This window comes from Caecibacteroides pullorum, assembly GCF_019239235.1.
Classification (GTDB): Bacteria; Bacteroidota; Bacteroidia; order Bacteroidales; family Bacteroidaceae; genus Bacteroides; species Bacteroides pullorum.
Map to the genome: position 1 here is coordinate 346029 of NZ_JAAZTS010000001.1, position 114149 is coordinate 460177.

The 114149-nt window shown below is 49.8% G+C and carries 112 protein-coding genes, 1 tRNA gene, 1 pseudogene and 1 riboswitch (2 of these 115 cut by a window edge); of the genes and pseudogenes, 52 read left to right on the plus strand and 62 right to left on the minus strand.

The annotated features are described in order from the left end of the window. Together HF894_RS01325 and HF894_RS01330 are read right to left on the minus strand one after the other, a co-directional pair. On the minus strand, positions 1-515 hold the 5' end (the start) of the coding sequence (locus HF894_RS01325) for an Rne/Rng family ribonuclease (protein ID WP_204970824.1). Its footprint begins 1060 nt before the window's first position; the window shows 515 of its 1575 coding nt (coding positions 1-515); it begins with the start codon at positions 513-515; its stop codon lies off the left edge, out of view. Positions 516-821: 306 nt separating this feature from the next. Continuing rightward, a complete protein-coding gene (locus HF894_RS01330; protein WP_262484403.1) occupies positions 822-1115 on the minus strand; it encodes an HU family DNA-binding protein in 294 nt (97 codons plus the stop codon). A 219-nt stretch (positions 1116-1334) separates the two neighbouring features. On the opposite strand from HF894_RS01330, the gene mutY reads away from it, so the two are divergent. The 4 genes from mutY to HF894_RS01350 all read left to right on the plus strand — a co-directional run bounded on the left by mutY (position 1335) and on the right by HF894_RS01350 (position 4893). Further along, positions 1335-2372 (plus strand): A/G-specific adenine glycosylase, encoded by a 1038-nt coding sequence (gene mutY, locus HF894_RS01335; protein ID WP_204970825.1) that lies wholly within the window; start codon positions 1335-1337, stop codon positions 2370-2372. A 72-nt stretch (positions 2373-2444) separates the two neighbouring features. Next, entirely contained in the window at positions 2445-2888 is a 444-nt protein-coding gene (locus HF894_RS01340) for a single-stranded DNA-binding protein (protein WP_075317467.1), read from the plus strand. Positions 2889-2911: 23 nt separating this feature from the next. Next, positions 2912-4264 carry a gliding motility-associated protein GldE gene (locus tag HF894_RS01345; RefSeq protein ID WP_204970826.1) on the plus strand — a complete coding sequence of 451 codons (1353 nt, stop codon included), beginning with the start codon at positions 2912-2914 and terminating at the stop codon, positions 4262-4264. Next, positions 4264-4893, plus strand: coding sequence for a 4'-phosphopantetheinyl transferase superfamily protein (locus HF894_RS01350; RefSeq protein WP_204970827.1), 630 nt, complete (start codon positions 4264-4266; stop codon positions 4891-4893). The genes HF894_RS01345 and HF894_RS01350 overlap by 1 nt, the downstream gene beginning before the upstream one ends. Positions 4894-5078: 185 nt before the next feature. Beyond that, positions 5079-5288, minus strand: a riboswitch (cobalamin riboswitch). Between the two features lie 53 nt (positions 5289-5341). On the opposite strand, the gene HF894_RS01355 is transcribed toward HF894_RS01350, so the two are convergent. Together HF894_RS01355 and HF894_RS01360 are read right to left on the minus strand one after the other, a co-directional pair. Then, positions 5342-7132, minus strand: coding sequence for a sensor histidine kinase (locus HF894_RS01355; protein ID WP_021847891.1), 1791 nt, complete (start codon positions 7130-7132; stop codon positions 5342-5344). Further along, positions 7107-7796, minus strand: coding sequence for a response regulator transcription factor (locus tag HF894_RS01360; protein ID WP_021847890.1), 690 nt, complete (start codon positions 7794-7796; stop codon positions 7107-7109). Before HF894_RS01360 ends, HF894_RS01355 begins: the two co-directional genes overlap by 26 nt. Positions 7797-8048: 252 nt before the next feature. On the opposite strand from HF894_RS01360, the gene HF894_RS01365 reads away from it, so the two are divergent. From HF894_RS01365 to HF894_RS01380, 4 genes are all read left to right on the plus strand, one after another. Beyond that, positions 8049-9260, plus strand: a complete 1212-nt coding sequence (locus HF894_RS01365) for a hypothetical protein (protein ID WP_204970828.1) — start codon at positions 8049-8051, stop codon at positions 9258-9260. A gap of 77 nt (positions 9261-9337) precedes the next feature. Next, on the plus strand, positions 9338-10144 hold the full coding sequence (locus HF894_RS01370; RefSeq protein WP_204970829.1) for a DUF3805 domain-containing protein: 807 nt from the start codon (positions 9338-9340) through the stop codon (positions 10142-10144). Between the two features lie 40 nt (positions 10145-10184). Continuing rightward, positions 10185-12059: an ABC-F family ATP-binding cassette domain-containing protein gene (locus HF894_RS01375; RefSeq protein ID WP_204970830.1), complete on the plus strand. Its 1875-nt coding sequence runs from the start codon at positions 10185-10187 to the stop codon at positions 12057-12059. 2 nt (positions 12060-12061) lie between these two features. Further along, a complete protein-coding gene (locus tag HF894_RS01380) occupies positions 12062-12898 on the plus strand; it encodes a histidinol-phosphatase (RefSeq protein ID WP_075317460.1) in 837 nt (278 codons plus the stop codon). A 257-nt stretch (positions 12899-13155) separates the two neighbouring features. Here HF894_RS01380 and HF894_RS01385 read toward each other — a convergent pair whose 3' ends face one another. From HF894_RS01385 to HF894_RS01405, 5 genes are all read right to left on the minus strand, one after another. Further along, positions 13156-13572, minus strand: coding sequence for a thioredoxin family protein (locus HF894_RS01385; protein WP_075317459.1), 417 nt, complete (start codon positions 13570-13572; stop codon positions 13156-13158). Positions 13573-13613: 41 nt separating this feature from the next. Next, a complete protein-coding gene (gene trxA / locus HF894_RS01390; RefSeq protein ID WP_204970831.1) occupies positions 13614-13913 on the minus strand; it encodes a thioredoxin in 300 nt (99 codons plus the stop codon). A 61-nt stretch (positions 13914-13974) separates the two neighbouring features. Beyond that, positions 13975-16137 (minus strand): S46 family peptidase, encoded by a 2163-nt coding sequence (locus HF894_RS01395; protein WP_204970832.1) that lies wholly within the window; start codon positions 16135-16137, stop codon positions 13975-13977. Positions 16138-16246: 109 nt separating this feature from the next. Continuing rightward, on the minus strand, positions 16247-18406 hold the full coding sequence (locus HF894_RS01400) for a S46 family peptidase (protein ID WP_204970833.1): 2160 nt from the start codon (positions 18404-18406) through the stop codon (positions 16247-16249). A gap of 54 nt (positions 18407-18460) precedes the next feature. Then, complete coding sequence (locus HF894_RS01405) at positions 18461-19699, minus strand: anaerobic sulfatase-maturation protein (protein ID WP_204970834.1); 1239 nt, start codon at positions 19697-19699, stop codon at positions 18461-18463. 139 nt (positions 19700-19838) lie between these two features. Here HF894_RS01405 and HF894_RS01410 point away from each other — a divergent pair, with 139 nt between their 5' ends. Beyond that, complete coding sequence (locus HF894_RS01410; protein ID WP_075318995.1) at positions 19839-20585, plus strand: DUF4369 domain-containing protein; 747 nt, start codon at positions 19839-19841, stop codon at positions 20583-20585. Between the two features lie 263 nt (positions 20586-20848). Here HF894_RS01410 and HF894_RS01415 read toward each other — a convergent pair whose 3' ends face one another. The 17 genes from HF894_RS01415 to HF894_RS01495 all read right to left on the minus strand — a co-directional run bounded on the left by HF894_RS01415 (position 20849) and on the right by HF894_RS01495 (position 36548). Next, positions 20849-21607, minus strand: coding sequence for a lysophospholipid acyltransferase family protein (locus tag HF894_RS01415; protein ID WP_204970835.1), 759 nt, complete (start codon positions 21605-21607; stop codon positions 20849-20851). 57 nt (positions 21608-21664) lie between these two features. Then, entirely contained in the window at positions 21665-22894 is a 1230-nt protein-coding gene (locus HF894_RS01420) for a metallophosphoesterase (RefSeq protein WP_204970836.1), read from the minus strand. Further along, a complete protein-coding gene (locus tag HF894_RS01425) occupies positions 22876-23508 on the minus strand; it encodes a hypothetical protein (RefSeq protein ID WP_204970837.1) in 633 nt (210 codons plus the stop codon). The genes HF894_RS01420 and HF894_RS01425 overlap by 19 nt, the downstream gene beginning before the upstream one ends. A 1-nt stretch (position 23509) precedes the next feature. Further along, positions 23510-23998 (minus strand): RNA polymerase sigma factor, encoded by a 489-nt coding sequence (locus tag HF894_RS01430; protein ID WP_021847876.1) that lies wholly within the window; start codon positions 23996-23998, stop codon positions 23510-23512. Between the two features lie 57 nt (positions 23999-24055). Next, the gene (locus HF894_RS01435) at positions 24056-24946 is read right to left on the minus strand and encodes a vitamin B12 dependent-methionine synthase activation domain-containing protein (protein WP_204970891.1); all 891 of its coding nucleotides are present in this window, start codon (positions 24944-24946) and stop codon (positions 24056-24058) included. Positions 24947-25023: 77 nt separating this feature from the next. Further along, complete coding sequence (locus tag HF894_RS01440; RefSeq protein ID WP_021847874.1) at positions 25024-25566, minus strand: 2-oxoacid:acceptor oxidoreductase family protein; 543 nt, start codon at positions 25564-25566, stop codon at positions 25024-25026. A gap of 21 nt (positions 25567-25587) precedes the next feature. Further along, entirely contained in the window at positions 25588-26349 is a 762-nt protein-coding gene (locus HF894_RS01445) for a thiamine pyrophosphate-dependent enzyme (RefSeq protein WP_075317451.1), read from the minus strand. Between the two features lie 12 nt (positions 26350-26361). Beyond that, positions 26362-26532, minus strand: a complete 171-nt coding sequence (locus HF894_RS01450; protein ID WP_021847872.1) for a hypothetical protein — start codon at positions 26530-26532, stop codon at positions 26362-26364. Positions 26533-26544: 12 nt separating this feature from the next. Then, positions 26545-27633, minus strand: coding sequence for a 3-methyl-2-oxobutanoate dehydrogenase subunit VorB (locus HF894_RS01455; protein ID WP_075317450.1), 1089 nt, complete (start codon positions 27631-27633; stop codon positions 26545-26547). A 17-nt stretch (positions 27634-27650) separates the two neighbouring features. Further along, a complete protein-coding gene (locus tag HF894_RS01460) occupies positions 27651-27878 on the minus strand; it encodes a 4Fe-4S dicluster domain-containing protein (protein ID WP_021847870.1) in 228 nt (75 codons plus the stop codon). 25 nt (positions 27879-27903) lie between these two features. Next, complete coding sequence (locus HF894_RS01465) at positions 27904-28179, minus strand: tetratricopeptide repeat protein (RefSeq protein WP_204970838.1); 276 nt, start codon at positions 28177-28179, stop codon at positions 27904-27906. 162 nt (positions 28180-28341) lie between these two features. After that, entirely contained in the window at positions 28342-29745 is a 1404-nt protein-coding gene (locus HF894_RS01470) for a glycoside hydrolase family 28 protein (protein WP_204970839.1), read from the minus strand. Between the two features lie 504 nt (positions 29746-30249). Next, a complete protein-coding gene (gene rpiB / locus HF894_RS01475) occupies positions 30250-30687 on the minus strand; it encodes a ribose 5-phosphate isomerase B (RefSeq protein WP_021847627.1) in 438 nt (145 codons plus the stop codon). 6 nt (positions 30688-30693) lie between these two features. Beyond that, entirely contained in the window at positions 30694-32703 is a 2010-nt protein-coding gene (locus tag HF894_RS01480; RefSeq protein WP_204970840.1) for a transketolase family protein, read from the minus strand. A gap of 176 nt (positions 32704-32879) precedes the next feature. After that, positions 32880-34034 (minus strand): galactokinase, encoded by a 1155-nt coding sequence (gene galK / locus HF894_RS01485; protein ID WP_204970841.1) that lies wholly within the window; start codon positions 34032-34034, stop codon positions 32880-32882. A gap of 65 nt (positions 34035-34099) precedes the next feature. Then, positions 34100-35407, minus strand: a complete 1308-nt coding sequence (locus HF894_RS01490; RefSeq protein WP_204968855.1) for an MFS transporter — start codon at positions 35405-35407, stop codon at positions 34100-34102. A gap of 40 nt (positions 35408-35447) precedes the next feature. Further along, the gene (locus HF894_RS01495; RefSeq protein ID WP_204970842.1) at positions 35448-36548 is read right to left on the minus strand and encodes an aldose epimerase family protein; all 1101 of its coding nucleotides are present in this window, start codon (positions 36546-36548) and stop codon (positions 35448-35450) included. Between the two features lie 231 nt (positions 36549-36779). Here HF894_RS01495 and HF894_RS01500 point away from each other — a divergent pair, with 231 nt between their 5' ends. After that, positions 36780-37751: a type I phosphomannose isomerase catalytic subunit gene (locus HF894_RS01500; RefSeq protein ID WP_204970892.1), complete on the plus strand. Its 972-nt coding sequence runs from the start codon at positions 36780-36782 to the stop codon at positions 37749-37751. 59 nt (positions 37752-37810) lie between these two features. Here the strand turns inward: HF894_RS01500 and HF894_RS01505 are convergent, their stop codons facing one another. Genes HF894_RS01505 through HF894_RS01515 form a run of 3 tightly spaced genes read right to left on the minus strand, consistent with a single transcriptional unit; the run spans position 37811 to position 38681 of the window. Further along, positions 37811-38062 carry a hypothetical protein gene (locus HF894_RS01505; protein ID WP_204970843.1) on the minus strand — a complete coding sequence of 84 codons (252 nt, stop codon included), beginning with the start codon at positions 38060-38062 and terminating at the stop codon, positions 37811-37813. Then, on the minus strand, positions 38052-38435 hold the full coding sequence (locus tag HF894_RS01510) for a phage holin family protein (RefSeq protein WP_204970844.1): 384 nt from the start codon (positions 38433-38435) through the stop codon (positions 38052-38054). Before HF894_RS01510 ends, HF894_RS01505 begins: the two co-directional genes overlap by 11 nt. Positions 38436-38471: 36 nt before the next feature. Next, positions 38472-38681 (minus strand): YtxH domain-containing protein, encoded by a 210-nt coding sequence (locus tag HF894_RS01515; protein ID WP_021847619.1) that lies wholly within the window; start codon positions 38679-38681, stop codon positions 38472-38474. 183 nt (positions 38682-38864) lie between these two features. On the opposite strand from HF894_RS01515, the gene HF894_RS01520 reads away from it, so the two are divergent. From HF894_RS01520 to rplT, 16 genes are all read left to right on the plus strand, one after another. Beyond that, positions 38865-39281, plus strand: coding sequence for a lipocalin-like domain-containing protein (locus tag HF894_RS01520; RefSeq protein ID WP_021847618.1), 417 nt, complete (start codon positions 38865-38867; stop codon positions 39279-39281). Between the two features lie 34 nt (positions 39282-39315). Next, positions 39316-39822: an SPOR domain-containing protein gene (locus tag HF894_RS01525; RefSeq protein WP_021847617.1), complete on the plus strand. Its 507-nt coding sequence runs from the start codon at positions 39316-39318 to the stop codon at positions 39820-39822. Between the two features lie 193 nt (positions 39823-40015). Beyond that, the gene (gene cysQ, locus HF894_RS01530) at positions 40016-40840 is read left to right on the plus strand and encodes a 3'(2'),5'-bisphosphate nucleotidase CysQ (RefSeq protein ID WP_204970845.1); all 825 of its coding nucleotides are present in this window, start codon (positions 40016-40018) and stop codon (positions 40838-40840) included. A 10-nt stretch (positions 40841-40850) separates the two neighbouring features. Beyond that, complete coding sequence (locus tag HF894_RS01535) at positions 40851-42422, plus strand: SLC13 family permease (RefSeq protein WP_075318988.1); 1572 nt, start codon at positions 40851-40853, stop codon at positions 42420-42422. 3 nt (positions 42423-42425) lie between these two features. Beyond that, positions 42426-43022 (plus strand): adenylyl-sulfate kinase, encoded by a 597-nt coding sequence (gene cysC / locus HF894_RS01540; RefSeq protein WP_204970846.1) that lies wholly within the window; start codon positions 42426-42428, stop codon positions 43020-43022. 5 nt (positions 43023-43027) lie between these two features. Further along, a complete protein-coding gene (gene cysD / locus HF894_RS01545; RefSeq protein WP_204970847.1) occupies positions 43028-43936 on the plus strand; it encodes a sulfate adenylyltransferase subunit CysD in 909 nt (302 codons plus the stop codon). Positions 43937-43962: 26 nt separating this feature from the next. Next, entirely contained in the window at positions 43963-45423 is a 1461-nt protein-coding gene (gene cysN, locus HF894_RS01550) for a sulfate adenylyltransferase subunit CysN (protein WP_021847612.1), read from the plus strand. A gap of 140 nt (positions 45424-45563) precedes the next feature. After that, on the plus strand, positions 45564-46670 hold the full coding sequence (locus HF894_RS01555) for a sulfotransferase family protein (RefSeq protein ID WP_204970848.1): 1107 nt from the start codon (positions 45564-45566) through the stop codon (positions 46668-46670). Positions 46671-46692: 22 nt separating this feature from the next. After that, positions 46693-47658, plus strand: a complete 966-nt coding sequence (locus HF894_RS01560) for a PCMD domain-containing protein (protein WP_394369809.1) — start codon at positions 46693-46695, stop codon at positions 47656-47658. Positions 47659-47700: 42 nt separating this feature from the next. Then, a complete protein-coding gene (gene ruvX, locus HF894_RS01565) occupies positions 47701-48144 on the plus strand; it encodes a Holliday junction resolvase RuvX (RefSeq protein ID WP_075317439.1) in 444 nt (147 codons plus the stop codon). Between the two features lie 3 nt (positions 48145-48147). Beyond that, on the plus strand, positions 48148-48702 hold the full coding sequence (def, locus tag HF894_RS01570) for a peptide deformylase (RefSeq protein WP_204970850.1): 555 nt from the start codon (positions 48148-48150) through the stop codon (positions 48700-48702). A 19-nt stretch (positions 48703-48721) separates the two neighbouring features. Beyond that, complete coding sequence (locus HF894_RS01575) at positions 48722-50764, plus strand: tetratricopeptide repeat protein (protein ID WP_204970851.1); 2043 nt, start codon at positions 48722-48724, stop codon at positions 50762-50764. 75 nt (positions 50765-50839) lie between these two features. Then, entirely contained in the window at positions 50840-52780 is a 1941-nt protein-coding gene (gene thrS, locus HF894_RS01580; protein WP_075317437.1) for a threonine--tRNA ligase, read from the plus strand. Positions 52781-52838: 58 nt separating this feature from the next. Further along, on the plus strand, positions 52839-53423 hold the full coding sequence (infC, locus tag HF894_RS01585; RefSeq protein WP_075317436.1) for a translation initiation factor IF-3: 585 nt from the start codon (positions 52839-52841) through the stop codon (positions 53421-53423). Between the two features lie 66 nt (positions 53424-53489). Further along, complete coding sequence (rpmI, locus tag HF894_RS01590; RefSeq protein ID WP_021847604.1) at positions 53490-53687, plus strand: 50S ribosomal protein L35; 198 nt, start codon at positions 53490-53492, stop codon at positions 53685-53687. Between the two features lie 101 nt (positions 53688-53788). Further along, a complete protein-coding gene (gene rplT / locus HF894_RS01595) occupies positions 53789-54139 on the plus strand; it encodes a 50S ribosomal protein L20 (protein WP_021847603.1) in 351 nt (116 codons plus the stop codon). Positions 54140-54825: 686 nt separating this feature from the next. On the opposite strand, the gene HF894_RS01600 is transcribed toward rplT, so the two are convergent. The 5 genes from HF894_RS01600 to HF894_RS01620 all read right to left on the minus strand — a co-directional run bounded on the left by HF894_RS01600 (position 54826) and on the right by HF894_RS01620 (position 59604). Continuing rightward, positions 54826-56133, minus strand: a complete 1308-nt coding sequence (locus HF894_RS01600) for a phenylacetate--CoA ligase (RefSeq protein ID WP_204970852.1) — start codon at positions 56131-56133, stop codon at positions 54826-54828. 22 nt (positions 56134-56155) lie between these two features. Beyond that, positions 56156-56737, minus strand: a complete 582-nt coding sequence (locus tag HF894_RS01605) for an indolepyruvate oxidoreductase subunit beta (RefSeq protein ID WP_204970853.1) — start codon at positions 56735-56737, stop codon at positions 56156-56158. 7 nt (positions 56738-56744) lie between these two features. After that, a complete protein-coding gene (locus tag HF894_RS01610) occupies positions 56745-58337 on the minus strand; it encodes a thiamine pyrophosphate-dependent enzyme (protein ID WP_204970854.1) in 1593 nt (530 codons plus the stop codon). A 77-nt stretch (positions 58338-58414) separates the two neighbouring features. Further along, positions 58415-59446 carry an endolytic transglycosylase MltG gene (gene mltG / locus HF894_RS01615; protein WP_204970855.1) on the minus strand — a complete coding sequence of 344 codons (1032 nt, stop codon included), beginning with the start codon at positions 59444-59446 and terminating at the stop codon, positions 58415-58417. A gap of 82 nt (positions 59447-59528) precedes the next feature. Then, positions 59529-59604: transfer RNA gene (locus HF894_RS01620), tRNA-Thr, on the minus strand. 414 nt (positions 59605-60018) lie between these two features. Between HF894_RS01620 and HF894_RS01625 the strand changes: the two genes are divergently transcribed. The 3 genes from HF894_RS01625 to HF894_RS01635 all read left to right on the plus strand — a co-directional run bounded on the left by HF894_RS01625 (position 60019) and on the right by HF894_RS01635 (position 65428). After that, positions 60019-61287 (plus strand): putative DNA modification/repair radical SAM protein, encoded by a 1269-nt coding sequence (locus HF894_RS01625; protein ID WP_204970856.1) that lies wholly within the window; start codon positions 60019-60021, stop codon positions 61285-61287. A 94-nt stretch (positions 61288-61381) separates the two neighbouring features. Further along, positions 61382-64642, plus strand: coding sequence for a S41 family peptidase (locus tag HF894_RS01630; RefSeq protein ID WP_204970857.1), 3261 nt, complete (start codon positions 61382-61384; stop codon positions 64640-64642). Positions 64643-64651: 9 nt separating this feature from the next. After that, positions 64652-65428 (plus strand): TIGR03915 family putative DNA repair protein, encoded by a 777-nt coding sequence (locus HF894_RS01635; protein WP_075317429.1) that lies wholly within the window; start codon positions 64652-64654, stop codon positions 65426-65428. Positions 65429-65434: 6 nt separating this feature from the next. Here the strand turns inward: HF894_RS01635 and HF894_RS01640 are convergent, their stop codons facing one another. From HF894_RS01640 to HF894_RS01650, 3 genes are read right to left on the minus strand one after another with little or no spacing between them, the layout of a single operon-like run. After that, positions 65435-66415, minus strand: coding sequence for a lytic transglycosylase domain-containing protein (locus HF894_RS01640; protein ID WP_075318986.1), 981 nt, complete (start codon positions 66413-66415; stop codon positions 65435-65437). Positions 66416-66451: 36 nt separating this feature from the next. Continuing rightward, positions 66452-67183 (minus strand): SDR family NAD(P)-dependent oxidoreductase, encoded by a 732-nt coding sequence (locus HF894_RS01645; RefSeq protein WP_021847594.1) that lies wholly within the window; start codon positions 67181-67183, stop codon positions 66452-66454. Positions 67184-67189: 6 nt separating this feature from the next. Further along, complete coding sequence (locus tag HF894_RS01650; RefSeq protein ID WP_204968844.1) at positions 67190-67606, minus strand: secondary thiamine-phosphate synthase enzyme YjbQ; 417 nt, start codon at positions 67604-67606, stop codon at positions 67190-67192. Positions 67607-67765: 159 nt separating this feature from the next. Between HF894_RS01650 and HF894_RS01655 the strand changes: the two genes are divergently transcribed. Next, complete coding sequence (locus tag HF894_RS01655) at positions 67766-68230, plus strand: MaoC family dehydratase (RefSeq protein ID WP_021847592.1); 465 nt, start codon at positions 67766-67768, stop codon at positions 68228-68230. 8 nt (positions 68231-68238) lie between these two features. Next, complete coding sequence (locus HF894_RS01660; protein ID WP_021847591.1) at positions 68239-68445, plus strand: hypothetical protein; 207 nt, start codon at positions 68239-68241, stop codon at positions 68443-68445. Between the two features lie 103 nt (positions 68446-68548). Here the strand turns inward: HF894_RS01660 and HF894_RS01665 are convergent, their stop codons facing one another. The 5 genes from HF894_RS01665 to HF894_RS01685 are packed head-to-tail and all read right to left on the minus strand — an operon-like array spanning position 68549 to position 71471. Then, positions 68549-68887 (minus strand): nitrous oxide-stimulated promoter family protein, encoded by a 339-nt coding sequence (locus HF894_RS01665; RefSeq protein WP_021847590.1) that lies wholly within the window; start codon positions 68885-68887, stop codon positions 68549-68551. A gap of 15 nt (positions 68888-68902) precedes the next feature. Beyond that, the gene (locus HF894_RS01670) at positions 68903-69796 is read right to left on the minus strand and encodes a helix-turn-helix domain-containing protein (RefSeq protein WP_075317427.1); all 894 of its coding nucleotides are present in this window, start codon (positions 69794-69796) and stop codon (positions 68903-68905) included. A 38-nt stretch (positions 69797-69834) separates the two neighbouring features. Beyond that, positions 69835-70611, minus strand: coding sequence for an amidohydrolase (locus tag HF894_RS01675; RefSeq protein WP_204970858.1), 777 nt, complete (start codon positions 70609-70611; stop codon positions 69835-69837). 20 nt (positions 70612-70631) lie between these two features. Further along, positions 70632-71186 (minus strand): 1-acyl-sn-glycerol-3-phosphate acyltransferase, encoded by a 555-nt coding sequence (locus tag HF894_RS01680; protein ID WP_075317425.1) that lies wholly within the window; start codon positions 71184-71186, stop codon positions 70632-70634. A 15-nt stretch (positions 71187-71201) separates the two neighbouring features. Further along, positions 71202-71471, minus strand: coding sequence for a hypothetical protein (locus HF894_RS01685; protein ID WP_075317424.1), 270 nt, complete (start codon positions 71469-71471; stop codon positions 71202-71204). Positions 71472-71755: 284 nt separating this feature from the next. Between HF894_RS01685 and HF894_RS01690 the strand changes: the two genes are divergently transcribed. After that, positions 71756-72640, plus strand: coding sequence for a glycoside hydrolase family 25 protein (locus HF894_RS01690; RefSeq protein WP_394369807.1), 885 nt, complete (start codon positions 71756-71758; stop codon positions 72638-72640). Here HF894_RS01690 and prmA read toward each other — a convergent pair. Beyond that, complete coding sequence (gene prmA / locus HF894_RS01695; protein ID WP_204970859.1) at positions 72629-73477, minus strand: 50S ribosomal protein L11 methyltransferase; 849 nt, start codon at positions 73475-73477, stop codon at positions 72629-72631. The two genes, HF894_RS01690 and prmA, sit on opposite strands and share 12 nt — an antisense overlap. A gap of 223 nt (positions 73478-73700) precedes the next feature. On the opposite strand from prmA, the gene HF894_RS01700 reads away from it, so the two are divergent. After that, positions 73701-75041, plus strand: coding sequence for a hypothetical protein (locus HF894_RS01700; RefSeq protein WP_204970860.1), 1341 nt, complete (start codon positions 73701-73703; stop codon positions 75039-75041). Positions 75042-75093: 52 nt separating this feature from the next. Beyond that, positions 75094-76830 carry an OmpP1/FadL family transporter gene (locus tag HF894_RS01705; RefSeq protein WP_204970861.1) on the plus strand — a complete coding sequence of 579 codons (1737 nt, stop codon included), beginning with the start codon at positions 75094-75096 and terminating at the stop codon, positions 76828-76830. A 146-nt stretch (positions 76831-76976) separates the two neighbouring features. On the opposite strand, the gene HF894_RS01710 is transcribed toward HF894_RS01705, so the two are convergent. From HF894_RS01710 to HF894_RS01735, 6 genes are all read right to left on the minus strand, one after another. After that, positions 76977-77912: a hypothetical protein gene (locus tag HF894_RS01710; protein WP_204970862.1), complete on the minus strand. Its 936-nt coding sequence runs from the start codon at positions 77910-77912 to the stop codon at positions 76977-76979. 47 nt (positions 77913-77959) lie between these two features. Then, entirely contained in the window at positions 77960-78433 is a 474-nt protein-coding gene (locus HF894_RS01715) for a DUF6108 family protein (RefSeq protein WP_204970863.1), read from the minus strand. A gap of 6 nt (positions 78434-78439) precedes the next feature. Continuing rightward, a complete protein-coding gene (locus HF894_RS01720; RefSeq protein WP_204970864.1) occupies positions 78440-78901 on the minus strand; it encodes a hypothetical protein in 462 nt (153 codons plus the stop codon). Continuing rightward, a complete protein-coding gene (locus HF894_RS01725; protein ID WP_204970865.1) occupies positions 78898-79416 on the minus strand; it encodes an RNA polymerase sigma factor in 519 nt (172 codons plus the stop codon). The genes HF894_RS01720 and HF894_RS01725 overlap by 4 nt, the downstream gene beginning before the upstream one ends. A gap of 333 nt (positions 79417-79749) precedes the next feature. Continuing rightward, the gene (locus HF894_RS01730; RefSeq protein ID WP_021847577.1) at positions 79750-80307 is read right to left on the minus strand and encodes an NADH peroxidase; all 558 of its coding nucleotides are present in this window, start codon (positions 80305-80307) and stop codon (positions 79750-79752) included. 54 nt (positions 80308-80361) lie between these two features. Next, on the minus strand, positions 80362-80778 hold the full coding sequence (locus HF894_RS01735) for a Fur family transcriptional regulator (RefSeq protein WP_021847576.1): 417 nt from the start codon (positions 80776-80778) through the stop codon (positions 80362-80364). Between the two features lie 147 nt (positions 80779-80925). Between HF894_RS01735 and HF894_RS01740 the strand changes: the two genes are divergently transcribed. After that, positions 80926-82848 carry an NAD(+) synthase gene (locus HF894_RS01740; protein ID WP_204970866.1) on the plus strand — a complete coding sequence of 641 codons (1923 nt, stop codon included), beginning with the start codon at positions 80926-80928 and terminating at the stop codon, positions 82846-82848. Positions 82849-82858: 10 nt separating this feature from the next. On the opposite strand, the gene HF894_RS01745 is transcribed toward HF894_RS01740, so the two are convergent. Together HF894_RS01745 and HF894_RS01750 are read right to left on the minus strand one after the other, a co-directional pair. After that, entirely contained in the window at positions 82859-83695 is an 837-nt protein-coding gene (locus tag HF894_RS01745; RefSeq protein ID WP_204970867.1) for a transporter substrate-binding domain-containing protein, read from the minus strand. A 20-nt stretch (positions 83696-83715) separates the two neighbouring features. Then, a complete protein-coding gene (locus HF894_RS01750) occupies positions 83716-85854 on the minus strand; it encodes a putative porin (RefSeq protein WP_204970893.1) in 2139 nt (712 codons plus the stop codon). Positions 85855-86502: 648 nt separating this feature from the next. On the opposite strand from HF894_RS01750, the gene HF894_RS01755 reads away from it, so the two are divergent. Both HF894_RS01755 and HF894_RS01760 read left to right on the plus strand, forming a co-directional pair. After that, on the plus strand, positions 86503-88767 hold the full coding sequence (locus HF894_RS01755; protein WP_204970868.1) for a cation:proton antiporter: 2265 nt from the start codon (positions 86503-86505) through the stop codon (positions 88765-88767). A 42-nt stretch (positions 88768-88809) separates the two neighbouring features. After that, on the plus strand, positions 88810-89235 hold the full coding sequence (locus HF894_RS01760) for an HIT family protein (protein ID WP_021846218.1): 426 nt from the start codon (positions 88810-88812) through the stop codon (positions 89233-89235). Positions 89236-89303: 68 nt separating this feature from the next. Here HF894_RS01760 and HF894_RS01765 read toward each other — a convergent pair whose 3' ends face one another. From HF894_RS01765 to HF894_RS01780, 5 genes and pseudogenes are all read right to left on the minus strand, one after another. Next, positions 89304-90290, minus strand: coding sequence for a Gfo/Idh/MocA family protein (locus HF894_RS01765; RefSeq protein WP_021846216.1), 987 nt, complete (start codon positions 90288-90290; stop codon positions 89304-89306). A 333-nt stretch (positions 90291-90623) separates the two neighbouring features. Beyond that, positions 90624-90761 (minus strand): annotated as a pseudogene (locus tag HF894_RS15265) (S4 domain-containing protein); the annotation flags it as partial. Further along, positions 90758-91321 (minus strand): aminoacyl-tRNA hydrolase, encoded by a 564-nt coding sequence (gene pth / locus HF894_RS01770; RefSeq protein ID WP_075318978.1) that lies wholly within the window; start codon positions 91319-91321, stop codon positions 90758-90760. The pseudogene HF894_RS15265 and the gene pth, both read right to left, overlap by 4 nt. 237 nt (positions 91322-91558) lie before the next feature. After that, a complete protein-coding gene (locus tag HF894_RS01775; RefSeq protein WP_021846213.1) occupies positions 91559-92149 on the minus strand; it encodes a 50S ribosomal protein L25/general stress protein Ctc in 591 nt (196 codons plus the stop codon). A gap of 140 nt (positions 92150-92289) precedes the next feature. After that, positions 92290-92709 (minus strand): PUR family DNA/RNA-binding protein, encoded by a 420-nt coding sequence (locus HF894_RS01780; RefSeq protein WP_204970206.1) that lies wholly within the window; start codon positions 92707-92709, stop codon positions 92290-92292. Positions 92710-92966: 257 nt separating this feature from the next. Here HF894_RS01780 and nusB point away from each other — a divergent pair, with 257 nt between their 5' ends. The 5 genes from nusB (at position 92967) to HF894_RS01805 (ending at position 96404) form a co-directional block, all read left to right on the plus strand. Continuing rightward, complete coding sequence (gene nusB / locus HF894_RS01785) at positions 92967-93893, plus strand: transcription antitermination factor NusB (protein WP_204970870.1); 927 nt, start codon at positions 92967-92969, stop codon at positions 93891-93893. Between the two features lie 45 nt (positions 93894-93938). Then, on the plus strand, positions 93939-94271 hold the full coding sequence (yajC, locus tag HF894_RS01790) for a preprotein translocase subunit YajC (RefSeq protein WP_075317412.1): 333 nt from the start codon (positions 93939-93941) through the stop codon (positions 94269-94271). A 12-nt stretch (positions 94272-94283) separates the two neighbouring features. Beyond that, positions 94284-95300 carry a CdaR family protein gene (locus tag HF894_RS01795; RefSeq protein WP_204970871.1) on the plus strand — a complete coding sequence of 339 codons (1017 nt, stop codon included), beginning with the start codon at positions 94284-94286 and terminating at the stop codon, positions 95298-95300. Then, complete coding sequence (coaE, locus tag HF894_RS01800) at positions 95290-95898, plus strand: dephospho-CoA kinase (protein ID WP_204970872.1); 609 nt, start codon at positions 95290-95292, stop codon at positions 95896-95898. Before HF894_RS01795 ends, coaE begins: the two co-directional genes overlap by 11 nt. Before the next feature lie 74 nt (positions 95899-95972). Beyond that, positions 95973-96404, plus strand: a complete 432-nt coding sequence (locus HF894_RS01805; protein ID WP_021846207.1) for a DUF5606 family protein — start codon at positions 95973-95975, stop codon at positions 96402-96404. A gap of 194 nt (positions 96405-96598) precedes the next feature. Here the strand turns inward: HF894_RS01805 and clpB are convergent, their stop codons facing one another. Next, the gene (clpB, locus tag HF894_RS01810) at positions 96599-99193 is read right to left on the minus strand and encodes an ATP-dependent chaperone ClpB (RefSeq protein ID WP_204970204.1); all 2595 of its coding nucleotides are present in this window, start codon (positions 99191-99193) and stop codon (positions 96599-96601) included. Positions 99194-99399: 206 nt separating this feature from the next. Here clpB and HF894_RS01815 point away from each other — a divergent pair, with 206 nt between their 5' ends. Next, positions 99400-100017 (plus strand): L-selectin, encoded by a 618-nt coding sequence (locus HF894_RS01815; protein ID WP_204970873.1) that lies wholly within the window; start codon positions 99400-99402, stop codon positions 100015-100017. An 81-nt stretch (positions 100018-100098) separates the two neighbouring features. Here HF894_RS01815 and HF894_RS01820 read toward each other — a convergent pair whose 3' ends face one another. The 5 genes from HF894_RS01820 to HF894_RS01840 all read right to left on the minus strand — a co-directional run bounded on the left by HF894_RS01820 (position 100099) and on the right by HF894_RS01840 (position 104992). Beyond that, positions 100099-101175 carry a YeiH family protein gene (locus tag HF894_RS01820; protein WP_075317408.1) on the minus strand — a complete coding sequence of 359 codons (1077 nt, stop codon included), beginning with the start codon at positions 101173-101175 and terminating at the stop codon, positions 100099-100101. Positions 101176-101304: 129 nt separating this feature from the next. Beyond that, positions 101305-102186, minus strand: a complete 882-nt coding sequence (locus tag HF894_RS01825; RefSeq protein ID WP_204970874.1) for a LysR substrate-binding domain-containing protein — start codon at positions 102184-102186, stop codon at positions 101305-101307. Positions 102187-102267: 81 nt separating this feature from the next. Further along, a complete protein-coding gene (gene recA / locus HF894_RS01830) occupies positions 102268-103308 on the minus strand; it encodes a recombinase RecA (RefSeq protein WP_021846201.1) in 1041 nt (346 codons plus the stop codon). 24 nt (positions 103309-103332) lie between these two features. Further along, positions 103333-103779, minus strand: coding sequence for a thioredoxin-dependent thiol peroxidase (gene bcp, locus HF894_RS01835; RefSeq protein WP_021846200.1), 447 nt, complete (start codon positions 103777-103779; stop codon positions 103333-103335). A gap of 19 nt (positions 103780-103798) precedes the next feature. Beyond that, on the minus strand, positions 103799-104992 hold the full coding sequence (locus tag HF894_RS01840) for a saccharopine dehydrogenase family protein (protein ID WP_021846199.1): 1194 nt from the start codon (positions 104990-104992) through the stop codon (positions 103799-103801). A gap of 209 nt (positions 104993-105201) precedes the next feature. On the opposite strand from HF894_RS01840, the gene HF894_RS01845 reads away from it, so the two are divergent. The 9 genes from HF894_RS01845 to HF894_RS01885 all read left to right on the plus strand — a co-directional run. Continuing rightward, positions 105202-105996, plus strand: a complete 795-nt coding sequence (locus HF894_RS01845) for an META domain-containing protein (protein WP_075317406.1) — start codon at positions 105202-105204, stop codon at positions 105994-105996. 386 nt (positions 105997-106382) lie between these two features. Continuing rightward, a complete protein-coding gene (dnaK, locus tag HF894_RS01850) occupies positions 106383-108311 on the plus strand; it encodes a molecular chaperone DnaK (protein ID WP_204970875.1) in 1929 nt (642 codons plus the stop codon). A 164-nt stretch (positions 108312-108475) separates the two neighbouring features. Then, a complete protein-coding gene (locus HF894_RS01855; protein ID WP_204970876.1) occupies positions 108476-109279 on the plus strand; it encodes a TrmH family RNA methyltransferase in 804 nt (267 codons plus the stop codon). A 24-nt stretch (positions 109280-109303) separates the two neighbouring features. Beyond that, a complete protein-coding gene (locus HF894_RS01860; RefSeq protein ID WP_204970877.1) occupies positions 109304-109639 on the plus strand; it encodes a TIGR04076 family protein in 336 nt (111 codons plus the stop codon). Positions 109640-109645: 6 nt separating this feature from the next. After that, positions 109646-110689 (plus strand): alcohol dehydrogenase, encoded by a 1044-nt coding sequence (locus tag HF894_RS01865; RefSeq protein WP_204970878.1) that lies wholly within the window; start codon positions 109646-109648, stop codon positions 110687-110689. Positions 110690-110801: 112 nt separating this feature from the next. Next, entirely contained in the window at positions 110802-111455 is a 654-nt protein-coding gene (locus HF894_RS01870; RefSeq protein ID WP_021846193.1) for a LysE family translocator, read from the plus strand. Positions 111456-111467: 12 nt separating this feature from the next. Further along, positions 111468-112010, plus strand: a complete 543-nt coding sequence (locus HF894_RS01875) for a DUF4924 family protein (protein WP_075319322.1) — start codon at positions 111468-111470, stop codon at positions 112008-112010. A 1-nt stretch (position 112011) separates the two neighbouring features. Further along, complete coding sequence (rfbD, locus tag HF894_RS01880; RefSeq protein WP_204970879.1) at positions 112012-112872, plus strand: dTDP-4-dehydrorhamnose reductase; 861 nt, start codon at positions 112012-112014, stop codon at positions 112870-112872. A 39-nt stretch (positions 112873-112911) separates the two neighbouring features. Continuing rightward, positions 112912-114149, plus strand: the 5' portion of a protein-coding gene (locus HF894_RS01885) for a peptide chain release factor 3 (protein WP_021846190.1). It continues 337 nt past the right edge of the window; the window shows 1238 of its 1575 coding nt (coding positions 1-1238); the start codon lies at positions 112912-112914; its stop codon lies beyond the right edge, outside the window.

Below are 114149 nucleotides of genomic sequence, written 5' to 3' on the forward strand. Positions count from 1 at the left end.
CGTGCGCGTTCTTCGCTCGACTTTATTTTTTGGGATACGGAGACCTTGTCGTTAAAGGGTATCAGTACGAGGTAACGTCCGGCAAAGGATAGCTCGGAGGTCAGTCGCGGACCTTTGGTTGATATGGGCTCCTTGACGATTTGCACCACGACTTCTTGTCCTACCTTGAGTGTATTGGCAATGGTGCCTTCTTTTTCAAGGTCGGGAAGTAGGGTTGCTTTGGTGATAGGGTTGAGTTTTTTTCGGTCGCTTAAAGTTTGCTTTACGTATTTCTCTAAAGAATTGAATTGAGGACCCAGGTCCTGATAATGAAGGAAAGCGTCTTTCTCGTAACCTACGTCCACGAAGCAGGCATTCAGGCCAGGCATCAATTTCCTGACACGGCCCAAATACATGTTGCCCACGGAGAAGGAAATGTTGCGTCCTTCGCTTTGAAGTTCTACCAGTTGCTTGTCTTCAAGCAGGGCGATAGACACTTCTTTGGGCTGTACATCTACAACGAGTTCGCTTGTCACAATAATAATGCTTTTAAAGTTTACAATATACAAAACTTCAGGTAGGATACAGGAAAGGTTTGCTGTTTCTCATTCTGACCTGTGCTTTGTAAGATCTCATGTTTATTTAAACAAAGAACAAACTCGCGAGACATTTGTTTCGCAAGTTTGTTCTTTATTTTGTCGTTCAGACTAAAAATTACTTTTTGCTTTTATGTCTGTTCTTTCTTAGTCTTTTTTTACGCTTGTGCGTAGACATTTTATGTCTTTTTTTCTTCTTTCCGCTTGGCATAGCTTCAAATTTTTATGGGTTAATACTATTGTTTATTATTTCTTCACTGCTAGTGTGAATGTCTTGGCAGGCTTAAATGCCGGAATATTGTGTTCGGGGATGATGATCGTGGTGTTTTTAGAGATGTTACGAGCAGTCTTCTGTGCTCTTTTCTTCACTATAAAACTTCCGAATCCGCGAAGGTAGACATTCTCATCCTTGGCCAAAGATACTTTGACAGCATCCATGAAGGCCTCAACGGTTGTAAGTACAGTCGTCTTATCAATCCCGGTGTTCTTGGTGATTTCGTTTACAATATCAGCTTTAGTCATTTTTTTCTTAAAAAAAATATTATTACTAATGTTTCCTTAATTTTTTGGACTGCAAATATATAGCTTTTCCGCGTCTCTGAAAAATATATTTCGGACATTTTTCTAAAAAAGTCTTGGGATTAAGTTTTGTTAGGCGGAAAAGCGCTACATTTGTCGGCCGCCTTTTCTGCTTCCTGTGGCTTCATTGTCATAAAAGGATGCTTTTCGGTGGAGAAAACACTGTTTTAAGAGGAAAGAATGAATGCTTTTTCAAGAATATTGTTAGATTGGTATGCTGAGCACAAGCGTGAACTCCCTTGGCGTGAAACCAAAGATCCCTATCGCATCTGGATTTCAGAGATTATCCTGCAACAGACACGGGTAGCTCAAGGTTATGAATACTTTCAGCGATTCGTAGAGCGTTTCCCTGATCTGGTCGCTTTGGCTGAGGCTGATGAAGATGAAGTTATGAAATACTGGCAAGGATTGGGATATTATTCGCGTGCGCGAAATTTGCATGCTGCTGCCCGTAGTATGAATGGAGTTTTTCCTCGTACTTACGAAGGTGTCCGTGCACTTAAAGGGGTAGGAGACTATACGGCTGCGGCCATTTGCTCCATTGCTTACGATATGCCTTATGCGGTGGTGGATGGTAACGTATACAGGGTACTTTCTCGCTATTTTGGAGTGGAAACTCCGATTGATTCTACTCAGGGGAAGAAGCTGTTTGCTTCATTGGCGCAGGAAATGCTGGATGAAAAACATGCGGCGCTTTATAACCAAGCCATTATGGATTTTGGAGCCATACAGTGTACTCCTCAATCGCCTTCCTGCATGTTTTGTCCGTTGGCAGATAGTTGCTCAGCATTGGCTACTGGTAAAGTCAATCTTTTGCCGGTAAAGCAACATAAGACAAGAACGACCGACCGTTATTTTACTTATATATATATATGTATAGGTGGACAGATGCTTCTTCGTAAGAGAACGGGTAACGATATCTGGCGCAATTTATATGAGCTGCCATTGATAGAAGCTGATCATCAACTATCTGTAGATGAGTTGTTGCTTGCTCCAGAGCTGGAAGGGCTTGGCACTAATGTGAAACCTGTTGTACGTCCGTTGCAGATGGGGGTTAAGCATGTTCTTTCCCATCAGATTATTCATGCAGATTTTTATGAGATGATTTTTCCTGCTGATATTCAAGGTTTCTCGGATTATATACGCATTGAACAAGGAGAATGGGAACGCTATGCTGTGCCGCGGCTCATCCATCAGTTCTTGGAAAAATATGCGTAAAAGTTTTGTAGATATTTGCACGGTTACATTATTCTGTTTATTTTTGGCAAGCAATTTTAAAAGAAAAAAGTTATGTCAGTCAATAAAGTTATTCTGATTGGAAATGTAGGGAAAGATCCAGAAGTGAGATACTTGGATAGTGGGGTAGCTGTGGCTACTTTTCCTTTAGCTACGTCTGACAGGGCGTATACCTTGGCCAATGGAACTCAAGTTCCTGAACGGACAGAATGGCATAACATCGTTTTATGGCGAGGATTGGCTGAAACGGCTGAAAAATACGTGCACAAAGGTGATAAACTTTACTTGGAAGGAAAAATCCGTACACGTTCGTATGATGATCAGGCTGGCGTGAAACGTTATGTGACCGAGATTTTTGTGGACAGTATGGAGATGCTTTCTCCTAAGGCTGCTGGGGTAGCTCCTCAAGCAACAGTTCAGCCGAATGTACAACAGCAAAGTATACAATCGCAGGTGGCGCCTGCACAAGATAATGGAGCGGATGATTTGCCGTTCTAAGTGTTTAACTAAAAATTACTTCTTTGGACCCGGACGCTTATTTATGCCAGTTGGCAGATGTTTTTAATGGAATAACAGTACATGCACCTACCGTGCCATCCATTGTAGCCATTGTTTTGGCTGGCCTTCTTTTACTTGTATCAGGATTTGCTTCGGCTTCTGAGATTGCTTTCTTTTCGCTCTCTCCAGCCGATTTGAATACGATTGCTGAACACAAACATCCATCTGATTCTAAAATCAGTGATTTATTGTCGGATAGCGAACGTCTGCTCGCTACGATATTAATTACGAACAATTTTGTGAACGTGACTATAATCATGCTTTGCAATTTCTTTTTCATGAATGTCTTTGAGTTTCATTCGCCCATTGCAGAGTTTCTGATTTTGACCGTTATATTAACTTTCTTGCTTTTACTTTTTGGTGAGATCATGCCCAAAATTTATTCGGCTCAGAAGACATTGTCTTTTTGTCGGTTTGCGGCATCGGGTATATCTATGTTTCGTTCAGTGTTCTATCCGATGGAATCGTTGTTGATGCGTTCTTCTTCTTTTTTGAACAAGCATGTTTCGCATAAAAATCATAATATATCAGTCGATGAATTGTCTCATGCGTTGGAATTAACGGATAAAACTGAAATATCAGAAGAAAGTAACATTTTGGAAGGGATCATCCGTTTTGGTGGAGAAACAGCTAAAGAAGTGATGACCTCAAGATTGGATGTCGTAGATTTGGATATCCGGACCCCTTTTAAGGATGTGCTGAAATGCATTATAGAAAATGCTTATTCGCGCATACCTGTTTATGCAGAGTCGCGTGACAACATTAAGGGAATTTTATACATAAAAGATTTGTTACCCCATCTGAACAAAGGTGATAATTTCCGTTGGCAATCCCTTATTCGTCCTGCTTATTTTGTTCCTGAGACAAAGATGATTGATGATTTGCTTCGTGATTTCCAAGCCAATAAGATACATATTGCTATTGTCGTAGATGAATTTGGTGGAACATCAGGTATTGTGACGATGGAAGATATCATAGAAGAGATTGTGGGTGAGATACATGATGAATATGATGATGAGGAACGGACATATACCGTGCTCAATGATCATACTTGGATATTTGAGGCCAAGACCTTATTGGCTGATTTTTATAGAATAACGAAGATTGACGAAGCTGAGTTTGAAGAAGTAGCGGGCGATGCTGATACCGTTGCAGGATTATTGCTTGAGTTGAAAGGAGAGTTCCCTGTTTTACATGAGCATGTTTCTTATAAGAACTATGAATTTGAAGTACTTGAGATAGATAGCCGTCGTATTCTAAAAGTAAAATTTACTGTGAAGGAACCGGTGACTATAGAAATTAAGGAGGATATGTAGTGGCATTGTTTCTGCAACATCAGGGGGAGGATTGCCATTGGGCGGTATGGAAGTTGGAAGAAACATTGGAAGAATTGTTTTCTTTGTTTCCTGATAGTAGAAAATACAGACAAGAAGTCGAAAAGTTTTCTTCTGCCCATCGGCGTTTGGAATGGTGCGCTGTACGTGTTTTGCTCTACACAATACTTGGAGTGGAAAAAGAAATTCGATATCAAGATAGTGGGAAACCTTATTTGGCTGATAAATCGTTTTCTTTAAGTATTTCTCATACTAAAGGGTATGTGGCTGTTATTTTAGGTGATATAAATAAAGAAGTAGGTATTGATATAGAACAATATGGGGAACGTGTGCGTAAAGTGGCTCATAAGTTTGTTCGTGATGATGAGTTGCCAGGAGCTTATGAAGGTACTGATACTTGGGGGATGCTTTTACATTGGTCGGCCAAAGAAGCGGTTTATAAATGTCTGAATATTGATAGTGTGGATTTTCGTGAGCATTTATATATATGTCCGTTTACTGTTTGTTCTGAAGGGACATTTGGACTCGTTGAATATCGAACAGCTGAATGTTGTCATTTCTCGGTACATTATCGTTTGTTCGCAGATTTTGTTCTAACTTATATTTGTTAGTTTTTGGATAGAAGTTGGCAAATATAAAATAAATGTCCGTTCGAAATCGCTTCGCCCGGACATTATTTCATAAACTTTGGCAGAAGTTTACTTGTTTACTTTCTTTGAAGCAGTTTGGATGAATAAAATGAAAGGACAGAAAAGTCCGTGTTCATTAGACTCACCGCTTTTTCCTCGAAAGCAATGATAAAAAGATATGCATGGCAGGTCTTCTGACTTGTTTCTATTATCAGCGGCCTTCCCGGAAAAGATTCCAGTGGCAAATGGTACGTGCTGATAACAATTGTGTGAAACTCACAGCAGCGGGACTGTTCGGGATTTGCACCCGATTCCCTTTTAATCACCTTTTCTGCTTGTAGTGGGAAATAGGCGAACCAATGCAATACAAAGATAGGAGTTTTTTTTGAATCAAATAGTCGTTTAAAGAAATAATTTGAATAGTTTACAATTATCTTTCTTTGGCTAGAGTAAATACAAATTCCAGGCCTCCACCTTGACTGTTTTTTGCAGAGATAGTTCCTCCATGAATCAGTACGGCATTTTTTACGATGGCAAGTCCAAGGCCAGTACCTCCCAATTTGCGTGAACGTCCTTTGTCTACACGGTAGAACCGTTCGAAAAGCCGATTAAGATGTTCGGGGGATACTCCAACTCCTGTGTCGGCAAAGCTGAAGTAGTAGAAGTTTTCGTCTTCGCGGAAACAGCTGATGTGAACATGGATATGCGAACCTGCGTATGCGATGGCATTGTCCATCAGATTACGGAAGATGGAGTAGAGCAGCGAATAGTTGCCGCGGAGCAGGATGTGTGGCTTCAGAGAGTTGACAACAGTAATATCCTTTTCTTCCAATTCGAGCGCTACTTCGTTGACGATGTTTCCCACTAGTAGACTGACATCCACTTTCTCCATGTCGATGAGGTTAGCTGCCTCGTCCATGCGTGTCAGTACAGAAATGTCTCGTAGAAGGCGAGTTAGTCGGTTGCTTTGGGTGTAGCATCGTTCTAAAAAAGTCTGCATTTTTTCTTGCGGAAGATCTTGGGTGCTAAGGATGGTTTCTAAATAGCCTTGTATACTGCTGACAGGGGTTTTTAGTTCGTGAGCAATGTTTTGAGTAAGTTGTCGTTTTAAGCGTATTTGTTCCTCTTCTTGTGTGATATCATTAATGGAAATCTCGAAACTTAGGTCTTGGAATATGATACACTCTACAATAAAAATGCGTCCGTTTTTATTAATGGTGAGAGATATTCTTTTTTCTTCTTTCCCAAGTGGACTGCGGTGAGCTTTACCTATGAAGTCGGTAATTTTCTGAAATTCACATACAGAGAAGATCTCTTCAGTTGTTTCCAAGTTGGAGTCTGATATCAAGTTGCTGTATTGGATAAACAAGTTGTTGACCAATATTTCTTTTTTGTCTTTGGTAAATACACCTAAACCTTCGCGGGATGTCTGAAGGTGTGTGATAAGTTTTTCGCGTTCAATGTAGAGTGCTTCCTTTGTTTCACGCAATCGGCGGTAGATCTGAATGATATGTTGTGATATTTCACCTAATTCGTTATGTGGAAAAGCTGATTGGAGGTCTGTTTCAATTGGCTCGTTCTTATCGGCACGTTTGGCAAACTGGCGTAGTTTGGTGATGGCTGTTCCCAAGCGTGAGGTAAAATGGTAGTAGATGAATATTAGCACAAGAGTGACAGCCAATGTGAACCACAGGTAGTGGCGATCAGCCGCCAGGTGATTGACTAGGTCAATATCGTAAGGCAGTGCCGAACGGATGATGTAGGATCCGAAATCTGTGGCTGAATAAAAATAAGGTACACCTGTAGTTTCCGAAGTGCGTCGCACGTCATGGCCTTTTCTATGTTTCAGTGCTTGTTGTACTTCTGGCCTATCTTGATGATTTTTGGGACTGATGTTGTGTTCGTAACTGTCATACAAAACAACACCTAGTGGATTAATGATGGTGACACGCAATTCTTTGGTTGTGCTTTGACTTATGTAGCTATTAAGCACAGAATTCCATAGGCTGTCAGGGGTTTCTGTCAGTCGAAAGTAGAGGTCTTCATTGAAATCCTGCAATTGCAGGTCGAGCAGTTCTATTTTGTATTCTTTTTCTCGCTGGTATTGGTAAAGGGTAACACTTCCTGCAAATAGCAGGAACAGCAGGAAGACGGATAAGAACAGTTTCCGACTGAATGACAGAAAATGCCGATTTTTATTCGGCTTCGAAGCAGTATCCATATCCCAGGCGTGTTACAATACATTTACCATAATCACCTATTTTCTTGCGCAGGCGTGTGATATTTACGTCGATGGTACGGTCCAGCACGTATACTTCGTCGCTCCATACCTTGTTCAGTATGTCCTCACGCGAGAATACGCGTCCTTTGTTCTGTAATAATAAGAGCAAGATTTCAAATTCCTTTTTAGTTAACGGAGCTTCTTCTCCGTTAATACATACTTTCTTTTTGACGATGTCAAGTACCAATGATTTGTACACTAGCTGTTCAGGTATACGTTCTGTTTCTTGTGAACTAGTACGGCGTAACACGGCTTTGACACGTGCTGTTACTTCACGTAGTGAGAAGGGTTTTGATATGTAGTCATCGGCTCCTAAATTGAATCCTGTGACTGTATCGTTTTCCGTATCTTTAGCTGTGATGAAGATGATGGGGATTTGGGCAGTCTTTTTGTCTTGTTTTAGCATACGTGCCATTTTGAAGCCGGATATTTCACCCATCATTACATCTAACAAGAGTAAGTTGTAGTGACTGATGTCCATTTGCAGGGCTTCTTCTGCAGAGTTTGCCGTATCCACTTCGTAACCTTCGTTTTCGAGGTTGAACTTCAAAATCTCGCACAAGTCTTCTTCGTCATCGACGACCAATATCCGATAGTTGTTCATCTCTTCTTCAATTTTAGTAAGGTATGGTTTTGCAAAAATATGTTTTTATTCTTTTGATGCGGCAAAGTTGAGGCATTTTTATTACGGAAACATGAAACAGATGTTACAATGTTGTTACAAGCCTTCTTGGAGATTGATAGTGAATTTTTAATTCTTAAACGATGATCCGTAAGGAACAATTTGTCGCTATCTGTGTTCTTTTATTTGCATGGAAAGCTTTATCTTTGTTTGTTCTTAAATAGAGATATATGTATGAAGAAATTTATTTATATAGATTGGCATCGCTTGTTTACGAGCCGTTGGCGTTTTGGAATATGTTTCGGGGGCGTGATTGTGGTGGCAGTAGTAACTTTTTGGTTGAATGGTATCCCTTTCCGTGCGGGGTTTGAAATAGTTGATGATTTGGGAGGAAATGTTTTCCCTTCGAGTATTTTGTCGGTGGCCACTACCGATGCGCAGGTCATTGTGCCTTCCGATTCCGTGTATGTGGGCAACCCGAAGTCGTGCATTGCGGTCCGCCTGCGTTCGGGGCGCAGCTACACGCGTGTCCGTATCGAAGTGGCCGAGACACCGTTCTTCTCCCATTCGGTGTCCGAGTTTGTGTTGCCCCGTCCGCGTACCGAGTACATTATCTATCCTGATATCATCTGGAACTACGAGGCCTTGAAGGCCAACGAACAGGCCGAACCAATCAGTGTGGCCGTTACGGTGGAGGTGAACGGCAAGGCGTTGGGGCAGAAGGTGCGTACCTTCTCCGTGCGAAGTATCAATGAGTGTCTGTTGGGTTACGTCACCAATGGTACCAAATTCCATGATACGGGCATCTTCTTTGCCGCCTACGTCAACGAGGAAAATCCGATGATAGACCGTCTGCTCCGCGAGGCGCTCAACACGCGCATTGTCAACCGCTTCCTGGGCTATCAGGGCGGGACGGCGGAGGCTGTTGACAAGCAGGTGTATGCCTTGTGGAACGTGTTGCAGAAGCGTAACTTCCGTTACAGCTCGGTATCGAACACCAGCCTTTCGAGTAACATTGTCTTTTCCCAGCGGGTACGTACTTTTGACGATGCGTTGGAGTCGTCTCAGATCAATTGCGTGGACGGCAGCGTCTTGTTCGCTTCCCTGTTGCGTGCCATCAACATCGAGCCGATACTGGTGCGCATACCCGGCCACATGTTTGTGGGCTACTATACCGACAGCCAGCACAAGGACATGAACTTTCTCGAGACGACGATGATAGGAGATGTTGACCTGGACGATTTTTTCCCCGATGAGCAGCTGGACTCCACGATGGTGGGCAAGTCGCAGAACCAGATGTCGCGCATCACGTTCGACAAGTCGAAGGAGTATGCCAACAAGAAGTACCGCCAGCACGAGGAGGGCATCCACTCGGGCAAGCTGAACTACATGTTCCTGGAAATATCGAAGGAAGTGCGCAGGAAGATACAGCCCATCGGCAAATAAGGCTTGTTTTTGTACCTGCCGCTTGCAAATCATCGCCGGGAGTGTTACCTTTGCGAAGTTAAGTCAGAGTCAACGATATGGAATCATTCAAGAAGTATATTTCTCCGGGTGCGTGGTTTTCCATGGAATACCCGGCCGTGTGGAGCGAATTCGAAGACAGCGAAGACTCGTTCCTGTTCTATAATCCCGACGAATGGACGGGTAATTTCCGCATTTCGGCCTATCGGGGCAATACGGCTGATTGCGGGCGCGAGTCCGTACGGCAGGAGCTGAAGGAGAACGCTTCGGCTGTACGGGTACGTGTGGGTGCGCTGGATTGTGCCTATAGCAAGGAGATGTTTGAGGAAGGCGGCGAATACTATACGTCGCACATCTGGATTACGGGTGTGGACGATGTGGTCTTTGAGTGCTCGTTCACCGTGCGCAAGGGTGAATCCGTGGCCGAGGCCGAGCGGGTGATTGCTTCCCTGCAGGTGCGTAAGCCGGGCGTGAAGTATCCTGCCGAGCTCATCCCCGTCCGTCTCTCCGAAATCTATCAGATAGACGAAGCCTACGAATGGGTGGAGAAGACGGTGAAAGACCTGCTGAAGAAGGACTTCCAGGGTGTGGAAGAAGACGTGGAAAGCATGCAGCAGGTGGTGGACCGCGGCGTGATAGGCCCCAAGAAGAAAGACCAGTGGCTGGCACTGGGCATCACCCTCTGCGTCATCATGGCCAACGAAGTGGACGGGCTGGAGTGGCGTACGCTGATAGACGGCAACCGCGAGGTCCCCGTATTGCTCAACACCGCGACCGGCCAATGGACAGATCCCATGAAACTGGCGTGGAGCAAGGTGAAGGCCGGCGAGAAGGTCAACCTGGCGGAAGCCTATTGCAATGCTTGATAATTCTTCATTTTTCATTCTTCATTCTTCATTTAAACCAATGTCTCCCATACTGCAAGTAGAAAATCTCACCAAGTCGTTCGGCGACCTGGTCTTGTTTGAAAATATATCCTTCGGCCTGGCCGAAGGCCAACGTGTCGGACTGATTGCCAAGAACGGAAGCGGCAAGTCCACCCTGCTCAACATCCTCTCGGGAAAGGAGGGTTACGACGAGGGAAAGATATCCTTTCGCCGAGATCTTCGTGTGGGCTATCTTGAACAAAGTCCCTCGTATCCCGAAGAACTGACCGTACTCGAAGCCTGTTTCCATCATGGCAACACGACCGTGGACCTCATCAAGGACTACGAGCACTGCATGGAGACCGAAGGCCATCCCGGCCTGGACGAGCTGCTCGTGCGCATGGACCACGAGAAGGCGTGGGACTACGAGCAGAAGGCCAAGCAGATACTTTCCCAACTGAAGATACGCGACTTCGACCAGCAGGTGAAGCACCTCTCCGGCGGGCAGCTGAAGCGTGTGGCGCTGGCCAACACCCTTATCACCGAGCCCGACCTCCTCATCCTCGACGAGCCCACCAACCACCTCGACCTCGACATGACCGAGTGGCTGGAAGAATACCTGCGACGGACGAACCTTACCCTGCTCATGGTGACGCACGACCGTTACTTCCTCGACCGTGTCTGCTCCGAAATCATTGAGATAGACAACCGCACGATTTATTCCTACAAGGGTAACTACAGCTACTACCTGGAGAAGCGTCAGGAACGTATCGACGCCAAGACGGTGGAGGTGGAGCGCGCCAACAACCTGTACCGCACTGAGCTGGAGTGGATGCGCCGCATGCCCCAGGCCCGCGGCCATAAGGCCCGCTACCGCGAGGAGGCCTTCTACGAACTGGAGAAGGTGGCCAAGCAGCGCTTCCACGACGCCAACGTGAAGCTCGACGTCAAGGCTTCCTACATCGGCAACAAGATATTCGAGGCCGACCACCTGTGCAAGGCTTTCGGCGACCTAAAGATATTGGACGATTTCTCCTACATCTTCGCTCGCTACGAGAAGATGGGCATCGTGGGCAACAACGGAACGGGCAAGTCAACCTTCATCAAGATACTGATGGGGCTGGTGAAGCCCGACAGCGGCACGCTGGACATCGGCGAGACCGTCCGTTTCGGCTACTACTCGCAGGACGGGCTTCAGTTCAACGAGCAGATGAAGGTCATTGACGTGGTGCAGGACATTGCCGAGGTTATCGAACTGGGTAACGGCCGTCGGCTCACCGCCTCGCAGTTCCTCCAGCACTTCCTCTTCACGCCCGAGACGCAGCACAGCTATGTCTACAAGCTGAGCGGAGGCGAACGCCGCCGCCTCTACCTCTGTACGGTGCTGATGCGCAACCCCAACTTCCTCGTGCTGGACGAGCCCACCAACGACCTCGACATCGTTACTCTGCAGGTGCTCGAAGAATATCTGCAAGGCTTCAAGGGATGCGTCATCGTTGTCAGCCACGACCGCTACTTCATGGACAAGGTGGTGGACCACCTGCTGGTGTTCAACGGCGGGGGCGACATCCGCGACTTCCCAGGCAACTACACGCAGTACCGCGAATGGAAGGAGGTCAAGGCACGCCACGACAAGGAACAGCAGGCGGTCGCCAAACCGCAAGCTGCCGCCAAGCCCGCGCGCACCCGTCAGGACGAGAAGCGCCGCATGAGTTTCAAGGAACGCCGCGAGTTCGAACAGCTCGAGAAGGAAATTGCCGAGCTCGAAGCCGAGAAGAAGGCCGTCGAGGAAGCCTTGTGCAGCGGCACGCTTTCGGTGGACGAACTGACAGAGAAGTCGAAGCGCCTGCCGCAGCTGACGGACCTGATTGATGAAAAGACAATGCGATGGTTGGAATTGAGCGAGCTGGAATAAGTATGGAAGGAAGAAGCAACTACCACAGCCACTCCCTCTATTGCGACGGCCGTGCCGGCATGGAGGACTTTGTCCGCTTTGCCCTGAGTAGCGGCTTCACTTCTTATGGCTTCTCCTCGCATGCTCCGCTGCCTTTCCCCACGGCTTGGACCATGGAGTGGGACCGCATGGACGACTATGTGGCCGAGTTCCGCCGTCTCAAGGAGAAGTATGCCGGACGCATCGAACTATACCTCGGGCTGGAGATTGATTACCTGAACGAGAAGAGCCATCCCGCCATCGAACGTTTCCGCCGCCTGCCGCTGGACTACCGCATCGGCTCCGTCCACCTGCTCTACGACGACGAAGGCCGCGTGGTAGACGCCGACCTCTCCGCCGAGAAGTTCCGACAGATGGTCGATAAGCATTTTCAGGGCGATGTGGAGCGGGTGGTGCGCCTCTACTACGAGCGCTCGCGGCGCATGGTGGAGCTGGGCGGCTTCGACATCGTGGGCCATGCCGACAAGATTCATTACAACGCCGCCTATTGCCGTCCCGGCATTCTGGAAGAGCCGTGGTACGATCGCCTGGTGCGCGACTATTTCGCCGAGATTGCCCGCCGTGGCTATCAGGTGGAAATCAATACGAAGGCCTGGTCGGAGCTGGGCACCTTCTATCCCGACGAACGCTACTTTCCGTTACTCCGTGAGCTGGGTATCCGTGTACAGGTGAACAGCGACGCCCACTATCCCGAGCGCATCGCCAGCGGTATGGCCGAGGCTTACCGGGCCCTGCGCCGTGCAGGCTTCACGTCCGTCATGCGGCTTCGGGGCGGGCAGTGGACTGAGATTCCCTTTTAGACAGGCAGTGCCGTTTGTTTCTCCGCACAGTAACTGGAGTTTCCCTGCGCGGAAACACCAGTTCCCCTACTAGGAAACTGGAGTTCCCCTACTAGGAAACTGGAGTTCCCATAGGCGGAAACGCTCGTTCCCATAGGCAGGAAACAACCGTTCCCCTGCGAGGAAACGGATGCTTCCTCGGCAGGGGAACGGATGGATGATTGCAGCTTGTCGGCCCGATGCTGCTATGTCGTGGCATTTTCAGTGCCAGGCATCAATCATTTCTTCAAGAGGAACTCGTCGATAGCCTTCTTGTACGTGGCCTTGTCGGCGGCGCCGCGCATCAGCTGCGGCTGCTCCTTCAGGGGGATGAGTACAAAGAGGGGAATGCTGGTGGCGTTGAACAGGGCGGCGAGCTCCTGCTCCTTGTCCACGTTCACCTTGTAGATGGTGATTTTTCCGGCATATTCCTTGGCCAGTTCCTTCATGATGGGAGCCACCTTGCGGCAGGGGCCGCACCAGTCGGCGTAGAGGTCGATGATGGCGGGTTTGTCTCCCTTGTATTTCCATTCCTTGCTGTTCTCATAGTCGAACACCTTGTCGATGAACATGGCCTTGTCCATCACAATCACCTCCTGAGCGTGGCCGAGGAGGGCGGTGGCCGCGAGGGCCAGGGTAAGCAATAACTTCCTCATGTTAATGGAGAATTGAAAATTGATAATGGATAATTAATACCTCATGCCTGGCTTTCGATGAGTTCGACCAGCTGATTGCTCTGCACCACGCCCGACTGCCGCCACACCTGCTGTCCGCCCTTGAAGAGCATCAGCGTGGGGACGGCCTGAATCTGGTATTTCATGGCCAGTGCCTGCTGTTCGTCCACGTCTATCTTGACGATGCGCGCCTTGTTGCCCACGCGGGCCTTGACGTTCTCCAGTATGGGGCGCATCATCTTGCAGGGGCCGCACCACGTGGCGTAGAAGTCCACCAGCACGGGCTCTGCGGTATTGTTGATCAGTTCTTCAAATTTTTCCATAATCGTATTTTGTTAGTGGGTTGATAATGTTATGTACAAACAAACCTTGCGTCGTTTTGGTTCACTCTACGATGCTCAGCTCGTCGATGAGGTGCGAGGCACCGGCATACTTCTCGATGATGAAGAGCGTGTAGCGGATGTCCACGCAGGCGGCGCGCTGCGACGAGGGGCGGAAGGCGATGTCGCCCGTCAGGCCTTCGTAGTTGCGGTCGAAGGCGGTGCCGATGAGCTCGCCGCGGGCGTTGAACACGGGGCTGCCGGAGTTGCCGCCGGTGTTGTCCGTGTCCACGATGAAGCACACGGGCATCCGTCCGTCCTCGAGGGCATAGCGGCCGAAGTCTTTCGTCTTCCAGAGCTGCTTCAGCTTGTCGGGCACCACGAACTCCCAGTTCGTCGGGTCTTCCTTCTGCATCACGCCTTCCAGTGTCGTCTGGTAGTCGTAGACGGCTCCGTCGGCAGGTTCGTAGGAAGCCACCTTGCCGTAGGTCAGTCGCAGGGTGGAGTTGGCGTCGGGATAGATGGGCTGTCCGTTGGCCTGGCGCAGGTCCATCATGCCCTTGACCCACGTCTTGTGGGCGGCGTTGTAGTCGCGGTTGGCGTCCATCATGGCGATGGCCGTCTGCAGCAGGCCGTCGGTGATGGAGTACTTGAAGAGCACCATCCAGTCGCTGGTCACTTTGTAGAGCTTGGGCTTGCGGATGAACTTGTCGAAGTTCTCGCGGCTACCGAAGATGGAGTACTTGAAGCAGGCGTCGATGAAGGCGTCCGTATCACCCTTGAAGCGCTTGTCGATGACCTGGAAGATGCCGATGCGCTGGTCGGCGGGGATGTACTGGGCATACGTGCGCAGCATCTCCTTGCCCACGAGTTTCTCCACTTCGGGATAGGGGACAGAGGCGAAATACTTGTCGGCTGCCTGGCGCAGACTGTCCGTGGCCGCCTGGATGGTTGCCTTGTCCTTGCTCTTGAGGGCGGTGGCGAGGGCGGTGGTGCTGGGGATGCGCATGAAGTCGAGTGCCGTGACCAGTGCCTCCTGGATGGCCTGCTGGTGGTAGAGGGCGGGGCGGCGCTTCTGCACGATGGCACGGATACGGTCGAAGGCGGCCTGATAGGTCGTGTCGCCCAGCTCGCGTCCGCGTTGCAGCAGGGCTTCCTGCTGGGCACTCTTGGTGTCGAGCACGTGGAGGCGCACGAGGCCTTCGTTCATGCCGATGGCGTTCTTCCAGTAGTTGGCGCTGGAGGCGTACTTGCTGGCGTAGTGGATGCGCACGGCGTCATCCTTGAGCATCTGCTCCATGAGGACGCGCTGGCGGGCGTCGCGCACGTGGTGGCGCATGAAGTTGGTCGTCTGCATCCGCTCCTCCACCTCGTCGGCTATCATGTAGCGCCAGTTGCGGCCGGGGAAGCCCATGACGAAGGCAAAGTCGCCCTCCTTGTAGCCGCGGAGGCTGATGTTGAGGTGCTTCTTCACGCGCAGGGGCACGTTGTCCGGGCTATAGGCGGCGGGGCGTCCGTCCTTGTCGGCGTAGATGCGGAACAGGGAGAAGTCGCCCGTGTGGCGGGGCCACATCCAGTTGTCCGTGTCGGCACCGAACTTGCCGATGCTCGACGGCGGCGCGCCCACCATGCGGATGTCGCTGTACTCGGTCTTCACGAAGAGGTAGTAGCGGTTGCCACCGTAGAAGGCTTTCAGTTCGGCTTTTCCGCCTGTGCCGAGGGCGATGTTTTGTTCTTTCAGGAAGCGTTCGCACACCTGAGTCAGGTACTTGGGCGAGAGGTAGTTGGTGCCCTGCGGGTCGGCGTCCTTGGCCAGCTGCTGCCGTACGTAGTCCGTCACGTCGAGGATGCGGTCGATGAAGGTCACGGTGAGTCCCTTGCAGGGTAGCTCCTCCTGCCGGCTCATGGCCCAGAAGCCGGCCGTCAGGTAGTCGTGCTCTATGCTGGAGTGCTGCTGGATAGCGCTGTAGCCACAGTGGTGGTTGGTCAGCACCAGGCCTTCGGCCGAGATGACCTCGCCCGTGCAGCCTCCGCCGAAGTGAACGACGGCATCCTTCAGGGCAATACCTTCGGGGTTGTAAATGGAGTCGGCAGGTAGCAGTAGGCCCAGTTCCTGCATGGCCGCCTCGTTTTGCCGTTTCAAGTCGGTCAGCATCCACATGCCTTCGTCAGCCGGGGCGGGGAGTGTCAGGGCAGTCAGAGCTGCCGCAAATAACAGTCTTTTCATATATAGATGAGGGTTAAAGTGAAAAAATAGGCACGGATTTCGCGGAAGTTTCACGGCCGTTTTGATTTCTCTCCGTGATAATCCGTGTAATCCGTGCTTTGTTATTTTATTATTCCACGATGGTCATCTCGTCGATGAGGTGCCCGCAGCCGCCCAGCTTATCGAGGATGAAGAGCATGTAGCGGATGTCGAGTGCGATACAACGCTGCAGGTTGTTGTCGAAGTTGATGTCACCGCTTAGCGATTCCCAGTTACCGTCGAAAGCACAGCCGATGAGGCGTCCTTCACCGTCGATGACGGGCGAGCCGGAGTTACCGCCGGTTATGTCGTTTGTCGTCAGGAAGCATACGGGCATGGTGCCGTCGGCCATGGCATAGCGTCCGAAGTCCTTCTTCTGGATGAGTTCCTTCAGCTTGGCCGGAACCACGAACTCGGGGTTCTCGGGATCTTCTTTCTCGAGGATACCGTCGGTAGTGGTAAAATACTTGTAGTGTACGCCGTCTTTCGGATTGTAGGACTTCACGTTGCCATAAGTCAGGCGGATGGTGAAGTTAGCGTCGGGATAGGAAGGCACGGGTTGTTTCATCTCGCCCAGTCCTCGGATGTAAGCCTTATGCAGTAGTTCGATTTCTTGTGCGTACTGGTTGTATTCGGCAGCGGCTTCTTTCAGCTTGTCTAGCTTGGTGCGGCTGAAGTTGGTGGCCAGGTCACGGTTAATGGCCTTCACGCTAGGCTTCTTCAGGAACTTGTCCAAGTTGGCGCGGCTGCCCATGATGGAGGTATCGAAGAGGTCGTCTACGTAGGCGTTATAGTCGCCCTTATATTCCTTCTCAATGGTCTGGTAGAAGGCGGGTAGTTCTTCGGGTGTCAGAGCCTTGGCAAGTGCGGGCAAAATGGCTTTGGCAACGGCGCGATCCACCTGCTGGTCGTAATCCTTGTTGTGGATGCTTTCGTACACTTCTTCCAGCTGCTTCTTGGTGGCTTGGAGCAGGGAGTCGTTCTTTGTCTCGATGGCTTCCTTCATCTTGTCCATCAGCGCAGGCGGGCAGCCGAACTCGATGGCTCCGCTCAGAGCCTCACTAGTGTACTCCAGGCGGCGCAGTGAGGGAGACATCTTCTCCACGAGGGTGTCTATCTTTTCTACCACGCCTTCGTATTCGGGCTTGCCTTGGGCGAAGGAGGCGAAGCGTTTCTCTTGTTCAGCCTTGGTGGCGAGCACGGCGTTGTCCACGATAGCCTTGTTCATGCCAATGGAGTTCTTCCAGTAGTTGCTGCTACCAGCGAACTTGTTGGCATACTGGATACGGGTCTTGTCACTCTGGCGCATGTACTTCTTCAGTACGTCGAGGTAAACGGTACGCATGTCGATCATGGCTTGGTTGACGGCGGTCATACGTTGGCGTACTTCGCTTTGTGTGAGGTAACGTTCGGTAGAACCGGGGAAGCCCATGATCATGGCATAGTCACCTTCGTTGAGTCCCTTCAGCGAGATAGAAAGGTACTTCGGGGTCTTCAAGGGTACATTGTCAGCGCTGTATTCGGCAGGCTCTCCGTTCTTGTCAGCATAGATGCGGAACATAGAGAAATCGCCTGTATGACGGGGCCACATCCAGTTGTCCGTCTCGCCGCCGAATTTGCCTACGCTCGAGGGCGGAGCAGCCACCATGCGCACGTCGCTATAGACCTTATAATAGAAAAGGTAATACTTGTTTCCGGCGTAGAAAGGCAGAGCGCGTACTTCGATGCCGGGTTTGCCCTTGAGGTCGCTCTTCTCCAGTTCTTCCTTGGCCAGCTTGCCGAGGAACTTGTTGGTCATGGCTTCGTATTCGTCCACTTCACCGGCCTTTACTTTGGCGTTCACCAGGTCGGTGATGTCTACGATACGATGCACAAAGCGGAACTTCAGTCCCGGCGTAGGCAGTTCCTCGGCACGGCTCTTGGCCCAGAAGCCGTCCGTCAGGTAGTCGTGCTCCACGCTGGAGTGCTGCTGGATGGAGGCATATCCGCAGTGGTGGTTGGTCAGGATGAGGCCTTCGGGAGAGATGATTTCACCGGTACATCCTCCGCCGAAGATGCCGACGGCATCCTTCAGCGACACGCCATTGGGGTTATAGAGGTCGTCGGCTTCCAGCTTCAGACCCTGTTTCTTCATCATATCGATGGAATTCTGCTGCTTCATCAGCTGAAGCAGCCACATGCCTTCGTCGGCCTGCGCCGAGAAGGTGAATGCTGCGGCGAGAGCCGCAACAAGGTACTTCTTGATTTTCATGTATGTCACTTAAATTAGTAATGATTTATTTGTTGTTGTTTCTTTATAAAGTCTTTACTGAGGCATGGGCAACTTGCCTTCGCGGATGGCATCCATCACGTTGGCAGGTGCGCGCTGGGCCAGGTACTCCTTTTTCATGAAGTCCATGTAGGGAGCCACATGATTGAAGAACTGTCGGTAGCCGGCACAGAGGTAGTTGAGGCCTGGTTCGCCGTTAGTCGTGCGGGCAAAACGGTTCTTGGGACAGTCGCCGTTGCAGGCGAAGAGCCATTCACACTCTTTGCACTGGCGGGGCAGGGAGTCGTATTTGGCCTGGCCGAAGCGTTGCTGGCGTTCACTGTACATCATCTCCACCAGTGTCTGTTGGTAGATGTTGCCCAGCTTGTATTCGGGGAAGACGAAGTGGTCGCATGCATAGACGTCACCGTTGAATTCCATTACGCCGGCATGGCCACATGTCCGTGCCATGGAGCATACGCCGGGCTGTTCGCCTACCCAATTGGCCAGTGTGGAGTCGAAGATCTGGATGTAGTACGTGCCCACATCTTCTTTGACCCACAGATCGAACAGGCGGCAGAGGAAGTTACCCCATTGTTCGGGGCTGACAGAGAAGTCGGCCAGTGGCGCGTTATCGCCATCGGCCAGCGAAGCCAGGTGGCGTCCGTCACCGTGGGGCAGGATACGTTCTACAATGGGAGCGAACTGGATGTAATGGCATCCCAGATCCTTGAAGAAGCGGTAAAACTCCTCGGGATAGTCGGCGTTGTATTCGTTCACCACTGCCATGCCGTTCCATTCCACGCCGTGCTTCTTCAGCAGATTGATGCCTTGCATCACTTTGTGGAATGAGGGGCGTCCCTGTTTGTTCTTGCGGTACTCGTCGTGGAATTCCTGCGGGCCGTCGATAGAAACCCCCACCAGCCAGTTGTTCTCCTTGAAAAACTGGCACCACTCGTCGGTGAGCAGTGTGCCGTTGGTCTGTATGCAATTGTCGATGGTACGTCCGTTGGCATATTTCTTCTGAAGTTCCATGGCCCGTTTGTAGAAAGACAGAGGGCGCATCAACGTTTCTCCACCGTGCCAGGTGAAGAGCACCTGCGGCATGGTCTGTGAGTTGATGTATTCTTCGATGAACTTCTCCAGCAATTCCTCGCTCATCACGTGCTTGGGATTTTCTTTGTACAGCTTGGCCTTCTCCAGGTAGTAGCAATAGTCGCATGCAAGGTTGCATACGGCTCCTACAGGCTTTAACATCACGTAGAGCGGTTTGGCAAAGGGTGCGTAGGTAGACATGTCTGTATCTTGTAGCTTTTGATTAATTTATGTGCAAAAATACGTAAAGCAAATGAAAATACGTTTTTTGCCTCTTCCTTTATAAGGATTATTAATACCTTTGCGGCGTGAAAATCCTAAATACATTTCTTACATGGACATGAACAAGATGTGTGTTAATTGCACTATCCCTTTGATGCTGTTGCTTGTGCTTTTTACTTCTTGTAGCAAGCGCTATAAGATAGAAGGAAAATCTTCTGTAACGAGTTTGGATGGCAAAATGCTATATTTGAAGTCTTTGCAGGAGGGTGATTGGGTGACAGTTGATTCGGCGGAAGTAATCCATGGTCTGTTTAAGATGAAGGGGCCTGCCGACAGTGTCAGGATGGTAACTCTCTATATGGGTGATGAAGGTTTGATGCCGCTGGTTCTTGAAAATGGACATATTCGCGTTAGCATTGCAAATACGCAGATGGAGGCGAGTGGTACTCCTTTGAATGACAGGCTTTATGAATTTATTGATAAGCGTAATTCAATGGAGTTGGCTGTCGAGGAAGTAGAGCGTAAAGAAGCACGTATGGTTCTTGACGGTGTGGCTCTGGACGACATACATGGACAGTTGGAGCAAGAAGCCGATTCGCTGATACGCGTGATGGATACTTACGTGAAAGGTTTTATTGTGGATAATTTCGAGAATGTTCTGGGTCCCAGTGTCTTTATGATGATGTGCAGTACTTTACCCTATCCGGTGATGACTCCAGCTGTTGAAGAGATTATGAAGGAGGCTCCTCTTTCGTTCAAGGAGCATGTGTTGGTGAAGGATTTCATATCCAAGGCCAAAGAGAACATGAAACTGCTTGAAGAGCAAAAACGTTTGCGTCAGAACGTTGCCTCCACGCAGCCTTGAGCGCAGCAAGTCCGTATACTTAAGAAAGAGAGTGAATTCTAAGGCTCAGACGAGTTAGAATTCACTCTCTTTCTGTATATCTATGTCTTCTTAATCTGTTGTGGCCTCTCACTTTAATACAGTGCTTTATGACCCTCTGACGAAGCACTGTATGAGGGGCTGACGAAGCACTGCATGAGACCCTGATGAAGCACTGTGTTATAAGGTTATAAAGCACTGTGTTGAAATGGTAGGAAATTTTCGTGTTGGCTTCGATTAATAGACTATCGGTCCTGATCGTCGTTTTGCACCATGCCTTTGTACTTTTCGGGTAGGGCGCTTTCTACGGCAGCATAGGCTTCGGTCATGGTTGCTTTCACGTTTTCCGGTCCCTTACACTTGGGTGGAATGGGTTCGTGGATGGTCAGTGTGAGGCTGTGGCGGTGTATCCACTTTCCTGTGCGGGGTAGGATTTCAAAGGAACCGTCAATCGTGACAGGCACTACGGCTAGTTGTAGGTCGTCGGCCAGCTGGAAAGCACCGCGCTTGAAGTAACCCATATGGCCTGTGAACGTGCGTGCACCTTCAGGAAAAACGACGAGTGACACCCCATCTTTCAGCGACGCTTCGGCTTTACGCATCATAGCAACCATCTTTTTCGGATTGCCGCGTTCCACGAAGATGTGGCCCGCGCTTTCGCAAGCTTTGCCCACGAACGGAATTTTCCGTAAGCTCTTCTTCATCATCCACTTGAAGTTACGTCCAAGGAAACCATAGATGAGAAAAATGTCGAAAGCGCCTTGATGGTTGGGGACGAAGACATAGGAAGTATGTTTATGTAGTTTCTCGCGTCCCACTACATGAACAGGAATCAGTAAGAGGTAACATGTTAGCAGTGACCATATCTTACCGGGATAGTAACCCCAGATGTGTGCTCCACCCAGTAGTGAACCGATGATGGTAACCAAAGCTGTCAGGATGGTCAATACTAGGAATAGGGGGACTGCAATGCAAATCTGATAGATGTAGTAGAGAAACTTCATAATACTGGCTATTTTTCGGGACAAAGATAATAATTTTTACAGCTTCCCTGTTTCTCTTTACCCTTTTTTCTTCTTCAGCGTGATGACGGTAATCTCAGGCCAGGCACCGAAGCGGAATGGGAGTCCGACGTAGCCGATACCCACGTTAACGTAGAGTGCTCGTGCCCCTTCGTAGTACATGCCCGACCATTCCGGGTATTTCAGTGACGAAAGCGAGCGACCGAAGAAGGTCATCTGCATGGCGTGTGTATGCCCGGCCAGCATCAGGTCGATGTCCGATTCTGGCAGTACTTCGCGTCGCCAATGTGTAGGGTTATGACTCAGTAGGATACTGAACATTCCTTTCGTACCATGGGTGGCTTGTGCCAGGTCGGCGTGTTGAGGGAAAGGTGGCTCACCATCGTTTTCTACACCAATGAGGGCAATACTGTCTCCTTTGTGGTGTAGAATAACGTGGTTATTATCCAATAATTGCCAGCCCATAGCCTGCTGCTCATTCCGCAGGTATTGCAGGTTATCAGCTTCTTCATGACTGTTTTTCCAGTGATAGTAAGTGCCGTAGTCGTGATTGCCTAGAACAGAGTAAACACCGTCAGAGGCTTTCAGGCGCGATAGGATTGGACGGAAAGCGTCTAGCTCGTGGCTCTGTTGATTCACCAAGTCTCCTGTAAAGACAATGAGGTCAGCTTGCTGGCTGTTGGTTAATTTCACCAGTTTCTCTATGGCTGTGGGGCGACCCTGCCAACTGCCGATATGGATGTCCGACAACTGGGCGATGCGATAGCCGTCGAAGCCTTCGGGCAGGCGGTCCGATTCATAGGTTACTTCCTTTACTTCGAAACGCGTGATGCCTGCTGTGGCACCATAAATCACATTGACGAAACTTACAATGCCAAGTACCAAGCCTAGAATGGTGAACGGTGCACGGTGAACAATAAAGGGAGCCCGAGGACTGCGAAACGTTGTGTGTAGTACGACAGCTGAAAAACAGCGTCCCACACCGCGACATAGTATGCCGAGCAGTGAGCAAAGCATGAACAGTATTTTAGGTACGGCCAGGGCCATGACGGCAATAGCCAGGCGGCCGATGGCTTGTGGATGATGAGCCAGAGCATTGTCGCCTGTCAGGTAGATAAGATACAGGTATAGCAGAACCAGGGTAGCGGAGGGTAGCCAATAGGCAGCACGCCGTACGAAGTTTTTCGTTCGCCGTACAATGTACACTAAATAGATGTATAGATCCGGTAGAAGTAAAGCAAGAAGTAGGATTAATGTGATTCGGTGCATATGTCTTTCAAGTCTTCAATGTCTTTTTTGATTTGGTTCAAGTTCTTGTAGATGAGGTGCTGGTAGAGCAGCCAAATGACAGTGGCTTCAAACAGTATGAAGACGCCGATGATGACTGCTTGTATGAGGGTCGGCAGGTGATAGAACTCCATGGCCCAATAATAGATACCTCCGAAGAGCAGTACCCAAAGGCTGATGGCAGCTACTTCCTGGCGTGTCCACAGACGCAACTTGACGATACGTCGGCTCACTTCAGCAATAGGCAGCAGATCGACACGCGTCTGTTGCATATAGCGGTAGGTGCGCCAGTCCCAGCCACCACCTGCTATTAGTGTCACAGCTAGAAAAATAAGCACGACTTGTAGTTTGGTACGTGTGTCTGTATTGTCAATTAACGAAGGAAGCAGCAGGCAGATGGTTCCAATAGCTATCAGGATGAACAGACCGATACAGAGCGAAATTCGTTGCAGACTCATGAGATTGCCCAGCTTTCGTTCTGCTTTATGTTTGTAGCAGGCAATGAGTTCTGTCACTCGTTCTTCAGTGGTAATATCCCGGTTTTGCAGATGCTTGTCCAACGTTTGCCATGATTTCTTCAATTCCTCCAGTTCCATATCATTCCTCCTTCTTCATTTTTCTCAGTTTCTCCTTGATGCGATTCAGTTTTGTAGCTACGTTCGTTACGGTCAGTCCGGTAATCTCACTGATTTCTTCGTAACTCTTTTCTTCAAGATAAAGTAGGATAATGGATTTCTCCAATTGTCCCAGCCGATTGATCATGCGATACAGTTGTCGCAACATAGCCTGCGTCTCGTCCCATTCTTCACTGCGGTCTGCTTCGGCAGGTGTCAGCGACACGATTTCGGGAATGTTTTTCTCTTTTCGCATAAAGCTGATGCAGGTGTTTAGCGAGATACGGTAGATCCATGTGGATAGTTTGCATTCACGACGGAATTTAGGAAAGGCTTTCCATAAGTTCAGTACCACCTCTTGATACAGATCGTTGAGTGGCGCGTTGGGAGTGGCATATAAATAGCACACTTTATAGATGACGCGTTCATATTCTTTGATCAGAGCAACAAACTCTTGTTCTGTTTTATCCATAACTCTTGTGGGGTGGCTTTTTATGATATTGGTCGTCTGCTGGGATAGAAAATCACATCATTCTAGATTGGATGATAAAAATTTTCTCATCTGTTCTATTGGCATTCCTCGTCGACGTGCATAATCTTCTAGCTGTTCTTGGTCGATACGGCCTACGGAGAAGTAGCGGGCTGCTGGATGAGCCAGCATCAGTCCGCTGACAGAAGCATGGGGATGCATGGCACCGTTTGTGGTGAGCGTGATGCCGATTTGTTCTAGGTCGAGCAACTGGTCGATGAGAAAGTTGACAGACTGGTCAGGCAGCGAGGGATAACCAACGGCGGGGCGTATACCTTGAAACTTTTCTTGTAGGAGTTCGGCTATGGACAGAGTCTCGTTAGGAGCATAGCCCCAGGTGTTTTTGCGTATATATTCGTGCATTTTTTCTGTTGCGGCTTCGGCCAGGCGGTCGGCAAGTGTCTGTACTAGCAAGTGTTGATAAGGATCGTCGGTGTAGAGAGAGTCTGTGTCTCCTGCTACTGTGGCTGCAAATACGCCTACTGTATCGGTCTTTCCTGATGAAAGAGGGTGTACGAAGTCACTTAGACAGAGATAGAATTCTTTATTGGCTGTTGTGGATTGTTGCCGTAGTAAAGGGAAGAGCATTCCATCTAGAAGCAGATTGTCTCCATCGGCGTTGGCACAGCATAAGCGATAGATACATTTGCAAGTAAGTTCGTTTTCCAGCCGGACGAGCATGCGTTGCGCCTCTTTAAAAAGTTGCATGGCTTCAGCAGCTTTGGCTCGATCTGTTTCAGGAAAACGGGCTAGCCACAGAGCACGGCAGGAATCGCAACCATGTAGATCTGCAATCGTGGCGAACTTTGGTTGGAATCCCCAGGCATGAAAAAAATAGATCCAGTTGATATAGGGAGTTGTTTCGGAAATAGAGTAGGAGAGAATAGGCATAGCTGGTGGATAAACAGGTACGGACGGTGACAGAATTGGGATGTCTTTCAATTCTGTACCGTCCGTGCTTGGTAATCTTAGACTTCTTTAATCAGTTCCATTCCCCGCTTGATAGCTTCCTCATTCATTGGAATCAAGTGATGATGGCGTTCTGGCAGTGTTTTTTTCAGTCCTTTGATAACATTCTCCAATGTAACCATGGGTTTGATTTTGAGGAGGCCGCCCAATACGATCATGTTGAATGCCTTAGCATTGTTCATCTCGTTAGCTGCATCCATGGCATCGATACGATAGACGTGAATGTCTTTACGTGTAGGCGGATTGATGATACCATAACCGTCATAGATGAGTACGCCACCAGGTTTTACTTTGCTTTCAAATTTCTCCAGCGAAGGCTGGTTGAGAATGATGGCAGCATCGTACTTACTGAGGATAGGAGATGATATTTTTTCATCGCTGACGATGACGGTCACGTTGGCCGTTCCGCCTCGTTGTTCGGGACCATAGGCGGGCATCCAAGTCACTTCTTTGCCTTCCATCAGTCCGGAGTAGGCTAGAATCTTTCCCATGGACAGTACGCCTTGTCCGCCGAAGCCTGCTATAATGATTTCTTCTTTCATAAGAATAAATGTGCTTAGAGGTTATTTATCTTTTAAATCGCCAAGGGGATAGAAGGGGAACATGTTTTCTTCCATCCATTTGTTGGCTGCAGCGGGTGTCATTTTCCAGCCTGAATTACAAGTGGAAACAATTTCTACCAGATTGCTGCCTTTGCCTGCCATAGAGTTCTCGAAGGCTTTACGGATGGCTTTCTTGGCCTTGCGGATAGCAGGAACAGATTGTACGCTTTGCCGGGTGACATAAGCAGTACCTTCTAGTTGTGCAGCAATGTCGGCCATCTTTAATGGGTAACCATGCAAATGTACATCGCGACCGTAAGGACAAGTGGCGGTCTTCATGCCTACCAGTGTGGTGGGGGCCATTTGTCCGCCGGTCATTCCATAAATGGCATTGTTGATGAAAATAATAGTGATATTTTCACCACGGTTCAAAGCATGGATGGTTTCCGCCGTACCGATGCAGGCCAAGTCACCGTCGCCCTGATAGGTGAAGACAAGGCGGTCCGGCCAAAGGCGCTTGATGGCGGTGGCCAATGCGGGTGCACGTCCGTGGGCGGCTTCCTGCCAGTCGATGTCCAGATAGTTGTAGATGAAGACGGCGCAGCCTACGGGCGAGATGCCGATAGCTTTGTCTTCCATGCCCATTTCTTCGATGACTTCGGCAATGAGCTTGTGTACCACGCCGTGGCTGCATCCCGGACAATAGTGCATCGGGTTGTCGTTCATCAGCGTCGGTTTCTTGTAAACCAGGTTTTCGGGTTTGATGATATCTTCTTTTGTCATAATTGCTTCTCCTTATCTGTTGCTAAATCGTATGAAGAACTCCATCACCTTGAAGAAGATGGCTGCCGCGCAGACGTAGACGAAGGTCATGAAGTCGTCCACTAGAAAATAGGTGGCGACGGCGGCTACGGCCAGCACGAGGAAGATGATGTTCAGTACGTTTCTTATTTTATCCGTTTCCATCAGTCGAATACATTATTCATTGATGATAATCTTTTCTTTCAGGGCAGCCACGATTTCGTCGGGATCGGGGACGATACCTCCTAGACGGCCGAAGTGTTCGACACGTACCTTGCCGTTGACGGCCAGACGGACATCTTCGATCATCTGTCCAGCGTTCAATTCAGTCACCAGCATACCTTTCACTTTTTCTGCGTATGCAGCAATAGCTTTGGTTGGGAAGGGCCAAAGGGTGATAGGACGCAGGATGCCGACCTTGATGCCTTCTTCGCGGGCCAGTTCCATTGCTTTCTGTCCGATACGGGCCATGGAGCCGAAGGCTACGATGAGATAGTCGGCGTCTTTGCAGTTGATTTCTTCGAAACGGACTTCGTTCTCCTCTATCTGGCGGTATTTTGCTTGGAAGCGGATGTTGTTCTTCTCCATTTCTTCGGGCTTCAGTTCGAGCGAGGTGATGATGTTGGGCTTGCGTCCTTTTGCCTTGCCGGTAGTGGCCCAGGGGCATTGGGCGATGACTTCTGCATCGGTGCGGCGCGGTTTGGCGGGCGGGAGCACCACTTTCTCCATCATCTGTCCGATGACGCCGTCGGCCAGGATGATGGCCGGATTGCGGTATTTGAAGGCCAGTTCGAAGGCAAGGCCAACGAAGTCGGCCATTTCCTGTACCGATGCAGGGGCCAGTGCGATGAGGCGGTAGTCACCGTGCCCGCCGCCCTTCACGGTTTGGAAATAGTCGGCTTGGCTTGGCTGGATGGTTCCCAAGCCGGGACCTCCGCGCATGACGTTCACGATGAGGCAGGGCAGTTCGGCACCGGCTAGATAGGAGATGCCTTCCTGTTTCAGGCTGACACCGGGGCTGGACGAAGAGGTCATCACCATTTTTCCGCTTCCGGCACCGCCGTACACCATATTGATTGCGGCCACTTCGCTTTCGGCCTGCAGTACCACCATGCCGGTGGTTTCCCAGGGTTTCAGCTCGGCCAGGGTTTCCAATACTTCCGATTGGGGAGTAATCGGGTAACCGAAGTATCCGTCGGCTCCGCAGCGGATGGCGGCGTGGGCGATGGCTTCGTTACCTTTCATTAATACTACTTCTTCTGCCATATTGCTTACTTGTTTTCTTATTCGACTTTGACTTTATAGACCGAGATACAGCCGTCGGGGCAGACGGTGGCGCAGGATGCGCAGCCGTTGCAGGTATCCTCCAGTATCTGGTGTGCGTAATTATATCCTTTGATATTCACCTCCTTGGTGAGGGCTATCACGTGGAGGGGACAGGCCACGACACAGAGGTTGCATCCTTTGCAGCGCTCGGTGTCCACTACGATTGCTCCTTTGATTTTTGCCATAATATACGTTCCTCTTGTTTTTATGTTATTGATTATACATGTCTTTGTTGTAGAAGTTCAGGATGTCCATCACCATCGCGTAGGCGTTTTTGGCGGGACTGTCGGGATTGATGTCCATCGCGCGACGGTAGTTGTTCAGCGCTTGCTGCCAATTTCCCTGTTTACGCCAGGCATTTCCGCAGAGGTAGTAGGCTTGGTCCCGGTGCTCGGCAGAGGTCTGAAGGAAGAGGTCCAGTTCTTTGATGGCCAGTTCCGTGTCTCCCCGGCTGATGAGTTCTTTTATGGTATCCAGTTTCTCCATATTCAATCGCTTTTGGACGTACAAAGATAGCTTTTTATCTCGGACATGTTGCATCTTCGGACATAAAAATGTAAAAAACAGATGGAAAAAAAGACGCCCGAAGTCCGACGATGTTGTCATTCTGTCGGAGCTTCGGGCGTAGCCTGTCTATAACGGTGATGTTTACTTGACAAGTTGTCCGTTGATGTAGAGATTTCGGAACGTTACGTCATGGGCGCCGCGGATATCGTTACCGCCGCGGCTGACGTTGTCGAAGCGGCAGTCTTCCACGCTGACGTTGCTGACATGGCTGTCGTCGTCCAAGCCGATGATGAGTACGCCCAGTTCGCTTTTTTGGCAGGTGATGTTTTTCAGGTGGACGTTGCGCACGACGGGATCGTAGCCACGCTGGCAACGTTCGCGGTTTTCGTATTGCAGGTTGATGCGCAACACGGCTTCGCGGCACTGGCCGACGGTGATGTTGCGCACGAAGATGTTTTCAATCACCCCGCCGCGGCAGGTGCTGGTCTTGATGCGGATGACGCGATCCAGGTCGGGGCTGTCCATGCGGCAGTTCTCGACGTAGAGGTTGCGGTAGCCGCCGGAGATTTCGCTGCCTATCACCACGCCTCCGTGGCCGTTCTTCATCAGGCAGTTGCGCACGATGATGTTTTCGCTGGGGATGTTCCAGCGGCGTCCGTCCTGATTGCGCCCGGACTTGATGGCGATGCAGTCGTCGCCCGTGTCGAAGGTGCAGTCTTCGATGAGCACATTCTTGCACGACTCGGGGTCGCAGCCGTCGCCATTAGGACCGCGGTTGTAGACGTGGACGCCTTTCACCGTCAGGCTTTCGCAGAACAGGGGATGGATGACCCAGAAGGGAGAGTTGAGCAGCGTGACGTCTTCGATGAGCACCCGGCGGCAAGCGTAGAGATTGATGAGCTGCGGGCGCAGGCCGTCGTCGGGCGTCATGACGCGCCGGTAGACAGGGGTCGACGTTTCGCCGTACATCAGCAGGCGGTCGCGGCCGCCGTTGCGCTGGGCTGTCATGCCTTCCTGCCAGCCGTACTTGGCTGCGCCGCACATGGGCCACCACGCGTCCATCGACCCCTGGCCGTCGATGACGCCCTTGCCGGTGATGGCGATGTTCGTCTCGCCGTAGGCGTAGATGAGGGGATGGGCGTTGTAGCAGTCGATGCCTTCCCAGCGCGTCAGGACTGCGGGGAAGTAGAGGCTTTGGTCGGTGGAGAAGCGCAGGACGGCACCCTCGGACACGTGCAGGCGGACGTTGCTCTTCAGCGTCAGCGGGCCGGTGTAGAACGTGTCGGCGGGGACGACCACCGTGCCGCCGCCTTCCAGGCTGCACGTCGTGATGGCACGGTTGATGGCTTCGTGGCAAGGGGCGTCGGGCGTGCCGGGGCGAGCGCCGAAGTCGGTGATGAGGTAGCTTCGGTTGGCGAAGGTGGGACGTTCGATTTGTTTCTCGATTTCGGTGCAGGCTTCGAAGGCTTTGTCGAAGTCGACCGGTCCGGCGGCCGCAAGGGCGGAGCAGAACAGCAGGCCGGCGCAGAGTAGGTTTCTTTTCATGGTCTTTCGGATGTTACGGTTTGTTTCTGTGCAAAGATAGGCATCTGCGGTCGATGCGCAGGGCGATTTTTTGACGGAAAGGGTGCAGTTTTTGACAAACCGTTTGCCGAGGTGCTTTTCCCGAAGCAGGAAAGCTTCCTACAGCGTGCAGGACGGAATCCCGGAGCTGGAAAGCTTCCTGCAGCGTGCAGGACGGAATCCCGGAGCTGGAAAGCTTCCTGCAGCGTGCAGGACGGAATCGCGAACTGCGAAAGCTTCCCGCAGCGTGCAGGGCGGAATCGCGAACTGCGAAAGCTTCCCGCAGCGTGCAGGACGGAATCGCGAACAGCGAAAGCTTCCTGCAACGTGCAGGGCGTTTTCCCGTTTTGCGGCGGGGCGTTTCCGTCGGACCAAAAAGAAGCGCGGACGGACGCGGGAGCACCGGTGGGGAACATCGGTTTTTTCCGTGCGTCGGTCCGCGCAGGTCTTGTTTGAAATCAGAAATCTGAATTCGGAAATCTTCCGTCAGCCTTTTACCGGGATTTTGTCAATCCGCCGCTGATGGCGTCCACCTTCAAAGTCGGTGGCGAAGAACTCGGTCATGATACGGTCTGCTTCCTCGCAGGTGATGAAGCGGCCGGGCATGACGAGCACGTTGGCGTCGTTGTGCTGGCGTGCCAGATGGGCAATCTCGGGTATCCAGCAAAGGGCGGCCCGGATGCCCTGATGCTTGTTCAGGGTGATGCCGATGCCTTCGCCGCTGCCGCAGATGGCTATGCCGGGGTAGCATTCGCCCGCCTCGACGGCCAGGGCCAGGGGGTGGGCAAAGTCGGGATAGTCGCAGCTTTCGGCGGTGTAGGTGCCGAAGTCCTTGTAGGACCAGCCGCGGGCGTCGAGCCACTGCTTGACGTACTGCTTCAGCTCGAAGCCTGCGTGGTCGGATGCTAAACCTATTGTCTTCATGTCGTTTCAGATCATTTCTTTCACTTGTTTGTAAACGTTGTCGGCGGTGAAGCCCAGTTTCTCGTCGAGCACTTTGTAGGGGGCGGAGTAGCCGAACGAGGGCAGGCCCCAGACTTTTCCGTTGGCTCCCACGAGGCCTTCCAAGGTGACGGGCAGGCCGGCTGTCAGACCGAAGACTTTGGCTCCGGCGGGGATGATGTTCTCCTGATATTCTTTGTCCTGGCTGCGGAAGAGACCTTCGGAGGGTGCGGAGACGATGCGCACCTTCACGCCGTCGCGGCGGAGCAGCTCGGCACCGGCCACGAGGGTGGAGACTTCGGAACCAGAGGCTACGAGCACCACGTCGGCGTCGGCGTCGGAGCCGGCCACGATGTAGGCGCCGCGTGCCGTCTGCGTGTAGTCGTTTCCGGCGGGCAGGTTCGCGATGTTCTGGCGCGAGAGGATGAGTGCCGTCGGCGTGGCGGTGTTCTCCATGGCCAGTCGCCAGGCCTCGGTGGTTTCTTCGACATCAGCGGGACGGAGCACCAGCATGGAGTTGTGTCCCTTGTGGTTTTTCAGTTTTTCCATCAGGCGGATCTGAGCTTCCTGTTCTACGGGTTCGTGCGTCGGCCCGTCTTCACCTACGCGGAAGGCGTCGTGTGTCCAAATGAATTTGATGGGCACTTCCATCAGGGCAGCCATGCGCACGGCAGGTTTCATATAGTCGGAGAAGACGAAGAACGTACCGCATGCGGGGATGACGCCGCCGTGCAGGGCCATGCCGATGCAGCAGCAGGCCATCGTCAGTTCGGATACACCTGCTTGGAAGAAGGCGCCGCTGAAGTCGCCTTTTTGGAAGGCGTGGGTTTTCTTCAGGAAGCCGTCGGTCTTGTCGGAGTTGGAGAGGTCGGCAGAAGCTACAACCATGTTTTCCACCTGTGTGGCCAGTGCGCCCAGCACGGTAGCCGATGCAGCGCGGGTGGCGGCGTCGGGCTTTTGAGTGATGGCGGCCCAGTTTACTTGCGGCGCTTTGCCTGCGAAGAATTGCTCCAGTTTGGCAGCCAGCTCGGGATTAGCTTTGGCCCATTCGGCTTGGGCTGCGTGGCGCTCGGCCACGATCTTACGTAGCTCTTCGGCGCGGCGTGCGTAGAGCTCGGCCACTTCGGGGAAGATGACAAATGGATTTTCAGGATCACCGCCCAGGTTCTTGATGGTGTTTACGTAAGCATCGCCGCCGAGGGGAGCGCCGTGGGTAGCACAGTTAGCTTCGTAGCTGCTTCCGTCGGCCTTGCGGGCTCCTTTGCCCATGACGGTGTGCCCGATGATGAGGGTGGGGCGTTCGTTCTCAGCTTTTGCTTCAATTAGTGCCTTGCGGATTTCGTCAGGGTTGTTTCCGTCAATGCAGATGACTTTCCATCCCCAGGCTTCGTATTTTTTTTCAGTATCTTCCGTGGTTACTTCTTTAGTTGTGGTAGACAGCTGGATGTCATTGGCGTCGTAGAACATAATGAGGTTGTCCAGTCCCAGCGTTCCGGCGATGCGTCCGCTGCCCTGCGAGATTTCTTCCTGCACACCGCCGTCGGAGATGTAGGCATAAATTGTCTGGTTCATTACTTCGCCGAAACGTGCTTTCAGGAATTTGGCTGCGATGGCAGCTCCTACGGCAAACGTGTGTCCTTGTCCTAGCGGGCCCGATGTGTTTTCAATGCCGCGCATAACGTCACGTTCAGGGTGTCCTGGCGTAGGGCTTCCCCATTGGCGGAATTCTTTCAGTTCGTCGATTGTAAACTTGCCCGTTAAGGCCAGTTGCGAGTAGAGCATGGGCGACATATGCCCTGGATCGAGGAAGAAGCGGTCGCGTCCTTCCCATGCGGGTTTTTCGGGATCGTATATCAGAAATTCGGAAAACAATACGTTCACAAAGTCGGCACCGCCCATTGCGCCGCCGGGATGTCCGGACTTGGCTTTCTCAACCATCGAGGCGGCAAGGATGCGGATATTGTCTGCCGCGCGGTTCATTAGCTTGTTGTCGTTCATGTTTAAACAGTTTAAAGGATTATCTTTTTCGTACGGACAAAGATAGGCTTTTATGTGTGAATATCCATCGTTCCTGCCTGTCTTTTTTACTATGTGGGATGTAAATATGGAAAATCCCCTTCTCCAGACATTAGCGTGGGGAAGGGGATCAGATACTTATGCGTGATGAAATCTGGTTATTCCAATCGGCGTGCGCCGTCGCTGATGACTACATCATAGATCTTGGGGCTTCTGCCAAACTTGTTCTTAAATTCTTCTTTCGCTTTTTCAACGAAAGTGCTGTACAGTTCGTCTTTAACCAGATTGATAGTACATCCACCGAAACCGCCGCCCATTACGCGTGAACCTGTCACACCGCAATCGAAAGCAAGATCGTTTAGGAAGTCCAATTCTTCGCAGCTCACTTCGTACAGCTTGCTCATGCCGTGATGCGTTTCGTACATCTTCTGACCTACAGTTTCATAGTCGCCTTTCTCCAAAGCATCGCAAACATCGAGTACGCGTTGGATTTCTTCGATGACATATTCTGCACGTTTGTAGTCTTCTTCTGTTACGTCAGCTTTCACTTCGTTCAGCATTTCCATGTTGCAGTCGCGCAGGTACTCTACGTGTGGATGATTCTTCTGTACAGCTGCTACAACAGCTTCGCAGCTTTGGCGGCGTTTGTTGTAAGCCGAGGATGCCAATTCGTGTTTTACAACGGAGTCAACCAATACGAGGCGATATCCTTTCGGCTCGAATGGGAAATACTGGTATTCCAGCGAACGGCAATCCAAACGGATGAGGCTTCCTTTCTTGCCGAATACGGAAGCAAACTGGTCCATGATGCCGCAGTTCACGCCGCAATAATTATGTTCAGTGGCTTGGCCAACCTTAGCTAGTTCGAATTTATCGATCTTGTTATCGCCGAAAAGGTCATTCAATGCATATGCATACGTACTTTCTAAAGCTGCAGAAGAAGACATTCCGGCGCCAAGGGGAACATCGCCTGCGAAAGCTGTATTGAATCCCTTTACTTCTACACCACGTTTGATCATTTCGCGGCATACACCGAAGATATAACGAGCCCAGCTAGCGCGAGGAGCATCTTCTTCATTAAGGCCGAATTCTACATAGTCCTTCAGGTCGATGGAATAGGCCTTTACAATGTTGGTTCCGTTTGGTTTGATTTCGGCTATCATGCCTTTGTCAATGGCTCCGGGGAATACAAATCCACCGTTATAGTCGGTGTGTTCACCAATAAGGTTGATACGACCCGGAGATGCATATACAGCTCCTGTTGTTCCGTCAAAATGTTTGATGAAACGACTTCTTACGTGTTCTATATCCATGATACTTATAATTTATTAGGTGAATAATAAAAATTACCTGTAATCTTTATCTTTTTAATGTCTGCTTAATCAACAGGGATATCCTTGTTGACGTTCTTGCAACCTACAAGACCATAATAGAGCAGATAGGCCAGTGCAATAATGATGACCCAGTAGCTGTTCATAAATCCGGCAACGTCGGCCAACCATCCCTGAATAACAGGAAGAATGCCACCGCCGCATACCAATACCATAAATAAGCCAGAGGCCGCTGCCAAGTATTTGCCTAAGCCTTCAACGGCCAAATTGAAGATGCCACCCCACATGATAGAAGTACAGATACCTACTAATACCAGATACATGGCGTTGACGGGCACTTCAGCCATTCCGAAAGACAAGCCTCCTGTAGCACTCTGTTGCAATACGGGCAGATTAACCAATGTGCTGGTCGAAGAGAAAATGGCCAGTAATACTAGAATTAGGCCTAAACCGGAGGTGAAAATCATCATCGTACGGCTTGATATTTTGGCTCCTAATGATGCGCCAGCCAGACGGCCTACCAGCATCAGCAACCAATATGTTCCTACTACAAAACCTGAAATCGTGGACGAAATGCCTGCACCACCTTTCTCGATAGGGTCGGTCAGGAAGAGGTTCAATGTTCCTGGTACGCCTACTTCAACACCTACATAAACAAAGATTGCAATGGCACCCAATACAAAGTGGCGGAATTTCAATGCACCCTTCATTAATGTACCGATAGATTCTGATGATTTGGTTTGGCTGGGTTCGGGGATGTTGACAAACAAAAGCACGAAAAAAGCAAAGGCAAATACGGCCATGGCAGTATACATCACAGGGAAAATTTGTGAAATGGTAGCTTTCTCAACAGAGCCTGCAATAAGGATACCTACAAACATCGGGGTAATGGTAGCCATTACGGAGTTAAACGAACCACCTACTTGGATCAGCTGGTTACCTTTGTTGCCTTCACCACCTAGCTTGTTCAACATTGGGTTGACCACAGTATTGAGCAGACACATGGAAAAACCTGAGATAAAAGCACCGCACAGATATACAGCAAAAGCTGATGAAGGACTGGCGTGGCCTGAAAGATACTGTACTCCTACACCAATGAATCCAATGGCTACAGCGATAAGGGCTGTCTTTTTGTATCCGACTTTGGTTAATAAAATACCACTGGGAATACCCATTACGGCATAAGCAATGAAGTTTCCCAAGTTCCCTAACATACCAAGTGCGTTGGAAACTGAAAATTGATTTTTCAATACAATCCCCATTGGGGCAGCGAGATTCGTAACGAATGCAATCATACCAAAAAGGAAAATCATGGTTATGATGGCGATGATGTTACCATTCTTTTGTTGTGTCATGGTTTTTTCTTTTTATAAAAGAGATTATTAATTGTGTTAATTATTGTTCTGTAACGCTAAATTTGTAGATAGTTACTTGCTGGTACTCATCGCCTGGAAGTAGGACTGCCGACGGAAAGTGAGGTTTGTTAGGAGTGTCAGGAAAACATTGGGCTTCGAAGCATACAGCACTTCTGGCTGGATAGGTAGCGCCATGTGCTCCTGTAAATCCGTTAAGCCAGTTACCAGTGTATAGTTGGATGCCGTTTTCTGTAGTAAATACTTCCATCATGCGTCCACTGGCTGGGTCGGTGTATGTAGCAGCTTGGCTCAATTCTCCTGCTTCTGTCTTATTCAGTACATAGCAATGGTCGTATCCGGCTCCGTTGATTAGTTGTTGGAATGGTTCATCTATTCGTTCACCAATGGTGTGTGGCGTACGGAAATCCATAGGAGTGCCTTCCACTTTCAGTATTTCTCCAGTTGGGATAGAGACTTCATCAATAGGAACATAGAAATCTGCATTGATACTGATAGAATGATTTAGCACGGTAGGAGTTGGTGAAGCAATTCCTGACAGGTTGAAAAAACCATGGTTCGTCAGGTTGACAACAGTCGCTTTATCGGTTGTTGCGCGATATTCGATCACCAGCGCGTTAATGTCTTCTTCAAGGCGATAGGTCATTTCAACCTCCAAATTGCCGGGGAAACCTTCTTCTCCATCGGCTGATGTGTAGTTGAAAATCACGGTTGTCGGGTTGGGTTGTACGGCATCCCATACTTTGGTATGGAAACCAGTCGGTCCGCCGTGCAAAGAATTAGGGCCGTTGTTGATAGCAAGCTGATGCTCTTCACCGTAGAGGGTGAAATGTCCTTTGGCTATTCGATTGCCATATCGTCCGATTGTCGTATTAAGAAATGGTTCGGGGCTGTTAATGACGTGGTCTATGCTATCATGCCCTAGGATTACGTTGGCATACTCTCCAGCCTTGTCGGGCACCATAATGGAAAGGATTGCACATCCGTAGTTCGTCACTGCTACTTCCATTCCTTGGCTGTTTCTCAGAATGTAAAGGTCGGTCTTTTTGCCGCCTATTTCTTTTTGAAAGTTTTTCCTGTCCAAACAGGAACGGTTACTTTCATAAATATTAGATGCTGTCATATCATGGTATTCATTAAATTTCTTGCAAATAAACAGATTTTCTTTTGTTCTCCCAAGCAATAACAAATAATTTTTTGTATGTTTGTCGCCATATTCAAGCTTTGGTCAAGACAATTTGTGAGTTGAAGTCTTGAAGAGTATGTAGAAGAACTTGCTGGCTTGGCAGGGAAATTGATACTAAAGAAGAAAAACAATTTATACTATTTTGAAAAATATTTAATAGAACATTTGATGTACCCTCTGAAATTTGAGCCTGTCTTGAAGCAGACGCTTTGGGGAGGCGATAAGATTATCCCTTTTAAACATTTGAATGAAAACTTGCCCAATGTGGGTGAAAGTTGGGAAGTATCAGCTGTAGAAGGCAGCGAATCTGTTGTGGCTAATGGCGCAGACAAAGGGCTAACGTTGCCCGAAATGGTACGTAAGTATCGGGAAGAATTGGTTGGTGAGTCGAATTATGCACGTTTTGGCAATCAATTCCCTCTGCTGGTTAAGTTTATTGATGCGCGGCAAAAATTGTCTATTCAAGTTCATCCAGGCGATGAGTTGGCCAAAAAACGTCATAACAGTTTTGGTAAAAATGAAATGTGGTATGTGGTTTCTGCCGATGAAGGAGCCACTTTGATATCGGGTTTCTCCAAGCAGATCACTCCAAAAGAATATAAAGAACGTGTACATAATGGTACATTTGACGAGGTGCTTCAGACATGTGCTATCCGGCCGGGTGATGTGTTCTATGTACCTGCTGGCCGTGTACATGGTATTGGGGCAGGTGCCTTTGTGGTAGAAGTGCAGCAGTCGTCTGATGTGACATATCGTATTTACGATTATAATCGTAGAGATAAGGATGGAAAGCTTCGTGAGTTGCATATCGGCCAAGCGATGGATGCCATCAATTTCTCAGATGTACAAGATGATTTTAGAACGGAGTATGAGGCTGTGCCTAATGAACCTGTAGAAATATTGACTACCCCCTATTTCTCTGTTTCTTTATACGATATGACGGAGGATATTACATGTGACTATTCAGAGTTGGATTCTTTTGTAATATTTGTCTGCATTGAAGGAGAGTGCCGTATGGTGGACGATGCTCAAAATGAGATCACTTTACGTGCGGGTGAAACGGTGTTGTTCCCTGCTACAACCCAATCGGTCAATATCATTCCTGAAGGAAAGGTGAAGCTATTAGAAGCTTACGTTTGATAAAACACTGTTTTGTGATGAAGATAGCGCTGCATTTCAATGAATGTAGCGCTGTTTTTTTATTTTCTAATGGCTCTGTGAAATTTTCGAATTAATTTTATGCCCAACATGAAGCCATCGAATAGGGCCATTCCTGTATTGAAAGCTTTCATGATAGAATTCCCTTTGTTTACTGTAGGTGCAAGAGGGGCAATCAGCTTTCGGGCAGTGGTACCAAGGTTTTTCTTTTGTTGCTGTACATCTACTAAAGCTTGTTTCCTCAGGACCCGAATGTCATCCAATGTGGTTATTTGTAGTTTGTTATTGTCCATATTGCTCGTCTTTTTTTACAGGGTCTTCAATAAACAAGTTTGCGATAAATTTGGCCATTGGGTTGATGATGAGTTTTTTGCGCAAAAGATAGACAGCTGCTATCAGAATAAGGATGACGCATGTAATTAGAGCAAAACTTGTTACGATACTTCCAACTAGATGGGCTAGCAGATAGGCTAGTGTAAAAGATAGATAAAACAGGGCTACCATGCTAAGGATAATGATAATCAGCACCAAAATTAAAGTGGATAGCAGAATTGTTAGTTTTTCTGCTATCTCTAGTTGAGTATATCTTTTCTGAAGTGCTAGATATTTTTTGACTTCAATGAAAAGCTGTTGTAATGTTTCTATGCTTTTATCATTGGGGAACATGGTAGCTCTGTTTTATACGGTTTTTACTTTGGCTGTTTATTCGTCTGCTTCATTTTTGATTTCTGCAGCGATTTCGTCTACCAAATTTTCCATTTCGTTTCGGCTGAGTCGAATGCCTTTCTTGCGCAGGATGTCTGCGATTTTTGCACGAGTATCTTCTCCTTTTTCAGGGGCAAAAAGAATACCTAAGGTTGCGCCGACAGCGGCTCCACCTAAAAAAGCGGCTAATACATTTAATCCTTTCATAATATTTATTTTTTATGGTTTACTTGCAAAACTAGCCAATATCTTCTAATATCCATCTCTTTCAGTGATGTTTTTTTCAGGATTTCTACTTATATTCTCCGATTTAGGGAAATTTAACGGTCTTGTGTGGCGTCAGATAATTGCTTAGGTGTACTTTTGTCTCCTAAATTTTAAGGTGTAGATATGAGAGCTTTGGTTAGAGGCATGAACGTCTTGCTATTGATTGTCATGATGGTCTGTTGCCTTTCTTGCATGAATGGTGGAGATTCTCCTTGGGTAGGGAAATGGCAATTGCGTGAATATCAGTATCCTGATGGAAGTGTCGAAAAGGTTGACAGTGTCTTTTATGGCTTTCAGAAAGGCTCTTTCCTGAGTTATTATATGGGCGAAGATGGTAATTATCGTTCTATGTATGGTTATTATAAGGAGGAGGATGATAAGATTACTATCACTTTATGGGAACCAGCTGTTGACGATCCTACCTACAAGAAATGGTTTGGATGGGAAGGCGGTGTCCGTACATTTAAAGTGGATGAATTGACCTCCAAGAAGATACGTTTGAACTATAACGATACGATATACGTTTTTCGTAATTATTGAACGAACTTATTTAAAAACTTAAATGATAAAGAAAATGAAAAAATTAGCAGTATTAGGAATGGGTGTCTGTGTAGCACTGGCATTCTCTTCTTGTAAGTCGAACGAAAGTGCTTACAAAAAGGCATATGAAAATGCGAAGAAACAAGAGTTGGCAGAAGCTCCGCAACCGACAGAAACAGCTACAGTTGAAGAGAGTCCTGTCGTTAGTGCACCTGTTGAAGCTCCAAAGGTAGTTGAAAGTACTCAGGTTGGTGTACGTCAGGAAAAGGTGACAGTGGTGTCTGGTACAGGCTTGAAAGATTACAATGTCGTAGCAGGTAGTTTTTCAGTGAAAGCCAATGCAGAAAATTTGAAAGCTTTCTTGGATAAAGAAGGATATAGTGCTTCTGTTGCTTTCAATGCAGATAATTCTATGTATCGTGTGATTGTAGCTACATATCACGACAGAGATTCTGCAGCTGCCGCTCGTGATGCCTTCAAAGCAAAGTATCCTAATCGTAACGATTTTCAAGGTGCTTGGTTGCTTTATCGCATCAATTGATGGCTGGATTAGAAATGAACGATTGTTTTGTTTCATGTGAATATAAAGGCGGCACGCTATAGGGCGGCTGCCTTTTTTATTCTTGTGAACGTAAATTTGGTTTAAAAGAAGTTATAAAGTAGAATGGAAAACTTTTTCGAGTAGAAAAGTTTCTACCTTTGCAACCTTATATTGTATCTTTAATAAAAATGGTATGGATCAACAATATATATTAAAGGCTATTGATGCTGCTTTGGCGGCAGGTGAGAAAATTCTTTCCATTTATAATGATCCGAATTCTGATTTTCAGGTAGAAAAGAAAGCGGATAATTCGCCGTTGACTATTGCCGACCGCGCGGCTCATGAGGTCATTTGTCGGTTGTTGGCCGATACTCCGTTCCCAATCTTGAGCGAAGAGGGTAAATCGAAGTCCTATGAGGAACGTAAGTCGTGGAAAGAGTTGTGGATTGTTGATCCGTTGGACGGTACAAAGGAATTTATTAAACGTAATGGTGAATTTACTGTTAACATTGCTTTTGTTCAGGATTCCATTCCTCTCATGGGAGTTATTTACTTGCCGGTGAAGCATATTCTTTATTTTGCCATGGAAGGATTGAGCGCTTATAAATTGACGGATGTGACATCGCGTGGAGATGCTTCATTGGAGGAGTTGATTGCAAAGGCTGTTCGTTTGCCGATTGAAGCGGAACATGATAAATATGTGATTGTCGCTTCACGTTCGCATTCTACGCCCGAAACGGAAAAGTTTGTTGAAGAATCTAGAGCTGTTCATCCGAATGTAGAACTGATTTCGAGTGGAAGTTCCATCAAGATATGCCTGGTGGCCGAAGGTGTAGCAGATGTTTATCCGCGTTTTGCCCCAACAATGGAGTGGGACACGGCTGCAGGACATGCCATTGCGCGTGCAGCTGGTATGGAGGTCTATCGGGGAGGAATGGATATACCATTGAGTTATAATAAGGAAGACTTGCTGAATCCATGGTTCATTGTAGAGCCGAAGCATGTCGGACATAAATGAAGACTGGATGATGACTTTTGAGATTGTACTTGTATTATTAGGATTGGTAGGCATGGTAGCCGCCTTGATACTCGACAAGATGCGTCCGGGCATCGTGTTGCTGAGCTTGGTAGTGTTGTTCATGGTGGCGGGCATCATCACGCCCAAGCAGATGGTGGCCGGATTCAGCAACCGGGGCATGATCACCGTGGCTTTGTTGTTCCTGGTCAGCGAGGGCATCCGGCAGAGCGGGGCATTGAGTGCCGTGGTCAAAAAGCTCTTGCCGGAGAAGGGCACTTCCGTCACCAAAGCGCAGTTGCGCATTCTGCCCATCGTAAGTGCTTTTTCTGCCTTCCTCAACAATACGCCGGTGGTGGTCATCTTTGCTCCCATCTTGAAGAACTGGTCGAAGCGGGTAGGCTTGTCCTGCACAAAGTTCCTGATACCGCTGTCCTACGCCACGATACTGGGTGGCCTGTGCACGCTGATAGGCACGTCTACCAACCTCGTGGTGCACGGCATGATGATTGACAAGGGGATGGAGGGGTTGAAGATGTTTGATCTGGCCTATATCGGCATCCCCATCACGGTGGCGGGCTTGGCCTTTATCATTTTGACTTCCAAGAAACTGCTTCCGGCCGAGCGTCCGGACAATTTTGAGGAGGAAGAGAGCGAGACGGCAGAAGACACGGGGCGTCATGTGGTGGAAGTAGTCTTGGCTTCCCGCTTCCCGGGCTTGAAACGCAAGCTGAAGACGTTTGACTTCAAGCGCCGCTATGGTGCGGAGGTGAAGGAAATCCGCCAGAACGGACAGGTGATTACCGACAATCTGGGCGAGGTGCGCTTGCAGGAAGGGGATACGCTGGTACTTCTGGCTGACGATGCCTTTACGAAGACTTGGGGCGATTCGTCCGTCTTCCTGATGATGACCAACGGGCAGGAGATTCCAACCAATCCGGTGCCGTCGTGGAAGAAGTGGACAGCGTTTGCCCTGCTTATTATCATGATTGTGGGGGCAACCATTGGAGAACTGCCTTATTTCCAGGAACATTTTCCTAATGTAAAGATGGACATGTTCTTCTTTGCTGCCGTCACGGCCGTGGTGATGGCTTGGCTGAAGATGTTTCCGCCCAAGAAATATACCAAATATATCAGTTGGGACATCCTGATTACCATTGCCTGTGCCTTTGCCATCAGTGCGGCGATGGAAGAATCCGGGCTGGCAGCGCTGATTGCCGACTTCATCAAGAGTGTGTCCGGCTCTTTGGGGGCTTGGGGCGCTTTGGGACTGCTGTACCTGGTGACGCTGCTCATTACGGAACTGATAACGAACAATGCCGCGGCCGCCTTGGCCTTCCCGTTGGCGCTGGAGACGGCAGCTAAGTTTGGGGTAGACCCCATGCCGTTCTTCATAGCTATCTGTATTGCCGCTTCTGCCGGATTTGCCACGCCCATTGGCTATCAGACGAACCTGATTGTGCAGGGCGCGGGCAACTATAAGTTTACGGACTTTGTGAAAGTGGGCCTTCCGATGGATTTGATAGTGATGATTATTTCCGTGGGACTGATTCCGTTGATTTGGCCGTTTACACCTATTATATAATATATGGAACATATTTATCCGATATTTGATAAGATGCTGGCGCGGGCAGACAAGGAGAAACTGCTGGGCCAGCGGGGCCTGATGATCTGGTTCACCGGCCTGAGCGGTTCGGGCAAAAGCACCATCGCTATTGCCTTGGAGCGCGAATTGCACCGGCGGGGTATCCTCTGCCGCATCCTGGACGGGGACAACATCCGGAGCGGCATCAACAACAACCTGGGCTTCACGGAGGCAGACCGCGTGGAGAATATCCGTCGCATAGCCGAGGTGGCCAAGCTGTTCATTGATACGGGTATCGTGACCCTGGCGGCTTTCATCAGCCCTAATAACGATATCCGCGAGATGGCGGCCCGTATCATTGGGAAGGACGACTTTCTGGAGGTGTATGTCAGCACGCCGCTGGAGGAGTGTGAACGCCGCGATGTGAAGGGCCTGTATGCCAAGGCACGGCGTGGAGAGATAAAGAACTTTACGGGCATAACTGCTCCGTTTGAGGCACCCGCTCATCCGGCTTTGACCTTGGATACATCCGTGCTCAGCCTGGAGGAGTCGGTCAATCGTTTGCTGGAACTTGTATTGCCAAAGATAACAGATAAGTAAGTGAAATGGAAGAATATAAACTGAGCCACCTGAAAGAACTCGAAGCCGAGTCCATACACATCATCCGCGAGGTGGCCGCGGAGTTTGAGAATCCTGTGATGCTCTATAGCATCGGCAAAGACTCGTCCGTCATGGTACGTCTGGCCGAAAAGGCTTTCTATCCGGGCAAAGTACCTTTCCCCTTGATGCACATCGACTCGAAGTGGAAGTTCAAGGAGATGATACAGTTCCGCGACGAGTATGCCAAAAAGTATGGTTGGAACCTCATTGTGGAGAGCAACATGGAGGCTTTCCGTGCCGGGGTAGGTCCCTTTACCCACGGCAGCAAGGTACATACCGACCTGATGAAGACGCAGGCCCTGCTCCATGCGCTGGACAAGTACAAGTTCGACGCGGCCTTTGGCGGGGCACGCCGTGACGAGGAGAAGTCGCGTGCCAAGGAGCGTATCTTCTCCTTCCGCGACCGTTTCCACCAGTGGGATCCCAAGAACCAGCGGCCGGAGTTGTGGGACATCTACAATGCCCGCGTCCACAAGGGCGAGAGCATCCGCGTGTTCCCCCTGAGCAACTGGACGGAGCTGGATATCTGGCAGTACATCCGCCTGGAGAATATCCCTATCGTTCCGCTTTATTTCGCCAAGGAGCGTCCGGTGGTGGAGATTGACGGTAACCTCATCATGCCGGACGACGACCGCCTGCCCGAACAGTATCGCGACAAGATTCAGATGAAGAAAATCCGTTTCCGCACCTTGGGCTGCTGGCCGTTGACGGGCGCCATCGAGAGCGAGGCAGACACCATCGAGAAGATTGTGGAGGAGATGATGACTACCACCAAGAGCGAACGTACCACGCGTGTCATCGACTTCGACCAGGAAGCCAGCATGGAGCAGAAGAAGCGTGAAGGATATTTTTAAACGAACGATTAAGGATTTTGAAGACAATGGACAACAATAAATTGGATATAAAGGCCTTTCTGGACAAGGATGAACAGAAAGACTTGCTTCGCTTTCTGACGGCAGGGTCGGTGGACGACGGTAAGTCCACCCTGATAGGACGCCTGTTGTTCGATAGCAAGAAATTGTACGAAGACCAGCTGGACGCCTTGGAGCGCGACAGCAAGCGTATGGGTAACGCCGGCGACCACATTGACTACGCCCTTCTGCTGGACGGATTGAAAGCCGAACGCGAGCAGGGTATCACCATCGACGTGGCCTACCGCTACTTCTCGACCAACAACCGCAAGTTCATCATCGCCGACACGCCGGGGCACGAGCAATATACGCGCAACATGATTACGGGCGGCTCGACGGCCAATCTGGCCATTATCCTCGTGGATGCACGTACGGGTGTCATCACCCAGACGCGTAGACACACCTTCCTGGTGTCTCTGTTGGGTATCAAGCACGTCGTCCTGGCCGTGAACAAGATGGACTTGGTGGATTTCTCCGAGGAGCGTTTCAACGAGATTGTATCTGTTTACAAGGAGTTTGTCGCTCCGTTGGGCATCCCCGATGTGACTTGCATTCCCTTGTCTGCACTCGATGGCGACAACGTGGTGACCAAGTCGGAGCGTACGCCTTGGTATAAAGGCACGTCGCTGCTCGACTTTCTGGAAACCGTCCACATCGACAACGACCACAACTTCAACGACTTCCGCTTCCCCGTCCAATACGTACTTCGCCCCAACCTCGACTTCCGTGGTTTCTGTGGCAAGGTAGCTTCGGGCGTCATCCGCAAGGGCGACGAGGTGATGGCATTGCCTTCGCGCAAGAAGTCGCGCATCAAGAGCATCGTGACCTACGACGGCGAGTTGGATTATGCCTTCCCGCCCCAGTCGGTAACGCTGACTTTGGAAGACGAGATTGATGTGTCCAGAGGCGAGATGCTGGTACATCCCGACAACCTGCCGATGGAAGACCGCAACTTCGAGGCCATGCTCGTGTGGATGGACGAGGAGCCGATGGACGCCAACAAGTCCTTCTTCATCAAGCAAACTACCAACCTGAGCCGTACGCACATCGACACCATCAAGTACAAGGTGGACGTCAACACCATGGAGCACCTCTCTTTGGAGAATGGCAAGCTGACGCGGGAAACACTCCCCATGCAGCTCAACCAGATAGCTCGCGTAGTATTCACCACGGCCAAGGAACTGTTCTTCGACCCTTACAAGCAGAACAAGGCAACGGGTTCGTTCATTCTGATAGACCCCATCACCAACAATACCAGCGCCGTCGGCATGATTATCGACCGCGTGGAGAGCAAGGATATGCATCAGGGCGAAGAGCTGCCCGTACTCGACCTTGTGAAGCTTGGCATCGCTCCTGAACACTACGAGGCGATAGAGAAGGCCGTGAAGGAACTCGAACGCCAGGGATTGGGCGTGAAAGTGGTGAAATGAGGAAAACGCTCCTCTGAGTAGCACAAAATAAAAGGATGCTTTCCCTTGGAGAAAAGGCTGTTTTCTTGTGGAGAAAACATTGCTTTCTTCAAGGCATGGCATCGGAAGTGAAATAATGAGTGAATATTTGAGAAAAAGATATGGGTTTATTAGAATTTAACAAGCTTCCCATCAATACGCTGGTGGGAGCCGATTGGAAGACCTTCAACCAGATAACCGCCGGCCGCACCATCGACGCTCCTTACAAAGGGAAGTATCGGCTGACGAAGGCCGTGTGCCGCCTGCTTTCCACGCTGGTGTCGTTGCAGGACCGAAAATATGAAAAACTATTGGCCGACAAACCGTTGGAGCATGACCCTGTGTTCATCTTGGGGCATTGGCGGAGTGGTACGACGTTTGTGCATAATGTCTTTTCGTGCGACAAGCACTTCGGCTACAACACCACCTATCAGACCGTTTTTCCACACCTGATGATGTGGGGGCAGCCCTTCTTCAAGAAGAACATGAGTTGGCTGATGCCCGACAAGCGTCCGACCGACAACATGGAGCTGGCCGTTGACCTGCCTCAGGAAGAGGAGTTCGCGCTGGCCAACATGATGCCCTACACCTATTACAACTTCTGGTTCCTGCCCAAGCACATGCAGGAGTATGCCGACAAGTACCTCCTCTTCGACGACATTACGGACGAAGAACTGAAGGTGTTCGAGGAAGTCTTTGTGAAACTCATCAAGATATCCTTGTGGAATACGCACGGCACCCAGTTCTTGAGCAAGAATCCTCCCCATACGGGCCGCGTGAAAGAGCTGGTCAAGATGTTCCCCAACGCCAAGTTCATCTACCTGATGCGCAATCCTTATACAGTGTTCGAGAGCACGCGCAGCTTCTTCACCAATACCATCCAGCCCTTGAAGCTTCAGGATATCAGCAACGAAGAGTTGGAAAAGAACATCCTTTCCATCTATGCCAAGTTGTATCACAAGTACGAGGCGGACAAGGGTTGCATCCCTGCCGGCAACCTGATTGAGGTGAAGTTCGAGGACTTCGAGGCCGACGCTATGGGCATGACGGAGCATATCTATCAGGCATTGTCCATCCCTGGCTTTACGGAAGCTCGCGCCGACATCGAGAAATATGTGGGAGGCAAGAAGGGGTACAAGAAGAACAAATACAAGTACGATGACCGCACGGTGCATTTGGTTCAGGAGAACTGGGGCTTTGCATTGGAGCAGTGGGAGTACGAGTTATAAAATAGGAAAAGGTAAAAAGATGATGTGTAGAAAATGTTTGTTGTATATAGTGATCTGCGTTGCCTCCTTGTGGAGTGGGAGAGCTGTAGCCCAACCTCATGTGGAACCCATCTCTTTTGGTGACATGGATCAATGGGTGGACCGTCAGATCAAGGAATCGGGCATTATTGGTGGAGATACCAAGCATGTCTATGCCATCGGCCCTACAAAGACCATAGTAGGTGACGAACCATACACTAATATGGGAGGTTCGCCTTGGGCTACTTCCAATGTCATGGCCAAGGTAGCAGGTATTACCAAAACCAATACTTCTGTCTTTCCAGAGAAGAGAGGCGATGGTTATTGTGCCCGTCTTGATACACGTATGGAGAGCGTCAAGGTTTTCGGATTGGTGAATATAACGGTGCTTGCCGCCGGCTCCATATTTTTGGGCGATGTGCATGAACCGATCAAAGGTACGCAAAACCCGCAGAAAATGTTGAATTCGGGCATTCCTTTCACTAAAAAGCCAGTAGCCATCCAATTTGACTATAAAGTCAAGATGTCCGACCGCGAGAAGCGTATTCGCGCTACAGGCTTTAGCCGTATAACCGATGTCGAAGGAAAAGATTTTCCAGCTGCTATTCTTCTGTTGCAGAAGCGTTGGGAAGATAAGGACGGCAACATCTACGCCAAGCGTGTAGGTACGATGGTAGTGCGTTACTATGCGACGACACCCGATTGGAAAAATAATGTTACTTACGACATCATGTATGGCGACATTACAGGCAATCCTAACTACAAGGCTCACATGATGCGCCTGCAGGTAGAAGAACGTTATGCCATGAACAGCAAGGGGGAGAGCGTACCTATCCACGAGGTGGCATGGGGGACGGAAGACGACGTACCTACCCATATGGTACTTCAGTTCACGTCCAGTCATGGCGGTGCTTATATCGGTTCGCCAGGCAATTCGCTTTGGATAGACAATGTTAAACTCGTCTATTGATTGTTTGGCAGAAACAATTAAAGTTGTATTTTTGTGGCCGATATGGGAAGATTGCTTGCGATAGATTATGGAAAGAAGCGTACGGGGATAGCGGTGACTGATACCCTGCAGCTGATAGCAAACGGGCTGACAACGGTACCGACTCATGAACTGCTTGCTTTCATCCTTGACTATGTGTCCAAGGAACCTGTCGAACGTATTCTGGTCGGTCTTCCCAAACAGATGAACAATGAGGCTTCGGAAAATATGAAGCGTATCGAGCCATTTGTCCGTTCTCTGCAAAAGAAGCTTCCTGATGTACCTGTGGAGTACGTAGACGAGCGTTTTACTTCCGTTTTGGCTCATCGGGCAATGTTGGATGCCGGCTTGAAAAAGAAAGACCGGCAGAACAAGGCACTGGTCGACGAAATCAGTGCTACCATCATTTTGCAGAGTTATATGGAGAACAGAAGAACATCATTTGACAGATTATTAAATAAAGAATAGAACATGATTTTACCTATTTATACGTATGGACAGCCTGTATTGAGAAAAGTGGCTGAAGACATTACTCCCGATTATCCCAATCTGAAGGAGCTTATTACGAATATGTTTGAGACAATGGATCGTGCCGAGGGGGTTGGCTTGGCTGCACCTCAGGTAGGACTTTCTATTCGTGTGGTTGTCATCAATCTGGATGTTTTGTCCGATGATCTGCCAGAGTTCAAAGGCTTCCGCAAGGCTTATATCAATCCTCATATTTTGGAAGTGTCGGGAGAAGAAGTCTCGATGGAGGAAGGTTGCCTGAGCTTGCCTGGCATTCATGAGAGCGTGAAGCGAGGCGATAAGATTCGTGTGAAATACATGGACGAGAATTGGGAAGCACACGAAGAGGACGTTGAAGGCTATTTGGCCCGTGTCATGCAACATGAGTTCGACCATTTGGAAGGCAAGATGTTCATTGACCATTTGTCTACTTTGCGCAAGCAGATGATCAAAGGCAAGCTGAATTCCCTGCTTAAGGGGAAGGCGCATTGCACGTATAAGGTGAAGACCGTGAAATAACTGTAATTGTAATTTTGTAATGGTGAAGCGACTCCTGATAGCCATCTTGCTTTTCCCGGCATTGCTATATGCCCAAATTAATACGGAGCGAGTAATGATGATTGCTCGCAATGCGCTGTATTTTGAGGATTATGTACTTTCTATTCAGTATTTTAATCAGGTAATCAGCGCCAAACCCTACTTGTTCGAACCGTATTTCTTTCGTGGTTTGGCCAAGATAAATTTGGAAGACTATCAGGGAGCTGAGGCCGATTGTGATGAGGCAATTCGGCGAAATCCTTTTGTCGTGGGGGCTTATCAGATAAGAGGACTTGCCCGTATTCGTCAGAACAATTTTGACGGAGCGATAGAAGATTATCGAATGGCTTTGAAATATGAGCCCGAAAATGTCGTCTTATGGCATAATCTGACGCTTTGTCACATGCAGAAGGAAGATTATACTTCAGCAAAGGACGATTTGGAAAAATTGTTGGCGGTGTCTCCTCGTTACACGAGGGCTTACCTGATGCGTGGTGAAGTGAATCTGAGGCAAAATGATACAATCAATGCCTTGAAGGATTTCGACAAAGCCATAGAGTTGGATCGTTACGATGCTGACGGTTGGAGTGCACGTGCTTTGGTGAAATTACAGCAAAAACAATACAAAGAGGCTGAAAACGATTTGGATCAGGCTATTCGTCTGAGTGTCAAGAATGCAGGAAATTACATCAATCGTGCTTTGGCTCGTTTCCATCAGAATAATTTGAGGGGAGCCATGCAGGATTATGATGTGGCGTTGGATATAGATCCCAATAACTTTATCGGGCATTACAACCGAGGTTTGTTACGCGCCCAAGTCGGAGACGACAACCGAGCCATTGAAGATTTCGATTTTGTGTTGGAGATGGAGCCAGACAACATGATGGCTGCTTTCAACCGAGGTTTGTTACGTGCACAGACAGGCGACTATCGGGGGGCTATCAGCGACTATTCGAAAGTGATTGAAGAGTATCCAAACTTCTTGACTGGATATCATTATCGGGCTGAAGCACGTCGTAAGGTGGGCGATATCAAGGGAGCTGAGCAAGATGAATTCAAGCTTATGAAAGCTCAGCTGGATCGTTTGAATGGAAAGAAGAATAACGGAAAGGATGTAGCCGATGCTACTTCGGATGCTGATAACGCCGACAAGGAAAAGACGCGCAAAAAGTCTGATAAGAATATGGAAAACTATCGGAAGATAGTGATTGCGGATGATTCTGAAATGACTCAGCGATATACGAGCGATTATCGTGGCCGTGTACAAGATCGTAATGTCGTAGTCAAGTTGGAGCCGATGTATGCTTTGACTTACTATGAAAAGATCAGTGAAGTAAAGAAAACTGTCCATTACCATAAATTCATAGATGCGTTGAATCTGTCCAAGCAATTGCCGAAGCCTTTGCGCATCACCAATATGGAAGCTCCGTTGACAGAGGAGCAGATTAAATATCATTTTGCGTTGATCGATTCTCATACATCCGATATTGTAGCTGAGCCTCAGAATGCGATGAAACGTTTCGGACGTGGCATCGATTTCTATCTGGTACAAGATTTTGACAGCTCGATTGACGATTTTACGCAAAGCATTTTGTTGGATGGAAAATTCTTCCCGGCCTACTTCATGCGTGCTTTGGTTCGCTACAAACAGCTTGACTATAAGAAGGCTGAAGCTATGGCAGAAGGAAATATCCAGTCGACTACCGCCGACAAGCAGAATTCTGGGGTAACAGCTGTTGATTATGAAGTTGTCAAGAAAGACTTGGATAAGGTCGTAGAGTTGGCTCCAGACTTTGTCTATGGATACTACAATCGTGGTAATGTTTCTTCTGCCTTGAAGGATTATCGTTCAGCTTTGGAAGATTATAATAAGGCTATTGAGCTGGATCCTGAATTCGCAGAGGCTTATTTCAATCGTGGATTAACTCAGATCTTTTTGGGCAACAACAAGCAGGGTATTTTGGATTTGAGTAAGGCTGGTGAGCTGGGGGTAGTTTCTGCCTATAATATTATCAAACGCTTTACGGATAATACCCGCGAATAACATTTTTTGTGAAATAGATGATTTTAAAAAAATAAATCTTTATTTTTGCGTTCAGAATTTGAAATACATACCATTATGATAAAAATAACATTCCCAGATGGCTCTGTTCGTGAATACAACGAAGGAGTAACCGGCTTGCAGATAGCAGAAAGTATCAGTTCAAGACTGGCTCAAGAAGTCTTGGCTTGTGGTGTAAACGGTGAAATTTATGATTTGGGGCGTCCCATTCAGAATGACGCCGAGTTCGTTCTCTATAAGTGGGAAGATGAACAAGGCAAGCATGCTTTTTGGCACACCAGTGCTCACTTGCTGGCCGAAGCTTTGCAGGAACTCTATCCCGGCATTCAGTTTGGTATAGGTCCGGCAATCGAAAACGGATTCTATTATGATGTTGATCCGGGTGAAACACCCATCAAAGAGGCTGATCTGCCTGCGATTGAAAGCAAAATGGCTGAACTGGCCGCCAAGAAAGAGGCTGTTGTTCGCCAGGATATTTCGAAGGAAGATGCCCTGAAAAAATTTGGTGATCGTGGTGAAACCTACAAGTGTGAACTGATTTCTGAGTTGGAAGATGGTCACATTACAACTTATACACAAGGTTCCTTTACAGATTTGTGTCGTGGCCCGCACTTGATGACGACGGCTCCTATTAAGGCCATCAAGCTGACCTCTGTAGCAGGTGCTTATTGGCGTGGGCAGGAAGATCGTAAGATGATGACACGTATTTATGGTATCACTTTCCCAAAGAAAAAGATGCTGGACGAATACTTGGTGATGATGGAAGAAGCCAAGAAACGTGACCATCGTAAGATTGGTAAGGAAATGGATTTGTTCATGTTCTCTGATACTGTAGGAAAAGGTCTTCCGATGTGGTTGCCGAAAGGAACAGCCTTGCGTATCCGTTTGCAGGATTTCTTGCGTCGTATCCAGGCTCGTTATGACTATCAGGAAGTGATGTGTCCGCCTATCGGAAACAAACTTCTGTATATTACTTCTGGTCACTATGCCAAGTATGGAAAAGACTCTTTCCAGCCTATCCATACACCTGAAGAAGGCGAAGAATACTTCTTGAAGCCGATGAACTGTCCTCATCACTGTATGATTTACAAGAACTCACCTCGTTCGTACAAGGATCTGCCTTTGCGTTTGGCTGAATTCGGTACGGTTTGTCGTTATGAGCAAAGTGGTGAGCTGCATGGATTGACTCGTGTACGTAGCTTTACGCAGGATGACGCGCACTTGTTCTGCCGTCCTGATCAGGTAAAGGATGAATTCTTGCGCGTGATGGATATTATTTCCATTGTGTTCAAGTCTATGAATTTTGAGAATTTCGAAGCACAGATTTCTTTGCGTGACAAGGAAAATCGTGAAAAATATATCGGTAGCGATGAAAACTGGGAGAAAGCAGAACGTGCTATTATCGAAGCCTGTGAAGAAAAAGGTTTGAAGGCGAAGATCGAATATGGTGAAGCTGCTTTCTATGGTCCGAAGCTTGACTTTATGGTAAAAGATGCCATTGGACGCCGTTGGCAGTTGGGTACTATTCAGGTAGACTATAACTTGCCCGAACGCTTCCAGTTGGAATATACAGGTGCTGACAACCAGAAACATCGTCCTGTGATGATTCACCGCGCACCTTTTGGTTCAATGGAACGCTTCGTCGCTGTGCTTATTGAGCATACAGCTGGTAAATTCCCATTATGGTTGACTCCCGATCAGGTTGCTATTCTGCCTATTAGTGAGAAGTTCAATGATTACGCCAATGAAGTGCGTCTGGCACTGAAGAAGTATGATATCCGTGCTCTTGTGGATGAACGTAACGAGAAGATCGGCCGTAAGATTCGTGACAACGAGATGAAACGCATTCCTTATATGCTTGTTGTTGGCGAAAAAGAGGCTGAAAATGGCGAAGTTTCTGTACGTAAGCAAGGTGAAGGTGACCAAGGTACGATGAAAGTGGAAGAATTTGCTAAAAAAATCAGTGAAGAAGTTCAGAATATGATAAATAAGTGGTAAATTTGCGGCCAATTTAGTAGTAACAAATAAAAAACGAATAGGAAGTAAACGTTATTTAATGAAGAATGACAGCTTAAAAGGGCAACATCGGATTAATGAGCAAATCCGTGCCAAAGAAGTCCGCATAGTAGGCGATGAAGTAGAAAGCAAAGTGTATCCGATAGCGCAGGCTTTGAAATTGGCCGAAGAACACGAAGCGGACCTTGTAGAGATTTCTCCCAACGCACAACCCCCTGTTTGTCGTATTATCGATTACTCTAAATTCCTTTACCAACTGAAGAAACGTCAGAAGGAACAGAAAGCCAAACAGGTTAAGGTCAATGTGAAGGAAATCCGTTTTGGTCCTCAGACAGATGACCATGACTATAACTTTAAGTTGAAACATGCCAAAGGTTTTTTGGAAGATGGTGATAAGGTGAAGGCATATGTTTTCTTCAAAGGTCGTTCCATTTTGTTCAAAGAACAAGGTGAAGTTTTATTGCTTCGTTTTGCAAATGATTTGGAAGACTATGCTAAAGTAGATCAGATGCCTGTTCTTGAAGGAAAGCGTATGACGATTCAGCTCTCGCCGAAGAAAGCGACTGGTGCAAAGAAGCCTGCTGCTCCTAAACCGTCGGTTGCTTCTGACACAACGGAAGAATGAAAAAATGAGTAACGCCGTCGGTATAGTGCGTTGCCATCTAGTTTTAATAATTTAAATATAAGTAAGATGCCAAAGATCAAGACTAACTCCGGTTCAAAAAAGAGATTTACTCTTACCGGAACGGGTAAAATCAAAAGAAAGCATGCTTTTCACAGTCACATTTTGACTAAGAAAACGAAGAAGCAGAAAAGAAACTTATGCCACGCTGCATTGGTTGATATCACCAACGTAAGCCAGGTTAAGGAGCTTTTGGCTATGAAGTAATCAGAAAGCTGCTAAAGAAATTAAAGTTATTAACCGAATGCATTAGCTTGAAGACTGTTGCGTGAAGCAATGGCGCTAACATTCAAAAACAAGTAAAAACTATGCCAAGATCAGTAAATCACGTTGCTTCTAGAGCAAGAAGAAAGAAAATTTTGAAGTTAACCAGAGGTTACTTTGGTGCAAGAAAGAACGTTTGGACCGTTGCCAAGAATACTTGGGAGAAAGGTTTAACTTATGCGTTCCGTGACCGCAAGAATAAGAAGAGAAACTTCCGTGCTTTGTGGATTCAGCGAATCAATGCTGCTGCTCGTTTGGAAGGTATGTCTTATTCTAAACTGATGGGTGCTTTGCACAAAGCTGGAATCGAAATTAACCGCAAGGTTTTGGCCGATTTGGCTGTTAATCATCCGGAAGCATTTAAGGCTATTGTTGCTAAAGTTAAGGCAGCATAAGCTATTAAAGACAGAAAATTTAATGGAAGTGCTGGAGACCTGTGAAGTTTCCAGCACTTTTTTTATGTTTTTCTTGTTTCTTTCATAGAAACTTCTTACCTTTGTTATAGAAAAAATAGCCGCATTGATTGGATCGGGAAACTCATCAAATTTTACGAAATACCGAGACAAGCTTCGATTCTCAATGGCGGGCCACGCCCTTCGGGGTAACCTTTGAGTCGGTGGATTACAAAGAGGACGAGCACTCAAATCATGTCTATCGGAGTTTCATCACATCATCGGTGCGGCTTTCTATAAAAAAAGGAATGGTAATTTAGTTGCCATTCCTTTTTCTTGTTTTCTCAAGTAGTAAAGGGGAATTAGAGTTTCTAAAGTGCCACTTTACGTTCCTCAAGTAGATGTTTAGCGTTCCCAAGTAGATGTTTAGGTAGAACACATTTCTAATAACTGTTTCGTCTTTAAATATGCTTTCATGCTTTCACCAATCTCTAAAGTGTTGGTTTGAAATATTTTAGTGTGAAAGATTGTCTTTCACAGTGAAAGCTGGTTTAAGTGTGTGTGAAAGATATTATTAGGCACGAATAACAAGAATTCACCTATGAAGGAAGGGATCTTTGGGTGTTAATTCATGTTATTCGTGCATTCTAAAATAAAAGTTCGGATAAAAAAGAGGGTATCTATCCGTCCTATTTATTGTTACGCAAATCTTTTACTCGGACAGCTTTTCCTTCGCTTTGAGGAAGAGTTCCTTTCTTTACGAGTTTTACTTTGGGAGTTACCAATATCTCATCTTTGAGTTGCCGGGTTATCTCTTTTCGTACTTTCTCCAATTCGATGTAACTATCTGTCGAGAGGTCGCTGAGTTCTACTTCGACAATCATCTCGTCTTGATTGTTTATCGTATCCAAAGTAATGAGGTAGTTGCTGCCAAGCTGTGGGAACTGAACCAATACTTTTTCAACCTGCATGGGGAAGATATTGACGCCTTTAATGATGAACATATCGTCGCTACGTCCTTTGATACGGTCTATTCGCAGGTGAGTTCGTCCGCAAGGGCATTCTCCGGGTAAGATGCGTGTGAGGTCTCGTGTGCGATAGCGTATTAACGGCATCATTTCACGGTCGAGCGTAGTTAATACCAGCTCACCGATTTCACCGTCTGGTACGGGTTCTCCTGTCTCAGGATTGATGATTTCGACGAGATAACAATCTTCCCAGAAGTGCATGCCGTTTTGTTCGGTACATTCGAATGCAACTCCGGGACCATTCATTTCTGTCATTCCAAAACTGTTATAGGCTTTGACTCCCAGCATCCGCTCGATTTTCTTTCGTTGTTCGTCGGTATGTGGTTCTGCTCCGATAACCAATGTTTTCAAACTGGTGTTGGTTGGATCAATACCTTCGGACTGGAACACTTCTGCCAGTCGAATAGCATAACTGGGAATGGCGTGCAAGGCAGTTGTTTTGAAGTCGGTGATGAACTTTATTTGTCGCTTGCTGTTTCCAGCTGCAGCAGGGACAGTTAGGGCGCCTAAACGTTCTGCACCATATTGGAAACCAAGTCCGCCTGTAAACATACCATAACCTGAGCTGTTTTGGAATACGTCAGTTTTGCGGATACCAACCATATATAAACATCTAGCAACCAAGTTGGCCCAGGAATCCAAGTCGTGCTGTGAATGTACGATAACCGTGGGCGTTCCTGTCGTGCCACTTGAGGAATGAATACGTACCCCGTCTTCACGCATATTACCAGCTACCAGGCCGAAAGGATAATTGGCACGCATGTCGGCTTTGGTTGTGAAGGGTATTTTACGTATGTCTTCAAGGGAGTTAATACTGTCTGCTGTAATGTTATTTTCTTGAAAAACCTTTTTGTAAAAAGGCGAATTAGCTGCAATTGCGATTGTTTTTTTCAATCGCTGCAGTTGTAGCTGGCGAAGTTGTTCGCGCGGCATGGTTTCTATTTCTTGTTCCCAGTATTTGCTATTCATGGCGGTTTTGGCTTGTCGAGGTTTATATTCTGTTTTCTGCTATTTCTTTTCCAGCTTCCAGTGCTTTGAGGTTCAGTGCGACAATGTCCTCACCCTTGCGCTGGAAGATTTCACGGATGCTTTCCTTTACCTTTTCGTATTCGATGTCAAGGAAGGGAACGGTGGCTCCCAGCAGCACGATATTGGCTACTCGAGGAGAGCCAACTTGTTTGGCAACCTCATTTACGTTCAGGACGATTTTATGCGGCAGTTTGTCGAGTTCAGCTTTGATGCTTTCTTCTGAGGGGTAGTTGGGAATGTTGATAAACGGTGTTTCGTTCGTAATCAACCATCCTTCCGAGTTGAGGTAGGGCAGGTAGCGCAAGGCTTCCATCGGGTCCAGAGAAAGGATGATGTCGCATTTTCCTGTCGGGATGAGGTCCGATGCGATGGGTTGGTTGCTGATGCGGAGGTTGGATTGTACGTCTCCTCCGCGCTGGCTCATTCCGTGTACCTCGGCCTGCTTCATGTAGAGGCCGGATTTCAATGCTGCTTGTCCGATGACAGTGGCGATGGAGAGGATACCTTGTCCTCCTACGCCTGACAATATAATATCTTTTTTCATGGCTGTCTTACTTGTTTCGTTTTTTACGTGCTAAAGTTTGAATACATTCTCTACGTGGGATGATGACGGAAACTCCCTTGTATTCGATTTCTTCTCGGATAACTTGTTTCATCTCTTCGTAGTTCTTCTTCAGGGGAACCACCACGCGGATGTGTTCGGGCGCTACGCCGATGCCCTGGCAGATGCTTTCCAGACGTCCGGTGCCGGCCGAGTCTTGTCCGCCGGTCATGGCCGTCGTCTCGTTGTCAGAGATGACGATGGTGACGTTGGCGTTTTCGTTGACGCAATCGAGTAATCCGGTCATGCCGGAATGGGTGAAGGTGGAATCTCCGATGACGGCAACGGCAGGATGCAGGCCTGCGTCAGAGGCTCCTTTGGCCATCGTGATGGAGGCGCCCATGTCGACGCATGAGTTGATGGCATGGAAGGGAGCGTTGGCTCCCAAAGTATAGCAGCCTATGTCGCTGAACACTTTGTGCGTGGGATATTCTTCTTTCAGCACCTGAGTCAGCACGGTATACATATCGCGATGACCGCAACCATCGCACAATGCAGGCGGACGCATTTCGACTAAAGAAGGTACGGTGAACTCAGCCTTATTCTCTTTGCCAACAGCACGTGCCACGCTGTCGGGCGTCAGTTCGCCGTCGGTGGAGAGGGTACCGTCCAGACGGCCTTTCACCTTGACGCCTCTGCCCAGGTAGCCTTTCAGCTGCTTCTCTACAAAGGGTTGGCCGTCTTCCAGTACGAGGATTTCTTCGCATTCATCAACGAGCTTCATCAGTTGCTTTTTGGGAAGTGGATATTGGCCGATTTTCAATACGGGATATTCGCAGCCTTCGGGATAGCTTTCCATAAGATAATTATAACCGATACCACAAGCTACGATACCCAATTTTTTGTTAGGACCGTCCACATAACGATTGTAAGGCGATTCCTCGGAGGTTTTGATAAATTCTTCTTGGCGTTGCAAGAGAACTTTGTAGCGTTTGCGTGCGTTGCCCGGCAGGAGGATAAACTGGCGCGGATCGTCGCTGAAAGCGAGGTCGTTCTGCGGTTGTTCTGCCTTGTGCTCTACGCCGGAACGTGAGTGGGCTAGGCGGGTGACGATACGCAGCAGGATGGGTTCTCCCATTTCTTCAGAAAAACGAAATCCATCGTAAACCATGTCATAGGCTTCCTGCTGGTTGCTGGGTTCGTACATAGGAATCAGCGAGAAGTCGCCATAGAAGCGGCTGTCTTGTTCGTTTTGCGAGGAGTGCATGCTGGGGTCGTCGGCTGCTACGACAATCATGCCCCCCTTTACGCCTGTGATGGCGGCGTTGATGAAGCAGTCGGCCGCTACATTCATGCCTACGTGTTTCATGCAGACCAGCGAGCGTTTGCCTGCGAAAGACATACCGAGAGCTGCTTCCATGGCTGTCTTTTCGTTGGTGCACCAGTGGTTATGTATGTTGCGTGTGGCCGTAACAGGGGACGCCTGGATGTATTCTGTGATTTCCGTTGAGGGAGTGCCTGGATAGGCATACACACCCGACAGTCCGGCGTCGAGTGCTGCTTGTGCTATGGCTTCATCGCCAAGTAAGAGTTGTTTGCTCATATCTTTCTTCGTATTTTGTTATGATTCGGGTTATACGGATGGCAAATATAAGCTTTTACTCTTACATTTAATCAAATCTATTTGAAAATCTTTCTTTTGTTCAGTGCATTCCAGTATTTTCGAGCATTTTGCATGTGTTCGGCGTAAGTTGATGCAAAATTGTGTGTGCCCGAGAAGTCTTCCTTGGCACACATATATATATAGTTGTGTCGCGTGTAGTCGAGGACGGCGTCGATGCCAGCGGGAGTGGGGATGCGGATAGGGCCCGGTGGAAGTCCGGCGTTGAGGTAGGTGTTGTAGGGCGAGGGGAATTCCAGGTGGGCATTGGTGATGCGGCGGAGCGTGAAGTCTTGCAGGGCGAACTTCACGGTGGGGTCGGCTTGCAGGGGGATGCCGGCACGCAGGCGGTTGATGTAGAGTCCTGCCACCATAGGCTTCTCCTGTCGGTTATTTGTTTCTTCCTCTACGATGGAGGCCAGGGTGGCCACTTCGGCGGGTGTCATGCCCAGCGAATCGGCCTTGGCTCGTCGGGACGGGTTCCAGAAACGGTCGTGCTCTTTCGTCATACGAGCAAGGAAGTCTTCTGTATCCATGTCCCAGTAGACTTGGTAGGTTTCGGGGATGAACAAGCTGGGCAGGGTCTCGGGCGTGTAGCCCTGGCGGCTCCAGCGGGTGGTGTCGCGCAGGGCCTGCATGATTTCTGCCGAGTCTATCATCAGTTGGTTGCCCACGTTGCGGGCCAGCCTGTCCAGCGTGCGCACGCTGCCGATGACCAGATTCATCGGCTCTTGGTGGCCGCGCAGGAGGCGACCAAGAACATGGTAGGCGTTATCGTCCGGCAGAATAGCGTAGCGACCGGTCTTAACGTGCTCTGGGTATTGTTTCAGGCGGGCTGCCCAGCGCAGGCCGGTCAGATTGCCGGGTGCGGCGGTTTGGCGCAGTTTGTGGTAGACGGAGTCGGTCGTGTCGTCGCGGTCTATGTAGATGTGGACTTTCTTTTCCGGATGGAACTGTGGTGCCAGCAAGAGCTGATAGCCGATTCCCAGGCAGAGGACACAGGCTACTGCCAGTATGAGTAGGCTGGAAAACAAAACTTTCTTTTTCGTCATGAAACTCTATGTTTTTTTCCCGCAAAGGTATGCATTTGTATGAAAAGAAAAAAGAGATGTCCATTGCGGGCATCTCTTTTTGTGGAGCCGATAGCCGGACTTGAACCGGCGACCTACGCGTTACGAATGCGTTGCTCTACCAACTGAGCTATATCGGCAAGTCGTGTTGGGCTTACGGCGTGCAAAGGTACAGCTTTATTTGAAACTGCAAAAACTTTGGCCGTTTTTTTCGAAATATTTTTGGGGACGAGCTTTCCGCAGCCTCGGGTTCCACAGGCTTTCCAGGCGGGGGAACCTCCCTTTGTAGGGCTACACAGCGGGTTTCGGCTTCAGAAAATGCCTTTGTAGGGCTACACAAGCAGGTTTCGGTTTCAAAAAATGCTTTTGTAGGGCTACACGGGCGTTTTTCGGTTTCAGAAAATGCTTTTGTAGGGCTACACGGGCGTTTTTCGGTTTCAGAAAATGCTTTTGTAGGGCTACACTGGCATTTTTCGGTTTCAGAAAATGGTTTTGTAGGGCTACATACGTTTTTTTCTCTTACTTTTGCAGGAAAAAGAACGAAAGGAAGGCGGATGAACGAACAAATGCTCCATAAACTGAAGGTGTTGGCCGAGTCGGCCAAGTACGACGTGTCGTGCTCGTCGAGCGGCACCGTGCGGCGGGGCAAGGCGGGCATGGTGGGCAACACGGTGGGTGGCGTGGGCATCTGCCACAGCTTTGCCGAAGACGGGCGGTGTATCTCCCTGCTCAAGGTGATGCTCACCAACTATTGCATCTACGACTGTGCCTACTGCATCAACCGCCGCAGCAACGACATACCGCGCGCCACGCTGTCGGTGACCGAGCTGGTGGAGCTCACCATGGAGTTCTACCGCCGCAACTACATCGAGGGGCTCTTCCTGAGCAGCGGCGTGGTGCGCAACCCCGACTACACCATGGAGCGGCTGGTGCGCGTGGCCAAGGACCTGCGGACGGTGCACCGCTTCAACGGATACATCCACCTGAAGAGCATCCCCGGCGCCTCCCAGGAGCTGGTACACGAGGCGGGGCTCTATGCCGACCGCCTGAGCGTGAACATCGAGATATCCAAGGAGGAGAACCTGAAGCTGCTGGCGCCCGAGAAGGACCACCGCAGCGTGTACGCCCCCATGCGCTACATCCGTCAGGGGGTGCTGGAGAACCGTGAGGAGCGGAAGAAGTTTCGCCACGCGCCGCGCTTCGTGCCCGCGGGGCAGAGCACGCAGATGATTGTGGGCGCCACGGCGGAGACGGACAAGGACATCCTGCGCCTGTCGTCGGCCCTTTACAGCCAACCCACCATGCGCCGCGTCTACTACTCGGGTTACGTGCCCGTCAATGCCTACGACCCACGCCTGCCCGCCCTGAAGCAGCCGCCATTGGTGCGCGAGAACCGCCTCTACCAGGCCGACTGGCTGATGCGTTTCTACCAGTTTCAGGTGGACGAGATTGTGGATGATGCCTATCCCGACCTCGACCTCGAGGTGGATCCCAAGCTGGCATGGGCCTTGCGCCACCCCGAGCAGTTTCCTGTCGACGTCAACAAGGCCGACTACGAGATGCTGCTCCGCGTGCCGGGCATCGGGGTGAAGTCTGCCCGCCTCATCGTGGCTTCGCGCCGCTTCGGGCGGCTGGGTTACTACCAGCTGAAGAAGATGGGGGCGGTGATGAAGAAGGCGCAATACTTCATCACCTGCAGCGAACTGCCCATGCTGACGGTGAACGAGCTGACGCCCCAGGGCGTGCGCCGCTTGCTGGTGAAGAAGAAGGCGAAAGGGGGAGATGACGGGCAGCTGACGCTGGACTTCGGGGGTGGAGAATAGACTGGGCGAGAAGTCTCTCCATTTATTCGCCCGATTGGAAAAAAATGATTATTTTCGAAGCCTAATAACAATCTGTTTTACCATCTATTGATTTATGAAGAAACTTCTCTTACCCCTTTTTGCCTGTTGCTCCCTGTGGGCCCAGGCAGACGACGCGCCCCTGTGGCTGCGTTATCCCGCCTTGTCGCCCGACGGACGGGAGATAGCTTTCACCTACAAAGGTGACATCTATACTGTGCCTGTCGAAGGCGGACGGGCGGTGCAACTGACGACGAACCCCCGTCACGACACGCGTCCCGTGTGGTCGCCCGACGGTCGCTACATCGTCTTTGCCTCCGACCGCGAAGGCAGCTTCGACGTCTATCTGATGGCTCGTGAGGGAGGAACGCCCCGACGCCTCACCACCCACTCGGGCAACGAATATCCCGAGACCTTCAAGGACAATGAGACAATACTCTTTACTGCCTCCATCCGTCCCGACGTGAAGGACAGTCAGTTCCCCTCGTCCCTCTTCCCGCAGATCTATGCGGTGGACACCAAGGGCGGACGCCCCGTGCTCTTCTCGTCGCTGGCCATGCAGGAACTTTCGCTCAGCCGTGACGGCCGCCGCCTGCTCTATCAGGACCAAAAGGGATATGAGGATCCCTGGCGAAAGCATCACCAGTCGTCCATTACGAAAGACATCTGGCTGTGCACCCTCGACGGGGAGCGCACCTATCAGAAGATAACCCGCTTTGCCGGCGAAGACCGCGAACCCGTGTGGTCGGCCGACGGCCGTTCCTTCTACTACCTGAGCGAGGAGAGCGGCAGTTTCAACGTGTGGAAAGCGGCGGCCGACGGTTCGGAAAAACGCCAGCTGACGCGCCACACTACCCATCCTGTGCGCTCGCTCAGCGTGGCCGACGACGGCTTGTTGTGCTACACCTACGACGGCGAGCTCTACACCCTGCGCGAGGGTGGAAATCCGCAGAAGGTGGCCGTATCCATCGTGTCCGACCGCCTGGAGCGCGACGTGGTGAATCAGCTGCTGCGCGGCGGTGCGACAGACATTGCCGTGTCGCCCGGCGGCAAGGAGGTGGCTTTCATTGTGCATGGCGACGTCTACGTCACCTCGATGGAGTATGAAACCACCCGCCGCATCACCGACACGCCCCAACAGGAGCGCGACCTGAGTTTCAGCCCCGACGGCCGTTCGCTGGTTTATTCGGCCGAACGCGACGGTGTGTGGGGTGTCTATCTGGCGCGCCTCACCGACAAGGAAGAGAAGCTCTTCACCTACGCCGTCGGTGTGGAGGAAGAGCCGCTGGTGGTTTCGGGACGCACGTCCTTCCAACCCACCTTCTCGCCCGACGGCAAGGAAGTGGCTTTCCTCGAAGACCGTACCACGCTGCGCGTCATCAACCTGAAGTCGCGCAAGGTGCGGACGGTGCTCGACGGCAAGTACAACTATTCTTACTCCGACGGCGACCAGACCTACCAGTGGTCGCCCGACAGTCGCTGGTTCCTGGCCAAGTATATCAGTGTGGGCGGATGGAACAACACCGACATCGTGCTGGTAAAAGCCGACGGCAGCGGTGAGATGACCAACCTGACCGAAAGCGGATACTCCGACGGCAACCCCAAGTGGGTGCTGGGAGGCAAGGCCATGATCTGGTCGTCCGACCGTGCCGGCTATCGCAGCCATGGCAGCTGGGGTTCGGAGGACGACGTGTACATCATGTTCTTTGACGCCGAGGCCTACGACAAGTTCAACCTCTCGAAAGAGGAGCTGGCGCTGGCGGAAGAGGCCGAGAAAGAGGAGAAGGAAGCGAAGGAAAAGGCTGAGAAAGAGAAAAAGGACAAGAAGAAAGACAAGAAGGAAGCCGACAAGGACGAGGAGAAGGAGGAAGAGGTGGAACCCCTCGTCTTCGACCTGGAGAACCGCAAGGACCGCGTCAGGAGGCTCACCATCAACTCCTCGCACATGGGCGACGCCGTACTGACGCCCAAAGGCGACAAGCTGTACTATTGTGCGGCTTTCGAGGGTGGATATGACCTGTGGGAGCGCAATTTCCGCGAGAACTCCACCAAGCTGCTCATCAAGAACGTGGGTGGCGGCAGCATGTCCATCGACAAGGACGGCAAGTACATCTACCTGCTCTCCGGCGGAGCCATCAAGAAAATCACCGTGGGCGAGAGCAAGGTGACGGGTGTAAGCTTTGCCGCCGACTTCCGCTACCGCCCGGCCGAGGAGCGTGCCTACATCTTCGACCACGCCTGGCGTCAGGTGAAGGACAAGTTCTACGACCCCGACCTGCATGGCGTCGACTGGGAAGGCTATCGCAAGGCCTACGAACGTTACCTGCCGCATATCAACAACAACTACGACTTCCAGGAGATGCTGTCCGAACTGCTGGGCGAGCTGAACGGTTCGCATACAGGTGCACGCTACAGCGCGCCGATGTCGGCGCCGACGGTGGCCGAGCTGGGTGTCTTCTTCGACGAACAGTATCAGGGCGACGGCCTCAAGGTGGCCGAAGTGCTGAAGCAGGGGCCATTATCCAAGGCTGGTTGCCGCGTGAAGGCCGGCTGCATCATCGAGCAGATAGACGGACAGCCGGTGAAGGCCGGCGAGGATTACTTCCCGTTGCTGGCCGGCAAGGCGGGCAAGCGTGTCATGCTCTCCGTGTACGACCCCTCTACAAACAAGCGCTTCGACGAGCAGGTGAAGCCTGTATCGCCGGGGGTCGTATCGGGCCTCCTCTACAAACGTTGGGTGGAGCAGCGGCGTGAGATGGTGGACCGCCTGTCGGGCGGACGCCTGGGTTATGTGCACGTCAAGGGTATGGACAGCCAGAGCTTCCGCGAGGTCTACTCCGAATTGCTGGGGCGTTGCCGCAACAAGGAGGCCGTCATCGTGGACGTGCGCCACAACGGTGGCGGATGGCTGCACGAAGACTTGGCTGTGTTGCTCAGCGGCAAGGAATACCAGCGCTTCGAACCGCGCGGACAGTACATCGGCAGCGACCCTTTCAACCGCTGGCTGAAGCCTTCGTGCGTACTGGTGTGCGAGAACAACTATTCGAATGCTCATGGCTTCCCCGTGGTTTACAAGACGTTGGGCTTGGGCAAGCTCATCGGTGCGCCTGTGCCGGGCACGATGACCGCCGTGTGGTGGGAGCGTCAGCTCGATCCGTCGCTCGTCTTCGGCATTCCGCAGGTGGGCGTGAAGGACGAGAACGGCCAGTACCTGGAGAACCACCAGTTGCAACCCGACATCGAGGTCTACAACTCGCCCGAGTCGCAACTGCGTGGCGAGGATACCCAGCTGGAGCGTGCCGTTGAGGAGATGCTGAAGCAGCTGGACAAACAGTAAGCGGCGTTCATGCAGATTATTTTTCAGTTTGACAATACCTTCGACGGCCTGTTGACAGCCGTCTTTGAGGCCTATTCGCGGCGCACCTTCCCCGATGTCCTGTCGGTGGAGGGTGAGCCGCTTCCACTTTTCCATGACGAGGTGTTCACGGTGGTGACCGATACAGTGAAGGCAGAAAGGGTGTGGAAAGGGGTGCAGAAGAAGCTGTCGGCAGGTGCTTTGCGCTGCCTGACCCAGTGCTGGCTGGCCGAGGAGGCGGAGACGCCCATGGTGATCTTCCACTACATCCGCAAGGTGGTCGATGCGCCCCGATCCATCGAGACGAACTTTGCCGACCCCGATGTGTTGGCGTTTGCGCGCATGTGGAAGCGGGTGAGTGGGGAGCGGTGGCACCTCATTCAGTTCATCCGCTTTCAGAAGGCGGCCGATGGTACTTACTTTGCCGCCGTGGAGCCCGAAAAGAATGCCCTGCCGCTGGTGATCGACCACTTCCGCGACCGCCTGGGCGACCAGCGCTGGGTGGTGTACGACGTGGGGCGTGGCTATGGCTTTTACTTCGACGGGCAGGAGGTGAGGCACGTCACCTTTGCCGACGACAGCCCTGTCGTCCGTCTGGTGGACGGACGCCTGGACGAGGAGCTGATGGACAAGGACGAACGCCTCTTCCAACAGCTGTGGAAGACGTACTTCAAGGCCATCTGCATCAAGGAGCGGTGGAACCCGCGCAAGCACCGTCAAGACATGCCTGTGCGCTACTGGAAGTACCTGACGGAGAAGCAGGAGTGAGGAGCGTCAATCGATGACCCAGCGGCGGTTGTGGGGTACAGTCTTCTTGGGGTCGTAGTGCATGCCCGTGCGGGTAGGAATCTTCAGCACATAGGTTCGTCCGCTCTTGTTCATCAGCGAGGTGTCGCGCAGCCAGGGGTTGAAGTCCTTGAGCTGGGCGTAGGTGATGCCTTTGCTTTTGGCGAACCGAGCCAGGTTTTCTATGCCCTTGGTGACGGTCACTGTGGTGCAGGCAATGGGCGGATAGAGCTGTTCGCGTTTCAGCATGAAGCCGTAGCGTTGCGGATCGGTGAAGACAGCCTTGGCGGCCAGCAGGCGGAACATGTAGCGCGAGGTTTCCTCGACCAGCCACAGGTCGGCGGCCTGGTCGACCATCTGGCGCTGGAGCTGCTGGGTGATGCGTCCCTGGCCGGCGTTGTACGCGGCGGCCACGCAGAGCCAGTTGCCATACTTGGCATACGAGGCCTTGAGGTACTTGCAGGCGGCACGGGTGGCTTTTTCGAGGTTGTAGCGCTCGTCGATGTTCTGGTTTACTTCCAATCCGTATTCACGCCCCGAGGCTTGCATGAACTGCCACATGCCGGCGGCTCCGGCGGGCGACTTGGCCAGGTGGTTCAGGCTGCTTTCGATGACGGCCAGATACTTGAAGTCGTCGGGTACGCCACATTCTTTCAGGATGGGTTCGATGACGGGGAAATAGCGGTTGGCGCGCTTCAGCGAGAGCATGGTGGACGAGTGCATGTAGGTGAAAGCCATCAGTTCGCGATCCATGCGTTCGCGGTGGTCATAGCGGTCCATGCGGATGGTTTGTCCGGCGAAGGTCACCTGGTCGGGGACGGAGGGCGAGGCGGTGAAGTGGGACACGTCGCTGCGCACGGAGTTCTGCTCGGGGCTGAAGCGGGCATTTCCCAGCAGGAAGGGCAGGGAGATGCCGATGCAAAGGGTGGCCGTCGAGGCCAGTATCGGTCGGATGAAGTTCTTTTTCATATCGGTCATTGGGGTTTATGTTTGTTGCTTGTTCATTTATCGGTTTCTGATAGGCAGGCGCACCCACAGCCAGCGGGGGATGAGGCGCCAGAAGAAGACGAGCACGCAATAGCGTCCGTCGATGACGGCTACACGCTTCCGTCGGTCCACGGCGCGGACGATGGCGGCCGCCACGCGCGGTGCCTGCATCAGCATGGGGTAGCGTCCTCCCTTCAGCAGGTCGGTGGCCACGAAGCCGGGGCGGATGTCAGTGAAGCGGATGGGTAGTTTCTGCATGCGGGCCAGTTGGTCCAGCGCATCGATGTAGGTGTTCTGGAAACGCTTTGTGGCCGAGTAGGCGGGTGCCGCGCCCAGTCCCTGAGTTCCGGCGATGGAGCTGATGACGGCGATGTGGCCGCCTCCGTTTGACCGGAAGTAGTTGAAGGCGGCGGTGGTCAGGCGGATGAATCCACCAACGTTCGTGGCGGCCGTCTGCAGCTCGACGTCGGGCCGCAGGTCGGGGTTCTGCGCGCCGATGCCCGAGCTGAGGAAGAACACGTCCATGCCGCCCAGCCGCGCGATGAGTTCGTCCAGACGTCGGGGAGCGTCGTCGGCGGTCACGTCCAGCGGTTGCACTTCCACTTGTCCGGCGGGGTAACTGGCTTGAAAGCGGAGCAGGGTTTCTTCGCGTCGTCCGGCGATACCTAGCCTCCAGCCCCTTGCGGCCCAGATGCGCGCCACTTCCAGCCCGATGCCCGATGTGGCGCCTATGATGATGGCTCGTTTCATACGCTGTTATTCTCCTATGATGGTGGCTACTATCTTTCGTCGTTCCCGTCCGTTGCGAAACTCGCAGAGGTAGATGCCCTGCCAGATGCCCATGTTCAGCCGGTGGCCGGTGATGGGGATGGTCAGGCTTGCTCCCGTCAGCGTGCTCTTGGCATGGGCGGGCATGTCGTCGTCGCCCTCGCATGTATGCTGGTAGTAAGGTTCCCGTTCCTTGACCAGGCGGTTGAAGATGGCTTCCAGGTCGGTTTGTACGTCAGGGTCGGCGTTCTCGTTCAGGCTCAGTCCGGCGGAGGTATGCTTGATGAAGAGGTGGAGCAGCCCCATGGCCGGAAGTGGCGGCAGTTGCGCCACAATTTCGTCGGTCACGAGGTGGAAGCCCCTTCCGTGTGAGGGTAATGAAAATTCTTTCTGTAGAATGCTCATGGCTGATAGTGTTCTTTTTGTACGATTTAGTGGCAAATATAGCCAAAACTTGTTTAAACGTTTGCATTCGTCCGGTTAAATTCTTTGCCGTTTGTTGGGAAAATGCGATATTTGTCTGCTCAAAATCGAAAGCTGTTGAACAATATTAAGAGTATATCTATGGAAAAAGTGATTATTAATTCGTATGAAGAATTCGAGAAGCTGGTAGGTCAGCAGATTGGTGTATCGGACTATGTGCAGATCCCGCAGGAACGTATTAACCTCTTTGCCGATGCCACGTTGGACCACCAGTGGATACACGTCGACACCGAACGCGCCAAAGCCGAAAGTCCCTTCAAAAGCACCATCGTGCACGGTTACCTGACCCTTTCTATGCTGCCCTACTTGTGGAACCAGATTATTGAGGTGAACAATCTGAAGATGATGATCAACTACGGCATCGAGAAGATGAAGTTCGGTCAGGCTGTTTTGTCGGGCCAGAGTATCCGTCTGGTCGCTTCGATGCAGTCGCTGACCAACTTGCGTGGTGTGGCCAAGGCTGAAATCAAGTTTGCCATCGAAATCGAGGGTGAGAAGAAGAAAGCACTCGAGGGCGTGGCTGTCTTTCTCTACTATTTTAACTGATATCGGGCATGAAGAAATTGCTTTGTCCGCAATGTAAGGTGGGTATTTTCTGTGTGAAGGATGCTCAGGGCAATCGTCTGCCGGTCTATGTTTCAGACCAGGGAGAGATTGTGCCGAAGGATGAAACAGCTTCTTTGGCAGGTTATGATCTGAGTGAAGTCTACTGTCTGGGATGTTCGTGGCACGGTAGCCCAAAGCGTCTGGTGAAGTATTGATACCTTTCTTTTATTTTTATATTTAGGCACGGATTGCGTAAATGCTTACGGATTTTTAGTTATTTTCCTGTATTTATCTGGGCAATTCGTGCCTAAAATGTATCTAATCTTTTTGTTTTCTGGTGTATTCATGCCATAGGTGCCGAAAAGCAGCCTGCGGGTGATAGAGCAGCATCCGTGGCCCTGCGTAGCGCATGACTTGGCGCATTCGTTCCTTCATTTCCGGCTTGTAGCAATGGACAGGGCAAAGGCGGCAGGTAGGCTTGTCTTCACCAAAACGGCAATGGGACAGGCGGGTGTGGGCATACGTCAATAGCTCTTGACAAGCAGAACACAGTTCTCGGTTTCCTTCTTTGCGGCGGCAATAGAGGCGGATCATCAGTTCCACGGTCTGTTTTTCTTGTCGGATACGTCGTTGCTCTTTTTCTGAGGTTGTTATCATTTGTGGTATGAAGGGTTAGGCTAGTGTTCTGCGATATTCGCAAGGCGTGTGTCCCACGTGCTTCTTGAACAGGCGATTGAAGTGCTGGGAATATTGGAAGCCTAGTTCGTAGGCTATTTGGCTTACCGTCTTGTCCGTACCGGCGATCATTTCTTTGGACAGGTCGATGATTTTGTCCTGTATGTACTCTTGGGGTGACTTGCCCGTTTCCTTTTTGATTAGGTCGCCGAAGTAGTTGGGCGAGAGGCAGACTTTGTCGGCAAAGTAACGGACGGTGGGTAGGCCGTGTTCCTGCGCCAGATGGTTCAGAAAGTAGCCGTCCAGCAGGTCTTCGAACTTGTTGAGAACATTCTTGTTGACGGCTGTGCGGGTGTTGAATTGGCGTTCGTAGAAGCGTAGGCAGTAGTCCAGCAGGAGCTCAATGTTGCGTACGATGAGTCGTTTGCTATGTCGGTCGGCCGGTCGTTCCACCTCCATGCGTATTTTGTTCAGGCAGTCGGTGAAGATGCCTTTCTCTGTATCTGATAGGTGGAGCGCTTCGCTGGAGCTGTAGGAGAAGAAAGAATAATGCCTGATTTCACGTCCCAACGCTGTGCCGCGTATAAGGTCGGGATGGAACAGTAGTCCTTGTGCCTGGGGTTGGTCTTCCAGCTGAACTTCGACTACTTGGCCCGGCGCGAAGCTGGTTACAGTCCCTTCCTGATAGTCGTAGGTCTGGCGGCCATAACGTATGTCGCCACAACGGGTCTGTTTCAGAAAGAGGGCGTAAACACCATAGTTCATGGTGACATGCATGGGGAAGCGGGTAGCCTCTTTCAGGTCGACAATACTGATCAGCGGGTGCAGGCTCTTCAGGCCGAACATTTGGTTGTATGCTTCTACATTATCCAGTTTGATTATTTCTTCCATGGTTTTGCAAATCGGGAGTTGATATGCAAAAATAAGAATTATTTCTGTAAAATGAAGTTGTCGGCGTCGGCGGCTACAGGAAATTTTTCGCGCAGGTGTTGTAACGGTGCCAGTTCGATGTTGGTCGTGGCCATGCCTTCCTGTCCGTCGGGCAAGAAAGCCAAACGTTCGCCTTTGGGCGAGTAGAGGGCACTTCCGCCGTTGTGGAGCAGGTGGTTTCCGTCAGTACCTGTTCGGTTTACGCCACATACGTAGCACTGGTTCTCCATGGCTCGCGCTTGGAGCAGGACGTCCCATACAGCTCGGCGGGAGGCAGGCCAGCAAGCCACGTAGAGAGCCAGGTCATATTCATTGGCGACGTTGCGGCTCCATACGGGGAAACGCAGGTCGTAGCACACTTGAGGCAGAATGCGGAAGCCGCGATAGCAGATGATGGGGCGCTCATTGCCTGCGGTGAAACATTCATTTTCATGCCCCATGCGGAAGAGATGGTGCTTGTCGTAATAGGTCGCTTCTCCCTCGGGCGTGAGAAAGAAAAAACGGTTGCGATAATTACCGTCATCATGATGAGCTATGAAGCTGCCTGCCAGGGCGGTGCCGTATTGGGAAGCCCATTGCTGGAGTTGCTTGATGGTGGGGCCTGTCATTGGTTCGGCCAGCTGCTCAACGTTCATGCTGAAGCCTGTTGTGAAGGTTTCGGGCAGCATTACAAGGTCGGTCTCTCCCTTCAGCTCTTCCAGGCGGAGGTGGAGGCGGCGCAAGTTTTCGAGCTTGTCTTCCCAGGCTATGTCGGTTTGTATCAGGGTAATGCGCATGGAAGATAGAGTGTCCTTTTTCAGATATTTCCGATGGAGAAGTATTCGGGGTGTTTACCTTTGAAGTTCTTGAAATAGAGCTTTATCTCGTGCATGTCTTTTTCGATGTCACCCGATGGGACGATGGTACGGGTACAAGAGATGGTCTTCGACGGATAGTCTATTCCGAAGAGCATGATGGGGACTTGTGCTTTCAGGGCAATGTAATAGAATCCTTTTTTCCACTCCGGATTAGCTTTGCGTGTACCCTCAGGTGTGATGGCCAGGTTGAACTGACGGACGGAGGCGAAGCGTTCGGCCATTTGGTCGACCAGCGAATTTTTCTTACTACGGTTGACAGGGATGCCTCCCATGGCTTTGAACACCAGGCTGAGCGGGAAGAAGAACCATTCCTTTTTCATCATAAAGTGAGCGTCACGCCCCAGCGATCCGTAGAAGAGCTTGCCGATGAGCAAGTCCCAGTTGGAAGTATGGGGGGCGGCGCAAAGAACGCACTTGTCATGGAAAGGAACCGTGACGTTCGTCTTCCAGCCCAGCAGACGGTGATAGATAAAGCGGCAGAATTGTTGTTTCATTCTTTCTCTGTCGGCTTACTTCAGTTGGCCCATGCGATCAATGATCTCGTTTACTTTGGCGTTGAAGTCAGAACGGAACTTCTTGTAGAAGCCCTTTACATTGCCAGGCTCGGTGTGGCTGATTCGGCTCAGGAATTCGTCTTGCATGGTCAGGATGTCACCCATCAGGGCGTCGGCCTTCTGAGGGTCGGTACCTGGAACGTAGAGTTTGTTGACCAGACACTCGGTGAAGAGTTCACCTGCGATATAGTTCACGCTTTTCTTCAATGCTTTTCTACTTGCCATAATCTTTCGTTTTAAAGTTAGATTTTCGGGATAAAGATAGTGCTTTTCTTTTTGATAAGGCAAGCGGCAGATGTTTTTTTCTGCTTCCTTGTAGAAAAAGCATTGTTTTCTTCTTGGGAAAAGGCCGTGTTGTCCAAGGCAAAGCATTGCTTTTTGCCGATAGACAGGGAGAGTCTTTTTTCTCCAGTTACGAAAAAACATTTTCCCAGTTGTTCAAAAAGAAATCTCCAGTTGACGGATTTTTCGGAAAACTACTAACTTTGCACGCGATTAGAACGAGACGTATGACTGAACCTTCTATTTCCAGAAAAAAGAAGAACGCCGACTATGCAAAAAAGCCTGTACGACGCCGCACGGCTGCTTCGCATGGAAAGTCTGCCAAGACCAAACGGCAGGCAGAGGAGCGCACTATGCCCGTATGGGTACGCAATGTGCTGGCTCTTTGCATCATCGTGGTCTTCTCGGCAAGTTTCTACTGGTTTTTCATCCGTCCCTATGCTTATCGCTGGAAGCCTTGCTACGGGTTGAAGGGTTATGGCGTGTGCATGCCTTGCGATTTCGAAGTACATGGCGTGGACATGTCGCATTATCAAGGGCATATTGACTGGCCTCGCCTGGCGGAGCATCGGGCTGGGGAGTTTCCTATCCGTTTCATTTTCATGAAAGCTACTGAGGGCGGCGACCATCAGGACGACACGTTTCGTCAGAACTTTGATTCGGCTAAGACCTATCGTTTCATTCGCGGGGCCTATCATTATTTCCTTCCGCGTACCGACGCGTTGAAGCAGGCTGACTTCTTTATTCGCACAGTGCCGCTGACGGCAGGCGATTTGCCTCCTGTGCTCGATGTGGAAACAACGGGCAAGAAGGACAAGGCCGAACTACAGGCTTGTGTCAAGACGTGGCTCGATCGTGTTGAGGCTCACTATGGCGTGAAGCCCATCCTTTATACCTCTTATAAGTTTAAGATGCGCTATCTGGATAGCCCTGTTTTCGATGCTTATCCCTATTGGATAGCTCACTACTATGTAGACTCCGTACGCTACCAGGGACCGTGGCATTTTTGGCAGCATACGGATGTGGGTACTGTACCTGGCATTGAGAAAGAGGTGGACCTGAACGTGTTCAACGGCACGTCGGCCCAACTCGATTCGCTTCTACTTAAATAATTGGAACTTAACCGCTGCCCAGCGGTTTTTCTCCCTGTACTCCATGAACGTCATGCCCAAGCTTTCGGCTTCAGAGCGGATGGCGGCGATGTCGTCGGTATAGAAACCACTCATCAGGAGGGTAGCGCCAGGGTTCATGCGGGCAATGTAATACTTCATGTCGGCCAGCAGGATGTTACGATTGATGTTGGCTATCACTACGTCGAAGGGTCCTTTGTCGACCAGCGACGAAGCGTCACCTTGATAGACATCGATACCGTCCAGATGGTTCAGCTCAATGTTCTCCAGCGAGTTGCGTACGCACCAGTCATCGATGTCTACAGCCGTACAATGGTTAGCGCCGCGCATGCGTGCCAAGATAGCTAGGATGGACGTACCGCATCCCATGTCGAGTACCGATTTGCCTTGCAGGTCGCTGTCCAGCAGTTCACCGATGATGAGGCTCGTTGTCTCGTGATGACCTGTGCCGAAGGCCATTTGGGGATTGATGACGATATCGTAGGGCACCTGTGGTATGTCGTGGTGGAAGGTGCTGTGGACGACGCAACGGTCACCTATCACGATGGGTTGAAAAAAATTCTTCTCCCATTCTTCATTCCAATCCTTGTCTTCGGCTTCTACGTAGCTATAGGTAATGGTTGTATCAGGCAGAGGGAAGGCGGCCATGGTCTGTCGTACCGTATCTTCGTCATACAGATCTTTCTGAATATAGGCGGCGATGCCGTCAGCCTGCTCTACAAAACTTTCGAAACCAGCTTCACCCAAGACGGCGCAGAGCACGTCGTTGACCGTCTCTGTGCAGGGTTGGGTGTGGAAGGTAAATTCTAAATATTTCATTGTTTTAATGGGGTTTTGTTAAAATGCTGGGATCCGATGGCGGCCCGTCGCATAATTTGTTTTATCTTTGAATAAGATTGGCAAAAGCCTCTGTTTGCAAAGATAGGCTGATTTAGGGAAATCCCTATAAAGGGGGGGGGAAAATCTCTGGGAAATTCGAAACTTTGGTCTTATTTTTGTCATACGGAAATCAAGTGTTTGTAAATTATAAACTGACAGATATATGAAAAAGATTGTTTTTTTATCACTTTTAGCCCTGTGCCTCCCGTGGACACTCGCGGCACAGAGTGTAGATGACGACCTCTATTATGTACCCTCGAAGAAGAAGGCTGAACAGAAGACCGAGAAAGCAGAGGAAGAGACGGTACGAAAAGCTCCTGAGAACGTAATAGTTGTAGAAACGCAGAAACCTGTTGTCTGTACAAATTCTGGTACTACCACCATTGTGGTAAAGGACAAGAAGGGGAATGTGCGCGATGTGGATGAATATAACCGTCGTTACAACTCGAAAGAATATGACTTTTCGCAGAATGAGGATACTCTTTATATCGAAGAAAAGGCAGTGCCCGATCCCGACGGTGAATGGGTAAACGGCTTCGATGGTTCTGAAGACGATTATGAATACGCTATGCGCATCATTCGTTTCCGCAATCCGCGCTATGCCATCAGCATCAGTAGTCCGTTGTATTGGGATGTAGTCTATGGATTGAATTCGTGGGATTGGAACGTTTATACTGACGGACTGTATGCCTATGCTTTCCCGACGTTCACCAACCGTCTGTGGTGGGACTGGCGCTATAATTCCTACGGATGGGGCTGGGGTTGGCCCTATTATGGATGGAACTGGGGCTGGAGCGGCTGGTATAGCGGTTGGTACGGTGGCTGGTATGCTGGCTGGGGAGGCTGGTATGGCGGCTGGGGATGGCCCTATTATCACCATCCTCATTACTATCCAGGCTGGCATCATCCGGGACCTGGTTACTGGGCTTCACGCGATACATATACTACACGTCGCTCTTATGGCACACGTAGTGTATCTACGACTCGGACAACAACTAATGGAGGCCGTTCTGTCCGTAATGGTTCAGCCACTCGTACAACGAGCGGACGACGTGTTACTGGACAACAGGTGAGACGAACTACAGGTTCTTCTACTGGTCGCGTAGTTGGTACACGTGCGACTTCTTCACGTCAAAATTCGGGTACTGCCGTACGGACAACTTCGACAGATGCACGCCGTAGTACTTACACACGTCCTAGCAGTACACGGAGCGATTCGTATAGTACTGGCAACCGTACTTCTATACGACAAAATGGTGTAAGCAATTCTAGTCGTCGTAGCGCCGCTACTTATAATCGTGGAAGTTCTAATCAACCTTCGCGCATCTATCAGTCACAATCACGTCGGAACAGTTACGATGACAATTCGCGTAGTTTCAACAACACTACTACCCGTAGCAGCAGCCGGTCGTCTTTCTCAACGGGGGGAAGTACTCGTTCCTCCGGTAGTTTCGGTACCAGCCGTTCTAGTGGTGGAGGTGGTGGATCAAGCCGCAGAAGATAACAGTCAGTTGTGGAGAATCTTTTATGGATGCTAATTTTAAAGAACGAAAGATATGAAGAAAATAATAATAGGTGTGTCTGTTCTTTTGCTTACTCTGATGCAGACACATGCACAAACGGTATATGATGCGGTAGATTTTGCTACCAAAGATTTGGACGGTACGGCTCGTTTTGTTGGAATGGGTGGTGCTATGGGAGCTTTGGGTGGTGATATTTCGACGATGGGAACCAATCCTGCAGGTATTGGTATCTATCGAAGTAATGATGCTTCGTTATCCTTTAGTTATTCGGCTTTAAGTACAGAGGCAAAGTATTTGGGGAATACATACAATGCATCGAAGAACCGATGGAATTTCGATAACATCGGAGTTGTGTTTTCTACCAAGATTGGTAATCAAACAACTCTGCGTTATGTGAATTTCGGTTTCAACTATCACAAAGCCAATACCTTTAATCGGAATATGTGGATGGCGGGTGATTTACAGGGACATTCCCAATTGTTTCAGATTGCTGGGATGACAGACGGATTGACACCAGAGCATTGGAATAGTGGTGCTATTTTCGATAACAATGATATCGGATGGTTGTCGGCATTAGGATGGGAAGGTTATTTAGTAAGTCCAAGTACTTCTTCTTTACCAGATGATATAGCTGATCAAATTGCAAATAGTCAAGGGAAATTAAATCCTGAAAATTTTGGTTATTATCCTATATTAGGTGAAAATAATCAGCCGTATTATATTGATAATGTTAGTGGTGAATTAACCTTTAATTCAGTAACAAATGGGCAACCTAATGAAAAAGCCTATGAGAATTATGGCTTTTATACTACGGTGGCTGGTGACGCGCCTTATCTCCGTGAATACCGTTCTCACGAAAGTGGTGGACTTGACCAATATGACTTTAATGTGGCTTTCAATCTAAACGATCGGGTTTATTTAGGTCTTACTGTTGGGGCTTATGATTTGGATTACAATAAGTACACTTTGTATAATGAAGATAGTCAGGGGCGTGACGGCGCAGGTTATAAACTCGAAAGCTATAACAATATCAGCGGCGGTGGTGTTGATTTCAAGTTGGGTGCGATTATTCGTCCGTTCCAATATTCTCCGTTGCGCATTGGTTTAGCTATACATACTCCTATCTTTTATAAGCTGACACACACGACATCGGCTGTATTGACTTCAGATTTTGCAGAGGAGGTAATCGATACGCGCAACTACCTGAAAGGCGGTGACATGAATTTTGAATACCAGCTTAAGACGCCTTGGACTTATAATGTAAGTTTGGGTTATACTGTTGGCAGCAGCCTTGCTTTGGGAGCCGAGTATGAATACAAGGATTATTCGAATATAAAATTCCAATATTCCGATGGTATGGATATGCAATGGGAAACGCAGGAATCTAAGAATTGCTTGAAGGGTGTACATACCCTTCGACTGGGAGCTGAATATAAAGTTATTCCTCAATTCTCTTTGCGTGCAGGTTACAACTTGATGACTTCTCCTTATCAGGACGGTGCTATCAAGGCTTTGCCGATCAATTCAATAAATACAGATACGGACTTCATGAACCTGAAAGCGCAGAATACCTACACGTTGGGTATCGGTTACCGTGGTTCTATGTTTTATGCGGATCTTGCTTATAAGTTGAATTCGCAGAAGGCGGACTTCTTCCCGTTTGTTTATTCTGAAGCGGATGGCAACGTGACGAATTATGTCAGCCCTGATGCAACAAGCGTGAAGTTCAGTCGTAGCCAGGTATTGTTGACGTTGGGTATGCGTTTTTGATTTACGCATAAGCCTGGGATGTTTTGGAAGAACAGGCAGATGTAATTCTTAGGCACGATTTATACAGATTATTATGGAGGTTATTAATTCTCTTCCGTATTGTTTTGTGTAAATCGTGCCTAAAATATATACATCTAGCCTGCTGTTTACCAATACCAGGCGATGCCGAAGGAGTAGGGAGATACGTCAGGACCTTTGTTGCCTTGGAATAGGGTGTTCATGGAGTAACGCAGGTAAACACCAAGGTTGCCATATCCGGCTTGGAGCAACAGGTTGGTGCCGATGGGGCGTACATACATGCCTTTGCCTACGGTCTGCTTCTTGCTGCCGTTTACATGGCTGAAGGATTTCACGCCGTGGCGTATCTCAAATTCGGGGCCGAAGTTAAAGAATACGAGGCTTTTGTTCCAACGCTGTTGCCACTCAAGTTGTACGGGGATGCGGAAGAAGAAGTGGCGCAGGCGGCTGTCGCTGTAGTAGGGAGTGGTGGTTTCACTACCTTCGGGTTGCATCTCCTGTCCGTTCTGGAAGTAGCTGCTTCCGTTCTGTTTCAATAGGGCGAGGTCGCCGTCGAAGCTGAACGAACGGTAACCCCAGCTCAGGCCGATGTTGATACCCCAGTGCGGGTTTTTCTTGAAGTTGTGAGAGGCAGCGAGGACATTGAAACCGAATTCCCATGATTGTGACAGATCAAGATGAGCTTTGGAACTGGATCCGAATCCCATGAAGTTGTCTGCCAAGCGCGAGAATCCTAGGAATACCCCTGAGACATGGGCCTCATATTCATTGTATTTTTTCTTTTTGGGAATAAAAGGCAGAGCGTCGAGGAAGGTTCGGCTGTCGGCATCTACCTTCTCCAGATAGACTCCTTCAAAGATTTCTACTTCTTTTTGTTCATCGTCCTCTATCTGTTGTTCGTAGAGCCTGATGCGCATGTCTCCCTTTCCTCTCAGAATGATGATGGAGTCGCCCTGTGTCTCGACGATGGCTTTCTCTCGTTTGGGTTCGGTGGTTTGTTGGGCTTGTGTACAGACGGTGGCCAGTATCAGGCAGCCGGCTGTGAGGATGGTCTTTGTTTTCATATCTATATAATGATTAATGATAATTTCTTCATTTTTTGTTTTTCTTTTTATTGCTTGTATAGCATCTCCATCAGTTCGTCCTCATCTAGCGGTCCTTCGATGTAGACTAGGGTGGCCTTGTCTTCCTTGCCGACTTTGTAGAGGATGTAGCGGTTTACTTTTTTGCCCTTTTGGCTAGTACGGCTCAGGCGATAGTAGGCGCTGCGCAGTTCGCCGCTTTCGTTCACTTCCTGCGTCTTCTGTACCTGATGGGTATCGATGGCCTGTTTAAGGCATTGAAGGATTTCCTGTTTGTAGGGAGTCACTTGCTCGAATACCAGGCTTTTGTAGGCTGTCATGCGGTAGGAGCGGAGGATGCTTCCGTTCAGTTCTACGTAAGTCACGTTTTTTTCGTCTTTGTATTTTTCGAATAAGGTGGCTATCTGCAAGCCTTCCTGGGCGTATGTGGTGAGGCTGAAACAGAGGATCAGCAACACGATGCCGATGAGGCGGCGATATACGATGTTTTCTCTTGTTCTCATGATGTTTTAGGGTAATATGTTTGGTAAGATGATGTTTTCTTTCAGTTCTTCGTCAGTGAAGCCTACGTTCTGCAGGGCTTCCAATGCCTTGGCCTGTACCAATTTCGGGTCGTCGTAATAGTGTCCGTCGATGATGGCATAGCTAGTATGATTGGTTGTGATGTGGGGCAGTAGGCCGGCGATGCCGATACAGAGTAGCAGAGTGGCGGCAATGCCTGTGGTCAGATAGTACAGACGGTACAAGCGGGTAGGCTTCGAGGTTGCTTCCGGTTGCTTGGGCGGAGTGGTCTCTTCTTTCTGCGTTTGTTGGAAGGCTTCGACTTCCTGGTCGATACAGGCAAAGAGCGGGCGATACACCTCCAGATGTTCGGGCACCTGGTCCGAGGCGAAGAAGCGGCGCAGTGCGCGTTCTTCCTCGCAGGTAGTCTGTCCGTCGAAATATTTTTCAAGCAGTTCTTCTGTCTTCATGACTGTTTCCTCCTTTTACGTTCTTGTATGGTTTGCAGGTAAATGTCTCTCACTTTCTTCCGTGCCCTCGACAGGTTGCTGCGTATGGCCTCGGCACTGCATCCGGTTATCTGGGCAATCTCTTCGCTCTCGTATTCCTCCACGTCCTTCATCCGCATGATGGTGCGTTGGAGTGGGGGGGGCGAGTCGATGATAGCCCGTATTAACTTTACTTCATCTTTCAGCTCAAGCAGATGGTCGGGAGTTCTGCCTCCGGCTACAGTTTGTAGCTGGTCGATGGAGCTGTTATCCCTGTTGCGTCGCCATTGGTCCATGCAGACATTGTGTGTCAGGGTCATGGCGAATGCCTCGATGCTTCGGTACTGGTCCAGCTCCAGCCGGTTGTTCCACAGCTTGAGCAGTACCTCCTGTACGGCATCTTCGGCATCCTCCGGGCTCTCGGTCAGCTTGCGTGCATAGTTCAGCAGCTTGGGGCGGAGCGGCAGGACGGATATTTTGAATTCGTTGAGTTCCATTTACACTTATAGGACGTTTGGGAAGACTAAACGTGACATCAAAGATGAAAAAAATATGAGATGTGGCAAAGAAATAAATGTGAGGAGCTTTGGCTTTTCGTTGATAGGTGGTCAGACGAAGTGCTATATGGGGTTGTAACACAGTGCTTTGTGGCAATGTGACACAGCGCTTCGTGAGGGTGTAATGAAGTGCTTCATGAGGAGGTGACAAAGCACTGCGTGAGAGGGTGAGAAAGTGCTTTGTGGGGAGGCGATGAAGTGAGGGGCAAAAAAGAAGAGAGGATGTATCTTCTGGCGATACATCCTCTCTCTATTCAGGGAATATTCAGAATCTTATTTCTTGAAGTAGCGGTTGTACAGACCCTCGAAACCTTTGCCGTGACGAGCTTCGTCCTTAGCCATTTCGTGAACTGTATCGTGGATGGCATCCAGGTTCAGAGCCTTGGCACGGGTAGCGATGCGCTTCTTGTCTTCGCAAGCACCGCTTTCAGCGTTCATACGCTTTTCCAAGTTGGTCTTGGTATCCCAAACGCAGTCGCCCAGCAGTTCGGCGAACTTGGCAGCGTGCTCAGCTTCTTCCCAAGCATAACGCTTGAAGGCTTCGGCTACTTCGGGATAACCTTCACGGTCAGCCTGGCGGCTCATGGCGAGGTACATACCTACTTCGGTGCATTCGCCCATGAAGTGGTTGTTCAGGTCTTTGATCATTTCGTCGTCGCAACCTTTGGCTACGCCGATTACGTGTTCGTCAGCGAAAGTCAAAGGACCGCCTGCTACGGCTTCTTCTACTTCAACAAACTTGCTGGCAGGAGCTTTACACAAGGGGCACTTCTCGGGAGCGGCATCGCCTTCGTAAACGTAACCGCATACTGTACATCTAAACTTTTTCATTTTTACTCAGTTTTTTAGTTTGAATTAATTAGTCTTATCTTTTTATTGTTTCAATCAATAACAATTTTCTTCCTTACAATGTTTGCAGACACCTCTATAATATAAGTGAATTTCCTGTATTTCGTGGCCTTCCGCCTCTGTACAGCCTTCGGCCGAGAGCCCGTCCTGACAAGGCAGGTCGTACACTTTGTTGCACACCTTGCAGAGGAAATGGGCATGTGGCGTGGTGTCGCCGTCGTAGCAGGTATTTCGTCCGTCGATGGTAAGTGTCTGGATGGCGGCATGCTCGTCGAGTAACTTCAGGGTGTTGTACACCGTTGTTTTCGACAGGGTAGGCATACCTGGAGCGAGCGCCGTGTAGATTTCGTCCACGGTGGGATGTGTATGGTGGTCCATCAGATACTGCATGATGGCTATCCGCTGTACCGATGGCTTTATGCTGTGGCTCTGCAAACGTTCAATAACATCCATATTCGCTCTTTTCAAAGTTGTAATGATTACATTTTTAATTCTGATGCAAAGATAGTCACTTCTTTCTATTTACCAAAGGTTTTCCCGTTTTTTTCGTGGTCATATTGATAAATTGGTTTATTTTTGCGGTAGTTAAACTTTTAGGATATGAATTACGGATACGTGAAAGTGGCGGCAGCCGTGCCTCGAGTGCGTGTGGCAGACTGTAAGTTCAACGCCGGACAGATAGAGAAGGAAATCATCATTGCCGACGGAAAAGGTGTGCAGATCATTGCTTTTCCGGAATTGTGTATCACCGGCTATACCTGTGGTGACCTGTTTGCCCAGCAGCTTTTGCTGGAAGAAGCCGAACTGGGATTGATGCAGGTGCTCAATACGACGCGTCAGCTGGACATCATTTCCATTGTGGGCATGCCTGTCGTGTGCGAAGGACAGCTGCTGAATGCGGCGGTTGTCATCCAGAAGGGACGGGTATTGGGTGTCGTGCCGAAGACCTATCTGCCTAATTACAAGGAATTTTATGAGATGCGCTGGTTTGTATCGGCTTCCGATGTGTCGGCCCGAACGGTACGGTTGTGCGGGCAGGTAGTGCCGATGGGCGATAATCTGCTTTTCGAAACCTCCGACACCACTTTCGGTATCGAGATCTGCGAAGACGTGTGGGCGGCTGTTCCACCCAGCTCGTCTTTGGCATTGCAGGGAGCGGAAATTATCTTTAACCTATCGGCCGACAATGAGGCTATAGGCAAGCATGCCTACCTGCGTTCACTCCTGAGCCAGCAGTCGGCCCGCTGTCTGGCAGGATATGTGTTTAGCTCGTGCGGGTTTGGCGAATCGACTACCGACGTTGTGTTTGCCGGTAACGGCTTGATTTATGAGAACGGTACGTTGCTGGTAGCCAGTGAGCGATTCTCGCTGGAAGAACAGTTGGTGATAAGCGAGATCGACGTGGAATTTCTGCGTACGGAACGCAGGGTGAATACGACGTTTGCTGCCTGCCGCAGGCGGGTGGCTCCCGAGGCAGCGATCAGAATATCGACGGAACTGGTCAACAGTCGTGAGCTGAACCTGATGCGTACCTACGATCCGCATCCGTTTGTTCCGCAGGGACCCACGCTGGACGAACGTTGCGAGGAAATCTTTTCCATTCAGGTAGCCGGATTGGCACAGCGTTTGACGCATACCAAGGCTAAGAGTGCGGTGGTAGGCATTTCTGGCGGACTCGATTCGACACTGGCGTTGCTGGTCTGTGTCAAGACCTTCGATAAGCTGGGATGGCCGCGCAAGGGGATTGTTGGTGTGACGATGCCTGGCTTCGGTACAACGGATCGTACCTATACCAATGCGCTCGACCTGATGACTTCGCTCGGGGTGACGGTGCGCGAGGTCAGCATCAAGAAGGCCTGCTTGCAGCACTTCGAGGACATCGGCCACGATGCGTCGGTACACGACGTGGTGTACGAAAACTCACAGGCACGCGAACGTACGCAGATTCTGATGGATATTGCCAACCAGACGTGGGGATTGGTCATCGGTACGGGCGACCTTTCGGAACTGGCTTTGGGATGGGCTACGTACAACGGCGACCACATGTCCATGTATGGTGTGAATGCCAGTGTGCCCAAGACGTTGGTCAAACATTTGGTGAAGTGGGTAGCAGAGAATGGAATGGACGAGACTTCGCGTAGTACGTTGCTAGACATTGTGGATACTCCCATCAGTCCCGAACTGATACCGGCTGACGAGAATGGCAACATCAGCCAGATAACCGAAGACTTGGTAGGACCTTACGAACTGCATGACTTCTTCCTCTATCATTTCCTGCGTGGAGGGTTCCGTCCGTCGAAGATATTCTTTCTGGCGGTACGTACTTTCAAAGATGTATATGATGAAGAGACTATTCGTAAATGGTTGCAGACTTTCTTACGCCGTTTCTTTAATCAACAGTTTAAGCGCTCCTGTCTGCCTGACGGACCGAAAGTGGGTAGTGTTTCCCTCAGTCCGCGAGGTGACTGGCGCATGCCGAGCGACGCTTCGTCCGAAGCATGGCTCAAGGAGTGTGAGGGCTGACCTGCCTAGCTTACTTGTAGTATTTCCGATAGATTTTCTGATATTCTCTGCCCTGTTTGAAGTCTTCGAGCCACGTGTCGAGACTGTCGAGCAGGGCAGGTGACTTTTTGCTCACGGCCCACGAATAGAATTGTGTGAAGCTGATATCGGTCGAGATATCTATTTGCGGCATGCTGTCGGCAGCGGCACGAGCTATCTGTTCGTCACACACGGCATAGTCGATGTCTCCGTGGGCCACCATGGCTATCAGCTGTTCGGGACCATACTTTTCCACCTCTTTAATATAGATAGTATCGGCAATCTCGTCGCCCAAATTTTGGATGCGCAGAATGGATGGTGAGCCTTTCACTACGTGCAGCGTCCGTTTAGCCAGCGACAGGTGGGTGCGGATGAACAGCGAGTCGTTCTCTCTGGTCGGCTTGCGCTGTACCAGTACTTCTTTGGTCAATGCGATGGGGGTAGTGAGCAACAGCGAGTCTTTCAGTTCGCTGGTGGCCAAGATGCCGTTAGCTATCAGATCGTACTTACCAGCTGCCAGTCCTTCCAGTCGCTTTTCGAAACTCATTTCAGGCGTAATGTCTACTCGCAAGTCATGGTCGCGGGCGAAAGCTTCTATCAGTTCGTAGTCGAATCCCGAAAGGGTGTCACCGTCTAGATGGAGGCTGATGGAGTTATACTCCAATGCGGCCCGCAGGATACCTTCAGCAGCGATGGCAGGATAGTCGCGCGAGATGTTCTCAGAAGCAGACGTGTCTTCGTGCTGAAGGACAAAAGTTGCTATCAGCGAGCCTGCGAGGGCTACGACCACATATTTCCATATCTTTGGGTTCAGTGTTTTCAGGAGCATGGACAGGTGTTTTTTCAAGGTTAGTCATAGAAGGTCCACGATACGCCCAGTTTCAGCAGGCGTGGGTTGATGGGGTAGTGGGGGACAAGGAATGAGTTTCGGTTGCCCATGCCTGCATTGACGTGGTACATCATTACGAAGATGCGTGTACGCTTCAAGTGCAGGTTGGCATAGACGTTTACAATGGGGTAGCCGCCTATTTTCACTCGATTCTCTTCGGGTTGCAGGACGAATTGTGACAGGGCGGGCTGATAGGCAGGTGCGTCGTACTCGGTGAAGTAGCGCACGTCGGCACCCAGCTGAACTGTCAGCACTTTTTTAAACAGGCGTGTCAGTAGATAGAGGTTATGGTAGAGTGAGAGATCAGGCAGGGGTAGTACAGACTGGTTGCTCGATTTCTGCCACGTCACTTCATTGTCCAAATGGAGGATGCCTAGTTTGAAGTCCTGTTTCAGCATGGCTGCTATTACCTGAACGCTGCCACTATGTTGTGTAGGCAGTGAGGTTGGGCCGAGGTACGTGTAGTTTTTGATATTCTCCACGCCTGCCTTCAAGTTTGTACGCCAGCGGGCGATGTTTAATTCACCTTCTACGCGAGTACGGAATTCTTTGTTCAGGTCGTTGTCCCAGACGAAGTGGTTGGAGTGGTAGTGGCGCATGTAGAACGATGGCAACGTGTTGCTGATGTAGCCGCGCGCCAGGAAATTCACCGTATCCTTGCCCAAGCGGAAGTTCAAGTCGAGGTCGCCGTCTACGCGGAATTGGCCGATGGCTTTGCCTGCCAGACCTACTTCGCCGTTGACGCGGTAGTGCAGCAGGTTACCTTCACGCTTGGCCAGTTCGCCGCCTGCGTATACTTCATGTTCTGTGTAGATTTGGCTAGGCAGGGGTGTTTGTGTGGTCTGCCCGTCACCGTCGGCACGGGTTGCAGCCTCGCTGTTGCCCAGGTTCATCAGCGTGTAGCGGCTCACTTTGTGCGAAGCGTAGGCTGTCAGGCCTGCCTTAGCATACTTGTTGAAGCCTTCGAGCAGCGAAATGCCTAAAACGTTCTTTACGCTCAGGGCCAGGGTGGAGTCGTTGCTCATGCCTTCTTGCAGGTAGGTGTTCTCGTAGGGACTGGAGTCGCCCGTAGGTTCCACGCCGGCGCGGTAACGATGGTTCGAACGCTCGATGTGGAATGTATGGATGAAACTGGTCACTGGTACAAATTCTTCTGTTACCAGTGTATCTTGCGGAACGGCCGTACTATCGCGCTGCGCCCGGCGGCGTGCGTTCTCGTCTTTGGTTTCTTCCAGTTTCGTCGTCTCGCGGGTGAAGCCCAGGCGATAACGGTGTGTCAGGTGGACGTAGAAGTTATGGTTGCGGTTGGCTGTCTGCTCGAAGTTGACGGGAATGTAGGTGGTTCCGCCTACTTCGGGCATGTTCTCCGGGCGGGTGATGTACTGGTCGTCTGTGATACCGCCGTTTTCGTTCATCTTCATCGAGAAGTTGTTGTACATGGCTTGCATCTGATAGCGTTCGCCGATGTAGCTGGCAAAGAGGCCGGCGTTGAAGAAGGCTGTCGCCTGGTCGGTGTAGTAGCCGCGTCCGTAGAGATAATCGATGTTGAATCCGAAAGCCAGGCGCTTGTTGGCGTTCACCGAGAAGTAGGACTTGAAGCGCTCTTCACCGTTCACCTTGCTGCCTGCCTTGTAGTAGGTCAGGTTCGAGAAGGGGATGTTGCTGTTCGTGAAGCGGAAGTCGCCGGGGCGGAACAGGAAGCTGGAGTAGGTGGACAGAAACATGGTCGGTTCCCACTCTTCCCGCTCGAAAAACACGCGCGACAGGCGCGGACTGCCCAGGTTGCCCAGGTAGTTGTAGTGCCCCTCCATGCCTTCTACGAGGTTCGTGTTCTGGAAGTTCAGGTTCAGCGTGTCGGCGGGAACGCGCCTGCGGTCGCCCAGGCGTTCGTCCAGCTGCCACTGGTAGAGGCGTGGCGGCGGAGCCTGTACGTTGGTGCTGTCGTTCTTCAGGTTGTCCGGCTGAGTCGAGGGGTCTATCTGGTTGCCGTACTGGTCGCGCAGTGTCTGACCGTTGGCGTTCGTCAGCGTTTGCTGTGCCAGGGCGGTACTCAGTCCCAGGGTACACAGCAGCAAGTATGTCAGTGTGAGTCGTTTCAGTTTCATGGGGGCAAAGATAGTGAAAGGTGAGAGTATAAAAAACAAGCTCGCTTGATTTTTTATGTCGAACAGCCTCCTATCTTGTCAAAAGATAATGCATTGCCGGAATGCATCCGTCTGAAAGCATGTCCGCTTCAGCTTGGGTGCAACGGGCGGTGGTGACGGATTGTGACAAAATGATAACTTTCTGCGTCAAAAAGAAGGGTTGCTTCCAGCCCCGCGTACCGTTCTGTCAATCCGAGGGCTCGTAAGCCTCGCCCCGCGTGCGTTTCTGCCCGTCCGAGGGCTCGTAAGCCCTGCCCCGCGTGCGTTTTTGTCCGTCCGAGGGCTCGTAAGCCTCGCCCCGCGTGCGTTTCTGTCCGTCCGAGGGCTCGTAAGCCCTGCCCCGCGTGCGTTTCTGCCCGTCCGAGGGCTCGTAAACCCTGCCCCGCGTGCGTTTCTGCCCGTCCGAGGGCTCGTAAAGCCCGCCCCGCGTACGTTTCTGCCCGTCCGAGGGCTAAGATCTGTCCTCTCTGTCGCTCGTTTTTGAAAAATTTTCATTCTTCATGGGCTTCATTCAAAACCGTTCTTATTTTTTTTGTCAAATATAGTCTTCTTTCTTCATTTCTTTCGTACTTTTGTCAGCAGAAACGGAAAAACGGAGGAATTATGTCACATTTACCTACCCTGATAAGCGACCTGGCCCTCATCCTGGTGTGTGCGGGCCTGATGACGCTACTTTTCAAGAAACTCAAGCAGCCGCTGGTGTTGGGCTACGTGGTGGCAGGCTTCCTGGCCAGTCCGCACATGCCTTATACGCCTTCGGTAATGGATACGGCCAACATCCAGACGTGGGCCGATTTGGGAGTTGTTTTCCTGCTCTTTGCCTTGGGACTGGATTTCAGCCTGAAGAAAATTGCCAAGGTGGGCGGAGCGGCCATCATTGCGGCGTGTACCATTATCTTCTGTATGATTCTGTTAGGGATGGCCGTGGGGTCGGGTTTCGGCTGGAAGCGGATGGACTGTCTGTTTCTGGGCGGTATGATTGCCATGTCGTCCACGACTATCATTTATAAAGCGTTCGACGACTTGGGGTTGCGGAAGAAACAGTTTGCTGGCCTGGTGCTGAGCGTGCTTATTCTGGAAGATATCCTGGCTATCGTGCTGATGGTGGTACTCTCAACGATGGCGGCGAGCCACAATTTCGAAGGGGCGGAAATGATGGAGAGCATCCTGAAGCTGATGTTCTTCCTGGTACTTTGGTTTGTAGTGGGCATTTACCTGATACCTGGGCTGTTAAAGCGCTGCCGTCGGCTGATGAGCGATGAGACGTTGCTCATTGTGGCGCTGGGTTTATGCTTTGCGATGGTGGTGATAGCGTCCAAGACAGGCTTTTCGCCAGCATTTGGTGCTTTCATTATGGGGTCTATCCTGGCAGAGACGGCCGAGGCGGAGTCGATCGAACGGCTGGTGGCTCCGGTGAAAGACCTGTTTGGTGCAGTGTTCTTCGTATCGGTGGGCATGATGGTCGATCCGGCGATGATAGTGGAATATGCCGTTCCCATCTTGGTCATCACCCTGGCGGTTATTGGCGGTCAGGCGGTGTTTGGTACACTGGGCGTGCTGCTCTCCGGTCAGCCGCTGAAGACGGCGATGCAATGTGGTTTCAGTTTGACACAGATTGGTGAATTTGCGTTCATCATTGCCTCGCTGGGCGTTTCGTTGGGTGTGACGAGTAATTTCCTCTATCCCATTGTCGTGGCGGTATCGGTCATCACAACCTTCCTCACCCCCTACATGATCCGTGTGGCGGGGCCGGCTTCAACGTTTGTAGACAGCCATCTGCCGGCAAAGTGGCGTGCCTGGCTGGAACGTTATGCTACAGCGGGTTCGCCAACGATGAACCACGAAAGTCTGTGGAAGAAGCTCATCGTGGCGCTGGTGCGCATTACGGTGGTCTACTCGGTGGTGAGTATCGCTGTTGTGGCGTTAGCATTTCGGCTGTTGGTGCCGTTGCTGCGCGAGGCGTTGCCAGGCATTTGGGGGCAACTGGCTTCGGCGGTTATTATCATCCTGTGTCTTGCACCTTTCCTGCGTGCCATTATGATTAAGAAAAACCATTCGGTAGAGTTTACCACCCTGTGGAAAGAGAGTCGGGCCAATCGGGCACCGCTGGTAGCAACCGTTGTGTTGCGCATTTTGGTGGCAGCAGGGTTTGTGATCTTCGTGATCGGCGGATTGTTCAAGATGTCTGTTGGATTGGTATTGGGTGTGGCAGTGCTATTGTTGGTACTGATGATTATGTCGCGTCAGCTGAAGCGCCAGTCTATTCTTATCGAACGTACATTTTTCCAGAATCTGCGTTATCGCGACATGCGGGCGGAATATCTTGGCGAGAAGAAACCCGAATATGCCGGACGCCTCTTGTCGCGCGACTTGCACTTGGCCGACTACGTACTACCCTCTGAGGCACGTTGGGCCGGGCGGACGTTGGGCGAGCTGAATTTCGGCAGTAAGTATGGAGTTCACGTGGTGTCTGTATTACGCGGGCGTCGACGATTTAATATTCCTGGGGCAAGCTTGCGTCTGTTTCCTCAGGACAAACTGCAAGTAATCGGTACCGACGAAGACCTGGCCGTCTTTAGTCGCGATATGGAGCAGGCTTCCGCTCTCGAAACCGACGTGGTGGAGAAGAGCGAGATGATTCTGCGTCAGTTCAGTGTGGATGCCGGTTCGCCTTTCTTGGGCAAGACGCTGCGCGAGGCAGGTATCCGTGAGAAGTATCGCTGTCTTATTGCTGGTGTAGATCGTGGCGACGGCACTTTGCATGCTCCTGTTCCGGCCGAACCTTTCTTGGAGGGTGATGTGGTGTGGATTGTGGGCGAGAGCAACGATGTACGCCGCTTGGTAAAATCAGAGGAAAAAGAAGAATAATTATTTAACAAAAAGATAGTAAATCCTTAAAACGAGAAAGAAATGAAAAGCGATCCGAAAGAATGTCTGTATTGTCAGAACAACGAAACATTGCATAACTTGATGATTGAATTTGCCCAACTGGGTGTATCTCGTGCTTTCCTCTTCAAAGAGCAGACCTATCGCGGTCGTTGTCTTGTGGCCTATAAAGATCACGTGAACGATTTGAACGAGCTGTCTGACGACGAACGTAATGCTTTCATGGCCGACGTGGTCCGTGTGACCCGCGCTATGCAAAAGGTGTTCAATCCCGAAAAAATTAATTATGGTGCCTATTCCGACAAGCTGTCGCACCTGCATTTCCATTTGGCACCGAAATATGTAGACGGCCCTGATTACGGTGGTACATTCCAGATGAACCCTGGTAAGGTTTATCTTTCTGATGCCGAGTATCAGGAGATGATCGAGGCGCTGAAAGCAGCACTTTGAGAATGGAAAATGTAAAATTGAGAATGGAGAATTAAATTATTAATATACATCTCCATTCTCGATTTTTATTAAATTTTTCCCAGTATCTTGTCCATCACCCAGTTTGTCAGCGTGGCACTTTCGCCGTCGCAGGTGCAAACCGATTTTCCCAACAAGTGGTCTACGACCGCCTGGATGAGCGGTTGCTGAACGTAGAGTGGATTAGCGATGGGAATTTCCTCGCGGCCCTTTTCGGTATGCAAGGCTATTGGATCGTAGGTGAAGACGGAAAAGCAGATCATACCTTTATCGCCGATGATTTCGATACGGTCCTCGCGGGCGGAGTCGTCGGCTACGAAACACCATGAACCGCTGCCGACCAGTCCGTTGTCGAATTGAAAGCAGGCACTGATGGTATCTTCTGCCTGATAAAGTCCCCCGCGGTTGCTCTTGTAGCCGCTGGCTTCCAGAATACAGCCGAAGATTTCCTGCAGTAGGTCGATCTGATGGGGAGCCAAGTCATAGAAGTATCCGCCTCCTGCTATGTCGGGTTGTACACGCCAAGGCAGGTTTTCGCGATTGTAATCCAAATTGCGTGGTGGTTGGGCAAAGCGTATTTGGATATTGATGACGTTGCCGATGGCACCTTCCTCGACAAGCGATTTTACTTTCTGAAAGTAGGGTAGATAGCGGCGGTAATAGGCTACAAAGCAGGGAACGCCCGTTTCTTGCGAGATGCGGTTGATGCGGCAGCACTCTTCGTAAGTGACGGCCATCGGTTTTTCGATATAGACCGGCTTGCCTGCCTTCATGGCCATGATGGCATATGTGGCATGAGAAGAAGGGGGAGTGGCGATGTAGACGGCATTTACGTCTTCATCGTCTATCAGCTCTTGGGCGTCGTCATACCATTTGGGAATGTTGCGCTCCTTGGCGTATGTCTTGGCTTTGGCACCATTGCGACTCATGACAGCCACAACTTCGGAGCCTTCTATTTTCTGGAAAGCGGGGCCGCTCTTGTATTTGGTCACTTCTCCGCAACCGATGAAACCCCATCTGATCTTTTCTCTTTTCATTGTGCAAGACGTTTTTTGATCTATTACAATTACAGTTGTATATTCATCGTCGTCTTCGTCGTCGAAGTCAAAGTCGAAATCGAAGTCGTCCATGAATTCGGGTGTAGTGAATTCTTCGAGGCTGCGGCGATCCTTCTTTGTAGGACGTCCTGTACCCTTGGCGCGGTTCACGAAACCACTGACACGACTCATTTCCAACAATTCGTACTGGTCGGGTGTAGTGACGTTTTCCATCATTTCGGCCACGAGCTTGGCGCCCACACGTTTTTCAATGGCCTGAAGTACTTTGAACGAGTAGGTGATGGGAGGCTTGCGTACCTGTACTATGTCGCCTGGCTTCACCATGCGGGCAGCTTTGGCTTGTGCACCGTTGATGCTGATACGACCTTTCTTGCAGGCTTCAGCGGCGATGGTGCGTGTCTTGAAGATACGCACGGCCCACATCCATTTGTCTATTCTGGCTTCACTCATTTCTTGTTGAATTGGTTCATGGTTATGTCGATTCCTGCCAGGCAGAAGCTTTTCACGATTTCGCCCGCGGTTTTCAGTCGTTCGGGCATGGTCTTCCAGTCCTCGTCCGAGAAGTGCCCCAGCACGTAGTCCACTTGTCCGCCGCGAGGAAAGTCGTTACCGATGCCGAAGCGCAGGCGGGCGTAGTTCTGCGTGCCCAGTGTGGCGGCAATGTGCTTCAGGCCATTGTGGCCCGCGTCGCTTCCTTTTCCTTTCAGGCGCAGGGTACCGAAGGGCAAGGCAAGATCATCTACGACGATGAGCGTATTTTCCAACGGAATGTTTTCTTTCTGCATCCAGTAGCGTACGGCGTTTCCACTGAGGTTCATGTAGGTTGACGGCTTGAGCAGCAATAGCTGGCGTCCTTTGACCGACAGGGTAGTGGTGAAGCCGTAACGGCCGTCCTTAAAGGTGGCACCTGCTTCCTGAGCCAATGCGTCTACCACCATGAAGCCTATGTTGTGGCGGGTTTCGTGATATTCGGGGCCTATGTTTCCAAGGCCTACAATCAGGTATTTCATTTTGTTCTCAAATTTGTAGGGAAAGGGAAAAGCATTGCTTTCCTTGGCGTATTCCATCGTTTTCCTTCGAACATCCCATCGTTTTCCTTGGAGGAACTCTATGGCGTGTCCGGCTGATAAAAAAAGGACGCGGATTATCGCAGCTTTCCGCGGATTGTGTAAACCAAACCTGCGTCTCTGCGTTAATCCGCGTCTTTCTTGTTTCGTTTATCCTTATCTCAGAAAGGAACGTTCCGATTAGTTGTTTGCGGCAGCGGCAGCACCTCTTGCAGCACGTGTCAGCTTAACGGCGCAAACGACAGCTTCTTTGGCGTTCATCAGTTCCAGACCTTCGTAGTTCAGTTCGCCAACCTTAACAGTCTTACCCAGACCCAGGTGAGAAACGTTTACTACCAGTCTTTCAGGGATAACGTTGTAGAGGGCTTTTACTTTCAGCTTACGCATCTGCAGAGCCAGCTTACCACCGGCCTTTACACCTTCTGCCAAACCTTCGAGCTGTACGGGTACTTCCATTACGATAGGTTTAGTTTCGTCGATCTGATAGAAGTCAACGTGCAGGATGGTATCCTTTACAGGGTGGAACTGGATGTCCTTCATGATGGCGTTGTACTTCTTGCCGTCGATTACGAGGTCTACTACATAGATGTGCGGAGTGTAAACCAGGTTGCGCAGGCCGTCTGCAGGTACAGTGAAGTGGATGTTTTCGCCACCACCATAGAGTACGCAGGGTACACCGTTGTTTTTACGAATGGCCTTCAAGGCTCTTGTCTGTTCCGAAGAACGCTCTGCAATGGTTCTTGCAGTTCCTTTTACTTCAATTGATTTCATTTGAATTAATTTTTTGTGTTACTCTAAATTAAGTAGTTGTTTTTGCTTAATTCACCATCACACGATGCGGCCTGGCCGCACATGCTGTAAAAAAGCGGTGCAAAAGTACTGCTTCTTTTTGAATAATCAAAGGGTTGTGCTTAAAAATCGATGTCAATCTTGATTTCGCCTTCTGCCAAGGCTGCTGTATCGTTGCCGGCCGTTTCCTGTTGAGCGCTTGTGCTTTGAGGGTCGTCGGCTTCTTTTTTATTTTCATTTTTGGGTGTGCAGGCGCCTTGTTGTTCCTGAATGAAACTGATGGATTGCTTCAAACCGTTCATGAACTTCTCGAAGTCTTCCTGATAGAGGAATATTTTATGCTTTTCGAAGCTCACTTGTGATTCTTCGCCTTCACCACTGATGATTTTTTTGCTTTCTGTAATGGCAAGGAACATTTCGTCTTTTCTGTTTTTCTTTACATCCAAATAATAGATGCGTTTGCCGGCCTTGATGGCTTGGGAATATAAGATTTCCTTGTCACTGCTCTCTCCACCGTTTTTCTTTTTCCACTCTTCTTCCATAACTAGTCAGTAAATAGTAATAGGTCGTTAATACTGTTTTAATCTCGATATTTTCGTGCGTTGGGTCCCGTCGTTTATAGAGCTGACGGAGCCGAGCGACTTGTATCGGGGCTCAAAATTGACGATTTTTTTTCAACTGTCAAAAGAAAATGGCTGGATTATCAACTTCTGCAATAAAAAAACTGATTTATTTATGCCAAGTCATTAAAAATGCCTACTTTTGTCCCCTGTTAAACAAACCTATTTATATAAGATATATGATTAACAGAGTTCTTATTCGTCTTAAGATTATACAGATTGTATATGCTTATTATCAGAACGGCAGCAAGAATTTAGACTCGGCGGAGAAAGAATTGTTCTTCAGCCTTTCCAAGGCTTATGACTTGTACAATTATCTGCTGATGCTGATGATGGCTTTGACGAACTATGCACAAAAACGTATTTCGGCTGCGAAAGCCAAGTTGGCACCTACGCCAGAGGAATTGTATCCTAACACTAAGTTTGTGGAAAACAAGTTTATCGCCCAGTTGGAGGTGAATAAACAGCTATTGGATTTCATGTCCACTCAGAAACGCTCGTGGGACAACGACGAGGATTTCGTGAAGAGCCTTTACGAAAAAATCATTGCTTCGGACATATATAAGGAATATATGGCATCCGACGACCGTTCTTATGAAGCCGACCGCGAGCTGTGGCGGAAGCTTTATAAGACTTTTATCTTCAATAACGAAGCATTGGATTCCTTGCTCGAAGATCAGAGCCTCTATTGGAATGACGACAAGGAAATTGTAGACACTTTTGTGCTGAAGACCATCAAGCGCTTTGATGAAAAGAACGGGGCTAATCAGGAATTGTTGCCCGAGTTCAAGGACGACGAAGATCGCGAATTTGCGCGTCGCCTTTTCCGTCGCACCATTCTCAACTGTGACTACTATCGCCATCTTATCAGCGAAAATATCCGTAACTGGGATTTGGACCGCGTGGCTTTCATGGATGTCATTATCATGCAGTGCGCCTTGGCCGAGATTTTGAGCTTCCCTAACATTCCTATCAGTGTGTCATTGAACGAATATGTCGACATTGCCAAGTTGTACAGCACAGCGAAGAGTGGTAGCTTTGTGAACGGAACGCTGGACGGAATTGTTAATCAATTGAAAAAAGATGGAAAGCTGTCGAAAAACTGATATCTTTGCTTTCCAAACTTATAAAAAAACAAACGGAAAAATCTTATGAATTTAATGACAGTATTTCTTTTGCAGGCTCCAGTTACAGGACCTGATGCCAGCTGGACATGGATCATGCTGATTGCCATGTTCGTTATCATGTATTTCTTTATGATTCGTCCGCAGAACAAAAAGCAGAAGGAAATCGCCAATTTCCGCAAATCGCTTCAGGTGAACCAGAAGGTTATCACAGCCGGAGGTATCCATGGTGTGATTAAGGAAATCAATGATAATGATGTAGTGCTGGAAATCGCTTCGAACGTAAAAATCCGTATCGACAAGAATTCAATCTTCGCTGCCGCAGCTGATGCCAACAACAGCCAGGCTGCCAATAAATAAAAAACGATACTTATGTTCGAACAGAGGAACATAAAGCGCTTATTTTTGAAGACGAAGAAACAGACAAAGGACTTCCTGCTCAGTGCGAAGAGCCGGGAGTTCTTTGTTTTTTTGTGTTTCTTTTTCATTGCGGCAGGCTTTTGGTTACTTCAGACGCTGAACAACGATTATGAGACAGAGTTTTCTATCCCAGTTCGGCTGAGAAATGTCCCTGAAAATGTGGTTATTACTTCTGAGCCAGTGTCTGAAGTCAGGGTAAGGGTACGTGATAAGGGTACAGTGTTGCTCAACTATATGCTTGGCAAAAATTTTTATCCAGTAATCCTTGATTTCAAGAACTATATTAACATGGGAAACCATGTCCAAGTGCAGACCTCACAGGTGCAAAAATGGATAACAGGCCAGCTGAACGCTTCTACCGCATTGCTTTCTATGAAGCCTGATACGTTGGAGTACTACTATTCTACGGGTGTGTCCAAGATGATACCAGTCAAGTTGTGTGGCAACGTGAGTGCAGGCGAACAATATTATTTGCCCGATACGCTTTTTACGCCAGATTCAGTTCGAGTTTATGCTCCTTCGGATGCTTTAGATACGATGAAAGTCGCTTATACTTTACCTTTGAATCTGGATAATATTACCGATACTTTGGAACGTGAAGTTACTTTGTCGGCCCCGAAGGGTGCAAAATATATTCCAGCTTCTGTAAAACTGACATTGCCAGTCGATATGTATACGGAGAAAACAGTAGAAGTACCCCTACGAGGTGTTAATTTCCCTGCCGACAAAGTGTTACGAGCTTTCCCGTCGAAGATAAAGATCTCTTTTCAGGTAGGAATGGGGCGCTTTCGTCAAATTACAGCTGACGATTTTCATTTGGTCGTTTCTTATGAAGAGCTGGTTCACTTGGGTAGCGAAAAGTATACAGTTAAGTTAAGGACTTTGCCTGAAGGAGTCAGTCATGTGCGTTTCAACCCCGAACAAGTTGATTTCTTGATAGAGCAAATACCGGCAGATTATGGCTATTAGGATAGGGTTAACAGGAGGAATTGGTAGTGGCAAGAGTGTTGTGTCGCGTTTGTTGGAAGTGATGGGTATTCCCGTCTACATTTCTGATATCGAAACTCGTCGGCTGATGGTTGCGGATGAAAGTATCCGTCGTGGTCTGACGTCATTGTTGGGAGAAAATGTATACATCGGGGAAAATCTGAACAAACCTTTGTTGGCTTCTTATTTGTTTGGCAGTGCGGAACATGCAGCTCAAGTAAATGCAATTGTACATCCGCGGGTCAAGGATGATTTTCGTCTTTGGTGCTCTGCCCGTTCTATATGTCCTTGGGTAGGTATAGAATCAGCTATACTTTTGGAAGCAGGGTTTCGGGGTGAAGTCGATAAAGTAGTTATGGTTTATGCCCCTTTGGAAGTCCGTATTCAGCGGGCCGTCAGTCGTGATGCATCGTCACGCGAACTGATAGAGCAACGTATCCGCCGTCAGATGGATGACGAAGAAAAACGCAGGATGGCTGATTATGTCATCGTAAATGATGGTAATTCTCCTCTGATTCCTCAGGTTTTGGCTCTGATTTCTTCGCTATCTAAAAATATTGATTACCTTTGCGAGCGCTAATGCAGACGGACTTTCCGAAGCAATATAGTGGTATTTTTTATTTGTCTAATATTAAAAATTGAATAGAACAGATTATGTTGAAGACTATTTTGTCCATTTCTGGCAAACCTGGATTGTATAAACTTGTTTCGAGAGGCAAGAATATGTTGATTGTTGAATCGATTGCTGATAAAAAACGCTTTCCGGCATATGGCAATGAGAAAATTATCTCTTTAGGTGATATTGCCATGTATACGGATGCTGAAGATATACCTTTGCGTCAAGTTTTTGCTTCGATGAAAGAGAAGGAAAACGGTGCTTTGGTCACATTGAATCTGAAGAAAGCTTCTGCTGATGAACTTGGTGCATATTTGGCTGAAGTACTTCCTAATTATGACCGTGATCGTGTTCATGTATCAGATATCAAGAAGTTGATTTCTTGGTATAATTTGTTAGTAAACGCAGGTTTGACTGATTTTGAAGAGAAGCAGGTTGAAGAAGAAACTGAAACAGAAGTTGCTGAATAATTAATTGGCAAAGAAAAGTAATAATAAAGGCTGAATCGATGTGGAGATGATTCCAATTCGATTCAGCCTTTAATTTGAGGTCTTCTATTTAATAGCCTGTTAAATGCTCATTTAATCGCCTATTAAATGGTCGCTTAATAACCTATTAAATGCCCACTTAATAGTCTATTAAATAATTAAGTGGACATTTATGGTCAATTTTTGAATACAAGTCCGTCCTTGGCGGCATTTACGTCTATGATGATAGGGCGGTTGCGGTCCACTTCCTGTGCCAGCAACTTCTTAGAGAGGTCGTTGAGCAGGTAGTGTTGGATGGCACGCTTGACTGGACGGGCGCCAAACTCTGGATCGAAGCCAGCTTGCGCCAGGAAGTTGATAGCAGCATCGGTCAGTTGCAGTGTCACTCCGTTGCCTTCCAGCATGCGGCGTACACTGTTGATCTGCAGCGTTACGATCTGACGGATCTCAGGCTCGGTCAGCGGCAGGAACATGATGGTTTCGTCAATACGGTTGAGGAACTCGGGCCGTATGGTCTTCTTCAGCATGTTCATCACTTCGCGCTTGGTCTCTTCGACAATCTGCTCCTTGTTGCTGCCGTTCAGTTTCTCCATCTGGCTCTGGATATACGAGCTTCCCATGTTGGAGGTCATGATGATGATGGTGTTCTTGAAGTTCACCGTCCGGCCTTTGTTGTCGGTCAGACGTCCGTCATCGAGTACCTGCAACAGGATGTTGAATACATCAGGATGAGCCTTTTCGATTTCATCGAACAAGACTACGGAGTAGGGTTTCCGCCTTACGGCTTCGGTCAGCTGCCCGCCTTCATCGTAGCCGACGTATCCGGGAGGCGCTCCGACGAGTCGGGACACGCTATGCTTCTCCTGATATTCGCTCATGTCGATACGGGTCATCATTGTCTCATCATCGAACAGGAATTCGGCCAAAGCCTTGGCTAATTCGGTCTTACCGACACCCGTCGTACCCAGGAAGAGGAAAGAGCCGATAGGCCGTTTGGGGTCCTGCAGACCGGCACGGCTGCGACGCACGGCGTCGGATACAGCTTCGATGGCCTCGTCCTGACCGATAACACGCTTGTGGAGCTCTTCTTCCAGGTGGAGGAGTTTCTCCTTCTCGCTTTGCAGCATCTTGCTGACGGGGATACCCGTCCAGCGCGATACGACGTCGGCGATGTCTTCGGCATCGACTTCTTCCTTAATCATGGCGTTGTCGCCCTGCATTTGATGCAGCTTTTGCTGGGTCTCTTCGATTTCCTTGTTCAAGGCCTGTAGCTTGCCGTAACGGATTTCGGCTACTTTGCCGTAGTCGCCTTCGCGTTCGGCCTTCTCGGCTTCGAATTTCAGGTTCTCTATCTCGACCTTGTTCTGCTGTATCTTGTTGACCAGTGTCTTTTCGCTCTGCCACTTGGCTTTGTAGGAGCTTTCCTGTTCCTTGAGTTCGGCCAGTTCCTTACCAATCTGTTCCAGCTTGGCTTTATCGTCCTCGCGCTTGATGGCCTCGCGTTCGATTTCTAGCTGCTTGATCTTACGTGAGATTTCGTCCAGCTCTTCAGGCACAGAGTCTACTTCCATACGCAGCTTGGCAGCGGCCTCATCCATCAGGTCGATGGCCTTGTCGGGGAGGAAACGGTCAGTGATGTACCGGTTGCTCAACTCCACGGCGGCGATAATGGCATCGTCTTTGATACGAACGTGATGATGGTTTTCGTAACGTTCCTTTAATCCACGCAGGATGGAGATGGTACTCAGCGTATCAGGCTCGTTTACCATGACGGTTTGGAAACGACGCTCTAGTGCTTTGTCCTTTTCGAAATATTTCTGGTATTCATCGAGCGTTGTAGCACCGATGCTACGTACTTCGCCACGGGCCAGCGCCGGTTTCAGGATGTTTGCGGCATCCATGGCACCTTCACCCTTACCGGCACCTACCAGGGTATGGATTTCGTCGATGAAGAGGATGATGTTGCCTTCGGACTGTTTTACCTCGTTGATGACGGCCTTCAGACGTTCCTCGAACTCACCTTTGTATTTGGCTCCGGCTACCAGGGCACCCATGTCGAGCGAATACAATTGTTTGTTTTTCAGGTTCTCCGGCACATCACCACGAAGGATTCGCTGTGCCAATCCTTCGACGATGGCGGTCTTACCGGTACCTGGTTCGCCGATCAGGATAGGATTGTTTTTGGTACGACGGCTCAATATCTGCAGAACCCGACGGATTTCTTCGTCACGGCCGATGACTGGATCGAGCTTGCCGTTTCGGGCGGCATCTATCAGGTTGATGGCATACTTTTCCAGTGATTGATAGGTATCTTCGCTCGATTGTGAAGTGACCTTTGATCCCTGACGCAGTTCATTGATGGCTGTACGCAGTTCTTTTTCGCTCATACCAGCATCTTTCAGGATACTCGATGCAGTACTCTTGACAGTTAACAGGGCCAGCAAAATGGGTTCCAGGGAAACGAACTCGTCGTTTAGTTCCTTGGAATAGTCCATGGCTTTCTGCAACACTTCGTTGGTTTCACGGCTTAGGTAAGGTTCCCCGCCCGATACCTTGGGCAGTGACTCTATCTGCTTGTCGAGAACCAGCTCTATCTGCTGGACGTTCATGCCTAGTTTCTGGAAGATGAAGTTAGTGACATTCTCACCCACTTTCATGACTCCTTGCAGCAGGTGTACCGGCTCGATGGCCTGTTGTCCCCGGCGTTGTACTAGGTTCACGGCCTCCTGTACGGCTTCTTGCGCTTTGATTGTGAAGTTGTTAAAATTCATATTGTTTCTCCTTTCTTTAGTCTTGGTTAGGTTTGGCATCGATTGATTTGCAAAACTCTTGCCATTTGTATTGTGTGGACAAAATGTCTTAGAATTGGTAATTCTATATGACAAAATGTCATTCGTTCAGCCTTTATGTCTTGTTTCTCCTTTATTTGTGTTATCTTTGCACATTTCACAGGTGATAACTGACATGAATTAAGAATATGAATAGAACTGCGAATTTGAAACTTTCGGAACGTGTGATATTGATAGACGTGTCGTTTTTAAACCAGACGGTCGAGATGGTGCGTGAAGTGATGTCTGCTCGTCTAGGGCGTCCTTTGCCTATGTTTGACTTGGTAGCTTGGTTGGATTGTCTGCTGCTAGATGCGGGTATCCGTGATTTTTCTTCGGCAGAGGTGCAGGTTTTGTTAGTTCAAGGAGCGGATGGGGATGCATTGAGTGTCTGTACCCCTTCTCTTTTATCTGACTTGGATGGCAAGGCTTGTCGCACAGGGTTGGCTGAATATGTTTTTGGGGTAGTTCCTACTGAAAATCTGGCGACGGCCGAGGCGTTATATCACGATCTGGTGACTCTTGTATTGAACAATGTTTCCGTAAAGCAAGCATTATTGGTACCTGCCACGACCATCGACGAGGAAAAAATGAATGAGGTGACGGGTGAAATTCTTCGGGAAAGGAGAAAGAATGCGAAGGAGCAGGAAGTGCAGGTGGTGTGGTTCCGCATGGAGGAGCTTACTTTGCCATCAGTTTGCCAGTGGTGTCCGGTGGTTCCTTCTTTGGCTTATGTACTGGGAATTCGGGAGGAGGAATTGAATTGAGATTGTTCTAAGAAAAAGAAAAATGGGCTTACTTCTGTTAGAACAGGAGCAGGCCCATTTTTATGACCAAGGTTTGGCTTATCAAGCCATCAGTGGCACCAAATACTTTACAAGTAGGTAGCCGCCCAGTAATAGCCAGATAAAGAGTCCAAAGGCCAGTACGAAAGGTTTGGCTCCGGCCTGTTTGAACTTATCGATGCTTGTATCTGTGCCCAGTGCTGTCATGGCCATGGTTAACATGAAGGTATCAATGTATTCGATGGCTCCGTTCAGAGGGATCTCCTTGACGGTTGGTGCATCGAAGAGATACTGAAGTAGAGAGTTCAGGCAGATGATACCGATGAAACCAAAGGCAAACCAAGGAATTGTAATCTTGCTCTTAGTTGTTGTGCCGTCTGCTGATAATTTTTTTCGTCCGGCAAGGGCAAAACTCATGATGACCAGTACGGGGGCCAGCAGCATGACACGGATCATTTTGGTGATGGTGGCTGTACCAGCAATGCCTAACGTATCGGTAGGATCCATCGCATTGCCTGCGCCTGCTACATGAGCTACCTCATGCAGAGTGCTTCCCGTATAGATGGCTACTTGGGTGTCGGACAAACTAGATAGCACTCCTGAACGGTACATGATGGGGTAGAGGAACATGGCAATAGTTCCAAAAATAACTACGGTAGATACAGCGATAGCTGTCTTATGGCCTTCACATTTGATGACAGGTTCAGCACCCAATACTGCTGCCGCACCGCAGATGGCACTACCGGTTGATGTGATCAAGGCTGTATCTTTATCTATTTTCATCAATTTGCCCAAGAATACCCCCAAGAAAATGGTGCCGCATACGATGATGCTATCTACTACAATAGCAGGTAGGCCTACGGCTGCTACTTCGGTCAGTGTTAGACGGAAGCCATAGAGCACGATACCGGCACGAAGAATCTGTTTGGTACAGAATTTGATGCCAGGTACCCAGGTTTCAGGCAGACGGTTGCGAAGGCTGTTAGCATAGAGCATACCTAATATAATACCTACAATCAACGGACTGAAGGATAAACTTTTTACGAATGGAATTTCAGCGATGTAAAAAGCTGAGAAGGAGAATAAGGCAATGAGTAGGATACCATGAAAGGTGTTGCCTCTGTTTCCACGTTCGAACATAACAATTCTTTTTTTGTTGGTTTAACTTTTTCTTTTCGGACGCAAAGGTACACATTTCCTATGGAGGCTACAATTCTTATATTTTTATCAGTTATAACCAAAAGTAATAAGTATGGGAGGTAGGGATAGTTATCGTTGGGTGAATTGCATGAAAACTTGGCTAAGTCCGCTTTCTTGCCCTTGTAGTTGGGCAAAATTGAATTCACGTTTCATTTCTAGCCCCTTGACATCGACTACGCGCAAACGGCCGGCATACAATTCTCTGCTGACGGAACGGATGGAAACGATACCCAAACAGTCTGTATGTTCCAAAAATAGTTTGATGCTTTCTGTGCTTCCCAAGTACATGAGTACATGCAGGGAGGATAATTTAATGTTATGTCTTAGGATGGCCCGTTCGAAGACATCCAAGGTACCCGATCCGCGTTCGCGCAGCACCAGTGGGAAGGTGGCCAGTTGTTCGGGAGTTATTTCTTCAGCTATCGGTAGGCGGCTACCCGTACGTACGACGACGACCAGTTCGTCTTCCAGAAAGGGAGTGTAACGCAAATTGGGTAGACGTGTCACTCCTTCGACTAGTGCCAAGTCTATACGATGATCTTGCAAGGCTGTTTCCATTTCGCGTGTATTTCCATTGAGTAGTGATAATTCTACTTGTGGAAATTTGCTAATAAAAGTGCCTAGCATAGGTGGAAGTACGTATTGGGCAATGGTTGTACTGGCACCTAACCTCAATTTGCCTGTATATTGATTATGAAGCAGGTGCATTTCGTATTCCAATTTGCGGTATTCGTCTAGAATGCGTTCGCAATGTTCTAAGAGCAGTTGTCCTGATTCGGTCAGGGATATTTTTCCGCCTTGTCGATCGAATAGGCGAGTTTGGTAGGTGCTTTCCAGTTCCTGTATATGTTTGGTGATGGCCGGTTGGCTGATAAATAGCTCTTGAGAAGCTTTGGTAAAGCTCAAGTTTTGAGCTACGGAATGGAATACTTTCAGGCGGAAATCGCTCATGCTTATGGAGGTGCTACTAAAATAATGAATAATAGAGGGGAGCCATGTGGCTATCCCCTCTATGAGTTTAGGTTCGAAGTTTTATTTTTCTTTCTTCAGTTCTTCGAATATCAGTCCTTCCAGTTCTTCGGCCAATTCGGGATTATCCAGAATTACTTGCTTAGCGGCATCGCGGCCTTGAGCTAGTTTGGTGTCATTGTAGCTGAACCAAGAGCCACTCTTCTTGATGATACCCAGTTCGGTACCCAGGTCGATGATTTCGCCTGCGCGAGAGATGCCTTCGCCGAACATGATGTCGAACTCAGCACGACGGAAGGGAGGAGCTACCTTATTCTTGACAACTTTCACTTTGGTCTGTTTGCCAATAACGTCCTCGCCGTTCTTGATGGCCTGACCACCACGGATGTCGAGGCGGACGGATGCGTAGAACTTCAAGGCATTACCACCGGTAGTCGTTTCGGGATTGCCGAACATGACACCAATCTTCTCGCGCAATTGGTTGATGAAGATGCAGCAGGTGCGGGTCTTGCTGACGGCAGATGTCAATTTGCGCAAGGCTTGTGACATCAGGCGTGCCTGGAGGCCTACCTTGTTGTCGCCCATGTCGCCTTCGATTTCGGCCTTTGGCGTAAGGGCGGCTACGGAGTCAACAACGATGATATCGATAGCTGAGGAGCGGATGAGCTGTTCTGCAATCTCCAGGGCCTGTTCGCCGTTGTCGGGTTGGGAGATGAGGAGGTTGTCCACGTCAACGCCCAGCTTGGCTGCATAGAAGCGGTCGAAAGCGTGTTCGGCATCGATGAAAGCGGCGATACCTCCAGCTTTCTGTGCTTCGGCGATGGCATGAATGGCCAATGTGGTTTTACCAGAGGATTCAGGGCCATAGATTTCGATGATACGTCCGCGGGGATAACCACCTACACCCAAAGCTACGTTTAGTCCGATGGAGCCAGTGGGAATGACTTCGACTTGTTCGATGCTGTCGTCGCCCATCTTCATGATGGAGCCTTTGCCGAAACTCTTTTCTATCTTGTCCATGGCGGCCTGCAAGGCTTTCAGCTTTTCGCTATTGGGCATTACGGCGCCTTCGTTCTCAAAATTCAGTTCGTCTTTTTTTGCCATACTTGTTTGTTGAATAAATGGTAATTAAAGTATTTGTGCCGCATGGTCTTTGGTCTTGACTTCCTTTGGACCGATGATGCGCTCCACAATGCCTTCTTCGTTAATGATGAAGGTCGTGCGGAAGGTACCCATGTATTTACGGCCATACATGCTCTTCTCGCCCCATACACCAAATTGTTCGACCAGCTTCTTGTCTGTGTCGGCAATCAGGGGGAAGGGGAGGGAGTTCTTCTCGATGAATTTCTGGTGCGACTTTTCGCTATCTACACTGACGCCTACCACTTCGTAGCCGGCTTGGCGCAGGGCGTCGTAGTTGTCGCGCAGGTTACAGGCCTGAGCTGTGCAACCTGATGTACTGTCCTTCGGGTAGAAGTAGAGCACCAGTTTCTTTCCTTTATAATTACTCAGGCGGATTTCTTCGCCTTTCTCGTTGATGCCCAATATCTCGGGGGCTTTGTCTCCTACATTCATGTTAATTGGTGGTTAGTGATTAAAGTTCGAGGTCGCCATCAATTACTTCGTGCCAAGGCAGGCCTTGCTTGTTGAGCTGCTCCATGAATGGATCGGGGTCGAATTCTTCGACGTTCCATACGCCTGGCTTCTTCCAGATGCCTTTGAGGAACATCATGGCGCCAATCATGGCTGGTACGCCCGTGGTGTAGCTGACACCCTGCATGCCTGTTTCCTTGTAGGCGGCCTGGTGGCTGCAATTATTGTACACATAATAAGTGCGTTCCTTGCCATCCTTCAATCCGCGGATGCGGCAACCGATGGAAGTCTCGCCTTCGTAATTCTCGCCCAAGTCTTGTGGGTTGGGGAGTACGGCCTTCAGGAATTGCAAAGGGACGATTTTCACACCGTTGTAATCCACTTCGTCGATGCGGGCCATGCCGATGTTCTGAATGACACGCAGGTGGGTCAGGTATTCCTGGCCGAAGGTCATCCAGAAGCGGGCACGCTTGATGGTGGGGAAATTCTTCACCAGAGACTCCAGCTCTTCGTGGTAAAGCAGGTAGGAGTCGCGCGGGCCGATGTTCGGATAAGTCAGGTCCTTGTGGATTTCCAGCGGTTTGGTGGTCACCCACTGGCCGTTCTCGTAATAACGACCGTTTTGGGTTATCTCACGAATGTTGATTTCAGGGTTGAAGTTGGTAGCGAAAGCCTTGTGGTGGTTGCCGGCATTGCAATCTACGATGTCCAGATACTGGATTTCATCGAAGTGATGCTTGGCGGCATAGGCCGTATAGACACCGCTCACGCCCGGGTCGAAGCCGCAACCGAGGATGGCGGTCAGGCCTGCTTCCTCGAAGCGCTGCTTGTAGGCCCATTGCCAGCTGTATTCGAAGTGGGCCACGTCCTTGGGCTCGTAGTTGGCCGTGTCCAAATAGTTGACACCCGTTTTCAGACAGGCTTCCATGATAGTCAGGTCCTGATAGGGCAGGGCAACGTTGATGACGATTTCGGGCTTGAAGCTATTGAAGAGCGCAACCAGTTCGTCCACATTGTCTGCATCTACCTGAGCGGTTTTGATATTGGGATTACCGATGGCTTTCACGACGGCATCGCATTTCGACTTCGTGCGGCTGGCAATCATGATTTCGGTGAACACGTCCGGATTCTGAGCTACTTTGTGTGCAACGACGGTTCCTACACCGCCTGCACCGATAATTAGAACTTTACCCATTTTGTTTCTTATTAATAATGTGATTGATAAATATTCAAGTTGTTCTTTTCAGTTTTTTCGTCAGCAAATATACTGTTTAATTCTTAGATATACATTATAATAGTGTCAAATACTTTGGCTTTTTGGATGTGATTGCCGAACAAAATGTTGGCAGAGCTGTTATTTTGTTCTATATTTGCGGTTGATAATTTAACTTAAACTACAGGACAATGAAGAAAATTTGTGTTTATCTAAGTATGGTGGCCGTTGTGGCGGCCATGTCATCGTGCGCTTCGACAAAGAATCTTGCGCAGGTTTCCGACCTTGGAGGTGAATGGAACATCATCGAAATCAACGGAACGGCCGTTGTGCCAGCGCCTGGCCAAAGCTTTCCTTATGTAGCCTTTGAGACAAATACAGGGCGCGTCTATGGCAATAGCGGTTGCAATCGTCTGATGGGAAGTTTTGATACCAACGCCAAGCCAGGCGAGCTGGCGCTTGGACAAGTGGGAAGCACCCGCATGATGTGTCCCGACATGACGTTGGAAAAGAACGTACTTTCGGCTTTGTCACAAGTGAAGAAGTATACAAAGCTTGCTGATGGACAACTTGCCTTGTGTGGCAAATCGTTGAAACGCCCCATTCTGGTGTTGAAGCCAAGAAAGCCAGATGTTTCGGTTACCGATTTGGGAGGTCGCTGGAAAATCACACAAGCTGGAGGTGAAGCCATCCCCGACGGTATGGAGAAGCAACCTTTCCTGGAGCTGAACGTTGCTGAGAAGAAAGTGCATGGCAATGCGGGTTGCAACGTCATCAACGGTGCTTTTGTGACCGATGAGAACAACGCGTCGGCCATTTCTTTCCCCAATCTGATCAGTACGATGATGGCATGCCCCGACATGGAGGTCGAAGGACGTGTCACGAAGGCTTTGTCCGAAGTGAAAACTTTTGCACGTCTGGCCGAGGGTGGCATCGGTTTCTATAATGCCGCCGGCGAACTGATATTGGTATTGGTGAAGGAGTAACCTGATACGGATTATATTTATAGGTGCCGCCTTTGGGTAGGATATGGAATCCGCCCGAAGGCGGCTTTCTTTTTCGGTTTGAAGAAAGCATTGCTTTCCTTGGCGGAAACGGCCGTTTTCTTTCGAGGAAAACGATGCTTTCCTTTGAAGAACTGGATGCGAGGTGGCAGGTATCGTTTGTCAGTCTTGGAGGAAGATGGGTATGTGTCGTTGTCTTTTTCGTCAGTCTATGAGGCGGATTTCTGCCAAAGTGGCAGAGCTTGTCAGCGTTTTGCCATTAAAAGAAGGGCGTTTGGCATTTGGCACGGCGTTTGTCCTTTTAGAAGCGTCTGCCGACGAGGTGGACAGAAATAAACTGAATAATAACAAATAAAATAATAACGATCATGGGAAAAATTATTGGTATTGACTTAGGAACTACAAACTCTTGTGTTGCTGTATTCGAAGGCAACGAACCTGTAGTAATCGCCAACAGCGAAGGCAAGCGTACAACTCCTTCTGTAGTGGCATTTGTAGACGGTGGTGAACGTAAGGTAGGTGACCCCGCCAAACGTCAGGCCATCACGAACCCGAAGCGTACGGTCTATTCTATCAAGCGTTTCATGGGTGAAAACTGGTCGCAGGTACAGAAAGAAATCTCTCGTGTACCTTATCCGGTAGTGAACGAAAACAACATGCCGCGTGTCGACATCGACGGACGTCACTACACTCCGCAGGAAATCTCTGCCATGATTCTTCAGAAGATGAAGAAGACTGCCGAAGACTACCTGGGACAGGAAGTAACAGAAGCCGTTATTACTGTTCCGGCATACTTTTCTGACTCACAGCGTCAGGCTACGAAAGAGGCTGGTCAGATTGCCGGTCTGGACGTAAAACGTATCGTAAACGAGCCGACGGCTGCTGCATTGGCTTATGGTGTAGACAAGGCTAACAAGGATATGAAGATCGCCGTATTCGACCTTGGTGGTGGTACGTTCGATATCTCTATCTTGGAATTCGGTGGCGGTGTGTTCGAAGTATTGTCAACCAACGGTGATACTCACCTGGGTGGTGATGACTTCGACCAGGTAATCATCGACTGGCTGGTACAGGAGTTCAAGAACGACGAAGGTGCCGACCTGACTCAAGACCCGATGGCTATGCAACGTTTGAAGGAAGCTGCCGAGAAGGCCAAGATCGAGTTGTCTTCTTCTACTTCTACCGAAATCAACTTGCCTTACATCATGCCTGTAGGTGGTGTGCCCAAGCACTTGGTTAAGACACTGACCCGTGCTAAATTTGAGGCTCTGGCTCACGGTTTGATTCAGGCTTGCTTGGAGCCTTGTAAGAAGGCTATGAGCGATGCTGGCTTGAGCAACTCAGATATCGATGAAGTCATCCTCGTAGGTGGTTCTTCACGTATACCGGCCGTTCAGAAACTGGTAGAAGACTTCTTCGGTAAAGTTCCTTCCAAGGGTGTGAACCCCGATGAGGTAGTAGCCGTAGGTGCTGCCGTGCAGGGTGCCGTATTGAACAAAGAGGCTGGTGTGGGCGACATCGTATTGCTCGACGTTACTCCGTTGACCTTGGGTATCGAAACCTTGGGTGGCGTAATGACGAAGCTGATCGAAGCCAACACGACTATCCCTTGCAAGAAGAGCGAAACCTTCTCTACCGCCGCCGATAACCAGACGGAAGTGACCATCCACGTATTGCAGGGTGAGCGTCCTATGGCAGCTCAGAACAAGTCAATCGGTCAGTTCAACCTGACAGGTATCGCTCCTGCTCGTCGTGGTGTTCCTCAGATCGAGGTAACTTTCGATATCGATGCCAACGGTATCTTGAAGGTATCTGCCAAGGATAAGGCTACAGGCAAGGAACAGGCTATCCGTATCGAAGCTTCCAGCGGCTTGAGCAAAGAAGAAATCGAACGTATGAAGGCTGAAGCCGAAGCCAATGCCGAAGCCGACAAGAAGGAAAAGGAACGCATCGACAAGCTGAACCAGGCCGACTCCATGATTTTCACGACTGAAAATCAATTGAAGGAACTGGGTGACAAGCTCCCTGCCGACAAGAAGGCTCCGATCGAGGCTGCTCTCCAGAAGCTGAAAGATGCTCACAAGGCACAAGACTTGGCTGCTATCGATAGCGCTATGGCCGAACTGAATACAGCTTTCCAGGCTGCCAGCGCTGAGATGTATGCACAGACAGGTGCTCAAGGTGGTGCACAAGGTGCCGGTTTCCAAGGTGGTGCTAACGCTGGACAAGGAAATACTCAGAATAATAGCAAACAGGGCGATAATGTTCAGGATGCTGATTTTGAGGAAGTTAAATAACTCTGATAACTGATCTTGAATCATAAGTAAAGAGGGATGTACCTTTACAAGGTGCATCCCTTTTGCGTTTATAGAGGTTTATGAAAGGATTGCGCCTTTTTCTTTATAATGGGTGTTTGTTTAGGATATATTGTGTATCTTTGTTTGGTAAATAGCAGAGTAGTATGCCTATTATTGAAATTTCTTCTCTTCAGCATCCTGGTGTCGAAATATTTGGCGCTTTGACCGAAGCCCAGTTGCGCAATCGCCTGGAACCAGACAAGGGTATCTTTATAGCTGAAAGTCCCAAAGTGATTCGTGTTGCTTTGGATGCGGGTTATGAACCGTTGGCGCTTTTGTGTGAACGGAAGCATATAACGGGAGATGCGGCTGATATCGTTACCCGTTGTTCAGAGATTCCTATTTATACAGGCGAACGCGATTTGTTGGCCGAATTGACGGGCTATACCTTGACACGTGGTGTACTTTGTGCCATGCGGCGTCCTGTTCCTCGAAGTGTGGAGGATGTGTGCAGGCATGCACATCGTGTGGTGGTCATAAATGGAGTGGTGGATACGACTAATATCGGCGCTATTTTTCGTTCGGCGGCAGCCTTGGGTATTGATGGGGTATTATTGACGCGCAATTCTTGTGATCCTTTGAATCGTAGGGCTGTACGCGTGTCGATGGGATCAGTGTTTCTTGTGCCTTGGACTTGGTTGGATGGTTCGCTCGAAGAGTTGAGCCGTATGGGTTTTCGTACGGCGGCCATGGCCTTGACGGATCAGTCGGTGCCGTTGGATTATCCTGCCTTGAAGGCCGAGTCGCGATTGGCTATCGTCATGGGGACCGAAGGGGATGGCTTGCCGATGGAAACGATTGCCGAAGCAGACTACGTGGTACGCATACCGATGGCACATGGAGTGGATTCGCTCAATGTAGCGGCCGCTTCGGCGGTTGCCTTTTGGGAATTGAGATATAAAGATTGATTGTTGGATTGGGAGAATATGGATATGAGGAAGATTAAAATCACCGTTATGCGTAAAGCTTGTTACAAGGATTTGATGGAGCGTTATGAGAACCCGCTGGAGCATGCCTGCGATGTGGAAGAAGGACAAGTCTTCATAGCCAATGGTTGGGAAAAGCCGAAAGGGCTTTGTGAGAGCGCTTGGCAAAGCATGTCGCCTTTTGTAATGGCTTTGACATATGGGGCAACAGATCTGTATGACGGATGGATGAAGAACAAGCGTTCGGCCATGATTTCGTGTAACGACGGCTTTCGCCCTGTTAGTTTCCTGATAGAAGTCGTGGAGGAAGAAAATGGAAAGAATGAAGAACCTGAAAATTGAAATAAAATGTTAGCATATACGTACGTGGAGCGTGGACGATTTGCCTTGCTAGAGAAACCAATACCCACGCTGAAAGATTCGCATGACGCCTTGGTGCGCGTCACGCTTGGGAGCATCTGTACCAGCGATTTGCATATCAAACATGGAAGTGTGCCTCGTGCCGTGCCAGGCATTACCGTTGGGCACGAGATGGTAGGAATAGTCGAGCAGGTAGGAACGGATGTGCATAGCGTTAAGCCTGGCGATCGGGTGACGGTTAATGTCGAAACCTTCTGTGGCGAATGCTTTTTTTGCCAGCATGGCTATGTGAACAATTGTGAAGACCCTGATGGAGGATGGGCATTGGGTTGTCGTATCGATGGGGGACAGGCTGAATATGTCCGTGTGCCCCATGCCGATCAGGGATTGAATCGTATTCCTGAGGGGGTGACCGATGAGCAAGCCTTGTTCGTGGGCGACATTTTGGCTACGGGCTTTTGGGCGGCGCGCATTTCGGAAATAAAGCCAGAAGATACGGTACTTATCATAGGCGCAGGTCCTACGGGCATCTGTACCTTGCTTTGTGCTCGTCTGAAGCATCCCCAACGTATCATTGTATGCGAAAAGTCGGCTGAGCGAGCTCGCTTCCTGCGTATGCATTATCCTGAGGTTCAGGTTGTTTCTCCTGAAGAGTGTAAGACGTATGTTCAGGCGAATAGCGCACATGGCGGGGCAGATGTGGTTATTGAAGTGGCAGGTGCCGATGACACCTTCCGACTGGCATGGGAGTGTGCTCGTCCGAACGCGATTGTTACCGTAGTGGCCCTCTATGACCGTCCGCAAGTTCTTCCCTTGCCCGACATGTATGGCAAGAACCTTACGTTTAAGACGGGCGGTGTGGATGGATGCGATTGTGAAGAGATTCTTCGTCTGATTGCCGAAGGCCAGATTGATACTACGCCGCTTATAACTCACCGTTTCCCTCTTTCGGAGATTGAAAAGGCTTATCACGTGTTCGAGAATCGGCTGGATGGAGTTATCAAGGTGGCGGTGATCGGAAAGTTGGGTTGATAAAAAAGTGTGGAAAATGGAAGAAGGGTGAACCTCGGACGTAAAAAGTCAAAAACTCAAAAACTCTGTTTTCGCTTTTGTACTTCCCTCGCTTTGCACTATCTTTGCACCCATGATTCAGTTGGAGACCATATTCAATATCTTGTGGAAGGGCTTTATTATCGGCGTCATTGTATCGGCGCCGCTGGGCCCTGTGGGTGTATTATGCATCCAGCGTACGTTGAATAAGGGCCGTTGGTATGGTTTCGTCACGGGTATTGGTGCCGCGATGAGCGATATCTTTTATGCCCTCCTGACGGGCTATGGCATGAGCTTTGTGTTCGATTATGTCAATAAGAACATTTTTTACCTTCAGCTCTTCGGTAGTGTCTTGCTTCTGGCTTTTGGTATCTATACTTTCCGGAGCAATCCTGTGCATTCACTTCGCCCTGTATCTACCAGTAAAGGTACGTATTTGCATAATTTCATTACGGCGTTTTTTGTTACGCTTTCCAACCCGCTTATCATTCTGCTTTTTGTCGGACTTTTCGCCCGCTTTGCGTTCATCAGTCCGGGCGTACTCCTGTTCGAGGCCGTCACGGGCTATCTGGCCATTGCTTTGGGAGCCCTTTCGTGGTGGTTCGGCATCACTTATTTTGTCAACAAAGTGCGCGCTCGCTTCAACCTGCGCGGCATTTGGATATTGAATCGTGTGATTGGTAGCATTGTGGCCATCGTGTCGATACTGGGCCTGGTGTTCACTTTGATGGGAGAATCCTTGTATTAGTTGTCAACAGAAATGATAATCGCTAAAAAACTAAAAGAACAGAACATTGCCGAATATTTGATATACATGTGGCAGGTGGAAGACCTGATACGTGCCAACGGGTGCGACATCGACCGCCTGCGCGAGCAGGTCATCGATCGTTATCCTGAAGACCAACGTCCGGCACTCGAAGAATGGTATGCCAACCTGTGCGACATGATGCGTGCCGAAGGCGTAGTGGAGAAGGGACATCTTCAGATCAACCGCAACGTCATTCAGAACCTCACCGAGCTACACGGCGCCCTGCTGGCCTCCACGAAGTATCCTTTCTACAACGCGGCCTACTTCAAGGCGCTGCCTTTCATCGTGGAGCTTCGCCAACGCAATGGTCACAAAGACGAGCCCGAGCTGGAGACCTGCTTCGAAGCCCTCTATGGCGTCTTGCTCCTGCGTTTGCAGAAGAAGGAGATCAGCGAGGGGACGGCCAAGGCGATGGAGGCCGTGAGTGCTTTCGTCTCGATGCTGGCCAACTATTACGACAAGGACAAAAAGGGAGAACTCAAATTGGACGACTGATATGAACATTCTGATAACCGGCGCCAACGGTCAACTTGGCAACGAGATGCGCGTGCTCTCCGCCGCCCATCCGCAACACACTTATTTCTTTACCGACGTGCAGGAGTTGGACATTTGCGATGCCGACGCCGTGCGTGCCTTCATCGCCGACCGTCGGGTGGATGTGGTCGTGAATTGCGCCGCCTACACGGCCGTGGACAAGGCCGAGGACAATCCTGAGCTTTGCGATCGTCTGAACCACCTGGCACCCGGCTATCTGGCCGAAGCCGCCGAGGCCGTGGGGGCCGCCCTCATTCAGGTGTCTACCGACTACGTGTTCGACGGCACGGCCCACGTGCCCTATCGCGAGGACGATACGCCCTGTCCCAACTCCGTCTATGGTCGCACCAAGCTGGCGGGCGAAGAGGTTGTGATGCAGAAGTGTAGCCGTGCCATGATTGTACGCACCGCTTGGCTCTACTCCACCTTCGGCAACAACTTCGTGAAGACCATGCTCCGCCTGGGGCGCGAGCGCGAGTCGCTGGGCGTGGTGTTCGACCAGATAGGTACGCCCACCTATGCGGCCGACCTGGCACAGGCCATCTTTGCCGCCATCGAGCAGGGCATTGTGCCTGGCATCTATCACTTCAGCGATGAAGGCGTCTGCTCGTGGTACGACTTCACTATAGCCATCCACCGCCTGGCGGGCATCACCACGTGTCGCGTCAGCCCCCTGCACACGGACGAATATCCGGCCAAGGCGCCCCGTCCGCACTACTCCGTGCTCGACAAGACGCGCATCAAGCAAACCTATGGCATCGACATCCCTCATTGGGAGGCATCGCTGGCCGAGTGCTTGGAGAAATTGAAAATTGAAAGTTGAAAATTGAAAAATGTAATCCATACCTGAAAAAGAAAATATATGGCAACAAATCAGGAAATCGAAAGAAGACGAACGTTTGCGATCATCGCGCACCCCGATGCCGGTAAGACCTCGCTCACCGAGAAGCTCCTGCTCTTCGGCGGACAGATACAGGTGGCCGGCGCCGTCAAGAGCAACAAAATCAAGAAAACCGCCACGTCCGACTGGATGGACATCGAGAAGCAGCGTGGTATCTCCGTCACCACCTCGGTCATGGAGTTCGACTATAAGGACTACAAGGTCAACATCCTTGATACCCCCGGTCACCAGGACTTTGCCGAAGACACCTACCGCACGCTGACCGCCGTGGATAGCGTCATCATCGTGGTGGACGGCGCCAAGGGTGTGGAGACGCAGACACGCAAGCTCATGGAAGTGTGCCGCATGCGCAACACTCCCGTCATCATCTTCGTCAACAAGATGGACCGCGAGGCCAAGGACCCCTTCGACCTGCTGGACGAGCTCGAGGAAGAGCTCCACATCCACGTGCGTCCCCTGACGTGGCCCATCGAGAGCGGCGTCCGCTTCAAGGGCGTCTACAACATCTACGAGCAGAACCTCAACCTCTTCCAACCCTCCAAACAGGTGGTGACGGAGAAGGTGGCCGTAGACATCCACACCGAGGAACTGGACCAGCGTATCGGTGCCGACCTGGCCGATCGCCTGCGCGGCGAGCTGGAGCTCATCGAGGGCGTCTATCCCGAGTTCAATGTTGACGACTACCTCAAGGCCGAGGTGGCTCCCGTGTTCTTCGGTTCGGCGCTGAACAACTTCGGTGTCGAGGAGCTTCTGAACTGCTTCGTCGAGATAGCTCCCAGCCCCCGTCCCGTCAAGGCCGAGGAGCGCGACGTACAACCCGACGAGCCCAAGTTCACCGGCTTCATCTTCAAGATTACGGCCAACATCGACCCCAACCACCGTTCGTGTATCGCCTTCTGCAAGGTATGTTCGGGCAAGTTCTCGCGCAACACGCCCTACTACCACGTGCGCCACGACAAGGTGATGCGCTTCTCCAGCCCCACCCAGTTCATGGCCCAGCGCAAGACCACCGTCGACGAGGCCTGGGCGGGCGACATCATCGGCTTGCCGGACAACGGCACCTTCAAGATAGGCGACACGCTGACCGAGGGCGAAAAGCTCCACTTCCGCGGCCTGCCCAGCTTCTCGCCGGAGATGTTCAAGTACATCGAGAACGCCGACCCCATGAAGCAGAAGCAGCTGGCCAAGGGTATCGACCA

Coding starts and splice junctions, on each gene's coding strand:
- rpiB (WP_021847627.1), bottom strand. CDS start 30,687: ATGAAGACAATAGGTTTAGCATCCGACCACGCAGGCTTCGAGCTGAAG.
- ruvX (WP_075317439.1), top strand. CDS start 47,701: ATGGGAAGATTGCTTGCGATAGATTATGGAAAGAAGCGTACGGGGATA.
- HF894_RS01745 (WP_204970867.1), bottom strand. CDS start 83,695: ATGCTCCTGAAAACACTGAACCCAAAGATATGGAAATATGTGGTCGTA.
- HF894_RS01650 (WP_204968844.1), bottom strand. CDS start 67,606: ATGAGCATTCTACAGAAAGAATTTTCATTACCCTCACACGGAAGGGGC.
- HF894_RS01450 (WP_021847872.1), bottom strand. CDS start 26,532: ATGGAAACGGATAAAATAAGAAACGTACTGAACATCATCTTCCTCGTG.
- HF894_RS01360 (WP_021847890.1), bottom strand. CDS start 7,796: ATGAACAACTATCGGATATTGGTCGTCGATGACGAAGAAGACTTGTGC.
- infC (WP_075317436.1), top strand. CDS start 52,839: ATGAAGAATGACAGCTTAAAAGGGCAACATCGGATTAATGAGCAAATC.
- HF894_RS01365 (WP_204970828.1), top strand. CDS start 8,049: ATGAAGAAATTTATTTATATAGATTGGCATCGCTTGTTTACGAGCCGT.
- HF894_RS01555 (WP_204970848.1), top strand. CDS start 45,564: ATGGGTTTATTAGAATTTAACAAGCTTCCCATCAATACGCTGGTGGGA.
- galK (WP_204970841.1), bottom strand. CDS start 34,034: ATGGATATAGAACACGTAAGAAGTCGTTTCATCAAACATTTTGACGGA.
- HF894_RS01805 (WP_021846207.1), top strand. CDS start 95,973: ATGTTGAAGACTATTTTGTCCATTTCTGGCAAACCTGGATTGTATAAA.
- HF894_RS01465 (WP_204970838.1), bottom strand. CDS start 28,179: ATGGAGAAACTGGATACCATAAAAGAACTCATCAGCCGGGGAGACACG.
- HF894_RS01340 (WP_075317467.1), top strand. CDS start 2,445: ATGTCAGTCAATAAAGTTATTCTGATTGGAAATGTAGGGAAAGATCCA.
- HF894_RS01605 (WP_204970853.1), bottom strand. CDS start 56,737: ATGAAAAAAGATATTATATTGTCAGGCGTAGGAGGACAAGGTATCCTC.
- dnaK (WP_204970875.1), top strand. CDS start 106,383: ATGGGAAAAATTATTGGTATTGACTTAGGAACTACAAACTCTTGTGTT.
- cysC (WP_204970846.1), top strand. CDS start 42,426: ATGGAACATATTTATCCGATATTTGATAAGATGCTGGCGCGGGCAGAC.
- nusB (WP_204970870.1), top strand. CDS start 92,967: ATGATTAACAGAGTTCTTATTCGTCTTAAGATTATACAGATTGTATAT.
- HF894_RS01420 (WP_204970836.1), bottom strand. CDS start 22,894: ATGCACCGAATCACATTAATCCTACTTCTTGCTTTACTTCTACCGGAT.
- HF894_RS01700 (WP_204970860.1), top strand. CDS start 73,701: ATGAAAAAGATTGTTTTTTTATCACTTTTAGCCCTGTGCCTCCCGTGG.
- HF894_RS01740 (WP_204970866.1), top strand. CDS start 80,926: ATGAATTACGGATACGTGAAAGTGGCGGCAGCCGTGCCTCGAGTGCGT.
- HF894_RS01370 (WP_204970829.1), top strand. CDS start 9,338: ATGGAATCATTCAAGAAGTATATTTCTCCGGGTGCGTGGTTTTCCATG.
- rpmI (WP_021847604.1), top strand. CDS start 53,490: ATGCCAAAGATCAAGACTAACTCCGGTTCAAAAAAGAGATTTACTCTT.
- HF894_RS01795 (WP_204970871.1), top strand. CDS start 94,284: ATGTTCGAACAGAGGAACATAAAGCGCTTATTTTTGAAGACGAAGAAA.
- HF894_RS01505 (WP_204970843.1), bottom strand. CDS start 38,062: ATGGACAATAACAAACTACAAATAACCACATTGGATGACATTCGGGTC.
- HF894_RS01400 (WP_204970833.1), bottom strand. CDS start 18,406: ATGAAAATCAAGAAGTACCTTGTTGCGGCTCTCGCCGCAGCATTCACC.
- HF894_RS01725 (WP_204970865.1), bottom strand. CDS start 79,416: ATGGAACTCAACGAATTCAAAATATCCGTCCTGCCGCTCCGCCCCAAG.
- HF894_RS01490 (WP_204968855.1), bottom strand. CDS start 35,407: ATGACACAACAAAAGAATGGTAACATCATCGCCATCATAACCATGATT.
- HF894_RS01560 (WP_394369809.1), top strand. CDS start 46,693: ATGTGTAGAAAATGTTTGTTGTATATAGTGATCTGCGTTGCCTCCTTG.
- HF894_RS01480 (WP_204970840.1), bottom strand. CDS start 32,703: ATGAACGACAACAAGCTAATGAACCGCGCGGCAGACAATATCCGCATC.
- rplT (WP_021847603.1), top strand. CDS start 53,789: ATGCCAAGATCAGTAAATCACGTTGCTTCTAGAGCAAGAAGAAAGAAA.
- HF894_RS01500 (WP_204970892.1), top strand. CDS start 36,780: ATGTACCCTCTGAAATTTGAGCCTGTCTTGAAGCAGACGCTTTGGGGA.
- bcp (WP_021846200.1), bottom strand. CDS start 103,779: ATGAATGTAGGAGACAAAGCCCCCGAGATATTGGGCATCAACGAGAAA.
- HF894_RS01670 (WP_075317427.1), bottom strand. CDS start 69,796: ATGGAAGAAATAATCAAACTGGATAATGTAGAAGCATACAACCAAATG.
- def (WP_204970850.1), top strand. CDS start 48,148: ATGATTTTACCTATTTATACGTATGGACAGCCTGTATTGAGAAAAGTG.
- HF894_RS01665 (WP_021847590.1), bottom strand. CDS start 68,887: ATGATAACAACCTCAGAAAAAGAGCAACGACGTATCCGACAAGAAAAA.
- clpB (WP_204970204.1), bottom strand. CDS start 99,193: ATGAATTTTAACAACTTCACAATCAAAGCGCAAGAAGCCGTACAGGAG.
- coaE (WP_204970872.1), top strand. CDS start 95,290: ATGGCTATTAGGATAGGGTTAACAGGAGGAATTGGTAGTGGCAAGAGT.
- HF894_RS01865 (WP_204970878.1), top strand. CDS start 109,646: ATGTTAGCATATACGTACGTGGAGCGTGGACGATTTGCCTTGCTAGAG.
- cysQ (WP_204970845.1), top strand. CDS start 40,016: ATGGATCAACAATATATATTAAAGGCTATTGATGCTGCTTTGGCGGCA.
- HF894_RS01600 (WP_204970852.1), bottom strand. CDS start 56,133: ATGAATAGCAAATACTGGGAACAAGAAATAGAAACCATGCCGCGCGAA.
- HF894_RS01660 (WP_021847591.1), top strand. CDS start 68,239: ATGAAGAAATTGCTTTGTCCGCAATGTAAGGTGGGTATTTTCTGTGTG.
- HF894_RS01510 (WP_204970844.1), bottom strand. CDS start 38,435: ATGTTCCCCAATGATAAAAGCATAGAAACATTACAACAGCTTTTCATT.
- cysD (WP_204970847.1), top strand. CDS start 43,028: ATGGAAGAATATAAACTGAGCCACCTGAAAGAACTCGAAGCCGAGTCC.
- HF894_RS01720 (WP_204970864.1), bottom strand. CDS start 78,901: ATGAAGACAGAAGAACTGCTTGAAAAATATTTCGACGGACAGACTACC.
- HF894_RS01460 (WP_021847870.1), bottom strand. CDS start 27,878: ATGGCAAAAATCAAAGGAGCAATCGTAGTGGACACCGAGCGCTGCAAA.
- HF894_RS01635 (WP_075317429.1), top strand. CDS start 64,652: ATGCAGATTATTTTTCAGTTTGACAATACCTTCGACGGCCTGTTGACA.
- HF894_RS01855 (WP_204970876.1), top strand. CDS start 108,476: ATGCCTATTATTGAAATTTCTTCTCTTCAGCATCCTGGTGTCGAAATA.
- HF894_RS01875 (WP_075319322.1), top strand. CDS start 111,468: ATGATAATCGCTAAAAAACTAAAAGAACAGAACATTGCCGAATATTTG.
- HF894_RS01765 (WP_021846216.1), bottom strand. CDS start 90,290: ATGAAAAGAGAAAAGATCAGATGGGGTTTCATCGGTTGCGGAGAAGTG.
- HF894_RS01575 (WP_204970851.1), top strand. CDS start 48,722: ATGGTGAAGCGACTCCTGATAGCCATCTTGCTTTTCCCGGCATTGCTA.
- HF894_RS01730 (WP_021847577.1), bottom strand. CDS start 80,307: ATGAAAAAGTTTAGATGTACAGTATGCGGTTACGTTTACGAAGGCGAT.
- rfbD (WP_204970879.1), top strand. CDS start 112,012: ATGAACATTCTGATAACCGGCGCCAACGGTCAACTTGGCAACGAGATG.
- HF894_RS01705 (WP_204970861.1), top strand. CDS start 75,094: ATGAAGAAAATAATAATAGGTGTGTCTGTTCTTTTGCTTACTCTGATG.
- HF894_RS01380 (WP_075317460.1), top strand. CDS start 12,062: ATGGAAGGAAGAAGCAACTACCACAGCCACTCCCTCTATTGCGACGGC.
- HF894_RS01815 (WP_204970873.1), top strand. CDS start 99,400: ATGAATAGAACTGCGAATTTGAAACTTTCGGAACGTGTGATATTGATA.
- HF894_RS01445 (WP_075317451.1), bottom strand. CDS start 26,349: ATGACAAAAGAAGATATCATCAAACCCGAAAACCTGGTTTACAAGAAA.
- HF894_RS01430 (WP_021847876.1), bottom strand. CDS start 23,998: ATGGATAAAACAGAACAAGAGTTTGTTGCTCTGATCAAAGAATATGAA.
- HF894_RS01760 (WP_021846218.1), top strand. CDS start 88,810: ATGAAAAGCGATCCGAAAGAATGTCTGTATTGTCAGAACAACGAAACA.
- HF894_RS01675 (WP_204970858.1), bottom strand. CDS start 70,611: ATGCGCATTACCCTGATACAAACCGACATAGCCTGGGAAGACAAGCTC.
- HF894_RS01520 (WP_021847618.1), top strand. CDS start 38,865: ATGAGAGCTTTGGTTAGAGGCATGAACGTCTTGCTATTGATTGTCATG.
- HF894_RS01680 (WP_075317425.1), bottom strand. CDS start 71,186: ATGAAACAACAATTCTGCCGCTTTATCTATCACCGTCTGCTGGGCTGG.
- HF894_RS01735 (WP_021847576.1), bottom strand. CDS start 80,778: ATGGATGTTATTGAACGTTTGCAGAGCCACAGCATAAAGCCATCGGTA.
- cysN (WP_021847612.1), top strand. CDS start 43,963: ATGGACAACAATAAATTGGATATAAAGGCCTTTCTGGACAAGGATGAA.
- mutY (WP_204970825.1), top strand. CDS start 1,335: ATGAATGCTTTTTCAAGAATATTGTTAGATTGGTATGCTGAGCACAAG.
- thrS (WP_075317437.1), top strand. CDS start 50,840: ATGATAAAAATAACATTCCCAGATGGCTCTGTTCGTGAATACAACGAA.
- HF894_RS01645 (WP_021847594.1), bottom strand. CDS start 67,183: ATGAAACGAGCCATCATCATAGGCGCCACATCGGGCATCGGGCTGGAA.
- HF894_RS01655 (WP_021847592.1), top strand. CDS start 67,766: ATGGAAAAAGTGATTATTAATTCGTATGAAGAATTCGAGAAGCTGGTA.
- HF894_RS01495 (WP_204970842.1), bottom strand. CDS start 36,548: ATGACAGCATCTAATATTTATGAAAGTAACCGTTCCTGTTTGGACAGG.
- HF894_RS01415 (WP_204970835.1), bottom strand. CDS start 21,607: ATGAAGTTTCTCTACTACATCTATCAGATTTGCATTGCAGTCCCCCTA.
- yajC (WP_075317412.1), top strand. CDS start 93,939: ATGAATTTAATGACAGTATTTCTTTTGCAGGCTCCAGTTACAGGACCT.
- HF894_RS01535 (WP_075318988.1), top strand. CDS start 40,851: ATGACTTTTGAGATTGTACTTGTATTATTAGGATTGGTAGGCATGGTA.
- HF894_RS01385 (WP_075317459.1), bottom strand. CDS start 13,572: ATGAGGAAGTTATTGCTTACCCTGGCCCTCGCGGCCACCGCCCTCCTC.
- HF894_RS01515 (WP_021847619.1), bottom strand. CDS start 38,681: ATGAAAGGATTAAATGTATTAGCCGCTTTTTTAGGTGGAGCCGCTGTC.
- HF894_RS01685 (WP_075317424.1), bottom strand. CDS start 71,471: ATGGCAAGTAGAAAAGCATTGAAGAAAAGCGTGAACTATATCGCAGGT.
- HF894_RS01755 (WP_204970868.1), top strand. CDS start 86,503: ATGTCACATTTACCTACCCTGATAAGCGACCTGGCCCTCATCCTGGTG.
- HF894_RS01405 (WP_204970834.1), bottom strand. CDS start 19,699: ATGTCTACCTACGCACCCTTTGCCAAACCGCTCTACGTGATGTTAAAG.
- HF894_RS01410 (WP_075318995.1), top strand. CDS start 19,839: ATGAACAAGATGTGTGTTAATTGCACTATCCCTTTGATGCTGTTGCTT.
- HF894_RS01395 (WP_204970832.1), bottom strand. CDS start 16,137: ATGAAAAGACTGTTATTTGCGGCAGCTCTGACTGCCCTGACACTCCCC.
- HF894_RS01470 (WP_204970839.1), bottom strand. CDS start 29,745: ATGAAAAGAAACCTACTCTGCGCCGGCCTGCTGTTCTGCTCCGCCCTT.
- HF894_RS01630 (WP_204970857.1), top strand. CDS start 61,382: ATGAAGAAACTTCTCTTACCCCTTTTTGCCTGTTGCTCCCTGTGGGCC.
- HF894_RS01425 (WP_204970837.1), bottom strand. CDS start 23,508: ATGGAACTGGAGGAATTGAAGAAATCATGGCAAACGTTGGACAAGCAT.
- HF894_RS01860 (WP_204970877.1), top strand. CDS start 109,304: ATGAGGAAGATTAAAATCACCGTTATGCGTAAAGCTTGTTACAAGGAT.
- HF894_RS01355 (WP_021847891.1), bottom strand. CDS start 7,132: ATGGATACTGCTTCGAAGCCGAATAAAAATCGGCATTTTCTGTCATTC.
- trxA (WP_204970831.1), bottom strand. CDS start 13,913: ATGGAAAAATTTGAAGAACTGATCAACAATACCGCAGAGCCCGTGCTG.
- HF894_RS01825 (WP_204970874.1), bottom strand. CDS start 102,186: ATGAGCGATTTCCGCCTGAAAGTATTCCATTCCGTAGCTCAAAACTTG.
- HF894_RS01820 (WP_075317408.1), bottom strand. CDS start 101,175: ATGTTCGAACGTGGAAACAGAGGCAACACCTTTCATGGTATCCTACTC.
- HF894_RS01375 (WP_204970830.1), top strand. CDS start 10,185: ATGTCTCCCATACTGCAAGTAGAAAATCTCACCAAGTCGTTCGGCGAC.
- HF894_RS01610 (WP_204970854.1), bottom strand. CDS start 58,337: ATGAGCAAACAACTCTTACTTGGCGATGAAGCCATAGCACAAGCAGCA.
- HF894_RS01690 (WP_394369807.1), top strand. CDS start 71,756: ATGACTGAACCTTCTATTTCCAGAAAAAAGAAGAACGCCGACTATGCA.
- recA (WP_021846201.1), bottom strand. CDS start 103,308: ATGGCAAAAAAAGACGAACTGAATTTTGAGAACGAAGGCGCCGTAATG.
- prmA (WP_204970859.1), bottom strand. CDS start 73,477: ATGAAATATTTAGAATTTACCTTCCACACCCAACCCTGCACAGAGACG.
- HF894_RS01525 (WP_021847617.1), top strand. CDS start 39,316: ATGAAAAAATTAGCAGTATTAGGAATGGGTGTCTGTGTAGCACTGGCA.
- pth (WP_075318978.1), bottom strand. CDS start 91,321: ATGAAATACCTGATTGTAGGCCTTGGAAACATAGGCCCCGAATATCAC.
- HF894_RS01710 (WP_204970862.1), bottom strand. CDS start 77,912: ATGAAAACAAAGACCATCCTCACAGCCGGCTGCCTGATACTGGCCACC.
- mltG (WP_204970855.1), bottom strand. CDS start 59,446: ATGACGAAAAAGAAAGTTTTGTTTTCCAGCCTACTCATACTGGCAGTA.
- HF894_RS01640 (WP_075318986.1), bottom strand. CDS start 66,415: ATGAAAAAGAACTTCATCCGACCGATACTGGCCTCGACGGCCACCCTT.
- HF894_RS01780 (WP_204970206.1), bottom strand. CDS start 92,709: ATGGAAGAAGAGTGGAAAAAGAAAAACGGTGGAGAGAGCAGTGACAAG.
- HF894_RS01775 (WP_021846213.1), bottom strand. CDS start 92,149: ATGAAATCAATTGAAGTAAAAGGAACTGCAAGAACCATTGCAGAGCGT.
- HF894_RS01715 (WP_204970863.1), bottom strand. CDS start 78,433: ATGAGAACAAGAGAAAACATCGTATATCGCCGCCTCATCGGCATCGTG.
- HF894_RS01625 (WP_204970856.1), top strand. CDS start 60,019: ATGAACGAACAAATGCTCCATAAACTGAAGGTGTTGGCCGAGTCGGCC.
- HF894_RS01845 (WP_075317406.1), top strand. CDS start 105,202: ATGAAGAAAATTTGTGTTTATCTAAGTATGGTGGCCGTTGTGGCGGCC.
- HF894_RS01455 (WP_075317450.1), bottom strand. CDS start 27,633: ATGGCAGAAGAAGTAGTATTAATGAAAGGTAACGAAGCCATCGCCCAC.
- HF894_RS01870 (WP_021846193.1), top strand. CDS start 110,802: ATGATTCAGTTGGAGACCATATTCAATATCTTGTGGAAGGGCTTTATT.
- HF894_RS01435 (WP_204970891.1), bottom strand. CDS start 24,946: ATGCCTATTCTCTCCTACTCTATTTCCGAAACAACTCCCTATATCAAC.
- HF894_RS01840 (WP_021846199.1), bottom strand. CDS start 104,992: ATGGGTAAAGTTCTAATTATCGGTGCAGGCGGTGTAGGAACCGTCGTT.
- HF894_RS01440 (WP_021847874.1), bottom strand. CDS start 25,566: ATGAAAGAAGAAATCATTATAGCAGGCTTCGGCGGACAAGGCGTACTG.